This window comes from Mesorhizobium sp. WSM4816 (assembly GCF_055811535.1).
On record NZ_JBVVQR010000011.1, the window covers coordinates 56802 to 162474 of the forward strand.

The window sequence follows — 105673 nt, forward strand, 5'->3', positions numbered from 1 at the left end:
TTCCTCTCAGCCATCACGAAATTCTCCTGTTCCGCCGACGCCGGCAAAGCCCCATTCCTTGACGTCGATCTCGTAGTCGGTCGGCGAAAGCAGGCGCCCACGGCAGATCTTCATTCGGGGCGTAGGCAACTCCCTCTGCTTGGCGAGCCGGTCAAGCAATTCGTCGAGCAGCCAGGCGGGAATGTGATCGCGCTCGCTCGGATAGATCCATCGAAAATTCAGAAGCTGCATCAGCAGCACCTCCCAGTGGACTTCGAGGTAGGAAAGCAGCCGGCGCCAATCGATCTGATCCTGCGCCTTGAGGATGGTGTGAGCGATGTCGGCACCGTCGTGGCGGCCTCTGTCCTGGATGAAGCATTTGGACCAGATAAGCTCGGTCGGACCTACGATTCGCACCTGACTGCCCAGCAGTTCGATCTGCCGTGCATGCTCCAGCCACCCGTCGCCGACCGGCATGGTGCCGTTCGCCGATGCGAATATGACGTCAAAAAAATGGGTGCTCTTGAAGACCTTGCCAAGCCACCGGTCGTCCACAATTTCGACCGCATAGCCGGCTTGCTTGAAATGCGCCAGAATGCGCGCGTAGTCGCCGGCCTTGCAGAAAATGTCGAGGTCTTTGGTCTGGCGCGTTACGCCCGTATAGGCGCTCACCGCGTAGGTGCCGGCGACAAGAAAGGGGATGTCCGTTGCGGCGAGTTCGCGGATCGCCTCTGTATAAAAGACCTCGGCCTCGGCGTGTTGAAGCGTCGGCGCCGCTTTCGGATCGATCGTCGGAACGGATGCCGGGATGGCGCCTCCCGTTGGAGAATCGTTGGTCATGAAATCGTGGCTCCGAGGCCCAGCAACCTGCAGCTGTCCGTCTTTTAAACAAAGCCGCCGCCGCATGGTTCCGTTGCCGTCATAATGCGTAAAATGTGATGGCGGAGCCTTTTTCGCCGCAGGTATGAACAAACCAACTGCACGGAGGTGACCATGGAGGACGGGCGCAAGGCGGTACGCGTCAGACTGAGGGGAAGGGTGCAAGGCGTCTCGTTTCGCGTGTGGGCACGGACCGAGGCCGAGAGGCTCGGTCTGTCCGGATGGGTTCGCAATGAGGAGGATGGATCCGTAACGGCACTGATCGTCGGAGCCGAAGGCGCGGTTTCGACCATGTTGGACCGGCTGTGGAAAGGGCCGACCGGAGCGTCGGTCTCCAGCGTGACATCCCAGGACGTCGATGCCGGCCAGGAGCCGAACGGATTCAGGATCATCGGCTAGGAGTGTGTACAGGGCGCCCGCCGACTGAAATCCGCCCATCCCTGCGCCGATGGCGGATCGCCGCCGAAACGGCTTATCCGCTCATCAACCACCACTGATGCGAGGCGTGGAAATCGCTTCGCCGCCCCCATCACCCGAACATGCCGACCCCCAACATAAATGCCGGCAGCGTGAATGCCCGTAGCGTCAATGCCCGAAGCGTCAGTGCATGAATATTCCTCGCAGCCAGGCGAAGAAACCAAACCTCTCGGACATTGCTGCGCGGACACGAGAGGCAGCCCATCGCGCTCGTATCGAGGCGCCGACATGGCAATGGCAGACGATTTCGTGCAGCTGCCAGTCGGTCAGCTCGAAGAAGCGCTTGGCTTCACCGTAGGTGTCATCTCTCAAGCCTTGCGCGCGAAAGATCGGGTCCTCGAAGGCAACCGTGAGAGGCGAGTCGTTGTAACGCATTTTCTCGCGTATCTCAGGGGACTTGTATTCGGTGCCCGTCAACGCTTCGAGACGTCGATCGGGATTTTTCTCCAGCAGTTTCGCCCAACGTTCGAGACGCTGGCTTCGAGTCGCTACGAGGTTTGTTGCTTCAGCGTGAACGTCGGCAACGGTATGCAGTTGGTCAAGTGTTTGGTGCTTCACGGCCGCCTCCTATTCAGCAGGTGAGTTCGTCCCACCCTGAAATGGAAATTATGGCGCTCCACGACGCCGGCAAGGCCCTCATGCGCGGACGAATCGATCACTTTTCTGGACAACCCCGTCCGGCCACGAATGCCGATGCCTGCGGGAACATCGGAGCCCGCGTCGGAACCATAGGCATGCGTGGTCGTTCTGCGTGCGTCAGCCCGAGCGAAAACCGATCGAAACGGGTGGCTTCAAAAATCCCAGCCGACGTCGGTGACCCGCCAAGGCAGAGTGCGAGCGGAAGGAAATCACACCATGGCCATTCTTCCCACTCCCGAACCAACCCCCACTCCCGCGCCCACACCGCCGCCGTTTCCTGAACCGAAGCCGGTGCGTGAGCCAGACCCGGACAGACTTCCCGACGAAGCTCCTGTCCCCAATCCGGATGAAAATGATGCGCCGCTGAAAATCGGTCCCAAAAATCCCGGCATTTGACGGAGCGGAGACGCTCGTTCCAGATCGGCCAGTCCCGCATGGATGCCGGATGGTGTCGGCGCGTTGGCTCACTGAGCGGCCAGCATGCGGGCTGCGGTCGCAGTCGTCTCGGTGCTGTCAGCGGTGATCAGGCGGCGCGGAAAATGACGGCGGAAATGCTCATCGTCGCCAACATCGCAGGCATCAGATCGAGCGCTGCGGCGAAGCGAACTCGGATGCCTGCCTTAGATGCTGGCGCAGCAGCGCCTCGGCCCATTCGATCTCGCCCGCCTCGACGGCATCGAGGATGGCCAGATGTTCCCGGCAGGACTGCTCGATGCGTTCGGCCGGCAGTTCCTCGAAACCCGCCGACTCCTGCAACCGGCGCAGATTGTTCTGCTGGCGCACCGCATCCGCCAGGAACCGGTTGCCGGAACAGGCCGCAAGCCCTTCGTGAAAGGATGCGTTGATCCGGAACCATTCGTCGCCGCCGATCAGCGTCTTGCCCGTCGACACGATCGCCAGGATGCGCTGGTGAGCGCGGCGGACCGGCGCCAGCTGCTGAGGATCCGCATTGAACATGGGCGACCGCAGCGCCGCGCATTCGACGGCCGTCCGGAATTCATAGCTTTCCCGGTAGGCGTCCTCGCCGACCAGTGTGTCGGCAAAACGCCAGCCATGCCCCGGCAGGCGCTGCACCAGCCCTTCGGCGGCAAAGCGGAGCAAAAGCTTGCGCACGACGCCGCGCGACACCTGATAGCGCGGCATCAGTTCCGCCTCGGACACCTCCTGCGGCAGCTGGCCGAGCGCGCGCTCGCGCATCATCCTGCGGTAAAGCTCCTCGAGCGGTGAACTGGGCAGGATATCTTCAGGGTCGAGGTCGGCGACCTCGCGCGCCAATTGCAGCCCCCTCGTCTCGAAGGGACTCAAAATGCCCTGGGCGACCAGCAGCTCCAACGCTGCGCTGATCGGAGAACGCGAGACGCCGAAGGTGCGGGCAAGGTCGGGCACCGAGACGCGGGTTCCAACCGTCCAGCCCGAATCCCTGATCCGCTCCAGGATCCGCCGCGCCAGATCGATCTGCAGCGGACTGGCCGCCTCGCCGCGCGCCGGCCGGTCGATGATCGTTTCATTCATAGGCACTTCCTTAGGCGTTCGCATCTTCGCATTATAGATATGCGCCACGCAGTTCGAACTGGCAATCTATCGAATTTTCCTGCTTTTCATTCAATCAAAATGCATTAGTATCCGAACTCAACGAGTTGAGGCTTCCCTTGATGACAACAGTCGCACCTTTTCCGCTTGTCGAGATCGAAGGAGCGCCGAAAGCGCGCGGCATGGCCTATGGCGAACAGGCGCGCGGTCGCATCGGCGCTTCGGTGGCGCTCTACGCCGGGCAACTCGACCGGTTCGGCTTCGGGCGGGACGATGTCGCGCGGTTTTCCCAAATCTTCCAGCCTCGCTTGCGGCAATGGGCGCCCGATCTCGTCGAGGAAATGCAAGGGATCGCGTCAGGCGCCAATCTCGACCTGTCCTCGATCGTCCTGGTCAACGCGCGCACCGAAATCCTGCAGCTCGCCCGGCGCGAGAAAGGCATTTCAGACGACGAGCCCGACGGCTGCACGGGCGCTGTGATTTTGCCGGAGGCAACCCGCGACGGCAGACTCATCCATGGCCAGAACTGGGACTGGAAGGCCGAATGCGCCGAGACCTCGGTGGTGCTGCGCATCCGGCGAACGGACGGGCCGGACCTCCTGACCTTCACCGAAGCCGGCGGACTGGCGCGCAGCGGCTTCAACGCGGCCGGCATCGGCATTACCGCGAACTATCTCGAATCGGACCGCGACTACCGCGACATCGGAATTCCGCTGCCCTTCATCCGGCGCCGGGCGCTTGAAGCGCAGCATTTCGCCGACGCCATAAAGGTGGTGGCGACGACACCGAAATCCGGCTCCAACAACATGATGCTCAGCACCGCCGAGGGCTTCACGGTCGATTTCGAATGCGCGCCGGACGAGGCCTTCGCCATCTATCCGGACCACGACATGATCGTCCACGCCAATCACTGGCAGAGCCCGGTGGCGTTGTCGAAGCTGCGCGAAACCGGGCTTCGCGACGTGCCGGACAGTCTCTACCGGGACCACCGCGTGCGCCGTCGCCTGTCGGCGCGGCATGGGGACGTCACGATCGACGATTTGAAGGAAGCCCTGTTCGACGATTTCGCTTCCCCGTTCAGCGTCTGTCGTCCGCGGATCAGGAAGAAAGGCGGCAACCTCTCGGCGACGGTGGCGATGATCGTCTTCGAACCCGCCGCCGGCGTCATGGAGATCGCACCGTTGCCGGCCGAGAACCGCGAATTCACCCGCTACGAACTTACTCTCGACGACGAGGTCCGCGAGCGCGCCGAGAAGGCGATGCCGGCACGGGGGAGACCTTCGATATCACAGGAGAAACGATGGTCCGCTTTGTCCTGACCCGCATCGCCAGCGCCATACCGACCCTGATCCTGGTGTCGGTTGCGGTCTTCGTGATGATGCGCTTCATCCCGGGTGATCCTGCGACGCTGATGCTGGGAGACCTCGCACAGCCCGGACAGGTCGAAGCCATGCGGCATCAGATGGGGCTCGACCAGCCTGTGGTGGTGCAATATCTAATCTGGGCCGGCAACGTCCTTACAGGCGATTTCGGGCGCTCGATCGGCAGCGGGCAAGAGGTGCTGCCGCTGATCCTCGACCGCTTCGCCGTCTCCTCGATCATCGTCCTCCTGGCCGTGCTTGTCGCCTCCGCCATCGCCGTGCCGGCCGGCATGCTGGCCGCCTGGAAGCAGGACAGTTTTGGCGACATCACCGTCGTCGCCACCTCGACCATCCTGCTCTCGATCCCCAGTTTCTGGCTGGGTCTGATGCTGATGCTGATCTTCGGCCTCTATCTCGGCTGGCTGCCGATCGTCGGCTACGTGCCCTTCAGCCGCGACTTCGCGCAAGCCGCTCTCTATGTGATCCTGCCCGTGGTCACCCTGGTGCTCGTCGAGTCCGGCCCGATCGCGCGCATGGCCAGGGCCAGCACGATCGAGGTGGCGCGGCTGGAATACATCACCCATGCGCGGGCAAAGGGACTTTCCGAAAACGCCGTGATGTGGCGCCATGCTTTCAAGAACGCCTTCGCGCCCACCTTGACCCTGATCGGCCTGGTGCTCGGCAGCCTGCTTTCCAGCATCGTCGTCATCGAGACCGTCTTCACCATTCCCGGCCTCGGCCGGCTGCTGGTCGACGCCATCTATGCCCGCGACTATCCGGTGATTCAGGGAACGATGCTGTTCGTCGCCTTCATCTATGTCGTGGTCAACCTTCTCGTCGACCTCGTCTATCCGCTGCTCGATCCGAGGGTCGCCGCATGATCGCCCGTGCGCTCGGCCGGCCCGGCCTGAAATTCAACGCGACCTTCGGGATCGCCGTCACCGGGGCATTGATCCTTCTGGCTGTGTTCGGCCCGTGGATCGCGCCCTACGATCCGCTCAAGCTCGATCTGCCGTCGCGGCTCAGCGGGCCGTCGCCCCAGCACCTGCTCGGCGCCGACGAGTTCGGGCGCGACGTGCTCAGCCGCCTCGCCAGCGGCGCGCGGACCAGCGCCTGGATCGCTTTTGCGACAGTCGCCTTCGCCTTGATCCTCGGCATCGTGTTCGGCGTTCTCGCCGGTTTCCTGCGCGGCTGGGTCGATCGCGTCGTCATGATGGTCAACGACGCCTTCCTCGCCTTCCCCGGCCTGCTTCTGGCGCTCGGCCTGATGGCGGTGATCGGCGCCAGCCGCGAGGGCATCATCGTTGCGCTCGGGCTTGCCTACATGCCGATCGTAGTGCGCGTGGTGCGGGCCTCGGTGATGTCCATTCGCGAGCGGGAATATGTCGAGGCCTCGCGGGTGATGGGCAACAGCGAGATCATCACCATGGCGCGGCATGTGCTGCCCAACTGCGTTGCCCCGATCATCGTGCTCGCCACCACCATGTTCGGCTGGATCATCCTGTCGGAAAGCGCGCTGAGCTTTCTTGGACTGGGCGTCCCACCTCCGGCGCCGAGTTGGGGCAACATGCTGTCGACGGCTCGGCCCTATATCGGCCAGGCGCCGCACCTGATCATCCTGCCGGGTCTCTGCATCTCGATCACGCTGCTCGGCATCAACATGCTGGGCGACGCGGTGCGCGACTGGCTCGACCCGAAAATGTAGGTCCTGGAAACATGCTCGTGCCGACCGCGGACAACAACACGATGCTTTCAGTGCGCAACCTGTCGATCTCGGTCGGGCCATCGGGAAAGCGGATCGTCGACGGGCTGAATTTCGACCTCGCCCCCAGTGACATGCTAGCGCTGGTCGGGGAATCCGGTTCGGGCAAGACGATGGCGGCCCGCTCGATCGTGAGCTTGCTCCCTGCTCCGCTGGTCACGACGCCGGACAGCAGCATCCACTTCGAAGGACAAGAGCTCACCCGCCTCGCTCCAAAGGCGCTGCGCCAGATACGCGGTGCGCGGATCGGCAAGGTTTTCCAGGAGCCGATGGTCTCGCTCAATCCCGCCGTCACCATCGGCGAGCAGATGGCGGAGGGTCTGCGCCTGCATAGCGCCATGTCGCGCGCCGAGATAAAGGACCGCTCGCTGGCAATGCTGGAGAGGATCCAGATCAAGGATCCCGGCAAATGCCTTGCGGCCTATCCGCACGAATTCTCCGGCGGCATGCGCCAACGCATCATGCTGGCATCGGTCATGCTGCTCAAGCCGCGCCTGCTGATCGCCGACGAGCCGACCACCGCGCTCGACACGCTGGTGCAGCGCGACGTGCTTGACCTGATGGTCGAGCTGACGCGGGAGAACGGAACCGCCGTCCTGCTGATCAGCCACGACCTCGGCATGGTGTCGCACTATGTGAACAACGTGACGGTGATGTGCGAAGGCAAGGCGATCGAACAGGGAAGCAGCACCCAAGTGCTTCACGCACCGCAGCACGATTACACGAAGCGGTTGGTGGATGCGCTTCCCAAGCGCAGCGCCGGCGGATCGAGAAAAGCCGTCGACGGCCCGCCCCTGGTCGAGATCAGCAATGTCGTCATCGACTATCCGGGCCGTCCAAGGCTGTTTGGGCGCGCGCAGCCGAAGCGCGCCGTCGACGGCGTCGACCTGACCATCCGGCGCGGCGAAACCCTGGCGCTGGTCGGCGCGTCGGGCTCCGGTAAGACGACGCTCGGGCGCGCCATTGTCGGTCTCGTCAGGCCGGCCAGTGGTACGATCTCGTTTCTTGGCACGGCGATTGCAAACGATCGATCCGCTGACGCGCGTGCGCAGCGTCGTGACATGCAGATCGTCTTCCAGGACCCCTATTCGTCGCTCGACCCTCGCCAGTCGATTGCCGAGACCATCACCGAGCCGCTGAAGCTCGACACCGAATTGGACCGCAAGCGGCGGACCGCGCGCATGGATGAGGTCATCGAGGACGTGGGGCTGACGCGCGACCTTCTGGAGCGTTTCCCGCATCAGCTTTCAGGCGGCCAGCGCCAGCGCGTCGCGATCGCCCGGGCGATCGTCAGGCGACCGGCCTTCGTCGTCGCCGACGAGCCGGTCTCGGCGCTCGACATGACGGTGCAGAAACAGATCCTGCTTCTGATCCGGTCGTTGCAGGAACGCTACGGGTTCGCCTGCCTGTTCGTCTCGCATGATCTGGGTGCGGTGGAGCAGGTTGCCGATCGGGTCGCCGTCATGCAGGACGGAAGGATTGTCGAGCTCGGCAACCGCGACGACGTCTTCGATCGACCGCGCCACGCCTACACACGCGCCCTTCTCGATGCCGCGATGCTGATCGATCGTCATTTCGCCGATGGCGCGGGCGCACGCAAGGCAGTGGCTCGATGAGGACGGCATGGCTCGTCGCCGCATCATGACAGCGTTTGGCCGCATTACGGAGATCTGGCGATACCCCATCAGTTCGATGGGCGGCGAACGGCTGGACGGGACTGAGCTTGCGCAGGGCGGGATTCCGGGCGATCGGATCTGGGGCATCATCGACCGGCGCGACGGCACTGTTGCCGCGCCGGAGAAGCGAAAACACTGGCGACCGCTGCCCAACCTTGGTGCAAGGCTGAAGGGTGACCGGCCGGAAATCGGCTTGAACGGCTCGTGGATCGATGCCGGCTCCAGCCTCGCAGGCGAGCTGGTTTCGGCCTTCCTCGATTTCCCGGCGGCGCTGCACCCACATGTCCGCTTCGGCTCGGAAGCCCGGGATCATATCGCGCCACGCTATAAGCGCGCCGACATCCACATCGTCACGTCAGCCTCGATGAACAGGCTTGCCGGCCTGCTTGAGGATCCTTCGCAAGTGGATTCCAGGCGATTCCGGCCCAACATCGTGATCGAAACCGACGCCTCGCGGGAAGGTTTCGTCGAGCAGCAGATCATCGGGAAAGTGCTGGCGATCGGGAAGGCGCGGATCCTGATCTCGGAACCGTGCGCGCGCTGCACCTTCACGGCGCTGGCGCAAGGCGATCTCGCCTTCGAGCCGGCAGTGCTGCAAACCATAGCGCGCCATGGCGAAGGCGGCTTCGGCGCGCTCTGCCAAATCATCGAACCGGGCAAGATCGGGCTGGGCGACCAGGTCACCTTGAACGAAGCCTGACCTTTGTCCAGCTTTCGACGCCGGACGGCGGCACGTCGTGACGCTAGAGGTGAACATCCAACGCTTGGCGCCGGGGGCGAATACAGCTCACGACCACTTTTCTCACCTTCCGCGGGAGAGTCCGAAGGGGAAGCGGTGACCCGAAGCAGACGGTCGTGATGCCATAAAAGATGTCGGCCTCGCGCCGATCTCGGACGCTGCGATCGGTTTGGCCGCTTCCTGAAGCCGACGTCCCAGCGACCACAGTGACAGCCGCGGTTGTGCCCAATTGTGGACCTTGGCAAAATCACCGCCTTGAAGATCAGCTTAACCATCATCGGAGCATTGCCATGATGAGCTCGGACCAGAGACCAGCGTCAGCCTAGCGAACTGCCTCCTCCCTGCGCAATTTCGAGCGCCTTTACGCTTAGTCGGAAGCCGTCTACTATTCAGCTGAAGGCAGGGTCTTAGACATGGACCGCAAGCTTGCTGCCATTCTGGCTGCTGATGTGGTCGGCTATTCCGCTCAAATGGAGCGTGATGAAGCGGGGACTTTTGCACGGCTGAAAGCTGGTCGCGCAGAGCTTTTCGAGCCAGAGATTGCGCGGCACCACGGTCGCATTTTCAAGCTCATGGGCGACGGCTTGCTGGCCGAGTTTGCCAGCGTGGTCGATGCGGTGGAATGTGCAGTCTCGCTGCAGCGTGGCCTAACCGAGCGCAATGCGTCGCTTCCCGAGGCCAAGCAGATCTTGGTCAGGATCGGAATAAATCTTGGCGAGGTGATAATCGACGGTGACGACCGTTACGGCGACGGGGTCAATATTGCCGCCCGCCTCCAACAATTGGCGGAGTCCGGCGGCATCTGTGTCTCCGGGAAGGTGGCCAAGGAGGTCGAGAAGAAGCTTGCCTTCGGTTTCGAACCTTTGGGCGAGAAGAAGGTCAAGAATGTCACCGAACCTGTGCAGGTTTTCCGCATAACACTGGAAAAACAGGGCATCCGCCATCGCTCAATACGGTCCTCTCCGCGCTGGGCGCTAGCGGGGATGGCGGTGGCCGTGGCCCTTCTGCTTGCCGTCGCAGCGGCTTGGCAATTCTGGCCGGCGGCACCAGTGAGTGCTAGGCCATCGGTGGCTGTGCTGCCATTTGATAATTATGGGGGCGACGACGCTACTGGAAGGCTGGCCGACGGCCTTACAGAGGACATCATCACCGATCTTGCGCGCTTCCCGGAATTGGAGGTGGTGGCGCGCAATTCGACGGAAGCCTACAAGGGCAAGCCAGTGGATGCCCGCGAGGTCGCCAAAGCGCTCCATGTCGGCTATGTGCTCGAAGGTTCGATCCAGCGCCAGGGCAGTCGCGTGCGGATCACCGCGCAGTTGATCGACGCGCAATCCGGCAACCATCTGTGGTCGGAGCGCTGGGACCGGCCCACCGAAGATGTGTTCGCCGTCCAGACCGAGATATCCGAACAGGTCACCAACCGGCTCGGCGGCGGCGCGGGGCTGATCCAGGAAGCGGGGCGGGCCGCGGCCAAACGCAAGTCGCCAGAAAACCTGAACGCCTATGAGCTATATCTGCTTGGCACCGAGAAGCTTGAGCGGATCACCAAAGCGGACATTGAAGAGGCCATCAAGCTCCTCAATCGCGCCGTCGAGTTGGATCCCGGGCTCGCCCGCGCCTGGGTCGAACTTTACCACTCTCACTCTCTGTTGGCGAACTTCGGCGTCAATCCCGAGAAGGGAGCAGCGGCGGCTGCCGATGCAGCCGAACGCGCCGTGCGGCTCGATCCGAGGGACGCGGAAGCTCACGCCGCGCTCGGCATGAGCTTGGGCGAGCGGGGCGACCTCTCGCGTGCCAAAGCTGAGCTGGACACGGCCGTGCGCCTTGCCCCCGGTTCGGCAGAAATCTTGACCTTCTACGCCAGCTGGGCGGCGTCCTTCGGCGAACCAGAACGTGGCGCGGAATTGGTTGATCGGGTGATCCGGCTCGATCCGAACTATCCGATGTGGACCTCAGGCCCGTTCTCCTATGCTTACTATATGGTCGGCCGATATGACGATGCGTTGAAGATGCTGGAAGGCCTGACACCTGACAACTACAACCAGTGGAGGTGGATGGTGCGCAGCGGTTCGCTCGCAGGCGCAGGCCGGATAGAAGAGGCGCAAGCCTCGGTTAAGGAGGCGCTCAAGCGGCACCCGGATATGACCGTCGAGGGTATCGTCAACACGCCGGGGATCAGTGCCGTAGAGCGAGAGCGCTTGCTGGAAACCTTGCTGCCGGCTGGTTTTCCGCCATGCGCCTCCGACGACCAACTGGCTAAGATGACCGATCCAAAACGTCTTTCTGAGTGCCTGAAGTAGCCCTTCAGCGAGCTTCCCTGACGACCGAAATAGCTCGTGTCGCAGTGGCGTAAATTTCAGATGTATCTGCTCAACACCGCTACCGGCCCATTGCCGTCATGTCCGAAGTGTGTCTGATTGGCCGCTTCTGACGCTGGTTGCTCGTTCTGATTGCGAAGGTACCTTCAATCGAAAGATCGGAGAGCAACACGCCTCTGATCTTTTGGCGACAGGAGAACCGCCGGCCTATTCGCTTTTCCAGACACCCCATACATGGGGGTTTGCCGCGGGCCATACCGAATAGCCCTTTACTTTCGCCGACACGGCATCGAGGGACGGCTCGTAATAGAGGCCAAGGATCGGCACATCCTTCGCCATGAGTGCATGGAGCTGCTTGAACAGTGCCTTGCGTTGCCCGGCGTCGGTCGTGGCCATCGACTTCGTGTAGAGATCGAGGGCCTCCTTGCTGTCCCACTGCGCCGTCGGGTCGGTCGCCTTGTCGCCATGTTACTCAGCCCGCTTGGGCGCGGTGAACGTCCATAGGGGGCGATGCTGACGTCGCGACTTTGCCAAGCTGGAAGACCTCCGTCGCCTCGCCGCGGCCGCGCAGCCGGTGCTTGCCCGCCGGGATCCTTTCGAACCTTTCGTCGAGCCGCGACGCGGTCTCACCGGAAATGGCGATTGCGGCGGTGGCGCCCGGTTCGAGCTGCTTGCCGAGGTCCTGCAGCCGCTGGCTGACGTTCACGGTGTCGCCGACGATCGTATAGTTGACGCGGTCGGATGCGCCGATATTGCCGACGATGACGGAGCCCGTGTGGATGCCGATGCGGACATGAAGCGGAGGCCGGCCTTCGCCAGCCGCTTCCAGATTGTCCTTGTCCAGCTCCTCGCGGATGGCCGCGGCTGCGCGGACGGCCGCGGCGGCATGGCCCTTCAAACGATCCGGCGCGCCGAAGAACGCCAGCATGCCGTCGCCCAGGAACTTGTCGACAGTACCGCCATGTGCATCGACCGCGCCGCACAGGATCGCGAAGTGGTGGTTCAGCAGCCTGGCCGCGGCGGCGGCGTCCATCTGTTCCGACAGCGTGGTGAAGCCGGCGATGTCGGTGAACATGACGGTGACGACCGCTTCGCGCGGTTCGGCGATGCCGATCTCTCCGGTGCGCACCAGCTTGGCCACCAGCGAGCGCGGAATATAGGTCGAGAATGCACGCAGACCGATCAGCATGGCATTGAAGGCCGAAGCCTGGTTGTCCAACTCCAGCACACTGCTGCGCGGCAGGGGGGTCACGCCGTCGAGATCGAAATCGGCGACGCGCGTGGCCTGGCCGGCAATCGCCTGGATCGGGCGCGACAGGCGCTTGCCGAGAAGAATCGCGACGATGACCGCCACCGCCATCGCGCCAAGTCCAAGCATGGCCGATCCCATGACGCGCTCGATTTCGTCACCGATCTGACTGGTCTTGAAATATGCGCCGAGCGTCCAGGGCCGGTCGCCATAGCCGGTGATCTCACGGGTAATAGCGACGTAAGTGTTCTCTCCGTCCCATGACGTCGAACCGTCCTTGTCGCCAACCTGGATTTCGGCAACCTCGATATCGCGGGTACGCTGCGTGCTGAACTCCGCTTCTGGTTTGCGCGCCTCATATCCGGCGAGAACCGGATCGCCGAAATTGACGAGCGGCGTCAGCGGCAGGATGCCGTTCTTCAGCGCATCCGGGGAAGCCAGCCGCTGGTCCGCCAGGATGGATCCGTCGCCATCCAGAATGAAGGCATGCGTGCCGAAGCGCGACGACAATTCCTGCGTGATTTTGGACAAGTTCTGCAGTTCCACCGCGGCGATCACCCAGGCCTTCGTGGCGCCATCGCGTGACAGCGGCGCCGAGACGTTGGCGAACAAGCCATACTCGTTGGCCACGAAGGCGCCCCACCTGCGTCCGTCGACCTGCTGGCGCTCTTCAAGAACGGCGCGCACTTGCGGCGATTTCTCGGTCTCGGCGGGGAGTTTCCGGATCGTTCCGGCAGGATATTTGGCGTCGTTGTCCCCGGTCACCGCCGCCCCCCTGCAAATCAGGTCGGGTGTGCAGATCAACATTGCGTTCACCCCCGGCGCTGCCGCCAGCGCACTGGCAAGTGCCGCCGACATCGCCTCGTCGTCGATCTGGAACTCGCCCTGCTTGTAGAGCTGCGCGACGCCGTCCACGGCGCTCTCGGCGCGCCCCATCTCCGCGCGCAGCAAATCCTCCATCGCATCGATCAGGAGCGTCGACTGGGCGCCGAGCAGGTCGAAAGTGTTGCGAAGGTTGGCGCCGACCGACAATGCGAGCACGCCGCCGACCGACAGGAACACGAGGCTGCCGAAACTCATCGCCATGATGACTGCAATGGGTATGCGACGCCGCTTCTTTTCGGGGCGGACCAGACGCACTGGTTGTGCGGACGTGCTCATGCAGCCAACGTCATAATGCGCCACCGCATTGCAAGCCCGGTGACGGCTTTAAGGAAAGGACGCGCCGAAGCATTCGCACCAATGTGGCGCCGATGTTTCCAGCGCCGATGATTCCGATCCTCATAGGGGTGTTCCTTTCGTAAATATGGAAGAGCGCCCGCCTCAGTCGCGGACGCGGGCGCCTCGAAGATGCGCCCCTTTCTCGCGCAGTGTCGAGAGTGTCAACTCCCGGAAAGGCGCATGCACGACATGATCGTCGCCGCCATGCAGGAGAACCGGGCTATCATCAAGTCGCATATCGAGCGAATGGTGACGATCTTTGAGCCGATCATTCGCGAGGGGACCGAGGCGGGCGAACTCAAGGTCGAGGACCGGCAGAGGCGGGCTGTGAGGTCAACACCGCGTTCACGCCGTTCTTCCACCCGATTCTGATCGAGCACTGCGTTCAACACGGCGAAGACACCGACGCGGCAGGTACCAAGATCGGAGGACAACACGCCTCCGATCTTTTGGCGACAGGAGAACCGCCGGCCTATTCGCTTTTCCAGACACCCCATACATGGGGGTTTGCCGCGGGCCATACCGAATAGCCCTTTACTTTCGCCGACACGGCATCGAGGGACGGCTCGTAATAGAGGCCAAGGATCGGCACATCCTTCGCCATGAGTGCATGGAGCTGCTTGAACAGTGCCTTGCGTTGCCCGGCGTCGGTCGTGGCCATCGACTTCGTGTAGAGATCGAGGGCCTCCTTGCTGTCCCACTGCGCCGTCGGGTCGGTCGCCTTGTCGCCAAGGATGACGCCATACATCAACGACGGATCGAGACGAGCCGAATAGCCAAAGGACTGGATCTGGAATTTGCCGACAAGGTAGTTGTCGAGCTGTGCCGCCCAATCCAGCACTTCGAGCTGGGCGTTGAAGCCTGCGGCCGTCAGCATCGCCTGCAGCAGCACGGCGTTCTCGTACATGCCCTGGTAGCGGGTGTTGGTCTGGATCTTGATCGGCTCGCCCTTGTAACCGGCTTCGTCCAGCAGGGCCTTGGCCTTGGCCGGGTCGTATTCCGGCCATTTGAGGAAGTCGTCGTCGAAGAACGAGCTCGCCTGGGCGACGGCCGAGGGACCTCCCGTGGCGGCACCGCTGGTGCTGGCGGCAGCGATCTGGTTGATGTCGGCGGCATGCGCCAGCGCCTCGCGTATTTTGACGTTCGACAGCAACGGGTCCTTGGTCTGCAACAGGATCACCGTCCACGACAGGCCTTGCGTCGACAGCACCGTCATGCCGCGCGACTTGGCTTCCTCGGCACGCGATGATTCAAGATCGGGCAGGACATCGAGTTCGCCGGCAAACAGCGCGGTTTCCGCCGCCGCCGTGTCGGGGACGACCATGAAGCGCACCTCGTCAACATAGGCCTCACGGCTGCCGGCAAAGCCGCTCGGCGCCTCCTTCACCGGCTTGTAGTCGGTGAAGCGCTCGAGCGCCAAATACTGGCCCTTGACCCACTCCTTCAGCGTGAACGGGCCGCTGCCGATGGCGGAATCGGCGAGCCACTTGCCGTCGGCGCCGACATTCTTCGGGCTGGCGACCCAGCCATTGCATTGGACACTGGCGAGTTGCGCCAGAAAGAGCGCATTCGGCGCCTTGAGCGTGAAGACCACGGTGCGTGGATCAGGCGTCGCCACTTGCTCGACCTTGAGGCCCTGGCTGCCGTTGAAGAACGGAATGCAGAACCACTGATTGGCCGGGTCCATGCGGCGGTCCCAGTTCCATTTGACGTCGGATGAGGTCACGGCGTCGCCATTGTGGAAAACCGCGCCGTCCCGCAATGTGAAGGCATAGGTCTTGCCGTCGTCCGATACTGTCCAGGATTCGGCCAATGCCGGGCCCACCGTGAGATCGGCGCGATAAGCCACCAGCGTCTCAAAGATATGGTGCAGCACGGTGTCGGTGTTTGCGTCGCGATTAAGACCGTCGGTGGCGCGGATGTCTGCGTTGATGCGGACCTTGAGCGTGCCGCCGGTCTTCGGCTGCTCCTGCGCCATCGCCGGCAGTGCACAAATCATCACCGCGATTGTCGCCAGCACCTGGAGCAATCGTCTTCCCATCATCAATCCTGTTCCCATTTTTTATCTCCAGTTTGACTGCAGTTTTTCAGGCGGGCGCCGCAGTCAATGTCCGCGCAAAGAACTCCTTGACCTTGGCGATGAGCGCGCCGTCGTTGTGAGCGATGCCAGGCACGACATCCAACTGCACCTCGACGCCCTGTCTCTCCAGGCTGCCCTTCAACGATCTGATCCGGTCGTTGCGGGTCGCGCCGGCGAGATCGGCGCCGGGCATCCACCAGTCATCCTCCGGCTTGATGGTGATCTCCCAGGTTTGGAGATCGTCACCACCGATCACCATCTGCACGGCAACCTTGCGCATGGCGTCGAGGTCGATGGCCTTGCCGAACACTTTCTCGAAGTCGCGCACCCCGACCCAGAAATCGTGATCGAAATCGAGCAGGGTCACGACGCCCGGCGCACCGATCGATGCCGCCAGCAGACGTTCGGGGTGGAGGAACAGGAAACGATGGGTGAAATGGCCGCCGCCGGAGAAGCCGTACATCAGCACGCGGTCGCCGCGGATGCGATAGCGCTCGCGCATCTCCTCGACCATGTCGAGCAGCACGGAATCGTAATGCAGGTCGCCCTGGCGCAGCATCTTGTAAGAGGAAAGATCGCCCGGAAAACAGATATTCGCCGGGAACAGCGGGGCGAGCACGATCACGCCGTTCTGTTCGGCGAAGTCGGCGAAGGCGTCCCGGTAGGCGAGCATGCCTCGCTCGGTGCCATGCACGATCACCGCCAGCGGATAGGTCTTGTCGCCGTCCTCGTCATAGTCGTCGGGGACATAGGCGCAATAGGGGAAGCGCTGGTCGAAGCGGGAAGCGTACACCGTCGTGTGCCCGAAATCGTAATAGGACAGGCGCTTGCCATGTCCGCTGACCTTGCGCATCGAATTTTCCCCGATCTCAATTTCATTGTTTCATCATTTTGTGTGACTGAAAAGCATTTGTTTATCCACATCGTCAGGAAAGTACGTATTTTACATCGCGCAACGCCTGACATCGTCGGGCAAGCGTGAGCAGCTATCCGGGCCGTCGCGCGTCAAGTCCAGCCGAGCGGCACGACAAAACGACATCGTGAAGTTGTGCAGGTTGACTCGGTTGTCTGCTCGCCTAACTTCGCGGTCACATGATATTTTCCCGCATCCGCAAGCTTGTCCCTCTTGTTCTCCTGGCCGGCAGTTCGATCGTGTCCTCCTGCGTCGCCCCTGACGACACGTCGAACCTCCCGAAGGAAGACGCCACAACGGCGGCAGCCCGCAAAGAGATGGTTGGTCTCAGCGAGGCGGACGTTCGAATGTGCGCCGGCTTTCCGACTGCCACCGCTGATGCGGGGGGAAGCCAGATCTGGACCTATCAGCGTACCGTTCAACGCGGCAATCTCAACGTGGTGATTCCAACCTTGGCCGTGGGTGCGATCCCGACGGTTGGAGGATCGCTCAATGTCGATCCTGGCGGCTATTGCAACACGCAAATCCGAATGGTCGACGGCCGTGTTGCCGAGGTTGCCTACGCCGGCGACAACAACACGCCGAACCACCGCGATGCGCTCTGCGTCAGCACGGTAGACGGCTGCGTGGCCTATGCCCGCCAGCGCCATCAAGTCAGGACAAGAGCCAGCCCCAGGTAACCGGCCAGCAAATCGGGTTCCAGCTAATCGGGCTGGCTGGCGCAACCCAGGCCCCGCAGCATTCGTTCCTGTTTCAGGCAGACGTTCCATATCCGAACCGTCGCCAGAGACGACCGCCGGCCCCCGCCGATCCGCCTTGCGAAAAAGCCGGTCGGCCGGAACCATTCTTGGGGTCGGGAGTACGAGAGGTCGAAGGGACAGGAATGGCAGACGATGATCATCACCCGCAGGACATTCGTGAAGGCTGCCGCCGCTTCTGGAGCGGCTCTGGTGATGCCGGCTGCCGCGCCCGGCGCGCCGCCCGCGCCGGCGATGCGCGCTGTCCCCTCCTCGGGAGAGATGCTCCCCGCTGTCGGCCTGGGCACCTGGATCACCTTCAATGTCGGCGACGATCCGGTGCTGCGCGACGAGTGCGCCGAGGTGATGGCGGCCTTCTTCGCGGCAGGCGGCCGCATGATCGATTCCTCGCCGATGTACGGCTCCTCGCAGCCTGTGATCGGCTATGGCCTCGAAAAGCTCGGCCGGCCCGAAGCGCTGTTTTCCACCGAGAAGGTCTGGACCTCCTCCGCCGACGGACCCGCGCAGATCGAGCAGTCGCGCCGCTTCTGGGGGGTGCCGCGCTTCGACCTCCTGCAGGTCCACAACCTCGTCGCCTGGGAGACGCATCTCGAAACCCTGTTCGCCATGAAGGCGGACGGGCGGATCCGCTATGTCGGCATCACGACGTCCGAAGGACGGCGGCACGATTTGTTCGAACAGATCATGCGCGCGCATCCGCTCGACTTCGTGCAGCTCACCTATAACGTCGTCGACCGAGAAGCGGAGCAACGGCTGCTGCCGCTGGCGGCCGAGCGCGGCATGGCTGTCATCGTCAACCGGCCGTTTCGGCAAGGCGCGCTGACGCGCCAGCTCCAGGGCGAGACGCTGCCGGACTGGGCGGCCGGGATCGGTGCCGCGACCTGGGCGCAGTTCATACTGAAATTCATCGTTTCGCATCCCGCCGTCACCGTCGCCATCCCCGCCACCACCCGCGTCGACCACGTGCGCGAGAACCTGTTGGCAGCGACCGGACCCCTCCCCGACGCTGCCATGCGCGAGCGGATGGCGGCCTACGTCCGGGACCTCTAGGCAGGCATTCGTCGGCTGGCCCACGAATGCCTGCCTGGATTCTGTTGTTTGTCGCAGGTTGTTGTCGCAAAACCGTGGGAGGCTTTTGTGGAACCTGCTTGGATGTCGGAATGGTGGACCTACCGGCTGGAGGATTTCCTGCTCTTCTCGCCGCGCGTCTATTGGCGCATGTTCGAATTGGCCAATGCCGCGTTCTGGCCGCTGCATCTCCTGACGCTCGCCGCCGGCCTCGCCATTGTCCTGCTCGTGCTTAAGCGGCCGCGTCGCCATGGTCTGTGGATAACGCTCGTCCTCGCCGCGCTCTTTGCCTTCGTCGGCTGGTCCTTGCTGTGGAGCCGCTATGCCGCGATCAACTGGGCGATCGCCTATGTCGCGCCGGCCTTCGGCCTGCAGGCGCTGCTGCTGGTGATCGGCGGTGCGCGCGGCGGCCTCGCCTTTGACCGGCGGGACCTCGCAGAGCGGCTCGGGCTGCTGATCGCGGTCGCTGGCCTCGTCGTCTATCCCCTGCTGCCGCCGCTCTTCGGGCGGCCATCGGCGAGCGCCGAGGTCTTCGGCATCGCGCCGGACCCGACGGCGATCGCAGCGCTCGGCGTCCTGCTTGCCGCGAGCGGCGGGCTTGTGCCGCTGCTGTTGGCGATCCCGCTGCTGTGGCTGCTGCTCAGCGGCCTGACGCTGCATGCCATGGGCGATCCGCAAGCCTGGCTGCCGCTTCTGGCAGCGGCCACCATTTTAGCTGCCTTGACCCTGCGCCGCATCGCCCCGTGATGCCGGCACGATCGAGAAAATCAGCCGGCTCCGGCCAGATAATACAAGTTTCAGACGTAACCGAATTTTCTCCTTCTGAAATCGTCGCGTAACGCCGTACCGCCAGGTTCGCACTTCAGCAGACCGCAGCCACACGCTCGCCGCGTGGATTGTCACAAGCCAGCCGGTTGCGCCAGCCGGTTGCGGATGTGACTTGCTCTGAAAGAGAGGTAATCATGGTCAATCAACTTTCGCGGACAGCGCCAACCGTCCAACCAATAGCCGCCACGCCGGAACTTCCTTCCGCCGTCCCGCTGATGGCGCTTTCGACCGGTTTCTGGGCCTTCAAGACTCTGGCCGCTGCGCATGAGCTGGACCTCTTCAGCCGCCTTGCGGGCGGCGCCGGCACCACGGTTGCCGAGCTGGCCGAAGCGCTCAGCCTGCATCAACGCCCGGCCGAGATGCTGTTGACCGGCTGCGCTGCACTCGGGCTCCTGGAGAAAACCGGCGGCCGCTATCGCAACACGCCGTTAAGCGAAACCTATCTCGTGCGCGGAAAACCGTATTACTTCGGCGGCTTCGTGCAGATGCTCGACAAGCGGCTCTATCCCGGCTGGGGCAGGCTTATCGAGGCGCTGCGCACGAACCGGCCGACCACGTGGGACCCGGCGGTGCGATCCTCGGCGTTCGACGGCGAAGATCCGATGATGCTGGCGCTGTTCTGGGAGGCGATGCATTCGGTCTCCACGATGACCGCGCGCAAGCTCGGCGAAGCCCTGGATTTCGGACATTTCCGCCGCCTCCTCGACATCGGCGGCGGATCGGGGGCGTACGACATCGAGCTTTGCAAACAGTATGGGGCGCTGCGTTCGACCGTGTTCGACTTGCCGCATGTCGCCGCGATCGCCGCGGGAAAGATTGCCGAGGCCGGCTTGACCGACCGCATCGAGACCGCAGGGGGCAACTTCTTCGAGCAGCTTCCCGGGGATCACGATTTGCATCTCCTGTCGATGATCCTGCACGATTGGGACGAGGCGAAGAACCGCGCCCTGCTGCGCCGGTCGTTCGGGGCTTTGCCGAGCGGCGGCGCAGTCGTCATCAGCGAGCTTCTCGTCAATGACGGAAAGACCGGACCGGCGCCGGCGGCGCTGATGAGCCTCAACATGCTGATCGAGACGGAAGGACGAAACTACACGCAGGCCGAATATTCGGCGTGGCTCGAGGAAGCCGGATTCCGGCACATCAAGACGGTCTGGTTCGAGGCACCCGGCGCGAACGGCGCCGTGATCGGCCGCAAGCCGTAAGGCGCAAAGCGCAGTGTAACAGGCGCCCCGCAGTTCAACCCTGCCGACAATGATGATGGAGGCCGAAATGGCTCACACGCAAACTCGCGTCGATCTTCACCGTCTGCTTGGACTTGTGCTGAAAACCACAGCAACCGCAATCGCGGCTCTCAAGACCTGGCAACGGACCGTCTCAAGACGTCGGGCAATCGCTGGTTTGACGCCCGATCGGTTGCGGGACATCGGTCATGCCGAGGCGCCCGCGCCGGTGCTTGAGGTCAAGGCAGGTCTGGTCACGAACTTGATGTCGATGAGGTAAGCGAATTCGGCCGTCATAGCAGGTACAAGGCCAGCGGCCGTCATGCATTTTTGCTCCTTCTCACAAGCTCAGGCAACCGGGCGCTTTGCCAGCAGCAGCCCACATCCAAGCATGATCATGGCACCGCCCGAGCCTTCACGAAGACGGCGAACGAGATTCGCACGCGACGCCGCGCCGTCGCGAAGCCTTCCGGCTGCAAACGCCACGACAATATCGGCGAGCGTGTTGAGGGCAACCGAGATGGCGCCGAGGATCAGGAACTGCAGAACGACGTGATCCGACGATGTATCGACAAACTGGGGAATGAAGGCGAGGAAGAATGCGGCCGTCTTCGGGTTCATCACTTCGACAAGAACGCCATCCCTGAAGGCCCGCATCGTGCCGACGGGCGGCTCCGAATGACCCAGCGACTTGTAGTCGAGCCTGGCATGGCGAACGGTTCGGTATCCCATCCAGACCAGATAGAGCGCGCCGACCACCTTGAGTGCCGTGAACAATTCGGCGCTTGCCAGCACGATCGCCGAGACGCCAAGGCTGCCGGCCACGACATGAAACAGCCCGCCGAGACCATTGCCAAGGCTCGAAGCGATTCCTTCCGAGCGACCGCCGGAAAGGGTTCGGGCGGCGACATAAAAAATCCCCGGACCCGGAGTAATCGCCAGCAGGAATGCCGTGAACAGGTAGATGGTGAAGGCGTTGGATTCCAGCATGGCAATATCCTGATGAAAGACTGTCTATCGAGCTTGCACATAAGCGGAGAAAACCGCATCGAGATGGTCGAGAGCGGCGGCGACGCGCTGCCGTGCCTGGTCCTTCAGAGGGAGGACAGGGCGTGGCGGATCGACGTCGCAGAGGTTCAGAAGACTGGCGACGACATACATCACCCTGAAACTGCCGAATTCCTTGAACAGCGCCCAAAGCGGTCCGAAGGCGGCGTCAAGTCGCTCGACGGCCGCAGCGTCCCCGGCTTGCGCCGCTCGCGTCAGGGCCAGGGCCGGTGACGGCAGAAGTCCTGCGACGACGGAATACCAGGCGTCGCTCCCGGCGAGCAGCGCAGGCGCGCCGCCCCAGTCGCCGCTGTAGCCGATCCTGAATGCCGACCCGGTCGCAGACCGGAGGGAGGCAAGATCGGACGCGAAGTCACCACCGGACGGCAAAGGCATCTTCACGGCTTCGATGTTGACCACCTTCGACAAGCGGGAAATGAGATCCAGGCTGAAGGTGAACCTGGTCGTGCCGGGATTGTTGTAGATGCAAAGCGGGAGCTGCCCCGCGTCGGCGACTGCGGCGAAGTGTTCGAAGACCTCGTCGTCGAAGAGCGGCGTATAGGAAACCGGAGCGAGCAGCAGGCCGTCGGCGCCCGCAGCCTTCGCGTCACGGGCAAGGTCCACGGCATCGCTGGTCCGGATCGCTCCGACGCCGACAATAACCGGGATTTTGCCGCCGACCGTGTCCATTGCCGTTTCGACCGCCCGTCGACGCTCTTGTCGCGTGAGGAAAGCGTAGGCGCCGGTACTGCCGAGCAGTCCGATGGAGTCCGCTCTCGCCTCCTCGATGTTTTTCAGAAGGCGCGCGAGGGCGACGGGGTCGAGCCTGCCGGAAGCGTCCGCCGGGGTCATCGGGAATGCTGAAAGGCCTTGGAAGAGTGACATGAAGGAACCTTTTCAGATGCGGGTCAGGAGAAGCTTTAGCCCGGCAAATCCGAAGAATACCGCCAGCGTGCCTTCGATCCAGCGCCGCGCCCGCCGATACAGGGCGATCATGGGAGCGGTCGAAAAGACGATCGCGTAGCCGCAGAAGATGGTGACGCTCAGCACCGCGCAGCCCGCGAGGATCACCAGAACCGTATGCGACGACGACCCAGGCCCGAGTCCCAGCGTCATCAGCGCGATCCATGCCAGGATCGATTTCGGATTGGTGAGATGCATCAGCAGTCCGCGCTGGTAGAGAGTGGCCGCCGTCGCCTTCCGTTCGTTGGTCGGGCGAAGCTGATCCTTGTCTGAAGAAAGCGCAGCCTTGCCCGCTTTGAAGGCGAGATAGAGAAGATACAGGCCGCCGAGCAGCTGCAGGACCACAAGTGCGTGCGCGTATCGACTGAGGATCGCCGAGACACCTGACGCCGCCATCAGGCCCCAAAAGATCGAGCCACTGACGACGCCAGATGCGATTGCCAGCGCGGCCCCGCGGCCGTCGTTCATGGCGACGGCCATGATGCGCATATTGCTCGGCCCGGGACTGCCGGCAGCGATGACGTAGGCGGTAAAGACGATGATGAATTGGTGGAACTCGGCCAGCATTTTACTTCCCAGGAGGTGCAATCTGGCGTCATCAATACAAGCACAACTGGCCCTGACATAGAACCAGTTTTGAATAAAAAGCGCTGGTCCAGTTGGCCTCAGGCCTTTGCCTGGCTGATTTTCCCGGTAATGTCTGGATCAACGAAACGTCTTCATTTGGGTAATCGCGAATGGTCCAGTCCCGCAAGCAGAATTCGTCGTCGGGAAGTTCGTCGTCGGGATTGGGCGCCCGCGGGATCTATGAGAACCTGCGGGAACAGATCGTGGCGGAGGTCTACGGCCGCGGAGACGTGCTTCCGTCGGCTCGTGCGCTGGCGGTCGAGCTTGGCGTCTCGCGAACGACTGTGACGTCCGCTTACGAACAGCTCGCCGCCGAGGGGTTCGTGGTCATTCGACATGGCGCTCGGCCACGGGTAGCCATCAAGGTCGCGCACAGCGAGCCGGGAGACCTCGTTCATACAGCCGCAGAGCCACACAGCCTCTCCGCTTTCGCAGAAAGGCTTCGATCCCGAGCCATCCCGATGCGGGTTGCGTCGGAGAAGCTCGTAGCCGACTTCCGCTACGGCGACATGTCGGCCTCTGACTTCCCGACCCTTGCCTGGCGAAAGGCCATGAACGATGCTGCGCTGGGACGGCCGCTCAAGCTGTCCTATGGCGACCCCTGTGGCTTGACCCGCCTGCGTGCCGCCCTGCAGGGCTATCTTTGGCGAGCGCGCAGCATCCGCTGCGAGGTGAACGAGATCGTCGTCGTCAACGGTTCTCAGCAGGGACTGGATCTCTGCGCCCGCCTGCTTCTCGATGAGGGCGACGGCTTCGCCATCGAAGAGCCCTGCTACCCGATGGCACGGAGCGTCTTCGAGATGACAGGAGCCATCGCCGCCCCGGTGGAGGTTGACGCCGAAGGCATCAGGGCTGACCTGTTGGCGGATGTTGACGCGCGGCTGGCTTACGTCACGCCGTCACATCAGTTTCCCCTCGGAAGCGTAATGTCGATGGGGCGACGCCAGCAACTGCTAGGATGGGCGAAAGAGAAGAGGGCCTACATCGTCGAGGACGACTACGACAGCGAATATCGTTTCGACATGAACCCGATACCGCCGCTTCGCGCGCTGGGAGGCGCGTCGAACGTCATCTATATCGGTACGGTTTCGAAGACATTGTCGCCGTTGCTGCGGATCGGCTACGTCGTCGTTCCGCGTGAGTTGCAGGAGGTTTTTGCCCACGCCAAGCGGTTGACGGACAGGCATGCCCCCAGCCTCGAACAGGAGGCACTCGCGACCCTGGTGGAATCCGGCGCCTACGAAAGCCACGTGCGCAAGGCCCGGCGTCAAAATGCCCGCCGACGTGCAGCGCTCCTCGACGCTCTGCAGGCTGAATTCCGCGGTCTCGTTCGGGTCGAAGGCGCGCAGGCCGGTCTGCACGTCGTCGTCTGGTTTCGCGACATGCCGCCCGCTATGGCGGCATCGTTCATCGAGAAAGCCGCCGCGCTCGGAGTTGGCGTCTACTCCATATCGCCGCATTATTTCGACCAGACATTGGATTTCGATCAGACATTGGGTCGGAGCTGCCTCGGCCTGGTAATGGGATACGCTAGTCTGACCGAGAGCCAGATCCACAGAGGACTAAAGCTCCTTCGACGCGCTTACGAGGAGGCGACAGGCAGCGGCGACAAATCGTAGGTGCTTGACGGCCTGCCTGAGGGAACATGCGCGCGACGCCGAAGGCAGCCTCGGCACCGCGCGGGTGGTGAATTGCCCTCGAGCGCTTTCGTTTTGGTGGACCAAACCCGCGCTCTAACTCTTTGTTTTACGCATTTTGTCGGACGCCAAACCAAGGCTTTTGGCTGCAAAATGCTCTAGAACCACCGCCGTTCAGGCTCGGAGCTCTTTGCGATCACAATTCCCAAGAGAACGCCGAGCACGCCGCCAAGCATCATCGCCGTAGAGATCGTGCCTGGGTTCTGCTGGACGGTTTCGGTCACAGTGTGTGCCTGGCTACGCAATTGCCCGGCTGCGCGCGACGCCCGTTCGGCGGCGCTTTCGTACCAGCCCTGTGCCTCCTCGGCGCGGTCGGAAAGGGTCCGATTTATTTTGGTGATTTCGCGACGAAGCTCGGCGATCTGTTTCTTCATCGCTTCCTGCGCATCGTTTGCCGCCTTTGAGGCGCCTGCCATATTGGTGGTCTCCGCCATTGGATTTCTCCCTTTGGTAATCATATCCCCCAAGGTCATCAGATAGGGGAAACGGTCGCGGACGCGCAGGGTTCCTTGCCCCAGAAAACGCGCCGCTGATTGCGGTATCAAGCATCCCCTTGCTCCCGCGCGTGGCGGGCAATGATGCTCTCCTCGTCGGTCGCGACGACGCGTATTTCGACCTTGCTGTCCGGTTGGCTTATGATCCCGGCATGGGCGGCATTGGATGGCTCGTCGATCGCCACGCCAAGCCAATCAAGCCTTTCGCATATTGCCTTGCGGACCGGCGCCGAGCGCTCGCCGATGCCGGCGGTGAACACCAGGCATTCGAGGCCGCCCAGCGTGTTGGCGAGCGCGGCAGCTTCCCGTGCCGCCCTGAAGGCAAAAAGCTCTACCGCTTCGCGGGCGTGGGGGTCGTCGCTCGCTTCCAGCGTGCGCATGTCGCCCGAGATGCCGGATATTCCAAGCAGCCCGGATTGCTCATAGAGCATATGCTGCAGAGCCTCTCCGGCGATGCCTCGTTCCAGGACGAAGTACAAAAGCACGCCCGGATCGATGGCGCCGCAACGCGTGCCCATGACCAGCCCGTCGAGCGCGGAAAAGCCCATCGTCGTGTCGAAGCTTCTCCCGTCGCGCATGGCGCACAGGCTCGCCCCGTTGCCGAGATGGGCGACGATCGTCCGCTTCGCTGCAAGCGCCGGCGACATCGCCTTGAGCCGCCCGGCGATGTACTCGTAGGAAAGTCCGTGAAACCCGTAGCGGCGGATTCCGTCCGCATCGTATTTGCGCGGCAGCGCGAAGCGGCTGACGATCGGATCGATCGTCTGATGGAAGGCGGTGTCGAAGCAGCCGACCTGCGGCAGATCCGGCCGCAGCGCCGCAAGTGTGCGGATCGGCGCGAGACTGCGGGGCTGGTGCAGCGGCGCAAGCGGCGTCAGCCTGTCCAGGGCCTCGATCACGACCGGCGTCAGGCGGACGGGGTCGACGAACTCGCGCCCGCCATGCACGATGCGGTGACCGGCGCATATCAGTTTCCTGCCGCCAAGTTCGCTCTCGATCCAGCGCAGCAAATCGCCGATGCCCGCATCGCGTGCGTCTGCGGCAAGCCGCCGATCACACTGCACTGTTCCGTCGGCCGCTTTCGCGCTGAGCCTCGGCGCATCGCCGAGATCCAGCTTGCCACGCGAGACAAGCTGCAGTTCGGCGGAGGGTTCCAGATCGTATAGTCCGAACTTGATGCTGGAGGAGCCGGCGTTCAGTGCAAGAATTGCCTGTCGCATCAATCGCCAGCCTTCGTCGCGCTGTTCTCGGGCCAGTTCCACTCCTGGATCTCGGGCATGTCTTCGCCATGCTCGCGGACGTAAGCCTTGTGTTCGGCAAGCTTCCCGTGAAGTTCGGCGGCAAGGTCTTTCGCCCGTTCGGCGAGCCCAGGCACGCGTTCGACCACCGCGAGCGCCAGGTGGTAGCGGTCAAGCTCATTGAGCACGACCATGTCGAACGGCGTCGTCGTGGTGCCTTCCTCGCGAAAGCCGTGCACGTGCATGTTGTCATGGTTGGCGCGTCGGTAGGTCAGGCGGTGGATGAGATAGGGATAGCCGTGATAGGCGAAGATGACCGGCCTGGCCTTCGTGAACAGCGCGTCGAAATCCTCGTCCGCCAGGCCATGCGGATGCTCTGAATTCGACTGCAGCGTCATCAGGTCGACCACGTTGACGACGCGTACCTTCAGGTCGGGAAGCGCCGAACGCAGAATGTCGGCGGCCGCGAGCGTCTCCAGTGTCGGCACGTCGCCGGCGCAGGCCATGACCACATCCGGATCCTCGCCCTTGGCAACCGTCCCGGCCCACTCCCAGATTCCCGCCCCCGCCCTGCAGTGGGCCTCCGCGGCGTCGACGGACAGCCATTGCGGCGCCGGCTGCTTGCCGGCGGTGATGACGTTGATGCGGTTATAGGTTCTCAGGCAATGGTCGGTGATCCACAGCAGCGTGTTGGCATCCGGCGGGAAATAGAGCCTGACCGTGTCGGCCTTCTTGTTGGCGACGAAATCGGCAAAGCCCGGATCCTGGTGGCTGAAGCCATTGTGATCCTGCCGCCAGACATGCGAGGTCAGCAGGTAGTTGAGGGAAGCGATCGGCTCGCGCCAGGCAAGCTCGCGGGATGTCTTCAGCCATTTCGCATGCTGGTTGACCATGGAATCGACGATGTGGATGAACGCCTCGTAACAGGAGAACAGGCCATGGCGGCCGGTCAGCAAATAGCCCTCCAGCCATCCCTGGCAGAGATGCTCGCTGAGCACTTCCATGACGCGGCCGTCCCGGGAGAGTTTTACGTCATAGGGCTCTATCCGCTGCATCCAGACCCGGTCGGTAACCTCGAATACCTCGTCAAGCCGGTTGGAGGATGTCTCGTCCGGCCCCATCAGCCGGAAATTCCGGGCCTGCTCATTCAGGCTCATGACGTCGCGAAGATAGCCCCCGAGAACCCGCGTCGCCTCGGCCTTGGCGCCACCCGGACGCGGCACATCGAGCGCCAGGTTTTTCCAATCGGGAAGCACGAGGTCGCGCTTCAGCAGTCCGCCGTTGGCATAGGGGGTTGCGCCCATGCGCTTGGATCCGGTTGGCGCAAGCGCCGCCAGCTCTGGAAGAAGATGCCCGCTGTCGTCGAACAGCTTTTCCGGCTCGTAGCTCCGCATCCAGTCTTCGAGGATCTTGCGGTGTCCCGCATTGCTGCGGGCGTTCGACACCGGCACTTGATGCGAGCGCCAGAAATCCTCGACCTTCTCGCCATCGACCTCCTTCGGGCCGGTCCACCCCTTCGGGCTGCGCAGCACGATCATCGGCCACAGCGGACGCTCTCCTTGCCAGAACGGCGTACGGGCGCGCTCCTGGATCGAGCGGATTCTGTCGAGCACGGTGTCCAGCTTGATGGCCATCAACCGATGCATGGGAACCGGCTCGTGACCTTCGACGAAAAAAGGTTCGTAGCCATAGCCGGCGAACAGGGCTCGCAATTCCACGTCATCCATGCGGGCAAGGATCGTCGGGTTGGCGATCTTGTAGCCGTTGAGATGCAGGATCGGCAGGACAGCGCCGTCGGATGCCGGGTTGAGGAACTTGTTGGAGTGCCATGCCGCCGCGAGCGGACCGGTTTCCGCTTCGCCGTCGCCGACGACGCAGGCGACCACCAGATCGGGATTGTCGAAGGCCGCGCCGAAAGCATGGACCAGCGCATATCCCAGTTCCCCGCCTTCATGGACCGAGCCGGGCGTTTCCGGAGCAGCGTGGCTCGGCACTCCGCCGGGGAACGAGAATTGCCGAAAAAGTTTCCTCAACCCGTCTTCGCCCTGGCCGATTTCGGGATAGATTTCGCTGTAGCTGCCCTCAAGCCAGGTGTTCGCCACCATCGCCGGGCCGCCATGACCCGGGCCGCAGATAAACAGAACGTCGAGACCGCGTTGACGGATGACGCGGTTCAGGTGGACGTAGATGAAGTTGAGGCCAGGCGTCGTGCCCCAATGGCCAAGCAGCCGCGGCTTGACGTGTTCGGCTTTCAGCGGCTCGCGCAGCAGCGGATTATCCATCAGATAGATCTGGCCAACCGAAATGTAGTTCGCGGCCCGCCAATAGCGGTCCATGAGATCGATCTGATAAAGGCCCGTTGTGGTCGCAGCTTTCTGAGCCTCGTCGTTCATCGAAAAATCTCCAGAATGCGTTCGCCCGTCGATATCTGGAGTGACATCGCTCTGGAGAAAGGATTCTTACGGAAAAGTTCGGCTGGAGCCGCCATTTTCGCCCGCCAATCGCTCTTTTGCAGGAACCTGGAAGCTCGCCAACGGTTAAGGAGACTAGCCGCCGGACATGAGTTGCCGAGGCCGAGCGCATACCCGAGAAGCCGTCGGGCACGATCAGGGGACAATCGGGGGGCTGTCAGCTCGCAAGAGAAGCAAAAAGATGCTCGATCTTTCCCACGCACGCAACCGAATGGTCGAAGTCCATCTCAGCCGCCGTGGCATCCATGACCGCGAGGTGCTGGAAGCGATGCGCGAGGTTCCGCGCGAGGCATTCGTCGCTCCCGGCTTTGAAGAATTCGCCTATGAGGACGGGCCGTTGCCGATCGCCGAGGGGCAGACGATATCGCAGCCCTACATCGTCGCCTTGATGATCGAGATGGCGGAAATCGGACCGGGCGACCATGTCCTGGAGGTTGGCACCGGTTCGGGCTACGCGGCTGCCGTGATGAGCCGGATCGTCGAACGCGTCTACACGATCGAGCGCCACGCCGGGCTGGCCGAAACGGCGAGACAGCGGTTCCAAGAGCTTGGCTACGACAATATCGAAGTCCGCACCGGCGATGGCACCAAAGGCTGGCCCGACGCGGCGCCCTTCGACGCCATTCTGGTCGCCGCCGGCGGACCCGGTGCGCCGCTTGCGCTTCAGGAACAGCTCGACGTCGGCGGCAGGCTCGTCATCCCGGTCGGCGACGATCCGCATGATCAGCGCCTTCTCAAGGTCACCCGAACCGGCGCTGCGACTTACAGCGAGGAGGATTTCGGCGGCGTGCGGTTTGTCCCGCTCATCGGCGAGCAGGGCTGGCCCGAGAGCGGCAACCGTATCGCGAATGATCGTCCGTCCGGACGCGCACGCACGCGCAGCCTGCCCGAGATGATCGCGGCGGCGGCCGAACCGCTGCCGGACTTCGACGATCCGGCGTTCGGCGCATTGTTCGACCGGTTTGGCGACCGGCGCGTCGTCCTGCTCGGTGAAGCGAGCCACGGCACGTCGGAGTTCTACCGGGCCCGCGCCGCGATCACCCGCAGGCTCATCGAGAAGCACGGCTTCACCATCGTCGCTGTGGAGGCAGACTGGCCCGATGCAGCGGCGATCGACCGCTACGTCCGCCATCGACCGCCACGCGCCAACGCCGATCCGCCGTTCCAGCGGTTTCCCACTTGGATGTGGCGCAACACCGACGTTGCCGCGTTCGTCGATTGGATGCGACAACACAATGAGCGCATCAGGCTATCGTCCCGGCTGGCGGGGTTCTACGGCCTCGACATCTACAATATGAGCGGATCGATCGCCGCGGTTCTGCAATATCTCGACCGGGTCGATCCGCAGGCAGCAAAGGTCGCGCGTGAACGCTATGGCTGCCTGACGCCTTGGCAGCATGAACCATCCACCTACGGCCGTGTCGCGCTCACTTCGGGTTACAAGAAATGCGAGCAGGCCGTACTTGAACAATGCCGCGAGTTGCTTGCCAGGCAGCTCGACTATGCCCAGCAGGATGGCGTCGATTTCATGGATGCCACCCAGAATGCCCGGCTGATCGCTTCCGCGGAACGCTACTACCGGATCATGTACTATGGCGGCGCGCAGTCCTGGAATTTACGCGATACCCATATGTTCGAGACGCTCGAGCATCTGCTGGAAGCTCGCGGCCCCAACGCCAAGGCGGTCGTGTGGGCGCATAATTCCCATATCGGCGATGCCCGCTACACCGAAATGGGGATTGTCAGGGACGAAGTGAACATCGGCCAGCTCTGCCGCCAGCGCTTCGGCGACGAGGCTGCCTTGATCGGGCTCGGCACGCATTCCGGGACAGTCGCCGCGGCCTCCGACTGGGACAGCGAGATGGAGATCAAGCGGGTGCGGCCTTCCCACAACGACAGCTACGAGCGGCTTTGCCATGATAGCGGCGTCCCGCGTTTCCTGCTCGATATCAAGCGCGACGATACGTTGCGCGAGCGGCTTCTGGAGCGTCGGCTGGAGCGCTTCATCGGCGTGATCTATCGGCCGGAAACCGAACTGCGCAGCCATTACGCGGATGCCTCTCTTGCCCAGCAGTTTGACGCGTTCGTCTGGTTCGACGAAACCGTCGCGGTGACGCCGCTTGGGCCGGAGCATGTCGGAACCGGCGTTCCCGACACCTATCCGTTCGGGCTCTAATGCATGTCGCGCAAAAGCGTACCCTCGGGCCTGACCCGAGGGCGTGCAGCGGTTTTGCGATAGCGACATGCATAAAACAACAATCTAAAACGCGTCGCGTGAGGCCGGCCAAATGCGACGCGCTTTAGCCGCCTCGCGGACAAGGCCGCGTCAAGGTGAGTTTCGGCGGAACATTCATCGCGCCCTGCTGTTTTAGAACAGGACCCTTTTCGAAGGAGTTGTGCCATGAGCGGAACCAAACATCCAAAGTGGAAAAAGCCGAGCGATGCCGATCTGAGGAACAATCCCGGTATCGGCACCTCGAAGGGCACGATCAAGGAAGGCGACGAACTCTTGCTCGAAGGCGAAAACACCATCGAGGGCGATGTCGAGAACGACACGAACGCCCTTGGCGGGATCAATCCAAGGCAAAAGATGCGGACGAACAAGTAGCGTCGCTGCGCATCCCACGCGCTATTCACTTCCAGCATAAAATGTCGCGGCGGCAGCAATCGAGATCAGGCTCAGCATCGCGAGGCCTGCCCTGGCGACGTGCGAGGCTTCCCAAACATCGCGCAAGTCTGTCCAGTCGCCGCTTTGCTTCCGGCGGAGCATTGAAAAAAACGTCGCGGCTGGTTTCGACACTGCGACGTCCTGCACCCAGAAATTGTTGACGGGATGTGTTACCAGCCAATAGGTCGCATGTTCCGCCACCAGGAAGACAAGGGCCGCCAAAGTCCACCAGAATCGACCGCCTGGATAGGGCGTGAGGTAAAGCAGGATGGCGAGTGCAATGATGCCGCCGATCTCGGCAAACCCGCCGATCGTGAAGCCGGGATAGTAGATCTCCTGCACAGATTTGTAGGTGGCCTCCTTGAGGCGCAACTTGCCGGGCAACTCCAACGCGTGTGCGAGCGACAGCGCCATTGCGATTGCGACCAGAAGAAGGGTGACAATCATGAACGCGCGCATGCTGTTCCTCCCTGAACCGTCTTGGCAATACGCGGCGTACATAGCGTGCTCGCCGACACGGTAAAGGCGACGAAGGTGGAACCGCCGCTCCATTATTCAACGCCGCTGGCATTGAGCCCCACCGCCAAGGCATGGAACAATCGTTCGGCGCGATGGTTGTCACCCTGGATGATCCTCCTCCGAGGAAACGGAAGGAGACACATGCCGCTGTGAACGACCCACGTCTAGGCCGGGGTCGACAGCGAGAACGAGCTATTCATTGGCGCCGGAGCTGTTGAGTGGAAACACATTGGCGCCGAGGAGATGTGAAGCAAGCTTCGGGGAGTCTCCGATGACCGATCCTGATCCAGACCCGAACAATCCCGTGCCGATACCGGATAATCCCAATCCCGAGCCGGCCCGGCCGCCTGCTCCGCCGGAGACTCCGCCTGGTGAGCCTCCGGGCGTTCCTCCGCCTTCGCCTGATCCCGTTCCCAGCCCCGAAAGGCAGCCCGTCGAAATTCCTCCCGATATACCACCGGAGATTCCTACGGAACCGACCTTTCCGGGTCCGACGGCCAGAGCATTGGACCCCGGAGCATTGGACCCAGGAGTAAAAACCCGGCTGTAGAATGACGACGTCGCCGGCCATTCCGGTTTTGGTCATTCCCCGATTTGGCTGGTCGAACGTTCGTTGAGCGTCGCGCCCGTTTGCGCATCGATCGCCGCCAGGCTGACCTCATAGCCCCACAGGGTCCGGATATGGCGCAGCGTCGCGTCGCGACCGGCCTCCTCCAGCATGATGCCGTTCTTCACCTTGTGCTCCAGTCGCAACTGCCGGTCGCCGAGCAGATCGACATCCACAACTTGGATATCCGGCCGGCTCGCGCCGATGTCGTAGCTCTGGGCGAGCCCGGCGCGTATCTTTTCGTAGCCACGCTCATTGTGTATCGACGCGACTTCGTAATGCGGCTCGCTGGCGGCGTCGGCGAGGACAAAGAGCCGCCATTTCCGCATCAGGGCGGGGCTCAGATACTGGCGGATGAAAGATTCGTCGCGATGGTTCGCCCACGCGTCGAGCAGGGTTTCGCGCCAATTGCCGTTGCCGGCAATATCGGGGAACCAGTCACGATCCTCGGCGGTCGGCTCGGTCGCTATGCGCTGGATGTCCTGCATCATGTCGAGGCCCAACGCATAAGGATTGATACCGGAAAACCGCGGGTCGTCGAAGCCTGGCTGAAAGATCACGTTCGAATGGTTGCGCAGGATTTCCAGCATCGCGCCTTCGCTGATCAGGCCACGATCGAACAGCATGTTCATCAGCGTGTAGTGCACGAAGGTGGCGCAGCCTTCGTTCATCACCTGTGTTTGCCGCTGCGGATAAAAGTATTGCGCGACGACGCGGACGATCCTGACGATTTCACGCTGCCAGGGCTCCAGGACCAAGCTGTTTTTTTCCAGGAAGTAAAGCAGGTTCTCCTCGGGCAGCTTGAGCGTTTTCTTTCGCTCCGCGATGTTGGAATCCTTTGCCCCAACATTGTCTCCGCCCTTCGAAGGCGGCAGCGTGCGCCACAGATCGTTGTAAGAACGCTCTTCGTACTCCAGGCGCTCACGAACGCCTACACGTTGCCGCTCCGACGACAGCTTCGGCGGCCGGCGATATCTGAAGACCCCCTGTTCCATCAGCGCGTGGGCCGCATCGAGGATCGCCTCCACCGCGGCAACGCCGTGCCGCTCCTCGCAACGGGCAATGTAACCTTTGGCAAAGTCCAGATAGCTCAGGATCGCGCTGGCGTCCGTCCATTGCCGGAACAGATGATTGTTCTTGAAAAAATGATTATGGCCAAGCGCTGCATGAGCTGTCACCAGGGCCTGCAGGGCCATGGTGTTTTCCTCCATCAGGTAGACGATGCAAGGATTGGAATTGATCACCAGCTCATAGGCGAGCCCCCGCCCGCCTTTGCGATAGAGCAATTCCTGGTAGAGGAAATGCTTGCCGAAGGACCAGTGGCGATACATCAGCGGCATGCCGACCGAGGAATAGGCGTCGAGCATCTGCTGGGACGAGATGATCTCCATCTGCACCGGATAGATGTCGAGGTGAAGCTCTTCGATCGCGATCGCCTCGATCGCGTCGTAGGCGCGCGACAGTGTCTTGAAATCCCAGTCGGACCCCGAAAAGAGCAAACCTGATTTGCTGGTTTGGCCTGGTTTGCTGGTTGGGCCTGATTTGCTGGTTTGGCCCGACTTGCTGGTCTGGCCCGACGTGCTGGTCTGGTTCGCCATCGGCTCCCCTCAAGCGCTTTTCTGCAGGACCGGCTGCCTGGCAAAGAGCTGGCGAAAGACCGGATAGATGTCGGCTGCGTTGGCGATACGGCTCATCTGGAAATTCGGCCATCGCTGGTTGACAACGCTGTAGGCGCGCCAGAGCGAGGTCCCATTGTCGGTGGTGCCGAAAATATGGCTCTCACGTTCGTCGATGATCTCGACATAGGCGAAATACTGGCACAGGCGCATGATCTGGCCGTCCATCAGGCCGATGCAGCGCTCGGAATCGGTGACGAAATTGTCGCCGTCCGACGCCTGGGCGGCATAGATGTTCCACTCGTTGCTGGGATAGCGTTGCGCGATGATGCGGTGCATTTCCTCGAGTGCCGTGGAAACAACCGTGCCGCCGCTTTGCGTATTGTAGAAGAAGGTTTCCTCGTCCACCTCCTGCGCCTCGTGCGTATGGCGGATGAAGACGATTTCGGTGCGGTCGTAGCGCCGTTTCAGGAACAGGTGCAGCAGCACGAAGAAGCGCTTGGCCAGATCCTTCTCGCGTTCGCCCATCGAGCCGGATACGTCCATGAGACAGAACATGACCGCATTGGCATTCGGCACGGGCTGGGCGTCGAAACGGTTGAAGCGGATGTCGACGGGATCGACATAGGCGATCCGCTTGCGGCGGCGCTCAAGTCGCTCAAGCTCCTCCCGCAACGCTGCAATGCGCTGGCGTGCCGGCGCCGCGCTCTGCGGCTCGGCCTCCAGGATTGCGAGTTGCTCCGCAATCGCATCGAGTTCCTCCTGCTTGGGGCGCCTTAGCGCAATCCGGCGACCATGGCTGTTTCGCATCGTGCGCCCGACATTGATGTTGGTCGGCGAACCGGTCGCAGCGAACCCGGCGCGGCGCGGTTTGAAGGATAGTATCTCCTTGAGGTTGAGCTTGACCATGTCGGGAAGTTCGAGATCCTCGAAAAAGAGGTCGAGCACCTCCTCGCGCGAGAGCACGAAACGAAAATCGTCCTCCGAGACCGTTTTCCCGGGAGACGAGCCGCCGCCGCCCTGGCCGGGCTTGGGAACCCGGTCGCCAGGGGCGAAATGCTTGTTGCCCGGCAGGATGTGCTGTCGCCTGCCGCTGTCCTTGGCATCGCTGAAGCTCGGCTCTGCTGTGCCCCTCGCCGGCATCGAGACGGTGTGCTCGCTGTCGACATCGGCGATCTTGCCGGTACGGATCCGATCCCGGATGCTTCGCTTCAGCTCTTCGCGCGCACGCTTCAAGAAGCGCTGGCGGTTGCCGAGGCTCTTGTCCTTTGGGTTCAGTCGGCGATCGACAAAGATCGGCATGGAACCATCCCGGCCGGACTCAGCCCGCCTTGTTCACCCGCATGTACCAGTCCACCAGCCGGCGGACCTGGCGTTCGGTGTAACCGCGTCCGACCATCCGATGCACGAACTCGGTATGCCGCTTCTCCGTTACGCTGTCCTGCTTGGAGCCGAAGCTGATCACCGGGAGCAGATCCTCGACCTGGCCGAACATCCGCTTCTCGATGACTTCGCGCAGCTTTTCATAGCTCGTCCACGACGGGTTGCGGCCATGGTTCCTCGCCCTGGCACGCAACGTGAACTTCACGACCTCGTTGCGGAAGTCCTTGGGGTTGGCAATGCCGGCCGGCTTTTCGACTTGCGACAGTTCGTTGTCCAGCACCTCGCGATTGAGGATCTGGCCGGTATCGGGGTCTTTGTAGTCCTGGTCCTCGATCCAGGCATCGGCATAGGCGATGTAGCGGTCGAACAGGTTCTGGCCGTATTCGCTGTAGGATTCCAAATAGGCCTTCTGAATTTCATGGCCGATGAACTCGGCATAGCGCGTGGCCAGTTCCGACTTTATGAAGTCGAGATAGGCGGCTTCCGTTTCCTTGGGGAACTGCTCGCGCTTGATCGCCTCCTCCAGAATGTACATCAGATGCACGGGATCGGCGGCCACTTCCTTGGTGTCGTAGTTGAAGGTCTGCGACAGGATCTTGAAGGCAAAGCGCGTGCTGACGCCGGTCATGCCTTCATCGACCCCGGCGGCATCGCGGTATTCCTGAACCGACTTCGCCTTGGGATCTATGTCCTTGAGGTTCTCGCCGTCATAAACGCGCATCTTGGTGTAGAGCGGCGAATTGTCGTGCTCGGCCAGACGGGTCGAGACGGTGAACCGGCTGAGAATGTCGAGAACCTCCGGTGCACAGGAACTGGAGGCCAATTCGCTTTCGCGCAGCAGCTTTTCGTAGATCTGCCTTTCTTCTGTGACCCGCAGGCAATACGGCACCTTAACCACCAGGATACGGTCGAGGAATGCCTCGTTGTTCTTGTTGTTCTTGAACTGCAGCCATTCCGATTCGTTGGAATGGGCTACGACGATGCCCTGATACGGGAAAGATCCGAAGTTTTCCGTACCGTTGTAGCTGCCTTCCTGGGTAGCGGTCAGCAACGGATGCAGGACCTTGATCGGCGCTTTGAACATCTCGACGAACTCGAGCAGCCCCTGCGTGGTCCGGTTCAGGCCGCCGCTGTAGGAATAGGCGTCCGGATCGGATTGGCTGAAATGCTCGAGCTGTCTTATGTCGACTTTGCCGACCAGGGCCGAAACGTCCTGGTTGTTCTCATCGCCTGGCTCGGTCTTGGAGATGCCTATCTGGCGTAGCCGCGAAGGCATGAGCTTGACGACGCTGAACTTGGAGATGTCGCCGGACAGTTCGTCGAGGCGCTTGGCCGCCCATGGCGAGATAAGACCGTTCAGCCGGCGCCGCGCGATGCCGTATTTGTCCTCCAAAAGGTCGCCCATGCGGTCAGGATTGAAAAGCCCGAGCGGCGATTCGAAAACCGGACTGATCTGGTCGCCGACCTTCAGCGTATAGATCGGACGCTCCTCCATCAGCTTCTTCAGCCGTTCGGCGAGCGAGGACTTGCCGCCGCCGACAGGGCCAAGCAGATAGAGAATCTGCTTGCGCTCCTCGAGCCCCTGAGAGGCATAGCGGAAATAGCCGGCTATGCGCTCGATCGTGTCCTCCATGCCATAGAACTCGGCGAAGGTGGGATAGACCTTGATTGTCCTGTTCGAGAAAATGCGGCCGAGCCGCTCATCCATGCTGGTGTCGATCAGGGTGGGCTCGCCGATCGCCTCGACCATCCGCTCGGGCGCCGAAGCATACATCGATTTATCCTCGCGGCAGGCAAGGAGATATTGCTGGATGCTTATCTCCTCCTGCGCCGCATTGGTGTAAATCTCCGAAAACAGATCGAAGACGTCGGAGTGGTTCTCGCGCATGGTATTCCTCGCCCCGGCCGGTCTGGTTGCTGTCGCCTCTTCACTCAACTGTCGGAAAGCCTTTGTGGTTCCCTATTACACGTAGTGCGTCTGCGACCGGATGTTAGGGGTCCAGACAGATATCGTGAACGCCTGGAAGTCAGCCAGCGAATGGCTCGCACAATGGAACGTTTCCGAGGGAAGTCCATTCTTCCACCAGCGCTTGCCGAGCGCAACAGCCCGCTGGGTACAAGTTGCCTTTCTGAAGCAATAAACCGCCCGCGCTCAGCAGTTGCCCGCGCTCAACGGTTGCCCGCGCTCAACGGTTGCTCGCGCTCAGCAGTTGCCCCGCGTTCAGCAGTTGCCCGCGTTCAGCAGTTGAATGGCGAATCACTGGCCATTCGGCGAAGAGAGCTGCACTGCGGTGTCCAACCCTGCACCGGGAGCAACGGTTTCGCTCCTGATGGGTAACTAGGGAAAGGAGATGTTCCATGTTCGAGAACAGCATGTGGTTGATCGTCGTTGCTGGAGGCCCGCTACTGCTGGCAATCCTGCTCGCCTACGCACTCCTTACGTGGCGACGCCGGGGGCCTGCAGAGCGCAGAGAAAGCGATCGGGCCACCGAGCGACTGTATCGCGAGGAAAACGGCCCGGGCAGAGGCGGTAAAACAAAGTAAAACACGTCGCATGAAGTCGGTCGAACGCGACTCGCTTTAGACTCCAACACTTTCGGGCCAAAGCGCCCGGATCTGCTTCGGCAACGCGTCCCGCACCTTGGCCGACTGGCCGAGGTCGACATGCCTGGCGAGTACCTTGAACACGGATCTCGTCGCATCCTCGGGATTCACCGGTCGAGTGGATTTCATCTCCTCGGCCACCCGCTGCAAAAAATCCTCCAACGAACGGCTGCTCGTCGGCAGATCACGCGGCCGATACCGATCATAGTAGGCTCCGCGCACGAGAAGCGGCAGTTCAGCCCCCAAATTGGCAGCCAGTTCAATCTGCAGCCAATCCCGCAAGGTGCGTAGAACGGCTCCCAGCATATGCCAGGCCACGCGCCTGTCGGGCCCGTGATCGGCCATGATCTCGTCCAGCCAGATGTTTGTCGTCTGCAGGGTTTTGTCAAAAACTTCCAAGCCGGTTGCGCTCATCGTCGCCTCCTCTGGGCAATCCAACACCCGCCCAAATCACCCGCCCAAAATGCCCGTCATGACGCGCAAACGGCGATCGAGCGCAATTGTTTCGTCACTCGTTGAAAATTGTCCAAGAGGTCTTTACGCGTACAGTTACGAACGGGCACCCCAAGGAGGCGGCCATGAAGAGCGATACCGAATATCTACGTCTCGCCGTGGAGATCGCCACCGAGAGCCGGGCGAGTGGCAATCATCCTTTTGGGGCGCTCCTGGTCGGGCCGGAAGGCGACGTGCTCCTTTCGTCGGGCAACACCTACGCGCGGGATCGCGGCGTTGGCCACGCAGAGGCAAACGTGGCCCGCGCGGCTGCGCAGCAATACGACCCGACCTTTCTCGAGCGATGCACGCTGGTGACCTCGGTCGAGCCGTGCTGCATGTGCGCCGGGGCCTGTTACTGGGCTGGCATCGGCACCGTGGTCTACGGACTCAGCGAAAGGCGGCTGGCCGAGCTGACCGGAGACAATTCGGAGAATCTGACCCTCGATCTGAGTTGTCATCAGGTGTTCGCCGCCGGGCGGCGCCATGTAGCAATCCGTGGCCCATTCCCTGAACTCGAAGAACAGATCGTAACCGACCACAAGGATTTCTGGTGACAGAACCAGTCATAAAAGGACTGCTGTCGGTGAAGAATCCGTAGCCTCTGCGGCGCCACGAGCTCCGGCCACTTCTGGCCCGAAGGTTTGACGCGCGAGGCCCGGGTCTTGTTGCAGAAAGCCATCGACGCGTTCATCGCAAATCCCGGTGCGCATCTCAAGACTCGCACGCAAAACCGCCGACTGGAGCCTACATTCGGACTCGACCGACACGTTCATTCCACCAGTTCGAACGCTCAGTTGCCCGGAACCTTCCGCCCCTCTCGCCGGTTTACCGCGGAGGGGTTGCAAATGGGTCGATATTTCAGCCTGTCAGCTGCGTTATTGTTGCTCGCGAGCGGCTCTGCCGGCGCCCAGACGAGCACTCAGTCGGCACTTGAGCCCGCGGGAGCGGAAGCGCAGCAGATAGAAATGCTCTTTTGGGTCATGCTAAGCGGCGGCGCCGTCATCTGGCTGGGCGTGGTCGGCCTGCTTCTTCATTCAGCCCTCGTCAATCGCCGCAGGCTGGCCGAAAAATCTGCCAGCAGCATCATCCTGTGGGGCGGCGTAGTCTTCCCCTCGGTCACGCTTTGTGCGCTGCTCGCCTATGCGCTGTGGCTGATGCCTGGCCTTCGGCCCTTCGCCCAGGCGAGCCCCGCCGCCCTGCGGATCGAAGTCACCGGCAGGCAGTTCTGGTGGGAAGTTGTCTATCACCCTCCTCAGGGATCGCCGGTCATGTCCGCCAACGAGATCAGGTTGCCGATCGGCGAGCGGGTCGAATTGACCCTGAAAAGCGCCGATGTGATCCATTCCTTCTGGATCCCACCGCTCGGCGGCAAGATGGACATGATCCCCGGCCGCACCAACAGGCTTTCGATCATGGCCACGAAACCTGGTATATTCCGCGGGCCGTGCGCGGAATATTGCGGCACGTCTCACGCGCTGATGGCCCTCTCGGCCGTCGCGATGGCGCCCGAAGCCTTCCGGTTCTGGCTTGCCGCCCAAGCAATTCCCGCGGAAGGGGCCGGCGCGAGCGGCGGCGCGCTGTTCCTGCGCCATGGCTGCGGGTCCTGCCATGTCGTCGCGGGCACCGATGCGCGCGGCCTGATCGGCCCGGACCTTTCGCATATCGGTTCCCGCGGAACTGTTGGAGCCGGAATCCTGCCCAACACCGAAGACGCCGTCGCCAGTTTCATCGCCCGGCCCGACCTGATCAAGCCCGGCTCCAGAATGCCGGCCTTCGACATGTTGCCGCCGGACGACATTCGCGCCATAGCCGCCTGGCTGAGAGGCCTGCGATGAGCGCTGCGGTCAAGGAGCGTTCGCCGGAAGAATACAAGGCGCAGGAACAGCGGCTGCGCGCTGTGTGGGCCAATCCGACCGGTTGGCGGTACTGGACCTCGGTGAACAATTACCAGATCGGCCTCTGGTACGGCTCGGCGGCCTTCGCCTTCATGCTGTTTGCCGGCGTGCTCGCGCTCTTGATGCGGATGCAGCTCGCTGTGCCAGACAACGATTTTCTCTCGGCCGACTTCTTCAACCAGGCTTTCACCCTGCACGGCACGGTGATGATGTTCCTCTTCGCGGTGCCGATCTTCGAGGCGGTCGCGATTTTCCTGCTGCCGCCGATGCTGGGCGCCCGCGAGATGCCGTTTCCGCGCCTCGGAGCCTTCAGTTTCTGGAGCTTCTTGCTCGGCGGTATCTTCGTCTGCGGCTCGATCTTCTTCAACGCAGCGCCGTCGGCAGGCTGGTTCATGTATCCGCCGCTCGCCACCGACAAGGAGTTCTCCGGCATTGGCGCCGACATCTGGCTGCTCGGCCTTTCCTTCATCGAAGTCGCCTCGATCGCGGCCGCCGTCGAGCTCATCGTCGGCATCATGAAATGCCGCGCGCCGGGCATGCGCATCAACCTGATGCCGCTCTTCGCCTGGTACCTGCTGATCGTTGCCGGAATGATCCTGTTCGCCTTCCCGCCGCTGATCGCCGGCGACCTCCTGTTCGAGATGGAACGGATGTTCGATTGGCCGTTCTTCGACGCAGCGCGCGGCGGCGACCCGCTGCTGTGGCAGCATCTGTTCTGGATATTCGGCCATCCGGAAGTCTACATCATCTTCCTGCCGGCGATCGCGCTGATGGCCATGATCGTGCCGACTTTTTCCCAGCGTCCGATCGTCGGTTACTCCTGGATCGTGCTCGCGGCAGTGGGGACGGGGTTCCTTTCCTTCGGCCTGTGGGTGCACCATATGTTTGCCACAGGCCTGCCGCAGATCTCGCTGGCCTTCTTCTCGGCGGCCTCCGAGGCGGTGGCGATCCCGACGGGCGTGCAGATCTTCGTCTTCATCGCCACCATGCTGGCCGGCCGGGTGATCTTCTCGACCCCGATGCTGTTCGGCACCGGAGGGCTGGCCATCTTCGTCATTGGTGGCCTGACGGGCGTCATGGTGGCGCTCGCACCCTTCGACTGGCAGGCCCACGACACGTATTTTGTCGTTGCGCATCTCCATTATGTGCTGATCGGCGGCATGCTTTTCCCGGTCGTGGCCGGGCTCTATTACTATTACCCGCTGATCGACGCGAAGAAGCTCTCAGACGGCTTGGGGCGGCTCGCCTTCTGGCTGATGTTCTGCGGCTTCAACATCGCCTTTTTCCCCATGCATCTGAGCGGCTTGCGCGGCATGCCCCGCCGCGTCTTCACCTATCCAGACGAAATCGGCTGGAACTGGCTGAACCTGATCTCGACGGCCGGAGCCTTCATTTTCGCCGCGGGGGTGCTGGTGGTCGTCTTCGACGTGCTCAGGCCGAAGCACCGGCAGCCGCGCGGCGAATTCAACCCGTGGAATGCCGGCACGCTGGAATGGGTTTCCGAGCCGGAGGAGAACTGGGGCGTCCGCTCGATACCCATCGTGCGCAGCCGCTACCCCTTGTGGGACCAGAAGGACCTTGCCCGCCAGGTCAATGAAGGCCGCTATTATCTGCCCGACGCGGAAGAGGGATGGCGCGAGGGACTGGTCACCACCGTGCTCGACGCCGAACCCGTCCAGGTGCTGCGCGTCGGCGGCACCTCCCATGTCACCATCGTCTCGGCATTTTCGCTCGCGGCCGTCTTCATCGCGCTTACCTTCCACTGGTGGATCGCGACGGCGCTGGCCGCAATCATCTGCTTTTGCGCAGTCATCTACTGGCTCTGGACGGGCACTGGCGAAATCCCCGAGAAGCCGGAAAAGGATGTCGGCCTGGGCCTCAGCCTGCCGCTTTATGCCTCCGGCTCCGATTCGGTCGGCTGGTGGGCGATGTTCATCACCATGGTGGGCGACGGCACCGCGTTCGCCAGCCTCGTCTTCGGCTATTTCTTCTACTGGACGATCCATGCCAACTTCACCGCGGGGATTGCCGGGCCCGATGCGGTCTGGTCGCTGGTGGCTGCCAGCCTGTTCGCTGCGGCGTGGGGCCTGATGGTGGCGGCACGCACGGTCAACAGGCGCGGCGCTACGGCCACTATGCGCGGCTTGCTGGTGCTGTCCCTGCTGACGACCGTTGCCGCGTCCGCCACAGGCCTGGCCGCGCCATTGTCTCCAGGCATGGACCCGACGCGCCACGTCTATCCCGCAATCGTCTGGATCCTGGTGATCTGGGTGCTCGCCCATGCAGCGCTCGGCACAGTCATGCAGGCCTATTGCCTGGCCCGCTCGCTGGCCGGCCGACTGACGCCGAAGCATGACCTGGATCTAGGCAATGTGGTGCTCTACTGGCATTTCCTGCTGATTGCCGCCGTCACCACCTTCGCCATCATCGGCCTCTTTCCGGCAGCGATGTGAGGCGCCGATGTGGCTTGTCCCAAAACAGATCGAGACACTGTGGACGCTGTTCACTGCGCCGCTGGTGTGGGCTGCGCATTTCCTTGTTTGCTACATCGGCGCGGCGATCTATTGCGCCAAGCCCGAGCTTGTCGGGCTGAGTTTCAGCGCTGTGCGCGCCGGCATCGCCGCCGCCAGCGTGATCGCCCTCTCGCTGATCGCGCTGTCAGCATGGCTCGCCTGGCGGCAATGGGGCTTCGGCACAGACGATCCGCCGCACGACGATCCGACGAGACGCGACCGGACCCTGTTCCAGGGCTTTGCGACGCTGCTGCTCTCGGGTCTCAGCTTCATCGCCGTGATCTTCACCGCGATGCCCGCATTGTTCCTGACGGAGTGTATCCGGTGAGACGCGCCTGCCTCATCCTCGGCATCCTCGTCCTTGCCCTGGTCTGGCTCGGGCCGCTGCTCGATGGCTTGCGGGATTCGTTTTCGGCGCACATGCTGGCGCATATGGGAGTGGTGGCGATCGCCGCGCCGCTGATGGCGATTGGGGTCCCGCTCGGCCCGACACCAGGTGCGAGCCGGGCGTTCACCCTCGCCCTCCCCGCCTCCCTCGTCGAACTCATCGTCGTCTGGTCCTGGCACGCACCGGCCTTGCGGGCTCTGGCGCAAAGCTCGCTGTTTGTCACCGCTGTCGAGCAGGTCACGTTCCTTGCCGCCGGGCTGTTCCTGTGGCTGGCCTGCCTGCCGCGCCGCGGCTCGGACACCACAGGCTATGCCGCCGGCGCCTTCGCCCTGCTTCTGACGTCCATCCACATGACCTTGCTCGGCGCGCTTCTGGCGCTGACCCCGCGGCCGCTTTATGGGACCGGCGAGACAAGCTGCTTCGGCATCGCGCTTTCCGCCCAGCAGGATCAGGAACTTGGCGGCGTTATCATGCTTCTGGTCGGCGCCGCGGTCTACCTGGCCGGCGGCGTGACGCTTTTCGCGCGCATCCTCGCCACACCACCGCGGAAGACGGTCTGATGCATATCAGCTGGAAGAAGCTCGCCATAGCGCTTGCCATTCTGCCCTTCGTCGTGGTGCTGGCGGCCTGGATCGGCTTTTTCAATGTCGGTGCCTCGAGCGGCCACTGGAAGATCACGGAATGGTTCCTCCATTTCGCCATGCGATCGGCTGTGCGCACATATGCCCTGGCGGTCGACGCTCCAGAGGCTCTGCCGCGCCATGCGATTCAGCCGGCCGCCGGGCATTTCGCACGCGGCTGCGCCATCTGTCACGGCGCGCCGGGCGAGCCGCGATCTCCTGTCGTCATGAGAATGCTGCCGCAGCCGCCTGACCTTGCCGGGACCGTCGGCGAATGGTCGGACGCGGAGCTTTTTCGTATCGTCAAGCACGGCGTGCGTTTCACCGGCATGCCGGCCTGGCCGACGCAGGAACGCGACGACGAGGTCTGGGCGATGGTCGCCTTCCTGCGCGAACTGCCGTCGCTGGACGAAGCCACCTATCGCGATCTCGCCTATGGCGAAAGGCTTGCGCCTCCTGCAGGCGCTGCCGAAACCCTGCCGCAAGTGCTGGCGGATTGCGCCCGCTGCCACGGCGAGGACGGTCTTGGACGCGGTCCCGCGATACCCGTTCTGGCCGGGCAGAGCGAGGCGTATCTGCTTGAAAGCCTGCGTGCCTATGCCGAGGAAGGCCGGGCAAGTGGGTTGATGAGCCTGCCCGCCATTGCGGCAGGGCCTCAACTCTGGCCGGACCTGGCCAGGCGTTTCGCTGCCCTGCCGGCGATGCGCCCCGGCGGCGGGGGCGATCCAGCACTTGTCCGGCGCGGCGAGGAAATCGCCGAGAGCGGCGTCAGGCAGGCCAATGTGCCCGCCTGTCTCGGCTGTCACGGAAGACAGGACCGCAGCCCGCCCTATCCCTCGATCGCCGGCCAGCCGGCGCCCTACATCGAGACGCAGCTTGGGTTGTTCAGGGCGGGAAAGCGTGGCGGAACGCGCTTCGGCCATCTCATGGCAAATGCCGCGAAGGGTCTGACGGACGACGACGTCCGCGCGCTTGCGGCCTACTTCTCCCGATCGGCCGCTGCGTCGGCAACCGCAACGCGATAAGCGCGTTTGCGTTCTTTCGACGTTTTTCGAGGTTCTGGTGAAAAACTTGGCTACCGCCCTTCTCATGCTGATCATTGTTCTCGTAATCGCCGCAGGAGCGATCTTCTTCCTGTCGCGCGAAGAGGCGACCGTTCCGATCGCCGAGACCTATGGCCCCAACCCGACCCTGCCGGAGCCCAATCCGACCTGGCTGCCGACCGTCCATGTCGCCAAGGCCATGCCATGGCCGCAGGGCACCAAGCCGACAGCGGCCCAGGGATTTGCAGTCAACGAATATGCCCGCGGGCTCGACCATCCGCGCTGGCTGTATGTGTTGCCAAACGGCGACGTGCTGGTGGCCGAGAGCAATGCGCCGCCCAGGCCGGAGGAGGGCTTCAGCATACGGCGCTTCTTCGTCGATTTCTTCCAGAGCCAGGCCGGCGCGGGGACGCATAGCGCCAATCGCATCACGCTGCTGCGCGATCAGGACGGCGACGGGGTGGCAGAAACCAAAACCGCCTTTCTCACCGGGCTGTTCTCGCCATTCGGCATGACCCTGCTCAACGGCAAGCTCTACGTCGCCAACGCCAATGCAATCGTGGCCTTTCCCTACCAGGAGGGTGCGACCGAGATCACCGCACCAGCGGAGAAGATCGTCGACCTGCCTGCGGGGAGGAACCACCACTGGACCAAGGACGTGACCGCCTCGCAGGACGGCACGAAGCTCTATGCGACGGTCGGATCCAATTCCAATGTCGGCGAGAACGGCCTGGAGGCAGAGCAAAACCGCGCCGCCGTGCTGGAGATCGATCTCGCCTCGAAGCAGACGCGTCTCTTCGCCTCCGGCCTGCGCAATCCGAACGGCCTGTCGTGGCATCCGCAAAGCGGTGAGCTCTGGGTCGTCGTCAACGAGCGCGACGAGATCGGCAGCGATCTGGTGCCGGATTACATGACTTCGGTGAAGGATGGCGGCTTCTATGGCTGGCCTTACAGCTATTTTGGCCAGCACGTCGATAATCGCGTCAAGCCGCAGCGGCCCGACCTCGTTGCCCAGGCGATCAAGCCGGACTATGCGCTCGGGGCGCACACGGCTTCATTGGGACTGAGCTTCAACACAGGCGACCTGTTCGGTCCTCAATACAGGAATGGCGCCTTCGTCGGGCAGCATGGCTCGTGGAACCGCAGGCCGCGCAGCGGCTACAAGGTGATTTTCGTGCCGTTTACCGGCGGTAGGCCCTCCGGCCCGCCTCAGGACATCCTCACCGGCTTCCTGAGCGAGGACGACAAGGCTTTTGGCCGTCCTGTGGGCGTGGCGATAGACCGGCGCGGCGCCCTGCTGGTGGCGGATGATGTCGGCAACAAGATCTGGCGGGTCGTTCCAGCTCAGACGCAATCGGCACTTTGAGCAGTTCGTGCTGCCGGCGGCCCGGAAGCGATATGGCACCGCTCGCCATTGCCGGTCGGACACGGCGTTCCGGCGCCGATCAAAGCCGAAAATCAAGCTGTCGTTACCAATCCGCGCCCCCGTGCGTGCCGGACCCTTTGACGCATACGATCGGCAAGGGAAGCGAGCGAGCCTTGCGCCGTGCGCGTCCCAAGGACGGATTGCAGGACAACGCCCTGCGTTGCGAATTTATGCTTGAACGCCTCTGCGCCACACAGGAAATCGACCGTGCTCAAGCCGTGATCGAACGACCACTGTATGTAGTCCATCATCAGGATCATGCCCGGCGACGCCTGGCTGAAATCCGGATCGAAAGTGGTCACGAACGCCATCATGGTGTGGTGCTGGACGAAGTTGATGGAAACCGCGACCATTGCGCCATCGCATTCAAGTACGAAAATGTGCAGCACGCCGGCACGCGCCAGCGCGTCAACAAGTGCGGCCAGTACCGGCGCTCCCTCTTCGAAAAGTTGCGATTCACGCTTGCGCTCGACCAGCCATCTGCGCTTCAGGGCAGAGAGCCGGTCGAGTACCGGCTGCAGTGGCTCGTCTGGCGCAAGCAGGCGAAATTTCATTTCGCCGGCTTCTTCCAACGTCTTGACGCCGCGCCGATAATTCTGCCGTGTCTTTTTCGACTGCTCCGCGAACCACGCTCCTCCGCTCGCCCACTGTCCGGCGACGCGATAACTGACTTCCTCCCTGTGATTGGGGCGAAGCCTGATCCCGCTGGAGGTATCCGGAGTGAGAATTTTGCGGGCCGCCGCACCCGGCAAGAGACGATTGAGAAAGGCAATATCGAAGCCACCGGCGTCACAGATCCGGGCCCATACTCCCTGCAGGGCCGATAACGAGCATTCCGGAGCAACGAGAATATCGCCGTAATCGGTATAGCTGCTGGCCGCCCATTCGAGAAACCGCAGGCCCTTGCGCTTGCGGATCGCCATGGGAACGACAGCAACGAGCCTGTCACCATTCCAGACCAGGCCGATCCGCAGCGCGCGCTGGTCACGGTCCGCTACGGTATTCCACCAGGCCGAAATCCAGGCATGACTCTGAAAGACCAGCCCATCGGTGCGATGCCAGAGATGCGCCCAATCGGCTTCGATCGCAGCCAGGCGATCCGCCGAACGGACAAGTTCCAGGCGCTCTGCGCTCGAGGCGTCAATCGAAACAATGGTGTTCATGAAGGGGAACGATCCTCTGCGATGGCATCCGGACGCCTCTGGAACAGTCTGCGGACATGCCCTCCCATCTTCCTGAGCGGCAGGATGTAAAGCCCAAAGAGCGATTGATAGTCGCGCACATCGCGATCAATCAGGCCAAATTTGAGGTCTTCATCCGGATCCGGGACAAACTGCGTCCCGAAGAGGCGATCCCAGAACGAAAACAGCAGGCCAAAATTCTTGTCGTAGTGGCGAGGGTCGATGCTGTGGTGCACCTGGTGCCAGTGCGGACACAAGATGACGTTGTTCAACGGGCCGAAGGAAATCTTGAAATGGGTATGACGAACAAAGTCCATCATCAGGATGTTGCGGATGACATAGACGTTGATGCCGAAGATGGCGATCTCGACTGGATCGAGCGCGATCAGGCTCCAGATGCCGAAGCAGATCCCCGGGATGACGCCATCCCAGATACGGTTCATCAGATCGTCCAGCGGGTGAACCCTATCCTTGGTGATTCCCACCATCACCTCGGCCGAATGATGCACTTTGTGCAATTCCCACAGGAACGGGAAGTGGTGCTGGGCGACATGGTAGAGATAGTATGAAATGTCGTAGGCGATAAGCATGGTTGCGGTGAAGACGACGATCGTCACCGGTCCGGCCGCGCCATCGATGAGCGGCGCCTGGATACCGAGCAGCCAGCCGATTGCGTGGTGGGTCCCATAGCCGACGGCGGCAACGAAGGTGACGCCGGCAGGGATGAGCAGGAATGGCATTATCGCCCGTTTGGTGACCCAAAATAGGACATCCGCTCGCGCCGACGGGTGCAGGATGACTTCCGCGGGGAAAGCGAAATCGAAGAAGTCCCTGAGGGATTTATACTCGACAGTCCGCCAGTAAGCGACCACCGCGCTCCCCAGTGCCGTGAAAAACAGGAGGCCGAGCGTCACCAGATCGACGTTCGAAAGCTTTTCCACAATCAATCCGGCGAATTCAGAAAACATCGTTGCGGTGGCTCCTGGGCCGTAAGATGGCCATCCGGCGAATTGCGAAGCAAGAAACTTGCCAAACCCACTGCATGTTGCCGGCAGCCAAATGGCTATTGCGGCTGCAACAAGCATAAGCATGCCGGATTTGCGCCAGACTAGCAGTTCAACCGTAACAAAACGCTAAAAGTTCGAAAGCAATTAATCTCGAACATGGCCGAAACACCGGAGGGGCCGCTCTGCTGCAGCGCCGGTCGCTATCATAGCGGCCGGCGGATTGCCGCGATGTGTATCTCAATTCCGTCTTCGCCCACTTCGCCACGCCAGGCGATGCGTTCGGCCGGCTGCCTGACGCCAAAACGCGGTGAAACCCAGCCGCCCTGCCCCGGTGCGTCGCCGCCGGCACGGATGTCGACCGCAGCGTCCGGAAAGCGCATGGCTATCAGCGGCTCATCGCCGCGCAATACCGTGACCGTGTTTTCGTCCCGGTCGGTGCCGAGGCCGGCTGCGAGTTGAAAGACGATCTCGGCCACACGCCTGCCGCCGAGCAGTTGGTCGGTCAGGACGATGCCGTCGGCCCGGTGCATCACGGCGCGCTGATGCATGACGCCGAAGCGGCTTTTATACCCGTCATGGCGGGCGCGCAGCTTCCAGTGCGTTCCCGGCTCGCTCTCCACCAACTCCGCAACCGCCTTGTGCGACCAGTTGAACATCCCGGCGATGATGCTTTGGCTTTTGCCCTCGATATTCAGCGTGTTATGCGCCGGTGTCGAGCGAAACCAGTCGCGCCAGACGCCTCCCGAACCGTAGAGCCAGGTGCCGGGATCGACCAGCACCGGCTCGCCATCGATGCACAAGGTGAGCGACAGCGCGTCGGCATGGCCGTGAGCCGCTATCGAGAGATAGCCGAGCGGGCCGTGGTCGAATGCCAGATCGATGCTGCGGCCGTTCATCTCGCCGCGCCAGACCGAGAGCCCGCCCTGCGTGAACGTTTGCAGCCCACGCGACACCGGTGCCGGCTCCGACGGCGTGCCAAAGACAAGCGCCCGAAAATCGTCGGGCTCAGCAGCGTTGCCCGGCATCTGTAGAAAGCCATGGATGGCGGCGGCGACGGATCGGACATAGTCCGGCTCGTCCCCGAGCGTCAGCACGCGACCTTCGTCATTGTCGCCAAAGCCGGCGGCTGGTGGCAGCCAGGCGACGAAATTGGCAAAAGCGGCCAGGCGCGCTTCAACGGGCGAGGCAAACGGCGTTCCGGCCTGGCGTGCCGCTGCGACGCACAGCAAGATCAGTTCGGCGGTGAAGGCCGCGTAAGTCGGGGTCTGCTCGGCACCGGCGCCATCGGCGAGAATCTGCTTGCGCGCCTCAGCCAGGAGGGCTTCGCGTGCAGCGTCGGGTGCGGCCCCCAACGCCAGGCCGATCAGATACTCGCCAGCCAGTTCTGCGACGAGATGATTGTTGGCGGAGGAAAAACGGGAGGGGAACCGCGGCAGCCAATAGGCGCTTGCCGCCAGTATTTCGCCCACGTGCTGCCGTGTCGCCGCGCCAAGTCGGTCGCCGACCAGGTCCATGGTGACAATCAGGCTGATGGCTCGCAGCGCGACTTCGATGCCGGAGGCCCAGCCAACCCCCCGAAACGGCGGGTTGGCTGAATGCCAGCTGTCGATCGCCGCCTCTATGGCCCTCCGGGACTGGTCGTCGCCGGCGAGAAGCAGGTGGGCGGCCAGTGGCGGCAACTGCTGCAGCCGGTTGATCTCCCACACATATTTTACATCGCCGCGGCCGCCGCCATTGCGAAAATCGATATCGAAAGTATGGGCCTCGCCACCCGGCCAAAGCCTGCCGGTGACCGGATCAAGACGCCAAAGCTCGGGAGGAAACAGCCGATCGGAATCGCGCCGCGGCCATGTCCGCCCAAGTGCGGAAAACTCGCCGCCAAGCGTGTTTTGCGCCGCCGCCGCTATGGCTTGCCGTTGTGCCGGTGTCGCATTCAGCACAGCATCGCGCAATCCACGCAGCACCGGATGCAACCGGGGCGAAGCATAACGCTGCCAACCGCCGTCGCGGCGGCGCGAAGCGATCCTTCGACGCTGCTCGCCCAGCCGGTGCAACACCTCAGCCGGCTTCATGCTGCGCAACCGGTTGATGTACCAGCCGATTCTCATACCGCCCCGCCAGGGTTTCGATTCTGTATACCATGCTGTCGAAAAGCCGAGCGACCGCAATCCTCTTTTCCGATCCTGCGGTTAATATCTCCAACCATGAAACGGAAAGAGTGGCGATGAGAAGGACGGCGTTTGTTGCAGCGTGGATGCTCGGCATGGCGATAGCCGCCAGCGCTGCGCCGATCCCGCTGCAGCGCGGCGTTGGCGTGCATGAATGGCTCAACTGGTCGCCGGTGGAGGAGGATGGATCCTACCGTTGGCCGCCCTATCGCAGCGAGCAGGAGTGGCGCGCTGGACATAGGCCGCTCACCGATTGGCCCGGCGACGCGTTTACGCACATTCGGTCGATGGGCTTCGACTTCGTCCGGCTGAGCGTCGACCCCGGCCCTCTGCTTGCCAGCCGGGGCGCCAAGCGCCAGCAGGCGCTCGACATACTTGCCGCCGCGGTCGAGCGGGTCACGTCGGCCGGCCTCAAGGTGGTTTTCGACCTGCACGGCGTCACCCAGGTTCCGGCCTACAGCATGGAGATGATCTATGACGGCGCCGACAGCGAAGGCGTCGCCAGCTATCGCCAAATGGTTGTGGCGGTCGCCGCCATGCTGGCCAGGGTTGGCACCGACAAGGTAGCCCTCGAGCCTTACAACGAGCCGGCATACTACCCCTGTAATTCGAGCGGCAGCGATGACTGGCAACGGATCATGGCAGACACGGTCCGCGATATTCGCGCAGTCAGCAGTGAACTCACCATCGTCGCAACAGGCGCCTGTGGCGGCAGCATTGCCGGACTGGTCAATCTCGCCCCCGGCTTTGACGATCCGAATGTCTACTACAGCTTCCATATGTACGAGCCGCACAGTTTCACGCACCAGCGGTCTGACGGGACAGGGGCTTTCGCCTCGGGGCTGCCTTGGCCGGCCGACAGCAGCACGCCCGAAAAGGTGACCGAAACCCTTAAGGCCCGGATGGACGCCGCCGGCTTGAGCCCGGTCGAGCAGGTGATGAACATGGTCGCGGCGCGTCAAGCAATCGCCCGGTATTTCGAGCAGAATTGGGGGCCGAGCCAACTCGAGGCGAGCTTCCGTCAAGCGGTCGACTGGGCCGAGGCGCATGGCATTCCAGGCCGGCGACTGTTCATGGGCGAATTCGGCGTCATCCTCATGTCGGCGGACGGCCGCATGGGCGCGTTCGACGCTGACCGTCTGCGCTATCTCGAATCGGTGCGCCAGCAGGCGGAACGCTTCGCGATACCTTGGTCCGTCTGGGAATTCGCCAATCCGCATGGGATGTCGCTGATCCTCCCCGACGGACCGCCCGTAGCTGATGGCGGACTGGTGCGAGCGCTGGGTCTTGCGCTTCAGTAACGCGACATGTCGAGTTGCTGGTTGATGAGCGCCCGCTTGCCGCCCCGCCCGGCGGCAATGCGGTCCACGGCTTTCAGGCAAAACCGGATACGACCGTTTGTGCGGTTGACCAACGTCTCGACGAGTCGCGCGGCGCAGGCAGGTGCCGCCCCGGCGGTCGGGATATAGCGAATCAATGCCTCGCCGGGCTGGTCCTGGTAGAATTGCAGCTCCTCTATGCCGTCGAAGAATGCGGGGCCGTCGGGCACCAGGTGCGTCGTCACCACCCGGCCGCCGTCGGCGGTCACCAGATAGTCGACGTTTCGGCGCGGCATGACAGCCTCGACTCTAAGCCGCTGGCCGTTTGCCTCATTCGGCAATTCCACCAACCGGGCAGAGTCGCCGGTATCGTAGCGGATGAAAGGCATGCCGGTCGACAGGAAGCCAGTGCCGACGAGCCTTCCCTCCTTGCCTGTCTCTGTTACCGGCTCGCCTGCCGCGTCGACCAATTCGGCGAGGCCGTAGAGAGGATTGAACTCGTAGCTGCCGGGGGCTCCGGGCGTTTCTTCGGCGAACAGCACCTTTTCGCTGAGCCCATAGAAGCAGGACAGCGGCACGTTGCCAAGAACGCTTCGGATGATCTCCCGTTGATGGGGATGGACTGGCTCCGAGATCATCATCATGCCCTTGACGGGCCGTTTTGGTACTCGGTCAAGCACGCGCATATGCCGGCAAAACAGCTCTATGGCCGAGGGATAGCCATAAAAATACGTGATGCCCCGCGCGTCGATCAGGTCGAGATAGGCATCGGCGTCGTCGACCGTCATTGGAAAGACAGAGAGCCTTAGCTCGCGAAGTGCCGGGTCCCATTCATGCAGTCGCTTGCCGGTGGCATCGAGGCTGAACCCGCGGAAGCAGACGCGCGCCGTGTCTTCATCGTAACCGATCCGCGACCAGACGTGGTAGACAAACGCCATCTCGCGGGCGCTCCGATCCTTGTCGAGATAGAAGCGAAATGGCTTGTCGGTGCTGGAGCCGTTGCCGGAGGCCTCATCCAGTTGGGCAATCGGCACCGCCAACGCTGCAGTTCCAGCCGCCCGCAGGATGTCCTTGGACAGGACCGGGAGGCGGCGCAGGTCGGCAACTCCCAGCGTCGACAGATCGAAGCCAGGACCGAGGGCCCGGTCGATCGACTCGCGATAGAACGGACTGCCGGCATGGGCTTTCCGCAACAGCGCGCGCAGCGCGGCCAGATGAAATTGCCCGGCATAGACAGGATCCTCGGCGGCCATGGCGATCCGGCTCCGCCACGACCGATAGGTCGCACCAAATTTTACCCGCGTTGGCGCCAGCGCCAGCATGGGCGCCAGCAGCCGCCTGACCGCTGGCGGGCTTCGCACATAGGCACCGCGCGCTACGTCAAGAAAATTCATGATTTTGCACCGGACCTGCCGTTTGCCGCCTCATGCCACACACGGCATATCGATGCCGCGAACGAAGAAAGCTCCAGCCGTTCCCGGTGCACCGCCATGGCAGCCGAGCCAAGACGGGCGCGCAACGCCGTGTCGTCAACCAGTTCTGTCAGTGCCTCGGTCAGCGCCGCCACATCGCCGGGAGGCACCAGCAACCCGGTTTTCCTGTCGATGATGATGTCCTCTACCGCGCCGACAGGCGTGGTGACCACTGCGAGGCCGGAGGCCATTCCCTCGATGACCGAGACCGGGAGGTTTTCGGCGAATGAGGGGAGCGCCAGAATGTCGGCCGAAGCGATCAGCGATGCAACCTCGTTCGGACCCACCCAGCCTGGAAAGGCGATACATCCGGCAAGCCCCAGCCCGGCCGATCTTGCCCGTACGGCCTCGACGTCACCATCGCCGGCGATTGTGGCGCGCCACTGCCTGACAGGCTTCATGCGATGCAGTGCGTCCAACAATTGCGGCACGCCCTTGCGGTCGCCGATACGGCCCAGGAACAGGATGTGAACGCTGTCTCCACCACCGACATGGGCCAGGGACGGGACTTCGGTGGCATTGGGCACAATCACGATGTTCGTGGCCGCGCCTGGCGCCCGTGCAGTGACGAAGTCGCGCCAGATACGGCCCAGAACCACGATCCGATCGGCATGCTCGAACATATGCCGGATGCGGCGGCTCATGAAGCTGCGGTTTTCCTTCCAGAACGTCTGGTATTGAGCTCCATGCAAATGCAGCACATAGGGGATGCCGAGCAATCGCGCGCACCTCGCGATGACCATCTTGCGGTAGGTACTGCCAAAGCTCGATACGTTGATGTGAACGACGTCGGCACGGCCGGCAACACGCGCGACCACCATCCGAAGGCAAAAGCCAATCATGTAGAGGACCGACAGCGCGACCGAGCCCGAACCGCGACTGGGAAGGAACCGCGCTTCGACCTTTCCGTCTCCCTGCCGTTGGAGTTCTCGATCGAGCGCCGCCATGATGCGGTCGATGCCGCCCTGCCCCGACACACCCGACGGGGTCGCGACCAAGACATGTATTTTTCGATCGGGTAAGAGACTTTGCAGCATGGTATTCTCGATAGCACGGACCGCGTAACCACAAAGCAAACGTTCCCGGTAAGTTTACGGCAAATCTTTTAGTTCAAACTGAATCTGTTCACCCTTCGCCGCTGTCGCGCTGGATTTTCCGCCGGTCGACGGTTAGTCGATGCGGAATTTTCCGGGGACAACCCTTTGCTGCTGCGCTCCACGCTCATCTACGCCCCGGCGATCCTGCTGACGCGGATTTCCGCTCTGCTCCTGCTGGTCATCGTGACGCGGCTGGTCGACCAGACCGAGTATGGGCTGCTGACCCTGGTGGTGACCATCGGCGAAATGACCGACAATGCGGTCACCAACTGGCTGCGCATCGCTTTGCTCAGGCTTGGCGGCAAAGGCGACGTCAGCCGCGGCAGCCTGATGCTGGCCGGGCGGGTGTTGCTTGCCAGCACGGCACTGGCGCTGATCATATCCGTGGTCGCCTCTGCAGTGATCGTGCCGGAGCGCTGGGTCGAGTTCGCGATCGCCGTCTGCAGCTACCTGATCGCCGGTTCCATCGGCCGCTACGCGTTGACGGTGCTGCAGATGCAGCAGCGTCATTCGGTCTATTCGATGCTCGAGTTCCTGCGCGCCGTGCTGCAGCTGGCGCTGCCGATCGGCGCCATCGTCATGTTTCAAGATTCCTTTCTGACGGTATCGCTCGGCTCCAGCCTCGGTGTACTGATCGCCGGCATCGTGGCGGGCGTCATGGCATCCCGACGCGTCGTTGCCGGTCCGCCACGCTTCACCCAAAAGGAGTTCTTCGTCCTCGGCGTGCCCCTGGTCATCATGGCGCTGGTCGGCTTCGGCCTGCACAGCGCCGAGCGTGTGTTCCTCAAGATCTATTACGATGCCGGCGCGGTGGCGATCTTCGCCGCAGCCTATGCACTGGCCCGCCAGCCGATCGATATGGTCGCCAATTCCATCAACATGGGCGCCTTTCCCGAGGTGGTCAGCCGGTTCGACGACGACGGGCCCGCGGCATCGGGCCGGCTGCTGTCGCAATTGATGGCCTTGATGATGCGCCTTTGCCTGCCGGTTGCAGCGATGCTGGTCGCACTCAGCAGCGATATCACGCAACTCCTGCTGCCCGCCGAGTATCACGGCCGTTTCGGCCTGCTCTTTCCGATCATCGCCTTCAGCGTGCTGTGTGCCAATCTCGCCAGCTTCGTCTATGGCACCGTGGTGCACGCGCACAAGCGGCCGTGGCTGCTGATCATCGCCAATTCCTTCGGCTCGGTGGCGACAATCGCGCTGTCCGTCCTGTTGATCCCGCCGATGGCGGAGGTCGGCGCTGCCTTGGCGCTGGCGGGCGGATCGCTGGCAGGCCTTTTAGCCTGCATCATCATCAGCGAACGGCTGACGCCGGTGCCGGTGCCATGGCGCGACATCGGCATGTCGGTCGTCATCTCGCTCAGCACCGGGCTGGCCGCCAGCCTTGCCAGCGCTCTGCTCGGCAATATGCCGGCCATCTTCTCGCTCGTTGCCGGCGGTGCCGCTGGCGCAGTGGTTTTCTTCGGGCTGACCTGGCTGTTTTATCCCGCCGCCGCGATGCAATTCGTAGCCAAGCTGAGGGCGCGGCTGCGGCTCGCCTAGGCCGCAACGGCATTTGCCGAATTGTCGTTCCATAGTCCTGGAAAAAGCGGCTCCGACTTCGGACTGATGCAGCAGCCCAGGGTCGTCGGCTGGTAAAGCTATTTATGGATCGACCTTCCGGCGTCCCCGACGGCCCCATAACTCCCGGCACAGCAGCGCCGCGTAGGCGGTGTTGGTGTCATAGTAGCGGCGCCACAAGCGTCGCGGCTCCTGTGCCACGCGAAACAACCACTCCAGACCGGCCGCTTGAACCAGTTTTGGCGCCCGCGCAACCTTGCCGCCATAGACATCGAAACTGCCGCCCACGCCCATGACGAAACTCGGGGTGAGTTCGTCACGATAGCGCTTGATAAAGCGCTCCTTGCGCGGCGTCGGCATCGCCACCAACAGGCAGTTGGCCCCCGAGGCGTTGATCGCCTCGACGATGCCGGCCTCGTCTTCCGGCTTGAAATAGCCATTGCGCATGCCGGCGACAACGAGACCCGGATAATCCCTGGCAAGTCGCATTCCAACGGCATCGAGAACGGATTGTTCGGCGCCCAGGAGGAAGGGCCTGAAGCCACGCTTCGCGCAGAGGCTCAGCAGATTGATCATGACGTCGACGCCCGCCACCCGCTCCGGCAGCGCGACGCCGCAAAGACGCGCCCCCCAAAGCACGCCGATGCCGTCGACGTTGATCACATCCGCCGTCGCCACATCCTCCCGCAACTCGCTATTGTTGCGCATGTTCACAAGCTTGGCGACATTCACCACCACATGATGCAGCGGCCGCCGCAGGGTCATCGCCTCATCGGCGATGGCCAGCGTCTCGGCCATGGTCAGCGCATGGATCGGCGCGCCGAGGAATTCCCGGCGCCGCGATGCCAACAGGCGATGCTGCGCCCATGCAGGGTCGTGCGCGTTCATGCGGCTTCCTCTGCACTTGCAGGAAGCGCCTCGAGCGCTGATTTCTTGCCTTCGATGCGGGCGTCGGGCTTGCGTGCCTTGCGCCAGGTCCACAAACCCCTGGTGTCGATGAGCTTCTTGTCCTTGAGCGCTTCGGGATCGACCAGATTGAACTGCCGATGGTCGACCAGCAGGACGACGATATCGCACTGGTCGATGGCGGAAAGCGCATCGGTGAAGACGATGCCCTTGCCCTCGAGCTCATGGGGCAGCCTGTGTGCGTTGGGTTCAGCCGCAATGATCCTCAGGTTGGGAATATCCGACAAAAGCTTCACCACCTCGACAGCCGGGCTCTCGCGCATATCGTCGATGTTGGGTTTGAAGCTGAGGCCAAGACAAGCGATCGTCTGCTTGCGGGACGGGTCGAGCAAGGCTTGTATATCCCTGACCACCGACAAGGGACGCTCGGAATTGATCCGGCGCGCCGAAGCCATCAGCCGCGTGCTATTGGGCGCGGCATCGATGATAAAATACGGATCGACGGCAATACAGTGGCCACCGACGCCAGGGCTCGGCTGCAGGATGTTCACGCGGGGGTGCCGGTTGGCGAGATCGATCACCTCCCAGACGTTGAGCGACAAATCCTGGCACACCGCCGCAAGCTCGTTGGCAAAGGCGATGTTGACGTCGCGGAACGCGTTCTCGGTCAGCTTCACCAGTTCCGCGCTTTCGGTCTGGGTCGTGAACAGGTCGCCGGCAACAAAGGTCGAATAGAGTGCGGCGGTGCGTTCGGCCGACTTGCGCGACAGGCCGCCGATCGAGCGATCGTTGTTGATCAGCTCGGTAAGGACCTTTCCCGGCAACACCCGCTCGGGCGAGTAGGCGACCAGGACATCGGCCTGTTCGCCATGCGCGAGAGGAAATTTGAGGTCGGGCCGCAACTCGGCAAGCAGTCCGGTCATGATGCGCGTCGTGCCGACCGGCGATGTCGACTCCAGCACCACAAGATCTCCCCGCTTCAGCACCGAGGCGATGCTTCGTGCCGCCGCGAGCACATAGCTCACGTCAGGCTTGTGGTCCTCGGTCATCGGGGTCGGCACGGCGATGACAAAGGCGTCCGCTGGCTGCGGCGTGCTGAAAGCCCTGAGCTTGCCGTTGGCTACGACCTTCTGGATCAAACCATCGAGGTCCGGCTCGACGATATGGATTTCGCCGCGATTGACCTTCTCGACCACCGCTTCGTTGACGTCGACGCCAATGACGTCGAGCCCGCGACTGGCGAAGATGGCACAGGTCGGAAGGCCGATATAGCCCATGCCGATAACGGAAACGGTCTTGATCTCAGCCATGATGCAGCAGTTCCTCAACGATCCGGTTACTGGCCCGGCCATCGCCATATGGGTTGTGTCGTTCTGCCATGCCGCGATAGGCCGCCTGATCGTCGAGCAGGCTGTTGGCATTCAACAGGATCTTTTGGATATCGGTGCCGACGAGACGGGCGGTGCCCGCCGCGATCCCCTCGGGCCGTTCGGTATTCTCACGCATCACCAGCACCGGCTTGCCGAGCGAAGGCGCTTCTTCCTGCACGCCGCCGCTATCGGTCAGCACCAGATAGCTCTGCTTCTGCAGGAACAGGAACGGCAGATAGTCCTGCGGGTCGACCAGGTGGATGTTGGGCACGCCGCCCAGTTCTGCGTTGACCACCGAGCGCACATTGGGGTTGGGATGGACCGGATAGACGATCTGCACGTCCTCGCGCATTGCCAGCCCCTTCAGCGCCGTGCAGATACGATGGATGCCGCCGTCGAAATTCTCACGACGATGACCGGTGACGAGCACCATTTTCTTGGCCGGATCGAGGAACGGGAAACCGGCGGCGAGTTTTGCGCTCATCAGACTGTCGGCGTCGATCGCGCCGGAAAAATGCAACAGCGTGTCTATCACCGTGTTGCCGGTCACGAAGATGGTGCTCGCAGCCTTTCCTTCGGCGATGAGATTGTCGCGCGCCTGGATGGTCGGCGCGAAATGCCAGGTCGCGATATCGCCGGCAATCTTGCGGTTCAGTTCCTCTGGAAACGGAGAGTTGATATTGTGGCTGCGCAATCCGGCCTCGATATGGGCGACCGGGATGCGCTTGTAGAAGGCAGCCAAAGCCGCAGTCATCGCCGTCGTCGTGTCGCCTTGCACGAGGACGATATCAGGCTTCGCCTGCTCCAGCACTTCGGCCATGCCCAGCAGCACGCGCGAGGTCACGTCGAACAATGTCTGGCCGGGCTGCATGATGTTGAGATCATGATGGACCGGCAGGCCGGTCAGTTCGATGACCTGGTCGACCATCTCGCGATGCTGGCCGGTGATGCATGTCTCGGTGATGAAACCTGGATGGGCAAGCGCGGCACGCACCACCGGAAAGCATTTGAGCGCCTCAGGCCTGGTGCCGAACACGATCAGCAGTTTTTGCCTGGACGGCAGTTTTGGATGTGAAAGGATGTTCATTGCTGATCCTGGTCGCCAGAAGGCGTCGCGACCTGCCGATTATTCGCCACGAGCTATAATAGCGGCAGAAGCCGCCTCCGTGACCTTAAATCTTAATATATGATTAACAGCCAAGCCCACGTCCTCACCGGTAACTCTTATGAAAGCCTGAACCGATAGGTATCCTGGCAGAGTAGTCTTGAAAAAGAATATATTCGATTGACTAATGTTTTAATTATCGGCCACACGGTCGGATCTCGGCGCTGGGAAAATGCGCTTCTGGTGCGGTTGAGCGCAGCCGGTCACGTGGTTTCGAGCGGCCGCGCGCCGACGCCTGCGCCGATTGCACGCGGCCTGGATGTTGTGCTGGCGATCGAGAGCCGGCGCTTCGGTCCCTCATTGGCAAGCCGCTCCGAGCCGTTGCCGTCTGGCGGTTCTGGTCCGGCCGACCTCATAATCGATCTCACCGGCACTGCCGCACGACGTGACGCGCCGGTTCTGACGCTCGAATTTTGCGGCCGCAGCACGTTCCCCGCCGGTGTGGCCGAGATGCTGGCGAGCGGGCGATTGCCCGAACTTGCCGTGCGCCTCGACGGCGTCACAGTTGCCCGGGGCCGACCGATGCTCGGCGACCGGCTCTGGCTGTCTCGCAGCTGCAACGACCTGCTCGCTGGGGCCATCTCGCTGGTCGCGCAAAGCGTCGCCCGTGTTGCCGCGGGCGAACTTGCGCCGATAGCCGATAGCCCGGCGCCGATGCTGAGGAACGGCAGATTTGTCCGGCACTATCTGCCTTTTTTCTGCAAGGGGTTGGTCGATCGCGCCGTGCAAAAACTCAGGCTTGGACGGCGTCCCTTCTATTGGCAGGTTGCCTATCGGCTGATCGACGGGCCAGGTGTCGCCGAAACCGGGCAGCTCGACGGTAAGCCGTTCACCGTCCTGCCGGACGATGGCCAGCGATTCTATGCCGATCCGTTCGTCCTCGAGCGGGATGGCCGCCACTATCTGTTTGTCGAGGAATTTCCCTACGCTACGGGTCGCGGCGTGATTTCTGTCGCCGAACTGGGTGACGACGGCAGCTTCGGCGTGCCGAGAGTGGTGCTGGAGGAAAAGCACCACCTGTCGTATCCGCAGGTGTTCGCACAGGCCGGCGAGATGTTCATGATTCCTGAAAGTGCGGCGGCGCGCGAGCTTGTGCTCTACCGCGCCGCGCAGTTTCCAGATCGCTGGGTACGCGATACCGTGCTGTTGACGGACAAGGATTTCAATGATGCCACGCTGCTCGAATCGGGCGGCCGCTTCTGGCTGTTGGGGACGGAGCGGTTCGGTTATGGCAGCGCGTCGGACACGATGGCGGTCTATTCCGCACCCTCGCTGCGCGGGCCGTGGGTTGCGCACGCGCTCAATCCCATCGCCGTCGATCACTCGGCCGCTCGCCCCGGCGGCGCCTTTATCGGCCACGGTGACGCCCTGGTGCTGCCGGTGCAAAACGGGTCGAGAGCCTATGGCGGCGGTCTCGGGTTGATGCGCCTGGAACGGCTTGACGATTTCGATGTCGGTTTTGCGCCGCCCCGCCCGATCGGCCCGGGGCCGGCATGGGCCCGCACGGGCATTCACACGCTCAACCGCGCAGGCAATGTCGAGGTTGTGGATAGCGCCGGCTGACGCGTCTGGAGCCTGCGCTATCCAGGCCGATTCAGTTTTGGCTCGGATGCCGCCGCGGCCGACAGTATGCTCGCCGGCCCGCTTCGAAACGGGGCGTTTCTATAGGCAAGCAGCAACGCCACGATAATGGTGATCTCCGGCGATTTTGACGAAAGCGCGTTATTCGACAGCGCAGCAAGCAGGAACGTCATAGTGCCGATCCATGCCGGCAGCGGCGCCCCGCGCAGCAACCGGAAAATGAACCAGAATACCAGCCCGATGAAGAGCGCGGCTATCGGCAAGCCGAACAGCATGATGATGACCACCGGCGCGCTCTCGATGTAGGGCAGATGCAACTTCTCGTTGACGATTGCCAACAGGTCGTCGACGTTCATGCCAAACAGGATGTCTTTCCAGCTGACAAGTCCGAACACCTGGTAGATCGTCACCCGCGCCATGAAGTTTTCGTCAAAGATCGTGTTGCCGAATCGGTTCAGCAGCCCGCCCGAAAACAGTAGGGCCACCAGCACTGCGCCGCCCGCCACGGCGAACAGCAGCACGACAGACTTGGCCTGCCGCTGATGCTTGAGGGACAGGCGCGGCCAGGGCACGAACATCAGCAGGATGAGGGTTTCTGCGGCAGCGAGCAACAGGGCGGCGCGAGCGCCTGACGCAGCACAGCCGACGAGCAATACGAAGATCGCCAGCACCCGCACCCATATGCGCCAGTTCGTCAGCGGTACGAACCCGATGACTGTGGCGCAGAGCGCGCCCAGGGCCAGCGGGTGCGCCGATAGCCCGATCGGCCTGAACTGCAGTTCGTTGAGACCGTAGGGCAGAAATCGATGTTGAGTCACCGCTTCGATCGTGCCCATCACAGCGCTGAGGACCACCATCCCAATCACGAGGTCGCCCAAGGCACGCCGCACTTGCGCGTTCAGGGCCAGCATCAACAGGCCTGCGGCGCCCGCCACCAGATAGGTATCGATGATAAACCCGGAGGAGCCGGCACGGCCAGTGATGAACAGATACGGCACCAGCGCGAAAATCACTGCAGAATAGAGCAGCAAAGCCTTGAAGATTCCAATTTCGTCGCCTTGCAGCAGAAACGGTCGGCTGAAAAGGACGACAGGAAGCAGCAGGAAGATAGCATAGGTGCCGACATGCAGTTTCTCGTAGAACGAACCGCCGTCGGCGGTATAGTCGACGACCATGTTCATGATCTGCGGTGAGACCGTGAAGCGGAGCAAGAACGCCAACGCAGCGCACAGGAAAAACAGCAGCGACAGCGCGTTCTGACGGCGCGCCTGGCTGGATCGTTCCGATACGGCAGCGGGATAGCTCATGGCCGATCCAAGTGAAGGTATTCAAACGCCATTCTGGCCAACGAGATCCATTCAAGGGACGGCTGAACGGACGTGGTGCGTGACTCGGCAAAATATGCCAACTTGGAAAATGACATGTTAACGATCTTTCTGTAGTGCTGGTCCGCGTAGCGAATAACCAGAGTTAGCACCATGTCCGCCGCTTCCGGCACAACCCCTCCCTCTGCAGCGGGTTCCGACGTCAGCGCGTTCGAGCGGATCGCCAATGCGCGGCGCGCCAGCAGGGCAAGGCTGCAACAGGATGCTCCGGTCATGGCACGCCCCCCTGCCCCTGTCACTCCGCCCACGCCCGAGCCTGTCCCAGCGGTGACGCTCGACAAGATCGGCGATTTCCTCGAGCTCGATTTTCGACGCCTGTTTGTCTGGCTGCGTGCCGGGCTCGTCTGGGCATTGATGCTGGCAGTAGCCGGCGGCGTCATCGGCGCCGCCTACGGGTTGCTGAGCAAACAGCGTTATACCGTTACGACGGAAATCCTCATCAATCCTGCCAATTTGCAGGTTGTGGAAAACGATGTCTACTCGCAACCGGGCCAGGTCGACAGCCAAATACTGAACGCGCGCAGCAAGCAGCGCATCTTGACCTCCGGCAACGTGCTTGCACGTGTGGTGGACGAACTCGGTCTCGCCAATGATCCGGAGTTTTTCGATCCGGACCAGACCGCTTCCACCTCTGGTGCTGCAGCGAGTGGCGGCAAGTCCGATCCGAAGCTTATCGCCCAGAAAAGCCTGGCGCAGCGGGTCAGCGTCGCTGCAGATGAAACCTCGTTCGTCACAACCCTTGCGGTATCGGCAGAAACCACCGGCAAGGCGATCCTGATCTCGCAAGCCATGGTGAAGGCTTTCCAGGAAGAACTGGCCAAGTCCGAAGCTGCTGGCGCCGGCCGTGCCGCAGCTGCTCTTGAGGGCCGGCTCGGCCAACTCAAGCGCGACGTGCAGGCAGCCGAAGAGAAGGTCGAGAGCTACAGGCGCAGCCACAATTTGTCGGCCAGCAATGGCCAGCTTGTCAGTTCGCAGACGATGACGCAGCTCAATAGCGAAATTGGCGAGGCGCAATCGCGCGTCATCGCGGCGCAGGCAAGTTACGACGCCTTGGTTGCTTCCGGTGTCAATGGGGCCAATCCTGACCCCGCGGTTTCGGCAGCACTCTCAGTGTTGCGCGACAAGGCGAATGGCTTGCGGCAGCAGATCGATTCTCAGTCCATGACCTATGGTCCGCGCCACCCGACGATCGTCCGGCTCAGGACAGAATTCGAAACCGTCAGTTCTCAACTCAGGGCGGAGTTCTCGCGCACGGTCGGCACGGCAAAAGCCAACCTGGACAAGGCCAACGCCTCGTTGGCTTCTCTCACCGCCAGGATGAACGATCTGAAGAACAACGTTTTCACCGACAGCGAGTCCCAGGTCGCCCTGCGTGAGCTTGAACGCGACGCCGCCTCGAGAAGGGCGGTTTATGAAAGCTTCCTGTCTCGCGCGCGCCAAATCACCGAGCGCGAGCAGATCGACACCACCAATGTGCAGGTGATTTCCACCGCCGTGCCGCCACCGGGGCGCTCGTGGCCGCCCCGCACCCCTGTGACGGCAGGCCTGGGAGCTTTCGCCGGCTTTGCTCTGGGCATGCTGCTGGCCATTGCCATGGGTATCGTTCGCGACATGCGCCAGCCGCCGAACCGATCAGGCATCGGCGTCAGCCGAGCCTGAAATCCAGGCATGGCGAAGCGCATTGTCTTTCACATCGCCAGTCTCAGGGGCGGCGGCGCCGAGCGTGTCTTCGTCCTCATGGCAAACGAATTGGCATCGCGTGGGCACGATGTCACCCTTTTTACCTGGAACGCGCAAGGACCCAACGCCGCGCTGCGCTCCCCCGCCGTGCATCTGGTCGATTTCGACCTTCCCATCCGGGGCGAGGGTTACGGCAAGTGGGAGACGCTGAAAGGCATCGTGCGAAGCGCAGGTTTGTTCAGCCGCCTTGCTCCGCATGCGGTCTACAGCGCCCCGGAATTTGCCAATCTGGTCGTGGCGCTGGCGCTTCTCCTGGCGCGAAGCCGGGCGCGGTTCTTTCCAAGCTTCCACGCAGCCGCCTCACTGCCTTCCAGCAGTCTCGGCGCGAGAATAGCGGTCTGGCTTTCCGCGCTAGTTGCAGCGCGCGCAACCAAAGCCATCGCCGTCTCAGCGGGTGTCGGCCGCGACATTGCGGCCCGCGGCTTTCCCAAATCCAAAATTGTCGTCATCAACAATCCGCTGCCGCCGGTTGCGACGCTCGAACAAGATTCCCATGCATGGCAGGCACAGCTGGCGACGATGAGCGATGGCCCGGTCATCGCCACCGCCGGGCGCCTGGTGCCGGTCAAGGACCATCGGACCCTGCTGCGGGCTTTCGCTATCCTGCGCGCCGGCCGCCGCGCTCGACTTGTCATCTTCGGCGAAGGTCCGCTGGCTGCCGAGTTGCGCGCCTATGCCGAGGAAACCGGTATCGGCGCGGACGTGCTCTTTGCTGGCTACGTCAACGACCCAGCCGCCTGTTATGCCGCAGCCGATCTGTTCGTGCTTTCCTCGACGAGCGAAGGCTTTGGCAATGTGCTGGTCGAGGCCATGGCTGCGGGAGTCCCGGTAGTCTCCACAGATGCGCCACATGGCCCGCGCGAGATTCTCGGTGACGGTCGTTTCGGCGCCCTGGTGCCGGTCGGCAATGCCGCGGCTATGGCAAAGGCGATTGCTGATATGCTGGACAACCCCACTTCTGCCACCACCCTGAAAAGCAGGGCAGCGGATTTCGAAGTTGAAAAGATCGGCGATCTGTACGAAGCACTGCTCTAATGCATGTCGCCCAAAAGCATGCCCCCGGGCCTGACCCGAGGGTGCGCAGCGGTTTTTAACGGAGTGCTTGAATGAGACATGTGTGGCGTTGGTTCGGCCCGGTCGACAAGGTGACCATCGCGGACGCGCGTCAAGCCGGGGCGCAAGGCATCGTCACGGCCCTTCACCACGTTCCTCACGGCGCCGTCTGGCTGCCCGCCGAAATCGAAAGGCGTCAGCGCGAAGTCGCATCCTTGCCGGATGGAAGCGCAAGCGAACTGAGCTGGGAGATTGTCGAAAGCCTGCCGGTTTCCGAAGCGATCAAGACGCAGGTCGGCGAATGGCGCAGCCATCTAGCCAACTACAGGACATCGCTGGAAAACCTGGCGCGAGCCGGCATTTCGGTCATCTGCTACAATTTCATGCCCGTGCTCGATTGGACCCGCACCGATCTTGCCTGGCGCCTGCCGCATGGCGGCACCACCATGCGCTTCGATCTGATCGACTTCGCCGCATTCGACATCCATATCCTGAAACGCCAGGCGGCGCTCGGCGACTACACACCGGAGATCGCCGCCGAGGCGGAGCGCCGATATGCGCAAATGGATGACCGTGCGCGCAAGGTTCTGGCAAGAAGCGTCAATTCCGGCCTGCCCGGCTCGACCGAAGACACGTCTCTCGACGGTCTCGCGGCTCAACTGTCAAATTATGACCGCATCGACGCAACCGCCCTGCGCCGGCATTTCGTCGATTTCCTGGCGGAGGTCGTGCCCACGGCCGAACGCCTCGGCCTGCGACTCTGCTGTCACCCCGATGATCCGCCGTTTCCGCTGCTCGGCCTGGCGCGCATCATGTCGACCGAGGCCGACTACAGCTACGTTCTGGACGCAGTCGACAGCCCGGCCAACGGCGCGACGCTGTGCACCGGATCGCTCGGCGCAAGGCCCGATAATGATCTGCCCGGCATGATCGAGCGGATGGGGCCAAAAATCCATTTCGCCCATCTGCGCAATGTGCGCAAGGAAGCGGCCAGCACCCCCTGCTCGTTCCACGAGGACGAGCACCTTGCCGGCGACACCGACATGGTGGCGGTGGTGGCGGCGCTGCTCCACGAGGAAGCGCGGCGCAAAGTGGAAGGCCGCCCGGACGCCGTCATCCCGATGCGCCCCGACCACGGCCAGGATATCCTCGATGACCTGACGCGCGGGGCGCAGCCCGGCTATCCGGCCATCGGTCGGCTCAAGGGATTGGCCGAGCTTCGCGGCGTCGAACATGCGATTCGCAGATCGACATCAGGAGAGCCGCTCTCCACTTATCTCGCATAATCCAGAGGAAAGGCGTAAGGCCGGTCCGCGACCTGTGCTCGTTAAACTGCCATCGTTCGACCGCTGCGCGTCCCGCAGTCCGCCTCCGGCTCGATGGCACCTTTTCACCCATTTGCGCGGACTTGTGTATAATAGCACCATGCGGCTTGAGTCCGATTGCAATCCGCTAGGTTACGCTGGTTATTGGTCCACCCGCAGCCGGTGTTGAGAAGAACTCCTGGAGGCGGTTGGGAATTCATATCCTGGGAGGAAATTGAGATGAGAAGATTCGCCGCCGCTCTGGCCGCCGCCGCCGCCGTCACGCTGTATTCGTTCGCCGCGGGCGCGCAAACCTATCCCGAACGCACCATCACCGTGGTGGTGCCGTTTTCGGCCGGCGGCCCGACCGACACGGTCACACGCCTCGTCGCGGAAGCCATGTCGAAGGATCTTGGCCAGCAGATCATCGTCGAGAATGTCGGCGGCGCCGGCGGCACACTGGGCGCCGGTCGCGTCGCGAGCGCCGAGCCGGACGGCTATACGCTGCTCCTCCATCATATCGGCATGGCGACCAGCGCCACGCTGTACAGAAAGCTCGCATACGACACGCTGAACAGCTTCGAATATGTCGGCCTCGTCACCGAGGTGCCGATGACCGTCGTCGGCCGCAAGGACCTCGAGCCGACCGACCTGAAGGGGCTGGTCGACTACGCCAAGGCCAACAAGGATACCGTCACCGTCGCCAATGCCGGCATAGGCGCGGCCTCGCATCTGTGCGGCATGCTGTTCATGAGCGCGATCGGTACGCCGCTGGTCACCGTGCCCTACAAGGGCACCGGACCAGCCATGACCGACCTTCTCGGCGGCCAGGTCGACATCATGTGCGATCAGTCGACCAACACCACCAAGCAGATCCAGGGCGGCACGATCAAGGTTTACGCCGTCACCTCGGCTGAACGCCTCGATGTTCTGCCGGACGTTCCGACGACGACGGAAGCCGGTCTCCCGGAAGTGCAGGTCGGCATCTGGCACGGCCTCTACGCGCCCAAGGGCACGCCGGCAGAGGTCACCGAACGCCTGTCGAAGTCGCTTCAGGTCGCGCTGAAGGACCCGAATGTCGTCGCCCGCTTCGCCGAACTCGGCACCAAGCCATCGCCTGAAGCTGATGCGACTCCGGCCGCGCTGAAGGCCAAGCTGGAGGGCGAGATCGCGCGCTGGAAGCCGATCATCGAAGCCGCCGGCCAGTACGCCGACTGAGATTTTGAACGGGGCGCCCACCAGCGCCCCGTTTTTTTCACACCGGCCCCATTTTCACACCGGCATCGGCGCGCCCGCGGCGCGGGCCTGGGAGGACGTCATGAAACCCTTCACAATCGACACGACCAACGGCATATGCGCCGCGCTGTTCATCTTTCTCGGCGGATTTTTCGCGCTGCAGTCGCTCGACCTCGAAATCGGCACCGCCTTCCGCATGGGACCGGGCTATTTCCCGCTGGTCCTGGCAATCGTTTTGATCCTGCTTGGCGCCGTCATCCTCGTCGAAGCGGTGCGCTTCGAGAGCGAGCCGATCGGCCATGTAGCCTGGCGCGGCATGCTGTTCATCCTGCCTGCCCCGATCTTCTTCGGCCTGACCGTGCGCGGCCTCGGCTTCCTCCCCTCGATCTTCCTGACGGCGCTGATTGCATCCTTTGCCAGCGGTCGCATGAGGCCGCTGACCGCGCTCGTGCTCTCCGCCGGCCTGACGCTGTTTGCGTTCCTCGTCTTCAGCTATGCGCTCGGCCTGCCGTTCCGGCGCTTCGGCCCGTGGCTGCAGTTTTGAGGAGATGAACATGGAACTCCTCGACAACCTCGCGCTCGGTTTTTCGACGGCCTCGTCGCTGGCAAATCTCGGTTTCTGCCTGATCGGCGTCCTTCTCGGCACACTGATCGGCGTTTTGCCCGGTATCGGCGCCACCGCCACCATCGCCATGCTGTTGCCGATCACCTTCCAGATCGGCGACCCGGTTTCCTCCCTTATCATGCTCGCCGGCATCTATTACGGCGCGCAATATGGCGGCTCGACCACCGCCATCCTCATCAACATGCCCGGCGAATCCTCGTCGGCCGTCACCGCCATCGACGGCTACCAGATGGCCAAGAACGGCCGCGCCGGGGCGGCACTCGCCATCGCGGCGATAGGCTCGTTCTTCGCCGGCACGGTGTCGACCTTCCTCGTCGCCGTCTTTGCCCCGCCGCTGACGGCGATCGCGCTGGAATTCGGCGCGGCCGAGTATTTCTCGCTGATGATCGTCGGCCTCGTCTCGTCCGTCGCGCTCGCCCACGGCTCGATTGTCAAGGCGCTGGCGATGGTCGTGCTTGGCCTGCTGCTCGGCATCGTCGGCACCGACATCTACACCGGCACGCCGCGCTTCACGCTCGGCATCCGCGAATATGCCGACGGGCTGAATTTCGTCGCGGTGGCGGTCGGCGTCTTCGGCGTCGCCGAGATCCTGCGCAACCTCGAAAACGAGCACGAGCGCTCGGTGATGATCCGAAGCGTCTCCGGCCTGATGCCGACCCGCGACGACTTTCGCCGCATGGCGGCGCCGATCGTGCGCGGAACCATCATCGGTTCGGCGCTCGGCATCCTGCCGGGAGGCGGCGCGATCCTTGCAGCCTTTGCCTCCTACACGGTCGAAAAACGCATCTCGAAAAACCCCGGGGAATTCGGCAAGGGCGCCGTCGAAGGCGTCGCCGGACCGGAATCGGCCAACAATGCCGGTGCGCAGACCTCCTTCATCCCGATGCTGACGCTCGGCATTCCGGCCAACCCGGTCATGGCGCTGATGATCGGCGCGATGATCATCCAGGGCATCGTGCCCGGCCCCAATGTCGCGATCGAACAGCCGGCGCTGTTTTGGGGCATCATCGCCTCGATGTGGATCGGCAATCTGATGCTGATCATCTTGAACCTGCCGCTGATCGGGCTTTGGGTGAAACTCCTGACGATCCCCTACTACGTGCTCTTCCCGATCATCATGGCGTTCTGCTCGATCGGCGTTTACAGCGTCAACACCAACATCTACGACCTCTACGCCGTCGCCTTCTTCGGCTTGCTCGGCTATCTCCTGACCAAGCTGCGCTGCGAACCGGCGCCGCTGCTGCTCGGCTTCGTGCTCGGCCCGCTGCTCGAGGAAAACCTGCGCCGCGCCATGATTCTCGCGCGCGGCGACCCGACCACCTTCGTGACGAGGCCGATCAGCGCCGGCCTGCTGTTCATCGCCTTCGCTGTGCTCGTCATCGTCTTCCTGCCGGCGGTCAAGAAGAAGCGCGAAGAGGTGTTCGTGGAGGAGAATTAATATATGTCACGCAAAAGCATGCCCTTGGGCCTGACCCAGGGCCTGACCCGAGGGTACGCAGCGGTTTTGCGACAACGACATCCATAAAAACAAGAACTTAAGTCACGCGGCCGCCTGTCCAAGGCCGCGGCTGCCGATGCTGGCTCCGGTTTCCGCATCGAACAGAAAGACGGCAGCATCCTGGAAGGTGATGCCGATCGGCTCATCCATATCGTAGTGCGCCGATTTATCGGCCTTGACGGTTACGGTGGCCCCACCGAACTGGCAGGTGATCAAGGTATGATCGCCGATCAGTTCCACGGCATAGACTCGCGCCGCAATCTTGCCCTCCGATGGCGCCGTGACCCGGCAATCCTCGGGCCGGAGGCCGGCAGTGACCTTCTTACGGCTTTCGGCAACGCTGGTCGCAAATCGCCCTTCCGCGCAGGCGAAGCTACCCTCGACCAGCTCACCGTGGAGAAAATTCATCGGCGGCGAGCCGATGAAGCCGGCGACGAACAGGTTCGCCGGATCGTCGTAGATCTGACGGGGCGTCGCGATCTGCTGCACGACGCCGCGGTTCATGATGGCAACACGGTGCGCCAAGGTCATGGCCTCGATCTGATCGTGAGTGACGTAGATCGTCGTCACGCCCAGATCGGCCTGCAGGCGTTTCAGTTCCGAGCGCATGTGGCCGCGCAGCTTGGCGTCGAGATTGGAGAGCGGCTCGTCCATCAGGAAGACGCTCGGCCGCCGCACCATGGCGCGGGCGAGCGCGATGCGTTGCCGCTGACCGCCGGAAAGCTGCCGCGGATAGCGGTGGAGGAACTCCTCGAGATGCACCTTGACGGCGGCACTGCGCACGGCGGCGTCGCGCTCAGTGCGCGGCACGCCACGAAGCTTCAGCGGATATGCGATGTTCTCGGCAACCGTCATGTGCGGATAGAGCGCGTAGGACTGGAACACCATCGCCACATCGCGATATTTGGGCAGCACGTGGGTGACGTCGCGGTCGCCGATGAGGACGCGGCCGGAACTCACCGATTCAAGCCCGGCCACCATGCGCAGCGCTGTCGTCTTGCCGCAGCCTGAAGGGCCGAGCAGCACCAGGAACTCGCCGTCCTCGATCTCCAGGTCGAGCCCTTTGACCACCTCGACCGCGCCGAAGGACTTGTAGATATGGGACAGGGTGACCCGCATATTGACTAGCCCTTCACTGCGCCGACCAGCAGCCCGCGCGCGATGTGCTTCTGCAGGATGCTGGAGATGATGATCACGGGGGCGATCATCACGGTGATCAACACCGACATGTTCCACCATTGCGGCCCACGGGTCGTGTTCTGTGCCGATACCAGCACCGGCATGGTCTGCGCATCGGCATTGGAGAGGAAGAGGGCCAGCAGATACTCGTTCCAGGCAAGGATCAGCACCAGCAGGAAGGTCGCGACCAGGCCGGACCGCACCAGCGGCAGCGCGATGGTGAAGAAAACGCGGAACTTGGAGGCGCCGTCTATTTGTGCGCTCTCCTCGAGGTCGAGCGGAATGCCGGCGAAGAAATCGCGCGTCAGCCACACCACGATCGGCAGGTTGATGGCGGTGTAGGTGGCGATCAGCGCCACCTGCGTGTCAAGCAGGCGCATCTGCTGGAACATCACGTAGATCGGCAATACGGCGACGATCGGCGGCATGATGCGGTTCGAGATGATCCAGAACTCAATGTCGCTGTTGCCGACCGCAAGCTTCGTGCGTCCAGCGAGCGTGAACAGCGCAATGACGAAGAGGGCTGCCGCCACGACAATAGCGATCTCCCACCGCACGCCGAAAGTGGCCACCGCCACGATGATTGCAGTGAGCAGGATCAAGAAGATTGCAACGGCGGCGAGTTTCACCTGGAAGCGGATACGCACGAGCGCGTAGGCCGCCAGCGAGCCGATCAGGACTGCGAGCAGCGTGCTGGCGACCGCGACAACGACCGAATTCATGTAAGGGCGCAGCGTGTAATTCTGCACCAGCATGAAGTCCCATGCCTGAAGCGAAGGGGCAAAGTCGATGAACGGGAGATAGAACGGCCCGTTGTCGACCTCGCCAGCCCCCTTGAAGGACGTGATGAACACCCAGTAGAGAGGAATCACCACAACCAGCGTCCACAGGAACAGCAGCACATAGGTCACCACCCTGGCGACCGGCGCCTGGCTGTCGATCGAGGTCGGCTCGAACAGCCGGCGCGCCAGCGAGCGCGGCTCGGTGCTCATGCTTCGAACCGGCGCGCCGGCCGGACCACGAAGTTGAAGAACGAGACGCATACGATGGTCGAGATGAAGAGCAGCATGTAGCCGATAGCGGCCGAGCCGCCGAGATCCTGGGTGCGCCAGGAAATGAAGGAATGGAGCGTCATCGATTCCGTCGCCAGGCCAGGACCGCCGCCGGTGAGCACGTTCGGCAGATCGATGATCTTGAAAGCCTCGATGAGCCGGATCAGCACGACGGTAGCGGCAATCGGCGCGATCGCTGGCCAGGTAATGTCGCGAAAAATCTGGAAGCCGTTGGCGCCGTCGAGCCGCGCCGCCTCGACCTGATCGCGCGGCTGGTTTTCGATGGCCGCCAGCAGCACGATGAACATGAACGGCGTCCACTGCCAGGTGTCGCCGACCAACACCATCAGCCGCGCCGACCAGGCCTCCGTCGCCCACGACCACTCGCTGATGCCGAAAGCGCGCACGAGCGGTGCGAAGGGCCCCTTCTGCATGTCGGCGAGCATGCGGAACGTGTAGGCGATGCCGACCGGGGTTACCATCAGCGGGATGAAGAAGAGGACGCGAAAGAAATTCCGGCCGCGGATCGGCTGGCCGCACAGCAGCGCGAGGCCCAGCCCCAGTGCGAACTGCACGGACACGCCGACGAACACGTAGAGAAGCGTGTTGACGACAGTCCCCGGCACGCCGCCCGGCGCCATGGTGGCCAGCGCAAGAACCGCCAGGCCCATCGCCATCGAGGTCGCCAGAAGCCGACCAACCGTGCCGACGACGGTCGGCCTGCCACGCAACAAGTAGCGGGCGAGGAGGAAAAACAGCCCTGCCGCGATCAAGGCCAGCAAAGCGAATTGGACAAAGCCGAACGTGCCGAACTTACCGAGCAGGTGATACTGCTGCGAGCCGACCAGCAGCTTGCGGAAGTTCAAAAGTCCGATGAATTTCAACGTGAATCCGCCCGACGCGAGCGCAAAGCGCGAAAGCGCGAGATAGGCCGAGATGATGAGCGGAAAAATTGCGAAGCAGAGAAGCACGACGACGGCTGGCAGCACCATGATCCGGCCTGAGTGACCGTCCAGCCATTCGGCCCAGCTGCGGCGGTCGGCAGCGTCTGGCATCGTGTCGGTTGCGGTCATCATACCCTGAGAAAGTGGGGCAGGCATCAGACCCGGCGCGGACGATGCCACGCCGGGTTGTTTGCTTGGCTGCCTATTTGGCGCCGATGGTCGCCTTGTAAAGTTTGAGCTGCTCGTCTTTGCCAACCTCTTCGTTCAGCTCATTCCAGCCTTCCTCGACCGCCGCGACGGTCGCTTCCTTGTCGATTTCGCCGGCGAGGAAGCGCGAGACCGCCTCGTCGAGCACGACCTGCTGGTACTTCTGATTTTGTGGGATGCGCAGGTCGAGGATCATGTTCGGGCTGCTCATGCTGTCGTTGATCGCGCCCAGGTAGACTTTGGCCTCCTCCTCGCTCATGCCGGCCTTCTTCCAAAGGTCGCTGTAGCCGAGCTGCGAGGTGCGGTACGGGTTGAACCCGGTGCCGCCGACGGTGACGTCGGCATTCGATTGCGCTGGCTGCGTCATGAACGAGAAGTAGGCGTAGGCGGCGTCCTTCACCTTCGGATCGGCCGCCGCGTTGATGCCGCCGCCCCAGCCGCCAAAGGCGGCGAATGGTGCATGGTTCACGCCGTCGATCGCGTGCGGGCAGTTTTCTGCCGTGCAGGCTTCTAGCTTGCCGGTGTCCCAGTTCAGGACCTCCTTGGATCCGGGCATGATCGCAGCGCCCCATTTGCCCATCACCTTGGACTGCTTCGGATCGATCGAGATCGTGCCTACATCACCCCAGTCGAGGTTCAGCGCGCAGCGGCCGGAAGCGAAGAGCGGCCTTGTATCGCTGACGTCGAGGTTCAGCTCGTCCGGCGGGCCGTACTTGGTCGATTCAGACAGGAAGTCGAGCGCCTTGCGGAAGGCGTCGTTGTTGACGAGCGGCGTCATGTCCTTGGTGTTGAAGAAAGTGCCCTGGCTGGTTCCCTTGGACTGGGTCATCGAGCCGACCACATCGGTAACGAACCAATAGCTCTGCGCGTTGCGCTTCTTGGCGATACAGGAGCCGAAATCCGGCGTGCCATCGCCGCTCATGTCCTTGCCATGCGTGGCCTTGGCGACCTCGAGATACTCGTCCCAGGTTTTCGGCACCGCCAGGCCAGCCGCTTCGAGCACGTCCTTGCGGTAGTACATCATGTGGAAGTCGCCATCGAGCGTGATCATGTAGGTCTTGCCGCTGTACTTCTCGGAGAAGTCCCGGAAGAACGCGCCCACATCGTTCTGCTGGATGTCCTTGTCGGCCTCGACCCGCGGCGTCAGGTCCTCGAGGTAGCCGCCGGCTATGTAGTCGACCATCCATTGCGGGGCGAACACGCCGGCGTCGACCGAGTTGGTGCCGCTCGCCCAGTCGGTGAGAATCTTCTGATAAAGATCCGAGAAGGGCACCGCGATGACATTGATCTTGGCGCCGGTGAGCGCTTCGAACTCGGGCGCGCGCCGCTGTAGCGGCTCCTGAATCGCACCGGTCTGCGTAATGACGTTCACTGTAACCCCCGCAAACGGCTTGTCCTGGGCAAAGGCAGGCGCGCCAACCAGCGCGGTAAAAGCCGAAAAGCCGGCCAGAAAGACCCCAATTCTCATCAGACTTCCTCCCGTGTTGACCGGGACATGTTCCTGCGAACCAAGCCGCCGGTATCTCCCCGTCGGTTGCCGTCGCCAGAGCACGGCACCAACGCTTGCCAAGCACAATATCGGCATCGCGCAGCGAGTCCAGTGCCTTGCCGCGACGGAAGGTGAGCTGCCCCGCGGGCTTCCCGGCTAATGCATGTCGCCCAAAAACGCGCAGCGGTTTTAGCGCGGAGTCGCCAGAAGACCGCTCGATCTTGCCTGGGGAGTATTCCACCGCATCGACAATCCCCGTCACACCACCGTCGGCACGGGCGTCACTGCAAGTTGGTGTGGCGGTGCAACATCAGTCTGTGCGCGTCGCGGATCTGCTGGGCCATGAAGAGCACAATGCTGTCGAGCAGGATGAGGCAGGATTGCTCGAACAGGCTGCCGCCAAACTGTTTCGATTTCTCGACAGGGACATGCAGCGTGAGATCGGCAATGCCGGCCAGGGTCCCGGCCGGCTGATGCGTCAGCGTAACGACCTTGGCGCCCTCCGCCTTGGCGATGCGGGCAAAGCCTGTACTGACCGGCGTTTCCCCGGAGCCGGAGATGATCAGCAGCGCATCGCCCCTGCGGATCGATGGCGCCGATGCCTCACCGACGAAATGCACCGTTCGGCCAAGATGCATGATGCGCATCGCACCCATCTGCGCGACAAGGCCGGAGCGTCCCTGCCCGGAAAAGAACCATCGCTGATCAGGGTCATCGAACGCCTGCACCAGCCTTGCAAAGGCGTCGGCGTCGATCCGGCCAAGAAGGTCGGCTATCTCCTGTCCCACGGCCAGCCACGGCCTGGATTGGGCAATCTGTCGCGAATCCATCGTGCTACCTCTTTCGGACTTGCGGATTCCGTGATGGCGCTGCCAACCACGAGGATTTCGGGCTCGATTGCGATCACCGCTTGCAGCGTGTCGGGGCCGATCCCGCCGGCGAGCGAAACCAGAAAGCCGCGATCGTGCATCTTCCTGACTGTGTCGAAATGTGACGTGGAAATATTGCCGGCCAGCCGCGCATCGGTTGGCGAGTGGACCGCGACGTAGCCGAAGCTTTCGGGGAAGACAGCATTCAAGGGAAGCAATTCTGCCTTGCCCGCCTCGGTGATGGTGTCGACGACGACCGTCGCGCCGAAGGCGGCGGCACGTTTTCCGACCGCCTCATGCGTGGCGGGCGAAGCACACGACAGCACCGTCATGAACGCGGCACCGGCGCCGAATACCATATCAGCCTCGAACCGGCCGCCGTCGACGGTTTTGGTATCGGCCAGCACCATGACTTCAGGGCAGAGCTCGCGCGCTGTGGCGATGGCCGAGAGGCCGAGGCATTTCAGCAATGGCGTGCCGATCTCGATAATGTCGGCGAAATCCTTCATCTGCGCGAGCAGGGCCAGGTGTTCAGGCTTGTCGAAGGCGACTTGGAGGAGCAAGGCGGCTCTCCCGGATTGCTTAAGACAGCGGATGCGGCATGCCGCCCAACCCACTGTCGTGTGCTTCGTGGTCGAAATCTGCCATAATCCAGCAACCTCCAGGCTGGTCTGCACAGGGAGAGCAAATCGTGCCCTGCAAAGCAAGTGGTCTTGTCGAAAGCAGGAGGTGCGGGCCAGATCGGCGCCGACGCCACCTGCAATGCAGTATGAGGTAGTCCTTTGACGAGACTGTTTGAGCCCATTGCATGCAAGGTCGACCTGTCGACTGGTGCGATGGGAAATGCAACCGGCAGCTACCAGAAGCGCTTCCGCGATCTGGACGGGCTCTATGCCGACGCCGCGGCGTTGGAAGCCATGCGCGTGACATGGGGTGAGCGCATCGTCTACGAGGTCTCCGAGTTCCGACCGACCGAGCAGTCGGGCGACCTGATTTTCGGCGTCACGCACATGGCGCCCGGCAAGGTCGGCGACGAGTATTTCATGACGCGCGGCCATATCCACAGGCAGGCCAACCGGCCCGAGATCTACTATGGCCAGAAAGGCCACGGTCTCATGCTGATGGAGTCGCCGGAGGGCGAGGTTCGCATCCTGCCGATCGACGCCCAGACCGTCTGTTATGTTCCGCCGTTCTGGATCCACCGCTCGATCAATGTCGGGGAAGGCGATCTGGTGATGCTGTTCTGCTACCCCGCCGATTCAGGGCAGGACTACGAGATCATCGCGAGATCGGGAGGCATGCGCTCGCGCGTGGTCGCCGGCGATGGAGGCTGGAGGCAAGTCGACAACCCGGATTGGCGACCGCGTGACGCAAAGCTGATCTCTGCCCTCTATGGGCAACAATCCGGCACGGCGCCGGCATGAAGGCTCGCTACGAGATCGCTGCTTCATTTAGCATTGCTGCACTGCGCGCGGAGAAAAGCCGGGAGAATGGCAAATGAACCGCTATCGGCCGGCCACCCAGCCGACATTCTATTTTATCGGCGTCACGACGACGAGCAGCTCGATCATGCGGGTTTTCCCGGCATGGGCGCGCCACCTCGGGCTGAAGGAAGCGGTTCTCAAGGATGCGGTTCTCAGGGGCATCGACTTTCCACTCCATGCCGATCCGGAGGCCTACCGTGAGGTCGTCTCCTTCATAAAATCCGACCCGCAGTCGCTTGGCGCGCTCGTCACCACGCACAAGATCGATCTTTTCAACGCAGCGCGCGACCTGTTCGATGTGATCGATCCGCACGCCCGCCTGATGCACGAGACCAGTTGCCTGTCGAAGCGGGGCGGAAAACTCGTCTGCCATGCCAAGGATCCGATCTCTTCGGGCCTTGCGATAGACGGTTTCATTCCGGCGGGATATTTTGCGGACACCGGCGCGGAGGTCCTATCGATGGGCGCCGGCGGATCGACGATAGCAATCACCTGGCACCTGATGCGCAAGCAACGTGGCGCCGACTTGCCTTCGCGCATCATTGTCAGCGACCGTTCGCAGCCGCGTCTCGATGAAATCGAGCGCATCCACAGAGACATGACGTCGACGGTCGAGCTCGAATATGTCCTGGCGGACCGACCAGAGATCAATGACGAGACGTTGGCGGCGCTGAAACCAGGCTCGCTGGTGATCAACGCGACCGGACTTGGCAAGGACGCGCCCGGCTCGCCGATTACCGATGACGGCGTGTTCCCCAAGCGCGGCATTGCCTGGGATCTCAACTATCGCGGCAACCTGATCTTCCTCGACCAGGCAAGGCGGCAGCAGGCCCGACAGCAGTTGCAGATCGAGGATGGTTGGACATATTTCCTGCATGGCTGGACGCAGGTGATTGCAGAGGTCTTCGACATCGCGATCCCGGTGTCCGGGCCGGATTTCGACGGGATGTCGCGCATCGCCATCGAAGCGGCGAAAGCCTGACGCCGTCGGTCTTGTCACACCGCGCTCGCTCTGACCGATAGACAGAGGATCACATGTTTGCCCATCTCAGGACTCTTCCGAAATGAGCGGCGAACTTTTCCTCGCCATCGACGTCGGCACCGGCAGCGTCCGCGCCGCACTGATCGATGTCGCCGGCAAGATCCTCGAGCTTGCGTCGCGCGAGCACGACCAGATCGTGCCGGAATTCGGCTGGGCCGAACAGCGGCCGCTCGACTGGTGGGAGGGTGCGCGAGCCAGCGTCAAGACGGTGCTGGACCGCGTCGAAGGTGCCCGCGAAAACATCTCCGCCATCTGCGTCTGCGGGCAGATGCACGGGCTGGTCCTGCTCGACGCGCACGGAGCGCTGACGCGCGACACGGCACCGCTCTGGAACGACAAGCGCACCGTCGATCTCGTCCGTCGCTTCGAGCAAGCGAATGAGCCGGACAGCTACCTGCCCGAAAGCGGCAACACGCCGACCCCGGCATGGCCGGGCTTTAAACTGCAATGGGTCCGAGACAACGATCCCGCCGCATACGCCCGCAGCGCAGTCGCCATCATGCCGAAGGATTACATCAACTACCGGCTGACCGGAGAGATCGCCATGGATACGGGCGACGCGTCCTGCAGCTTCCTGATGAACCCGGAGCAGCTCGACTGGTCGCCGGTGATGATCGAGCGCATGGGTCTCGACGCCGCCAAGCTGCCGCCGATCCGCAACCCGCTGGATGTCGTCGGCAGCGTCACCGAACAGGCGGCGCTCGACAGCGGCCTGCGCTCTGGAACCCCGGTGCTGGTCGGTGGCGCCGACTATCCGGTGGCACTGCTCGGCTCAGGCGCTTGTCGGCCGGGAATGGGTTCCGACAGCACGGGCACCGGCGCCATCATCACTGTTATCGCGGAGAAGCCGCTGCTTGACCCGGAAATCTCGAACGTTGCGACGATCGAAGGCAACTGGGCGCAATTCGTGCTGCTGGAGACCGGCGGCGACGGCATGCGCTGGGCACGCCGTGCCTTCCACGGCAACGCGCTGTCCTACGACGAGATCGTCGCCCGCGCCGCCGAGGCGCCGGCCGGTTGCGACGCGCTGCTGTTCATGCCCTTTCTCACCGGCGAACGCCTGGGGCGCCATCGCAACGCCCGCGCACAGTTCTTCGGATTGGGCGCCGGGCATGGCATGGAGCATCTGCACCGCTCGATCCTGGAAGGCATCGCCTTTGCCATGACCCGCCACATCCGCATCATGGAACACGCGTCGAACAGGCCGCTGGAGCGCGTCATCGCCGCCGGTGGCGGGGCGCGCACCGAACTGTGGCTGAAGATCAAGGCCAGTGCCTTCAACATTCCGATCCTGGTCCCGCGGGAGCCCGAATGCGGCATCGTCGGCTGCGCCGCGATGGCCGCGACGGCGACCGGCCGCTTCTCGCGCGTCGACCAGGCGGCCGAGCGCTTTGTGAGCTACGACGCCGAAATCCTGCCGGACCCCGGATGGGCCGAGACCTACAGCCGCACCCAACCGGTTTTCGAGCAGCTCTACCATCACAGCCAGGCGCTCTACGACGACATCGACGCACTGGCGGCCGCCACGCGGCCGACGCAGCCGTGACGCATCTCAAGCCTGCCGAGCCCTGACTGCAGCGACAGATCTGGCAATCACGATGCATCCCGTCTGGGATGCATCGGACTATTGACTTTAGCTGTGGCGTATTTCCGTCCCCAGCACCTTCAGGCACTCGCGGATGAACGCGGCAAGTGCGGTCCAGCCCTTTGCCGAGACCATCGTCCCGTCGACATAGGCCTCGGTCGGCGACAGGTCGATATAGGTTCCGCCGGCCAGCGTCACTTCCGGCTCGCAGGCAGCCAGCGCACCGACCTTCTTGCCACGCACGACGCCGTCGACCGCGATCAGGATCTGGACGCCATGACAGATGGTAAAGATCGGCTTCCTGGTCTCGTGGAAATGGCGAACCATCGCCTGCACACGCTTGTCGGTGCGGATGTACTCGGGGCCACGGCCGCCGGCGCAATAGACGGCATGATACTGGTCGAGCTGTCTTTCCGCCTCCGAAAAGGTCTTGTTCAGCAACGCGTAGTGGCCGGGTTTTTCGGTGTAGGTCTGGTCACCCTCGAAATCGTGAAGCGACGTCTTGATCAGGTCGCCAGCGTTCTTGTCAGGACAGACGACATGGACGATGTGGCCGACCGCCTCCATCGCCTGCTGATAGACGAAGATCTCGTATTCCTCGGTGAACTCACCGGTCAACATCAGTATTTTCTTGCCTGGCATGGTCGGTTCCTCGTTTTGGAATGGAAGTCGGGCGGGCGTTGCACTCGCCGGCGGCGCGGGTCTCAATCGAACGCCGGCAACAAACGATCACGGGAATGCTCGATATGACGGCGCATCGCCTGTTCCGCCGCCGCGGGGTCGGAGGCGGCGAAGGCGGCCAGGATGGCCTGATGCTCGTCGAGCGCTTCCTCGGTGACGCGCGAATGGAACATCAGGCGGAAGATATGGAAGTGGGTATGCTGGAACGCGAGCGTCTCGCGCACGAGTTCATTGTTGGCAAATTCCATGATCCGGTCGTGGAAAATGGCATCCTGCCGCGCAAAATTGGAGTAACGCAGGCGTTCATCCTTGCCTTCGCGGCGCGCCATGCCGCCTGCGGACTCCTCAAGCACCGCAAGTTTCGTCTCATCCATCAATGCGGCTGCTTTGGCAGCCGCATGCGGCTCGAGCAGCAGGCGAAGCTCATAGAGTTCGTCAAATCGGCGCCTGGTTATCTGCGGCGCGGCGCGGTAGCCGATCAAATGTGTCTTCAGCACAAGGCCTTCGCCTTCGAGGCGGCCAAGCGCTTCACGGATCGGCGTGTGGGATACGTCGAGTTCCTTGACCAGGCTGTCGACGGTGATCCGTGAGCCAGGCGCGATCTTCAGCGCCATGAGTTGCGCGAAGATCGCTTCATAGACGTCCTCCACCAGGCTGGTGGATCGCTGGATGCGCCCGCTGGCGGGGTCGACTTCTCGGGCATTGCTTGCGTTCGTGACCTGCATCTTTTTTGCCCCTTGACAGGATCACTGGCTAACACGATGCTTCGCCCAACACAATCCTATATCCTATACGATTTGATAGAGGATACCTTGGGAGCTCGGCGAGATTTCGCCTTTCCTCCATCATCGAGGGACGCAAGACCATGAGCCTTTTCGCTGCAATAAGGCTGCCGCGTGAAATCCTCTTCGGCAAGGGTCAGCGCCATGTCATTGCAACCGTTGCGGCCAGGCTTGGCCGTCGCGCTCTCGTCTGTACGGACGAGCGCTTTGCCGCAACTGTCGCCTTCGCCGAGATCATCGCGGCGCTCGAGGGCGCATCGATCGCTGTGCTGGTTCACGATCGTGTGCAGCCGGATGTGCCGCGCGACACGGTTGCCGTCTGTGTCGAGGAGGCGCGGGAGTTTGCGCCCGACATGGTGATCGGCATCGGCGGCGGCAGTTGTCTCGACATGGCCAAATGCGCCGCGTTGCTCATCAGCCACGGCGGCCTGCTCCAGGACTACTACGGCGAGTTCAAGGTGCCCGGTCCGACGCTGCCGCTGATCGCGGTGCCAACGACAGCCGGCACCGGCTCGGAAGTGACCCCTGTCGCCGTGATCTCCGATCCGGATCGCACCATGAAGGTAGGCATCTCCAGCCCGCATCTGATCGCGGCAGCCGCCATCTGCGACCCGGAACTGACGATGACATGTCCCCCGGGGCTGACGGCGATCGCCGGCGCAGACGCGCTGACCCATGCGGTCGAGGCTTTTACCGCCGCCAGGCGCGGCACCGACCCCGGCCTGCCCCAACAGCATGTCTTCATCGGCAAGAGCGCGCTGACCGATCATTTTGCGCTGCTCGCGATCAAGCTGCTTGGCCGCAGTCTCGAGAAGGCCTGCCGCGCCCCGACCGACGAGGACGCTCGCGCCGATGTGATGATGGGCGCGCTTGCAGCCGGCTGCGCGTTCGGGACGGCCGGAACGGCGGCGGCGCACGCGGTGCAATATCCGGTCGGCGCCCTTACCCATACCGCTCACGGGCTGGGTGTCGCCACCATGCTGCCGTATGTCATGAAGTACAACCGGGCCGCCGCGGCCACCGAGATGACCGAGATCGGCCTTGCCCTTGGTCTCGACGGCAGGGACCGGAGCACCGCTGAGATGGCCGACGCGACAATCGACGAGATCGGCCGGCTGTTTGCAGCGATCGGGATTACGCCTACGCTGGCCAGGCTCGGGCTTCCCGCCGACAGGCTCGACTGGACGGCCGAACAGGCGCTCGGCATCGACCGTCTCATCAAGAACAATCCGCGTCCATTCGATCCGGCAGCCATGCGGCGCCTGATCCAGGCCGCCTATGATGGCGACCTCGCCGCCTGTGTCATGTGAGCAACCGAGGAGCAGGCCATGAACATATCTCATCAGATGCTGGAGGACGAGCAGGACACTGCCGGCTTCCATAGATTCTCCCACGGCTTGTATATTGGCGGCCAATGGCGGCAATCCGCCGACGGCAGGGAAATCCAGGTCGTCGACCCTTCCACGGAAGCGGTGATCGCCGCGGTTCCCGATGCGACGATCGAAGATGCCGCGGCCGCCGTGGAGGCTGCGGCCAAGGCCGCCGAATGCTGGCGCACGACGGCGCCCCGCAAGCGCTCCGAAATCCTCAGAAATTGCTTCGAGCTGATGACGCAGCGTTGCGAGACGCTGGCCACCCTGATCTCGCTGGAAAACGGCAAGGCGCTGCGGGACGCGCGTGGCGAGATCGCCTATGCCGCGGAATTCTTTCGCTGGAATGCCGAGGAAGCGGTTCGCATCACCGGCGAATTCGGGATGGCGCCTTCCGGCACCAACCGCATCGTCGTCGACTACGAGCCGATCGGCATCTGCGTCCTTGTAACACCCTGGAATTTTCCTGCCGCCATGGCGACGCGCAAGATCGCGCCCGCCCTGGCTGCCGGGTGCACGGTGATCTTGAAGCCGGCCAGCGAGACCCCGCTCACCGCCTACGCGCTCGCCGCGCTCTACCAGGAAGCAGGTGTTCCGCCAGGGGTTGTCAACGTTCTGACAACCTCCAATCCCGGTCCGGTGACGGCCGCGCTGCTGGCCGATCCGCGGGTGCGCAAACTCTCCTTCACCGGCTCGACTTCTGTCGGGCGCGTTCTGCTGGCCGAGGCCGCAAAGCACGTGGTTTCGTGTTCGATGGAACTTGGCGGCAACGCGCCATTTCTGGTGTTCGATGACGCGGATCTCGACGCGGCGGTCGATGGGGCGATGGTGGCGAAGATGCGCAACGCCGGCGAGGCCTGCACGGCTGCAAACCGCATCTATGTCCAGTCCGGCGTTTACGATGCGTTTTGCGAAAGCCTCGCCAGGCGGATGTCGGCACTCACGATCGGCGCCGGCACCGACGCGGCCACGGAGTGCGGGCCTATGATCACCAGGAAGGCCGTCGACAAGATCGACCGCCTGGTCAACGATGCTGTCGCCCGTGGCGCGCGGGTGCTGTGCGGAGGCAAGGCAGGCTCGGGAACGGGATACTATTATCCGCCGACCGTGCTCTGCGACGTCCCGGCCGAGGCGGAGATGGCGCACGAGGAAATTTTTGGGCCGGTGGCGCCGATCTCGAGCTTCGAAACGGAAGCCGAAATCATCGCGCGTGCCAACAACACCGAATACGGTCTTGCCGCCTACATATACACGCGCGATCTTGCGCGGGGAATGCGGGTGGCATCCAGGATCGAAGCCGGGATGGTCGCTCTCAACCGCGGCTTGATGTCCGATCCGGCAGCACCGTTCGGCGGGGTCAAGCAGAGCGGCCTCGGCCGCGAGGGCGGCCAGCATCACGGCATTGCCGAGTTCATGGAGGCGAAATATCTCGCCATCAGCATCTGAGCGGAGGAAGAGTGCAAAACGATCCGTTCCGCATCCGCGACCATGTCGCCGATTTCGATCAAATCGTCCAGGACATCGTTCACCGCAGCGAGGCCGTCCGCGCAACCATCCCGATGACAGCGGACATTGCCTATGGGCCGGATCAGACCGAAACCATCGACCTGTTCTTTCCCCCGGGCAAACGAAGCCGCCTGCCGGTGCACATGTTCATCCATGGCGGCTACTGGAGGATGTTCTCCAAGCGTGACTATTCATATGTCGCGGCGACGATTACCCAGGCCGGTGCGATTGCCGCCATCGTCGACTATGCTCTGATGCCCAAGGTCAGGATGGCGACGATCATCGACCAGGTGCGCCGCGCCAAGCGGTGGGTTCTGGCCCATATCGCCGACCATGGCGGAGACCCGGCAAACCTGACCGTCAGCGGTCATTCGGCCGGGGCACATCTTTCAACGTTCCTGTTCAACAGCGAGCATACCCCCTCCAATGTGCGGGCAGCCCTTCTGCTCGGCGGGCTCTACGATTTGAAACCGCTCCAAAATTCCTTTCTCGCCATCGAGATTGCAATCACCGATGAGGAAGTCGCCAAGTTTACACCGCTTGCCTATCGGCATGATCCTCAAACCAGGGCGATGGTTCTGGTCGGAGCCAACGAGACGCCGCCTTTCCATCAGCAAGCAGATCGATTCAAAGTCCACCTGCTGCAGCAGGGTTTGCCGGTAACGTCGCTTGTTCTCGCCAACCGCAACCACATGGACAGTGTCAGAGATCTCGGCCTGCCGGAGAGCCAGGCGGGGGATTGCCTGACGAAACTGATTGCCAACGACGATCGTTGACCCAGCAGACATGCCGGCCATCATCCATCGCGGCTTACCGCAAGGGCGTCTGCAGCACGCCTCAGCGAGGGAAAAGAACCTCACCCATGCCAAGCACCGCGTTGTCGCCGCCATATTTCTGCGGCGCGTTGCCCAGCAGCGGCCGTTTCAAAATACCCTCGGCGATCAGATGGCGATCGATGATGGCGGCGAAGGCGCTCTCCGGCGCGCCGCATTCGACAAAACTCGGCGACAGGCTTTTCGGCGCGCGATCGAGCAGGATCGAACCGCGACGCATCAGATAGCCAGGCATCTCGCCGGTGCCGCCGGCCACCACCAGCGTGCCGGCGATCATGCGGCTGCCGGCATTGTCGCCTGCGCCTTTCAGCACCGCGATCAGGCCACGCCGCATCCGGTCGGCGGCAAAAGCGCCGGCTTTGCCCCTGACGATCAGCACGCCGCCATTCATGCCGGCCAGTTCGCCGGCGAGCGGCCCACCAAGGTGGTCGCCGGCATTGCCGGTTATTTCAAGCCTGCCACCGCGCATGCCGGAGCCGGCATGTGGACCCGCATTGCCTTCGATCGTCAGCGTGCCGCCGCGCATGGCGCGCCCGGCCTGGGCGCCGGCATTGCCGACGACGCGAACCGAACCGCCCCGCATGGCTTCCGCGACGCGGTCGAGGCGCGCGCCGCCGCCTTCGAAGACGATGTCCAGCAGGTTGTTGCCGGCGACGCGAAAGATATCGCCGACCTTCGAGCCATGCTTCGACATGCCGATCCGAATCTTTTCGAAATCGCGCCTTTCGATCCCGGCAAGCCGCTCCGCCGTCAGCGGCGACAGGTCAAGGCGCTCGGGCGGCTCGGCGACAAGGGTGAAGGTCAGCGCTTTCACGGCAGCATATCCTTCAGCGAATAGATGAACTTGCCGAGCTTGCCGCCGTAATTGCCGGCGCTGATGCGAACCGCGCCTCGCTTCGGCCCGAGCTCGATGACGGCCTTGATGCCGGCCTTCATCGCCGCGGCAACGGCATCGTTGGTCTCGCCGTCGATGACGATTTCCAGGACGGCGTTGATGTCGGCGCCGAGCTCACTCCTGACGACACCGCGCAGTGTCGGCGCGTAGGCTTCGTTGGCCGAGGCGATCATGCCCTTGTATTTACCGCCGATCTTGGAACCCGAACGGGCGATGCCGCCCGGAAACGGCACGATCGCGCCCGGCACCAGGCCGATCGCGGCAACCGCGGCCTCGGCGGCGAGCAAGGCCCTGGCGCTGGTTTCAGCCATGACGAAGAAATTGCCGCCGCCGACGGCAGCCTTGGTCAGCCCGGTCGTTGCTTCGCACAGGAATTCGCCGTCCATGACCGGAACGCGCCAAAAATGCCTGCCGCCGATTTTCTTGGAGATCTGCCAGCCGTCGCCGAAATAACGCAGCGCCGAACCGAGCTTCAACGCGGCGCTGCCCTCCAGTCCGGCGAAGCAGGCCGAACCCGGCGAGGTCAAGACGCACTGGCCGACGCGATTGAGCAGTTGTTTCTGCAGCTCGTCTGTTCCCATCGCGAAAATCATCACCCGGCAGCCGGGCCGGCCATCCGGTGTCGCCGATGGCGGCAGTTCGACATCGATTGCCGCTTCGCAGCCGCAGCCGATCACCGAGGTGGCGAAGCCGGTCATGGTGATCGCCGCCTGGCGCGCCCATTTCCGGTTCGGCGCGGTGATGATGATGGCGGTCGCGCGCATGCCGAAGGCCTCGGCAAAGGTATCGTCGATCACTATGCCATTTACGCTCACGTTCGGCATGCCACCTCGCCGAATGGCTGTTCGCGCGCGACCGCCGAATCCGGGAAATCGAACCAGTCCAGCGACAGGCCGTAGCGCTGCTGGTGATAATCCTCCAGGCGCCGCAGCATCGCCTTGTCCGGCGACGGATTGAGCCTGAGCGCCTTGCCCCAGCGGTAGTGGGTGATCTCTCCGTCCTGCACGACGAGATCGCCGTCCTTGAAGACATACGCCGCCTGCCCCAGCATTTTCGCGATGTTTTGGTCCCTGCGGTAGACAGCGATGTCGGCTGTCGCGCCGGCGCCGAGATGGCCGCGGTCCGTCAGCCCGAGCAGCCTGGCAGGGGCCGCGCGCGTCATGATGGCGATTTCCTCGAAATTGTATTCGCGGTCGATCGCCGCCAGGGTGGAGAGCGCCATGGCGGAAGGTGAAAGTCCGGCGATCATTTCGGTGCGCGCTTCCCGGCTCATCAGCAACTCGAACAGGGCCGGATAGGCGGTAAAGGGCGCGCCGTTGGGATGATCGGTGGTGAAGAAGACACGCCACGGATCGTCGATCAGGAGAAAAAGCTCAAGCCCGATCGCCCACTGCATCGTGCCATAGAAATCCTTGCCATAGCGGTAGGGCACGATGCCGCCGCCATTGCCGTCGCCGTCATGAATGACGGACTTCTTCGGCTGCGCACTGCCACGCGCCGAAAACTGCCGCATGACGTCGGAGGATATGGTGACTGTCTGGCCGAACATCACCTGGCCGATATCGATGGTGACTTCCGGCGTCGCGTTGACCAGTTCGGCAAGACGCGCCGCGGCCGAGGAAAACCTGCGCTTGCCTTCCGTGCCGTAGCCGTAGAACTGGAGATGGGCGAGGTGCAGCGGCAATCCTTCCGCCGCCGCGATCGTCGCGGCCGCCGTGTCCGCCGATCCGGGGCTGCCCAGATTGTTGCAATGGACATGCAGAGGATGCGGGACGCCGAGGCTGGCGACGGCCGCCTGCAGTGTCTTGACGATCTTGCGCGAGCTGACGCCATAGGAAGGCACCAAGTCGTCCAGCGAGAAGGTGCGGACGTTTTCCTTGAAGGCGGCCGCCGCGCCGGCATTGATCACCTTGACCCCAAGCGCCCGCGTCGAGGCGACCGTCCAGGCGACATAGTCCTCGATCATTTGCGAGGAGGCGTCGTCGCGGATCATCGACAGCAGGAAATCGTCGTTGCCGAGAATGGCGAGCGTCGCCTTGTCGATGATCGGGATGTCGGCCAGTTCGAGATGGGTGTGAAGCGCGGCTCCCGGCGACATCGCCGGCTCGACCACCGTGGTGAAACCCATCTTGGCGTAAAGGCAGCCGGTCTGGAAAGTCGACCAGCCGGCATTGGAGAGCGGCGTCGCCGCCGGCCGCGCCTGGTGCGCGGCGTGCTGCTCCGGCAGCAGCAGCCGTGCCGTATTCACGTTGCCGCCGCCGATGTGGGAATGGATGTCGATGGCGCCCGCCATGACGATGCAGCCGTCAGCGTCGATGGTCCGGTCGGCAGCGCCACCCGCCGGCTTCGCAACGATCTTGTCGTCGCTGATCCACAGGTCGCCCTTGCCGAGACGGCTGTTGACCGGATCGATGATGTCGCCGCCGGCGATTTTCGTCAGCATGGCAACGCCGCCTCGGCGGAGACATGACTGGCAACCAACCGGACAACGGTCGCAGCGGAGGGCAGTTCGGACGCCGCGCGCGCGTCGACCGACCGCAGCGATCCGGTGCGGCTGGAATAGACCACCGCCTGATGATCGACGCCCGCTTCGCCGATGGCGATGGTGACCGCAGCACCCGCCACCGGCTCATGCGTTTTCGCCAGGGCGATCAGCGCCATGCGGTTCCTTTTCTTCTGCGGCTGGACAATCGAGGACGAAATCCGCAGGTGCAGGTCGGCTTCGCCGGCAGCGATCATGCGCGCGACATCGTAACGCCAGGGATCGAACTCCGGGAAGCTGCGCGCAAAGCCGGTGCGCAGCGGAAAACCGGTCATCCAGGTCGAGGCGAGCGCGCTTCCCCATCCGTTCTCCCTCGCCGGCAGATGCAGGCCGGATGCGCGTGATTTGCGGTTGAGATCGGTGATCAGCCCTTGCAGCATCTCCAGCGCCAGCCCGTCGGTTGCGTCGCCTGAAAACAGGAAGACGGGAAAATGCGCAGCCTCCAGGGCTTTGGCGAAATCGTCGAAATTCGACACCGGCTGCGATGTCTGGCGCCCCCTCCACTGCGCCCTCAGTGCCGCCAGCGTCGCGCCGAGGCCTGCCTCGCCGCAGGACAGCAGCGTCGCCGTCCGCCCGTTGCTCAACCGCGGCGCAGACGTTTCGTTCGACCCGACCAGAAAGATCTCGCGCTGATTCTTGGCCGAGAGATCGGGAACCGTCTCGGCAAGCTCGCCGACAAATTGATGGTGGATCTGCGGGAGTTCGCCGACGATCACCACGACGTCGGCGCGCCGGCGCGTCTCGCCGGGCGCGACGGTCATCGCGCCTTTGTCGGTAAAAAGGGCGGCCTCTCGGGAAACTGCCGCGCCATCGGCATGATCATATGCCGCGCCAACCCGCTCAGCCAGCGCGATCGCCGCCCTGGTGCCGTGTATATCCGTATCCAGGCTGAAAACCGGGCACCGGCTTGACCCCAACAGCGCGGCGGCATGTGCGGCCGCGCGCTCGACCAGCGTTTCCCGGTTGCCGATCCAAGCAACCGCCATTCACTACGCTACTTTCTGGTGCCGGCCTGATCCTAGACGAAACTGGATCGGCCGTGAACCCCGCCTGTCAGAGACTGTTTCGAAATTCGCTCTGGTGAGTCATATGGTGGGGGTTTCGAGAACCGGAGCGCAGCGGACATTAGAGCGCCGCGCGTCCAATTGGACGCGCAAAGGACGCTCTAACACTTTGCATTTGCGCATGATCCTTTCCGGGAAACCGAAATCGGTTTCCGGGGTCATGCGCTGGTCCGTGAGCACCGGAAGCGCAGAAAACGCCATCAGATGGCCGCCAGAGTAGAGTTTCCAAACAGTCTCTCAGCAGATTAGCGAATGTTTTTATACGCCATCAACAAATTCCGACCGCGCTTAATCATATTTGATGTAAGCGAAGCGCTGATCGGTCGGCGGAGTGCCTTCCAGCGCGCCGCCTTCCCGGGCCGGCTGCCACTGGACGACATCCTCGATCTTTTTGGCCAACTCGAAGTCCTTGTCGGTGATGCCCTTGGCTGCATGGTTCATCAGGCGCACCTCGACCCAGGCATAGGACGCCGTGATGTCGGGGTGGTGCCATGCCGCCTCGGCGAGATGGCCGACCGTGTTGATGACCATCAGTGTCGATTTCCAGCTGTGGGTCTTGTATTTGCGCCGGATCCAGCCGTTCTCGTAATACCATTTCGGCAGTTCCTTCTCGAGCCGGTCGGCAATCTCGGCTTCCGAATAGACCTTTTCCCTCGGCGTCTCGTTCATCTCGACCTCCGCGAATTGCCCGGTCCGTTCTCGCGCCGGGGCCAAAAGAAGATAAAACGAATGCACTCTCTGCGGCTTGCCCCTTCGACGAAAACAGCTATCATGGCGCCGGGCACCTAAACTTCCATGATGCGTCTATGATGCACCCATCGGGGGGTAGATGTCGAATTCTGTTACCATACAAGTGCCCGCCCGCCTGCATCTTGGCTTCCTCGATCTCAACGGCGATACCGGGCGTCGCTTTGGCAGCGTCGGGCTGCCGCTGAGCGAACCCGAAACAACAGTCACCCTGTCACGGTCCAGCGAGACCATCGTCGAAGGCGCCGAGAGCCGCCGCGCCGGCGAACATCTGTCGACGCTCTGCAGCCATCTCGGCATTCGCGGTCAGCACCGTCTGGTGGTCGAACAGTCGATCCCGAGCCATGCCGGCCTGGGCTCCGGCACGCAGATCGCCCTTGCCGTCGCCGCGGCGCTGCGCACGCTCCACAAACTGCCGCTCGATATCGGCAGCGATGCGACCCTGCTCGATCGCGGCGGACGATCCGGCATCGGCATCGCCAGCTTCGAAAGCGGTGGCGTCATTGTCGACGCCGGCAAGGACGACAGCGGCAGGCCGCCTCCGGTCGTGGCGCGACTGCCTTTCCCGGAAGAGTGGCGCGTCATCCTGATCCTCGACCATGGCGGGCATGGACTGCATGGCGATGCCGAGATCGCGGCGTTTCGTTCGCTGCCGCCGTTCCCGGCATCCGGCAGCGGTGAGATCTGCCGGCGGGTGCTGATGGGCATCATGCCGGCTCTTGTCGAGGACGACCTGCCAGCCTTCGGCGCCGCCGTCGCCGCGATCCAGATGCTGATCGGCACCCATTTCGCCCCGGCGCAAGGCGGCGTGTTCACCTCCAGGCGGGTCGAGAGCGTTGCCCACGCTCTCAACGAAGCAGGCGCCGTCGGCATCGGCCAGAGTTCGTGGGGGCCGACAGGGTTTGCCTTCGCCCCATCGCAAGACGCTGCAGTCAGCTTCGTCAGCGCGGTTCAGCAGACAGTTGAAGACGGCATCGAGATCAGGATCGTCAAGGGCAGGAATTCCGGCGCGAAGATCAGTTCGACCAGACTGGATCTCGTCGGCAGCTGACGGCTGGGCAACACGATCAGGTTCAAGAAGAAAGGCGAGAAATGGCCCGCAAACACATCCTGCACATGCTGACGCCGTTGAAGCATATGAGCCCTTTCGACGTGAACATGGCGCTCGATGCAGGTTTCGACGCCGTCGTCCCCTATGTCCATGTAAGCCTGGGAGAGGTGACAGGCCTCGTGCAGGACGCGATCTTCTCGCGCCCGCCCGATGCGGGCGTCGATACCGGCATTTTTATCGCCGGCAAGGATGCCTCGCTGGCGCTCGACATGTTCGACGCAGCGCGAAAAGCGATGGTGCCGCCTTTCCGGGTTTCGGTATTTGCCGATCCGGCCGGCTCGTTCACCACGGCCGCGGCGATGGTCGCCAAGGTCGAAAAAGCGCTGGAGAAGAAATTCGAGCGCGGGCTGAAAGACACCAGGATCGCTGTCTTCGGCGCCACCGGCGTCGTCGGCTTCTGCACTGCCGTCATCGCCGCCAGGGAAGGCGCGGGGGTGACGCTGGTCGGCCATGACGGCATCGAAAGGGTCAAGCAGATCGCGGCCGAGATCAAAAGCCGGTTCAACATCGCCGTCGATGCGGCCGACGGATCGAGCGACGCCCGCAAGACGAAGCTGGTCGAGGCGAGCCAGGTGATCCTGGCGTGCGCCAAGGCCGGCGTCCAGGTGGTCTCGAAAGCCCAGCTGAAAGGCGACGACCTGCTCATTGCCGCCGACGTCAATGCGGTCCCGCCGGCCGGCATCGAAGGCGTGGCCGTCAATGCCAATGGCGATCCGCTCGAAGCGGCAAAAGCTGTCGGCATTGGTCCGCTCGCCATCGGCAACGTGAAATACAAGGTCGAATTCGGCCTCTTCAAAAGAATGATCGAATCCGAAAAAACCATCACGCTCGATTTCCAGGAAGCATTTTCCCTTGCACGCGAGACTGCCAAATAACGCCGGATCTGTGCTGATCGCGGCGATTTCAGGCCGGGCGCTGGCTGCCGCTGCGCGCCGCGCCGGCTATCGTCCGCTGGTCGCCGATTTCTTTTGCGATACCGACACGGTCGCGCTTGCCGAGCGCGCGACGATGCTGCCGGGCGACCTGCAAGGCGGCATTGACGGCCTGCGCATCATCGAGACGCTTCGGCAACTGGCCGGAGACGACCAGCCGGTCGCCATTGTCCTGGGCTCGGGCTTCGAGCGGATGACGGAGACCGTCGACGAGATCGCGCGCCATTTTCCGCTCGCCGGCAACAGCGGCGCCGCGATCCGCAGGATCAAGGACCCGCAATTGCTGGCTGCCGATTGCGCCGAACTCGGCATTCCGCATCCGGAATTCCGATGGGACCCGCCGCCCGATCCGGAGAACTGGGTGGTCAAGACCGCGGGCGGCGCCGGCGGCGCGCATATCAGACGGGCCGCTGGAGAAACCCCGATATTACAGTGTCAGGCTCCTGGCGGCCGCTATTTTCAGCGTTTCGTTGCCGGTCGCAGCATCTCGGCCCTGTTCGTCGGCGACGGCCAAAGCGCTGACATCGTCGGCTTCAGCCAACAATGGGCGTCGCCTGCCCCGGCAGCGCCCTATCGCTATGGCGGCGCCGTGCGGTTGAGGCGCTTCGATCGCAGACGGGCGGCGACGATCCGCGGCTGGCTTTCAGGTCTGGCGCGTCGCGCCGGCCTGGTTGGATTGTGCAGCGCCGATCTCATTCGCGGGCCGGATGGCTACAAGCTCATCGAGATCAATCCGCGGCCCGGCGCCACGCTCGACATTTTCGACGATGCCGACGCGCCACTGATCGAAGCGCATCTGCGCGCCGCGGCGGGCAAGAAATACCGCCTGCCGCGCTTCGTCGATTCGATGGCGTCGATGGTGACCTATGCGGCGGCGCCGATCGCCCGCTTTCCATCGATTGCCTGGCCTGAATGGACTGCCGACCATCAGTCGCCCGGCACCCGGCTGATCGCCGGCGATCCGGTCTGCACCATCTTCGCGCGCGGTCCGAGCGCCGATCTGACCAGGCGGCTGATCAAGGGACAAGCCAGCCGATTGCAACACCAATGGGAAGGAGACCGGACATGAAAGACGGTTCGGCATTCCTCAACGACAATGCGCAGCGCATCATCGACGGCATGATCGGCGACGCCGAACGCCTGCGTATCGGCGTTTCCACCGGGCCTTTGGGCGAGCGCCTGATCGACGCCGGCGCCAAGGCCGCCGGCGGCGTCGAGGCCGGGCTGCGCATGGCGGAAGCCGCGATGGGCGGCCTCGGCAGCATTTCGGTGTGCATGGACCGTGGGTCGCCAAAATGGCCGTTCACCATCGAAGTGCGGTCGTCGCAGCCGGTGCTTGCCTGCCTGGGCAGCCAGTATGCGGGCTGGAACCTGTCGAGCCAGGATTATTTTGCCATGGGATCGGGACCGGCGCGGGCGCTCGCCCGCGTCGAACCGCTGTTCGAAACACTTTCCTATCGCGATACCGCGTCGTCCGCCGTGCTGATCCTGGAGACGGCCAAACCGCCGCCCCAGGCGATCGTCGAGAAGGTCGGCAGGGCAACCGGACTGGCACCCGAAAAGCTCACCTTCCTCTATGCGCCGACACAAAGCCTGGCGGGCGGCGTGCAGATCGTTGCGCGCGCGCTCGAGGTTGCCCTGCACAAGACCAACGATCTCAAGTTTCCGCTGGACAACGTTGTCGACGGCATCGGCACGGCGCCTATCCCCGCCCCGCATCCGGATTTCCTGACCGCGATGGGCAGGACCAACGACGCCATCATCTATGGCGGCAGCGTCCAGCTGTTCGTAAAAGGCTCGGCGAAAGACGCCAGCGAGCTCGCGGAGCGGTTGCCGAGCCACGCCTCGCGCGACCACGGCCACCCCTTCGCCGAAGTCTTCAAGCGGTTCAAGGGAGATTTCTATGCCATCGATCCGCTGCTGTTCAGCCCGGCCGAAGTGATCGTCACGGCGATCGAGACCGGCGATACGTTCCGCGCCGGCGAGCGTGATCTGCAGATGCTCGAACGGAGCCTCGGTTAGACCATGGCGCTGCAATGGATCGGTCTGTCATCCGCCTGCCGGGGCATTCGTTCCGGCTTCCGTATACCGGTATCCAAGGCCTGACATGATCCCTCGCATCCTGATCGTCAGCGACGTCTCGGACGCCCGCTCCAAGGGCCTGGCGGCAAGGCTGGAGCGGCGTGGCGCCGTGGTCGCAACCGTGCCGCTGGCGGCAATCGCGTTCGACACCGGCAGCCCGAGCGGACTGTCGATCCCCGGCTTCGACGGCGCGCTGCCCGACGCCGTGCTTGTCCGTTCGATCGCCGCCGGATCGTTCGAAGCGGTCACCCGGCGTCTCGGCGTGCTGCACGCATTCGGCAAGCTTTCCATTCCGGTGTGGAATTCCGCGCAGGCGATAGAACGCTGCGTCGACAAGTCGATGACCACCTTCCTCCTGAAGAATGCCGGCGTGCCGACGCCGCCGACATTCGCGGTCGAGGGTCTTGCCATGGCCGAAACGGTCGCCAGACGCGAACTGCCGTTCACGCCGCTGGTGCTAAAACCGCTTTTCGGCGCCCAGGGCCGCGGCATCCGGCTGATCGAAACACTGTCCGACCTCCCCGCCGAGGACGAGGTGAACGGCGTCTACTATCTCCAGCATTACGTGCCGCGTCCTGGCCCTCCTTTCCGCGATTTTCGCGTTTTCGTCTGCGCCGGCGAGGTTTTGGCGATGATGAGCCGCCGTGGCGACGACTGGATCACCAATGTCAATCGCGGGGCGGTGCCCGAACAAGTCTCGGGGCAGGTTTCGGGGCATGGCGAAACCGAACTGGCGGCGCTGGCACGGGCCGCCGCCGCCGCTATCTCAGCGGATTTCGCCGGCGTCGATATCGTGCCGGCGGCAGACGGCAAGCTGTTGGTGCTGGAGGTCAACAGCATGCCCGCCTGGTCCGGGCTTCAATCGGTGGTCGCGGTCAACATCGCCGATGCGATTGCCGACGCGCTGCTGAAATTCCTGGCTGATCGCCCAGCTGATCACCCAGAGGCGGCGGCGCGACCCTACCGCCTCACCGCGCCGGCGAATTCGTGACCGACGGCATGGCGCATTCGCGAGAACGCCTCCGGGCTGCCTACAAGGACGCCTGCCGGATGGAGATCGAGGCGCTGAAACCGGGCAACGTCCATCTGTTCGCCGACGGGCACGGCATGTCCGCTGCCCAGTTCATGACCAGCGCCGAGGTCTCGTCCGTCCCGCTGACCGATCCGCGCCTGCCGGTCGGACGGCGCATGCTGGAAGCGGTCCGCGCGACACGCCTGGCGGTCCAGACCAATACCAATCTCGGTATTATCCTTCTGGCAGGGCCCCTGCTATGCGCCGCTGAAATGGCGGGCGCCCAACTGCCCGACAATCGACTGCCTGACAATCGCCTGCGTGACAATGTCGACGCGGTGCTGCGCGCGATGAGCATGGACGATACCAGGGCGGTGTTCGAGGCGATCGTCGCCGCCTCGCCGGGCGGCCTCGGAGAGGCGGCGAACGATGTGCGGCAGGAGCCAAAAGTTCATCTGCTCGAAGCCATGCGCGAGGCGGCCGACCGCGACATGATCGCCCGCCAGTATGTTACCGGTTTCGGCGACGTGTTCGGCGCCGGGCTTGCGGCTCTGCAAGCCGCCTTGGCGCGCGGCGAAGTAGGCATGTGGCCGACGGTGTTCGCCTATATGGCGTTTCTCGCCGGCTTCCCGGACAGTCATGTGGTGCGCAACCATGGTGCTGAAGTTGCAAATCAGGCGCGGCAAGAAGCCCTTGCCGTTGAAGCGGCGCTGCATGCCAGCGACGACGAGACGTCACGCATTCGTCTGCTCATGGAGTTGGACCGCCGGCTGAAGGCGGACAAGGTCAATCCCGGCACCTCGGCCGACCTGACCGTGGCTACTCTTTTAGTCCACACTCTCGGCGTTCAGCTTGCATAATCGCAACGTTGGTGGTTGACTTTCAGGAGCGGAAGCTGGGCTTCCGCGGCTATCCAGCCAACCGGTCCGGATCCCCGGGCGCTGCCAACAAGGATAGCTGTCCATCGAGCGCTCGCTCGGTTCGCGGCGTCTTTGGACACCATAACTGTGTCTTGGAGGAAAATTGGCATGGCAAAGATCTCGAAAGTAATGGTCGGTGAATCGCTGGTAGGAGACGGCAACGAAGTGGCGCATGTCGACCTGCTCATCGGCCCACGGGGGAGCGCAGTCGAAACAGCATTTTGCAACGCGCTGACCAACAACAAGGACGGCTTTACCTCCCTTTTGGCGGTGATCGCGCCCAATCTTCAGTGCAAGCCCAACACCGTGATGTTCAACAAGGTCACGATCAAGGGCGCCAAGCAGGCGGTGCAGATGTTCGGCCCGGCCCAGCATGCGGTCGCCAAGGCCGTGCAGGATGCCGTCGCCGAGGACATCATTCCCGCCAACGAGGCGGACGACCTGTTCATCTGCGTCGGCGTTTTCATCCATTGGGACGCCGCCGACGACGCCAAGATCCAAAAATACAATTATGAAGCGACGAAAGAAGCCATCCAGCGCGCGGTCTCGGGAACGCCAACCGCCGCCGAGGCCACGGCCAAGCGGGATCAGGTGAAGCATCCGTTCGCGGCTTAGACAAGAGACAGCCCCGCACAGGCAAAACCCTCCGCGGAGCCGGATGGTCTGTTGCGTCGCCTGAAAAAGCTTCTGGGCCTTTAGAGCATCGGACCCCAAAACCTGCCCTCGGAATTGACCCGAGGGTTGGGAACCGGTTTTGGGAAATCCGATGCTCCAGCAAAGAGATAGAGCGGCGAGACGATCGACTTGAGAGTTCGCCGCTCTAGATCCAAGGTACGGTTTCCGAGACCGAAGTTCGAGGTTGCCGCGAATGTCAGGTGCCAAGCGTTGCGAGGTGCCCCGGCGTGAGCGTGCCGTCATGCAGCGAGGTCGCAACCAGCGCCGCGGCGATACCGAGCGATGAAAGGGCGCGAATGTCAGCCTCGTTGCGCACTCCGCCGGCCGCGATGACGGAGCGGCTTCCAGCCCTCGCCTTGATCGCCTCGAGCCGCGTGAAATCGGGACCGGAGGCGGAGCCGACCTTGGCCAATGTCATGACGATCAATTTTTGCGGCCAAAGTGCCGGCTCATCGAGAAATGATGCCGGACCGCGAAACCCGTCGTCGAAGAAATCCAGCGACAGGATAAGCTCCGGATGATCGCAAAAACGCCGCAACAGCGCGTCGTCCTGCTGCGATTCGGATCCCAGAATCGGGCAAAGCCAGGGTTCGGCAAGTGCTGCCGAAAGTGTTTTCTCGTCGGCGAAGCCGGCATCGACCCAAAGCTCGGGCGGCTCCGCCATCGCCTCCAGCCGGGCAAGCGCGGCACTGTTTGGCGTTCCGCCTTCGATGGCATCGAGATCGGCGATATAGAAGGTCGGAAAAGGGTAAAGCCGGCGCAGACCCTCAGCGACCGCAACGACATCGGAAGTTTGGCTGAGCGGCGTGACGATCGGCCTGTAGCGATCGCGTTTTCCTTGCTGGGCGCGCACCACCTCGCCGCCTTTCAGGTCGAGAACCGGGATGATACGCAACGTTCTTTTTTCTCGCTGACCAACTGCCCTGACCAACTCTGATGAAAGCTTGAAGCGTGGAAAAAAGAAAGAGCATCGTTGCCGGCTTCGATATTGGCGGCGCCCATCTGAAGGTGACGCGTGCGCAAGACGGCCGCATCGTCGAGGCTGTAACGATCGCCACGCCGCTTTGGCTAGGGCTCCATACCCTGACTTCGGCATTCGAGGAAACGGCCCCGATCTATGCCGGCGCCGATCTCAACGCATTCACCATGACCGGCGAACTGGCTGATATCTTTCCGTCCCGCGATGCCGGCGTCGCGGCCTTGCTGGATGAGATTTCAACGCGGGTCCCAGGCGAAAACTTGATCTATGCCGGACCGTCCGGATTTGTCGGGGTCGAGCAGGCAGCGCGGCTGAGCGCCGACGTCGCCTCTGCCAACTGGCATGCGACAGCGTCATTGGTGGCGAAACTCGCCGGCGATGCCCTGTTCGTCGACATGGGATCGACCACCACCGACATCATCGCCATTAGAAATGGCGCCGTCGCCAATGACGGCTACACCGATGCCGGACGGCTGCTGAGCGGCGAACTGGTCTATACCGGCTTCACCAGGACGTTCCTGTTCGGCGTCGCCTCGTCGGCCCCCGTCCGCGGCAGGCTGACACCGCTGATGAACGAGTATTTCGCCTCGATCACCGATGCGCACCGGATCCTCGGGGTGCTCGACGAAAAGGACGACAGGCACGCTTCCGCCGACGGCAAGGAAAAGACCGTCGATGGCTCGATCGCGCGGCTGGCGCGCATGATCGGGCGCGACGCCGCCGAGCTGACCCTGCCGGAATGGCATGAAATCGCGCGCTGGTTCAGCGAACAGCAATTGCGCAAGATCCACGACGCAGCGTCCCTGGTTGCCGGGTCCCTGGTTGCCGGGGCCGTTGCCCAGGATGCGCCGATCGTCGGCGCCGGAATCGGCCGCTGGCAGATCAGGCGGCTAGCCGAACGCATGGAACGCCGCTTCGTCGATTTCGCCGAAATCATCCCCGCAGATGACACCGTTCGCAGCGAAGCCAGTAGCGTGGCGCCCGCGTCAGCGGTGGCGCTGCTGGCGGGATCTCAATCGTAGGTGCTCTATGATGGCCATCCGATCAATTGGGGAGATGAGATACCGCCGTGGAATTGGCCCGGCTTGAAAGATCTCAACCCGTACCAGCGCATCCAAAATCGGACCGCGCGCAAGCTCGCAACAGGGTGGAAAGCTGACGTTCGGCATCCGCTCGGCGCATGTCCGGTCCGCGCCTGATATCGGCCATTGAGGTGACCGTTGCCACTGCCTGAAAGCAGACATTGTTGGCGACCATTCGGGAGGTCGCGGGTGCGCCATTTCTTGACATTCCCGGCGCTTCTCCGAAGCTGACCTTCGCGCAAAGGCTCGAGTCGACCCGTTGTGAAAGTTCGTTCGCCCTCGGCTGAACTCACGCCCATGACCCGCGCCGGTCATAGCTTGTGCCAGCGTGAAAGTCGCGAAACGAAGCAGATGAGACAGCAGCTGTGGGAGATCGGCGCCAGCCGGCCCAGTAGGTTTGCCCGCTATTCGGCTATGGCGGATTTTCCGCAGTCGGATACCTACCGTAAGCGTCGGTCGACACAGCTATATGCAAATGGATGCTATACACCGTAGCCCTCACTGAGCGCCCGCAAGCTCCAAAGCTCCAATCCAATGCTGCTTGTCCTCGGCAATGGCAAATTTCTCCTTGCGCTCGCGGTCCAGCGTCCAACCGGGCGTCATCTGCTGGGCTTCCTCAAGTTCGTGTTGGGCAAGGTTGAGAAACTTCTTCTTCTCGGGATCTTCGACCGTCTCGCTCAGGCGCGCATAGCTGGCGGCCAGGTGCAAGGGTACGCGCGGCTCCGGTTCTTTCATACTCAAAAGGGACGTTACCGACTGGCTGTAGTCACGCGCATGGAAATAGGCCGCGCCCAAACACCAGAAATACCATTCCGGGTGACCGGCATTCATCCGCATCGCCCGACGGATCTGTCCGGCCGCTCGCAGCGCTTCGGCCCTACCCAGATAAGCCAGAAGATCGGCATGGAGGACGAGCAACCCTGGGTCCGCGGGGCCGCTGTTTTTGTTCAACTTAAGCGCTTGGTCGTAAGTAGCAATTGCCTCGCAGAGAAGCTCATTGCTCTCCTCTGCCCGGCCATGAAATTCAGCGAGACCCGCCTTGGCATGAAGGACCATGGCATAGCCCCAGAGATTGTAGTAATCACGGGGATTTTCGTTCTTAGCCCTCAGGGCTTTTTGATCAGCAAGACGCAGCTGCTCATCGGGATCATCGCTCAAAAGGTCCTGATATCGGACAAGATGCACATAAGCGATATCGCCAAGGGCCTGCCAAAAATCCGGTTTCACCTCTAACGCACGCTCAAACTGTTCCTGCGCCATCTGCATCGATTCGCGAGTATGCCGGTTCAGGAACTCCCGCCCCTGTCTATAGTGCTCGAGTGCCTGGCTGCTTCTATCGGGTTTTGCTTTTGCTTTCGCCATTGGTCCTCTCCACTTACGAGTGAAAGTTTGCGAGCTGGCCTCCGCGCGCGGTTGCACACGGTCTTGGGGGTGACCTGAGGGCCGCTAGGCGCCGGCTATTTGCAAAGCGCGGATCCAGTGCTCCTTGGCCTCTTGAGACGAGAACTTTTCCCGTTGCTCCCGCTCCATGGTCCAGTCCGGGCTCAACTGACGGAATGTCGAAAGCTCCTTCCGCGCCTGGTCGAGAAGGGTAGGTTTGTCCTTATCCGCAGCGGTCTCGCTCAACCGCGCATAACAGGCGGCTAAATGCAGGTGCACGCGCGGCTGAGGGTCCTTCATCCGCAAAAACGTGGCCACCGCTTCGTCGTATTCGTGTGCGTGAAACAATGCCGCGCCCAACGACCAGAGATACCATTCAGGATGGAACGGGTTGATCTCCATTGCGCGATGAATTTGCTCGACACCTCGTCGAGCGGCCGCTTCTCCTTGATATGCGAGGAGGTCCGCGTGCATGACGAGCAGCCCTGGGTCGCTCTGGTTCGATTTGATCGCCAAGTCGTAGGTCGCGATCGCATCGCGCAGGAGTTGGTCGCTCTTCTCTTTTAATCCCTTCTGCTCGGCGGCGCCTGCGCGAGCGTGAAGAACCATTGCGTAGCCCCAGATGTTGTAATAGTCGTCCCTCGCAGCCTGCATCGCGCGGAATGCCATGTCGTTCGCAATTGCAAGGTCCCGATCGGGATCCTGACTCCAAAGCTCCTGGTATCGAACCAGATGCACGTAGGCCAGGTCGCTGAGCGCATGCCAATAGTGCTCATCCAAGGCTAATGCCTTTTCGAACATATCCTGCGCATTATCTATAGATTCCTTCGTGTATTCGTCTAAATATTCGCGGCCTTTCCAATAGTAATCTTTAGCAAGCAGGTTCGAAGTTTCCTTCTCCATTGCTTGCTCTTCCTCCGCGAAGCGCACCTCAACGGAGAGAGATGAAACAATATGCTGCAATATATCATCCTGAACGGAAAACAATTCTGTCATATTGCGGCTGTAGCGTTCGGCCCAGATATGTTCTCCTGTCGTGGCATCGATAAGCTGCGCGTTGACGCGGAGGCGGTCGGCATCACGTTGCACGCTTCCCTCAAGGATATAGCGCACGCCAAGCGCGTGGCTAATCTCTTGGGTCGTTGCCGTCCTATCCTTGTAGGCGTTGGCAGAGTTGTTCGCTACGACGAACAGGTTCTTGAACTTCGCAAGGTCGGTGGTCAGGTCGTTCGTTAGACCGGAACTGAAGTAATCATAATCGGGATTTCCTCCAATATTTTGTAGCGGCAGGACTGCGATTGAAGGGCGGTCGGGCCGCGAAGCCTGCGGCCTCATGACGCCAAATGAATCAAAGACTTGCGGGCGAAATAACAGTAGCGGCACGGCTATTGCCGCAACCGCGGCCAGTACCGCGCCGACAGCGGCTGCCCGCCGGACGGCCCGACGCGTGCGAAGTCTGCCGATCAGCCGCGGGCGCTCCGTCAGCACCTGATAAACCTGCATCGGCTCGGCGATGTTTTTCAGTTTCCGGCGACCGAGGTCAAGAAATCCGACTTCAAGCTTGTTCCGCACCTGGCGGTAGACATCGCTCGAAATCAAGACAGTCCCCGGGCTGGCCTGAGCCTGAAGCCGGGATGCGATATTCACGCCGTCGCCCTGCAGACTGTCGCCTTCGACTACAACGTCGCCCAGATGGATTCCGATACGCAGGAGCATGCGGCGGCGCTCTTCCAACTGTGCATTTTCGCGCGTCAGACTTGATTGGATCTCCAGCGCGCAGCGGGAAGCCTCTACGGGGCTGGGAAATTCAGCGACAAAGCTGTCGCCCGCTCTGCCGAAGACTCGGCCCTGATGGAGTGCGACGAGGCGATGTACGATTTCCAGGTACGAATGGAGGAGCGCTAGCGTTGCTTCCTCTGCCTCCTCGACCAAGCGAGAGTAACCGACCACGTCGGCGGCAAGGATAACGGCGAGCTTCCGCTGCACCTGCTCCATGCGTGCCCCATAAGCACCACGCCTCCACAGGTGCGGTGCGGTGATCCCCCAGCCCGACTGCGGGAAATCAGCCAATTATAACTTTAGATGAAGCTTATACTCCGGCACAAAACGTTGCAAGCTGCGTAAAGGAGCGCCCAACGCCCTCCTCCTCCACGCCACCTTCTCGTGTGACGACAATCAGGACCCAAAGATCCTCGTCCCGAAGACTTGAACGCCGGCCATGCCGCGACCCCATTGCACGCCTTTTGGTCCCTCGCAGCTACGCGGACAGGTCGGTTCCTACGTCCGCTCTGGCCAAAGAACCTGACTTCCGAGCGGATGGCTGCATAGGTCATGAAATGGCGCTGCCCGGCCGCGCGCCACAGATAGTGGCAAAAAGGCGCTGGTCCGCGCTGGATGGCTGCAAAGGGTGGTCGACTCCGGCCGCTGCGCAAGGTCCGCTGTGGAGAAGCGCCTTGAATGTCGCGAATTGGCGCGATCGAGCCGGCCGGTGCATCGCGCCAGCAAGCTGGATTGCGACGCCTGTGCCCTGAAGCCCCGCTGTTGCCCGAAGGAGCCGGCGCGCAAGGTGCTGCGCTCGATCTATGAGGGCGCGCGCGACATGGCCCGCGACATCGCCAAGACCGACGCCTACCAGATCTCACGCTATCAGCGGAAGAAGGTGGAGATGCTGTCGCGCACCTCAAGCGCATCCTGAAGCTCGATCGATTGCGATTGCGCGGCCCCTGTGGTGCCCGCGATGAGTTCCACCTTGCAGCCATCGCCCAGAACCTCAGGAAATTGGCCAAGATCTGCACCCTCGGGACACCCATCCGAGCCACTTAGGGAGGTCGCGTCGACCTTAATCAAGACGCTTCGGTGCGAGTGGATCCACGGCTTCATCGCCAACTTCTTCAACACTATCCGCCGATACCGTTGAAAAAGTCCGTGACCAAGCGCAGGATTGTTCGTCGTCTCCGCGTGGCTTGATCGCGGCGGGGGAAAGCCGCCCAGCTAGTCAACGTCAGGTCACGACGCGTTGAAGGCACTGGCAGAGGCCAGCACAAGCGAGCACTAAACCACGCTGCGGGCGACGAGCATACCTGCTACGCCGGCGCATCGACCGATCGCAACTGAACGGAGGTGAACAATGAGCACGACACGTCCAGCCGGGCCAATAGCCGGCAGAATGATGCTTCATGCGCTGGCGCGGAACTGGTGGCTGATCCTGCTGCGCGGCATCTGTGGGATTCTGTTCGGCGTGCTGACCTTCATCTGGCCGGGTATCTCGCTTGTGACGCTCGTCCTGCTCTACGGCGCCTATGCGCTCGTCGACGGCGTGCTGGCGCTCATTGCAGCCATCAAGGGCGGGGCGCCGGCGCCGCGATGGTGGATGGCGCTGGTCGGCGTGCTCGGCATCCTTGCGGGTCTGGTCGCGATGGCCTTGCCGGGCATGACCGCGATCGTGCTTGTCTTGTTTATAGCCGGCTGGATGATCGCCACCGGCGTCATGCAGATCATCGGCGCGATCCGGCTCAGGAAGGAGATCGACAACGAGTGGTGGCTGGTCGCGGCGGGAGCGCTATCCGTGCTGGTCGGCGCGATCATCGCGATAGCTCCGGGCGCCGGGGCGCTCGGTCTGCTCTGGGTCATCGGCGCCTATGCCATCGTCTTCGGCGTGATGCTGGTCGGGCTGGCGTTCCGGCTGCGCAGGCACAGCCATGAGGGCCACGCCCATGGGGCGGCCGCATAATGCCGGACCCGCTTCCCTCCCGGAACGAAGGCGTGGCGAAGTCGGCCGTCCGCGACTTTGTCGCGAGGGTGACGAAGGACGGCGGCCCGGACTGCGTGCCGCCGGCCGAACGCATCGCGCCAACCTTGACCGCTACCAGATGGTCAAAGGTTGGCTCGACAAGAATGGCAATCTGCACGAGAAAATCTACGACGTCGCATGGTCGGGCGACCGCAAGCCAGGCGGCGACGGCAAATTTCGTTCGGTAGGCAGCACCGTCGATGTGGAGAATGCGACCTGGACGAATACGATCGGCGCGCCCGAGCTCATCAAGGTGTGGAAAGACCCGGAGTTCGACCCGAGGTTGCCCGCCCTCTACTGCGACCGAGTGATCGAGATCCCGACGCCGCGCCGGACTGCCTACGATACCAAGCGATATGGGGTCGACTCTCTGCCGGGGACAGCAATGACGATCACCGAGCGAGCCTACACATCGCCGATCTGGTACACGCCGCTGACCTCGCGCGGTGTCGCAATTCACCCCTTTCCAGACCTTCTTCCAACAAAACAGGAAGGCCTGGCTTGGGTCATGAGTGCTGGTTCGGCTGAACGTTCGTTTCCGAGATGCTTATTGGCGGCAGGAAGGTCCGGTCAGGGTCAGGAATACCGGTTCCGCCGAACGTCAGATAGTGTCCTGAAGGTTCTGCAAAAAGCTCTGGAGAGAGAGCAGCCCTTACTCTGAGGCGAGGGGCGGCCATGGCGCGCTGGTGACGTTGCGATCACCGATTCCCGTGGAAGGGTAAGTGCCATGACCAAGCGAGACGTTAGACTGAGCAGAG

94 protein-coding genes and 2 pseudogenes (1 of these 96 running past the window's edge) are annotated in these 105673 nt (G+C 62.7%); 51 read left to right on the forward strand and 45 right to left on the reverse strand.

Translation table 11 applies throughout. The features are described from left to right. Nucleotides 1–14, reverse strand: the beginning of a protein-coding gene (locus AC0L3H_RS14580; RefSeq protein WP_128246169.1) for a metallophosphoesterase family protein. The gene continues 739 nt to the left of window position 1, outside the view; only the first 14 of its 753 coding nucleotides appear in the window; the start codon lies at nucleotides 12–14; the stop codon falls past the left edge of the window. Then, nucleotides 7–819 (reverse strand): nucleotidyltransferase family protein, encoded by an 813-nt coding sequence (locus AC0L3H_RS14585; RefSeq protein WP_027151424.1) that lies wholly within the window; start codon nucleotides 817–819, stop codon nucleotides 7–9. Before AC0L3H_RS14585 ends, AC0L3H_RS14580 begins: the two co-directional genes overlap by 8 nt. Nucleotides 820–972: 153 nt before the next feature. Here AC0L3H_RS14585 and AC0L3H_RS14590 point away from each other — a divergent pair, with 153 nt between their 5' ends. Then, nucleotides 973–1257 carry an acylphosphatase gene (locus AC0L3H_RS14590; protein WP_473585929.1) on the forward strand — a complete coding sequence of 95 codons (285 nt, stop codon included), beginning with the start codon at nucleotides 973–975 and terminating at the stop codon, nucleotides 1255–1257. A 201-nt stretch (nucleotides 1258–1458) separates the two neighbouring features. Here AC0L3H_RS14590 and AC0L3H_RS14595 read toward each other — a convergent pair whose 3' ends face one another. Then, nucleotides 1459–1893 (reverse strand): hypothetical protein, encoded by a 435-nt coding sequence (locus tag AC0L3H_RS14595; RefSeq protein WP_473585930.1) that lies wholly within the window; start codon nucleotides 1891–1893, stop codon nucleotides 1459–1461. 297 nt (nucleotides 1894–2190) lie between these two features. Between AC0L3H_RS14595 and AC0L3H_RS14600 the strand changes: the two genes are divergently transcribed. Next, nucleotides 2191–2370 (forward strand): hypothetical protein, encoded by a 180-nt coding sequence (locus AC0L3H_RS14600; RefSeq protein WP_077374092.1) that lies wholly within the window; start codon nucleotides 2191–2193, stop codon nucleotides 2368–2370. A gap of 183 nt (nucleotides 2371–2553) precedes the next feature. On the opposite strand, the gene AC0L3H_RS14605 is transcribed toward AC0L3H_RS14600, so the two are convergent. Beyond that, a complete protein-coding gene (locus AC0L3H_RS14605) occupies nucleotides 2554–3486 on the reverse strand; it encodes a GntR family transcriptional regulator (protein ID WP_236377224.1) in 933 nt (310 codons plus the stop codon). A 140-nt stretch (nucleotides 3487–3626) separates the two neighbouring features. Here AC0L3H_RS14605 and AC0L3H_RS14610 point away from each other — a divergent pair, with 140 nt between their 5' ends. From AC0L3H_RS14610 to AC0L3H_RS14635, 6 genes are all read left to right on the forward strand, one after another. Next, nucleotides 3627–4823, forward strand: coding sequence for a C45 family autoproteolytic acyltransferase/hydolase (locus tag AC0L3H_RS14610; protein WP_473585931.1), 1197 nt, complete (start codon nucleotides 3627–3629; stop codon nucleotides 4821–4823). Continuing rightward, nucleotides 4805–5746: an ABC transporter permease gene (locus tag AC0L3H_RS14615; RefSeq protein WP_473585932.1), complete on the forward strand. Its 942-nt coding sequence runs from the start codon at nucleotides 4805–4807 to the stop codon at nucleotides 5744–5746. Before AC0L3H_RS14610 ends, AC0L3H_RS14615 begins: the two co-directional genes overlap by 19 nt. After that, nucleotides 5743–6570: an ABC transporter permease gene (locus tag AC0L3H_RS14620; protein WP_128166589.1), complete on the forward strand. Its 828-nt coding sequence runs from the start codon at nucleotides 5743–5745 to the stop codon at nucleotides 6568–6570. Before AC0L3H_RS14615 ends, AC0L3H_RS14620 begins: the two co-directional genes overlap by 4 nt. 41 nt (nucleotides 6571–6611) lie before the next feature. Beyond that, on the forward strand, nucleotides 6612–8243 hold the full coding sequence (locus tag AC0L3H_RS14625) for an ABC transporter ATP-binding protein (RefSeq protein WP_473585983.1): 1632 nt from the start codon (nucleotides 6612–6614) through the stop codon (nucleotides 8241–8243). Between the two features lie 7 nt (nucleotides 8244–8250). Beyond that, nucleotides 8251–9003: an MOSC domain-containing protein gene (locus AC0L3H_RS14630; RefSeq protein ID WP_473585933.1), complete on the forward strand. Its 753-nt coding sequence runs from the start codon at nucleotides 8251–8253 to the stop codon at nucleotides 9001–9003. A 452-nt stretch (nucleotides 9004–9455) separates the two neighbouring features. Then, nucleotides 9456–11342, forward strand: a complete 1887-nt coding sequence (locus AC0L3H_RS14635) for an adenylate/guanylate cyclase domain-containing protein (RefSeq protein ID WP_473585934.1) — start codon at nucleotides 9456–9458, stop codon at nucleotides 11340–11342. 225 nt (nucleotides 11343–11567) lie between these two features. On the opposite strand, the gene AC0L3H_RS14640 is transcribed toward AC0L3H_RS14635, so the two are convergent. Together AC0L3H_RS14640 and AC0L3H_RS14645 are read right to left on the reverse strand one after the other, a co-directional pair. After that, nucleotides 11568–11756 (reverse strand): hypothetical protein, encoded by a 189-nt coding sequence (locus tag AC0L3H_RS14640; protein ID WP_473585935.1) that lies wholly within the window; start codon nucleotides 11754–11756, stop codon nucleotides 11568–11570. 76 nt (nucleotides 11757–11832) lie between these two features. Next, nucleotides 11833–13770: an adenylate/guanylate cyclase domain-containing protein gene (locus AC0L3H_RS14645; protein ID WP_473585936.1), complete on the reverse strand. Its 1938-nt coding sequence runs from the start codon at nucleotides 13768–13770 to the stop codon at nucleotides 11833–11835. A gap of 240 nt (nucleotides 13771–14010) precedes the next feature. On the opposite strand from AC0L3H_RS14645, the gene AC0L3H_RS14650 reads away from it, so the two are divergent. Continuing rightward, nucleotides 14011–14202 (forward strand): hypothetical protein, encoded by a 192-nt coding sequence (locus tag AC0L3H_RS14650; protein WP_473585937.1) that lies wholly within the window; start codon nucleotides 14011–14013, stop codon nucleotides 14200–14202. Between the two features lie 100 nt (nucleotides 14203–14302). Here the strand turns inward: AC0L3H_RS14650 and AC0L3H_RS14655 are convergent, their stop codons facing one another. Further along, nucleotides 14303–15889, reverse strand: a complete 1587-nt coding sequence (locus tag AC0L3H_RS14655; RefSeq protein WP_473585938.1) for an ABC transporter substrate-binding protein — start codon at nucleotides 15887–15889, stop codon at nucleotides 14303–14305. 28 nt (nucleotides 15890–15917) lie between these two features. Beyond that, entirely contained in the window at nucleotides 15918–16763 is an 846-nt protein-coding gene (locus AC0L3H_RS14660) for an alpha/beta hydrolase (protein WP_473585939.1), read from the reverse strand. Nucleotides 16764–17002: 239 nt separating this feature from the next. On the opposite strand from AC0L3H_RS14660, the gene AC0L3H_RS14665 reads away from it, so the two are divergent. The 5 genes from AC0L3H_RS14665 (at nucleotide 17003) to AC0L3H_RS14685 (ending at nucleotide 20977) form a co-directional block, all read left to right on the forward strand. Continuing rightward, a complete protein-coding gene (locus AC0L3H_RS14665) occupies nucleotides 17003–17503 on the forward strand; it encodes a hypothetical protein (RefSeq protein WP_128183963.1) in 501 nt (166 codons plus the stop codon). Between the two features lie 273 nt (nucleotides 17504–17776). Beyond that, nucleotides 17777–18631 carry an aldo/keto reductase gene (locus AC0L3H_RS14670; RefSeq protein ID WP_473585984.1) on the forward strand — a complete coding sequence of 285 codons (855 nt, stop codon included), beginning with the start codon at nucleotides 17777–17779 and terminating at the stop codon, nucleotides 18629–18631. 87 nt (nucleotides 18632–18718) lie between these two features. Beyond that, nucleotides 18719–19396 carry a DUF6064 family protein gene (locus AC0L3H_RS14675; protein ID WP_473490726.1) on the forward strand — a complete coding sequence of 226 codons (678 nt, stop codon included), beginning with the start codon at nucleotides 18719–18721 and terminating at the stop codon, nucleotides 19394–19396. A 215-nt stretch (nucleotides 19397–19611) separates the two neighbouring features. Continuing rightward, on the forward strand, nucleotides 19612–20679 hold the full coding sequence (locus tag AC0L3H_RS14680; RefSeq protein WP_473585940.1) for a methyltransferase: 1068 nt from the start codon (nucleotides 19612–19614) through the stop codon (nucleotides 20677–20679). A gap of 67 nt (nucleotides 20680–20746) precedes the next feature. Further along, entirely contained in the window at nucleotides 20747–20977 is a 231-nt protein-coding gene (locus AC0L3H_RS14685; RefSeq protein ID WP_473490728.1) for a hypothetical protein, read from the forward strand. 68 nt (nucleotides 20978–21045) lie between these two features. On the opposite strand, the gene AC0L3H_RS14690 is transcribed toward AC0L3H_RS14685, so the two are convergent. From AC0L3H_RS14690 to AC0L3H_RS14700, 3 genes are read right to left on the reverse strand one after another with little or no spacing between them, the layout of a single operon-like run. Continuing rightward, the gene (locus AC0L3H_RS14690; RefSeq protein ID WP_473490729.1) at nucleotides 21046–21687 is read right to left on the reverse strand and encodes a LysE family translocator; all 642 of its coding nucleotides are present in this window, start codon (nucleotides 21685–21687) and stop codon (nucleotides 21046–21048) included. A 24-nt stretch (nucleotides 21688–21711) separates the two neighbouring features. Then, entirely contained in the window at nucleotides 21712–22629 is a 918-nt protein-coding gene (locus AC0L3H_RS14695) for a dihydrodipicolinate synthase family protein (protein WP_473585941.1), read from the reverse strand. Between the two features lie 12 nt (nucleotides 22630–22641). Next, nucleotides 22642–23274, reverse strand: a complete 633-nt coding sequence (locus AC0L3H_RS14700; RefSeq protein WP_287173977.1) for a LysE family translocator — start codon at nucleotides 23272–23274, stop codon at nucleotides 22642–22644. Nucleotides 23275–23444: 170 nt separating this feature from the next. Between AC0L3H_RS14700 and pdxR the strand changes: the two genes are divergently transcribed. Continuing rightward, nucleotides 23445–24953: a MocR-like pyridoxine biosynthesis transcription factor PdxR gene (gene pdxR, locus AC0L3H_RS14705; protein ID WP_473490731.1), complete on the forward strand. Its 1509-nt coding sequence runs from the start codon at nucleotides 23445–23447 to the stop codon at nucleotides 24951–24953. A 176-nt stretch (nucleotides 24954–25129) separates the two neighbouring features. Here the strand turns inward: pdxR and AC0L3H_RS14710 are convergent, their stop codons facing one another. The 3 genes from AC0L3H_RS14710 to AC0L3H_RS14720 form a co-directional block, all read right to left on the reverse strand. Then, nucleotides 25130–25465 (reverse strand): hypothetical protein, encoded by a 336-nt coding sequence (locus AC0L3H_RS14710; protein WP_287070205.1) that lies wholly within the window; start codon nucleotides 25463–25465, stop codon nucleotides 25130–25132. A 107-nt stretch (nucleotides 25466–25572) separates the two neighbouring features. Continuing rightward, the gene (locus AC0L3H_RS14715; RefSeq protein WP_473490925.1) at nucleotides 25573–26745 is read right to left on the reverse strand and encodes an acetate/propionate family kinase; all 1173 of its coding nucleotides are present in this window, start codon (nucleotides 26743–26745) and stop codon (nucleotides 25573–25575) included. Next, the gene (locus AC0L3H_RS14720; protein ID WP_473585942.1) at nucleotides 26745–29156 is read right to left on the reverse strand and encodes a phosphoketolase family protein; all 2412 of its coding nucleotides are present in this window, start codon (nucleotides 29154–29156) and stop codon (nucleotides 26745–26747) included. Before AC0L3H_RS14720 ends, AC0L3H_RS14715 begins: the two co-directional genes overlap by 1 nt. Before the next feature lie 259 nt (nucleotides 29157–29415). On the opposite strand from AC0L3H_RS14720, the gene AC0L3H_RS14725 reads away from it, so the two are divergent. Continuing rightward, nucleotides 29416–31410 carry a protein-L-isoaspartate(D-aspartate) O-methyltransferase gene (locus AC0L3H_RS14725; protein ID WP_473585943.1) on the forward strand — a complete coding sequence of 665 codons (1995 nt, stop codon included), beginning with the start codon at nucleotides 29416–29418 and terminating at the stop codon, nucleotides 31408–31410. A gap of 225 nt (nucleotides 31411–31635) precedes the next feature. Next, complete coding sequence (locus AC0L3H_RS14730) at nucleotides 31636–31842, forward strand: hypothetical protein (protein WP_029350518.1); 207 nt, start codon at nucleotides 31636–31638, stop codon at nucleotides 31840–31842. Between the two features lie 21 nt (nucleotides 31843–31863). Here AC0L3H_RS14730 and AC0L3H_RS14735 read toward each other — a convergent pair whose 3' ends face one another. The 4 genes from AC0L3H_RS14735 to AC0L3H_RS14750 all read right to left on the reverse strand — a co-directional run bounded on the left by AC0L3H_RS14735 (nucleotide 31864) and on the right by AC0L3H_RS14750 (nucleotide 37915). Further along, nucleotides 31864–32454, reverse strand: a complete 591-nt coding sequence (locus tag AC0L3H_RS14735) for a DUF1772 domain-containing protein (protein WP_473585944.1) — start codon at nucleotides 32452–32454, stop codon at nucleotides 31864–31866. A gap of 549 nt (nucleotides 32455–33003) precedes the next feature. Then, entirely contained in the window at nucleotides 33004–34626 is a 1623-nt protein-coding gene (locus tag AC0L3H_RS14740; RefSeq protein WP_473585945.1) for a SpoVR family protein, read from the reverse strand. Between the two features lie 9 nt (nucleotides 34627–34635). Continuing rightward, complete coding sequence (locus tag AC0L3H_RS14745; RefSeq protein ID WP_473585946.1) at nucleotides 34636–35946, reverse strand: YeaH/YhbH family protein; 1311 nt, start codon at nucleotides 35944–35946, stop codon at nucleotides 34636–34638. Between the two features lie 19 nt (nucleotides 35947–35965). Beyond that, nucleotides 35966–37915, reverse strand: coding sequence for a PrkA family serine protein kinase (locus AC0L3H_RS14750; protein ID WP_027151391.1), 1950 nt, complete (start codon nucleotides 37913–37915; stop codon nucleotides 35966–35968). Nucleotides 37916–38385: 470 nt separating this feature from the next. Between AC0L3H_RS14750 and AC0L3H_RS14755 the strand changes: the two genes are divergently transcribed. Next, on the forward strand, nucleotides 38386–38571 hold the full coding sequence (locus AC0L3H_RS14755; RefSeq protein ID WP_473585947.1) for a hypothetical protein: 186 nt from the start codon (nucleotides 38386–38388) through the stop codon (nucleotides 38569–38571). A 36-nt stretch (nucleotides 38572–38607) separates the two neighbouring features. Here AC0L3H_RS14755 and AC0L3H_RS14760 read toward each other — a convergent pair whose 3' ends face one another. Further along, entirely contained in the window at nucleotides 38608–39045 is a 438-nt protein-coding gene (locus AC0L3H_RS14760) for a DUF2267 domain-containing protein (protein ID WP_091596603.1), read from the reverse strand. A 164-nt stretch (nucleotides 39046–39209) separates the two neighbouring features. Here AC0L3H_RS14760 and AC0L3H_RS14765 point away from each other — a divergent pair, with 164 nt between their 5' ends. The 7 genes from AC0L3H_RS14765 (at nucleotide 39210) to AC0L3H_RS14795 (ending at nucleotide 46951) form a co-directional block, all read left to right on the forward strand. Next, nucleotides 39210–39680, forward strand: a complete 471-nt coding sequence (locus tag AC0L3H_RS14765; RefSeq protein ID WP_473513370.1) for a nucleoside deaminase — start codon at nucleotides 39210–39212, stop codon at nucleotides 39678–39680. Nucleotides 39681–39767: 87 nt separating this feature from the next. After that, on the forward strand, nucleotides 39768–40961 hold the full coding sequence (gene coxB, locus AC0L3H_RS14770; protein WP_473585948.1) for a cytochrome c oxidase subunit II: 1194 nt from the start codon (nucleotides 39768–39770) through the stop codon (nucleotides 40959–40961). Continuing rightward, on the forward strand, nucleotides 40958–43474 hold the full coding sequence (gene ctaD, locus AC0L3H_RS14775) for a cytochrome c oxidase subunit I (protein WP_473585949.1): 2517 nt from the start codon (nucleotides 40958–40960) through the stop codon (nucleotides 43472–43474). Before coxB ends, ctaD begins: the two co-directional genes overlap by 4 nt. Nucleotides 43475–43481: 7 nt before the next feature. Next, nucleotides 43482–43862, forward strand: a complete 381-nt coding sequence (locus tag AC0L3H_RS14780) for a hypothetical protein (protein ID WP_473490742.1) — start codon at nucleotides 43482–43484, stop codon at nucleotides 43860–43862. Beyond that, nucleotides 43859–44482 (forward strand): cytochrome c oxidase assembly protein, encoded by a 624-nt coding sequence (locus AC0L3H_RS14785; protein WP_023797787.1) that lies wholly within the window; start codon nucleotides 43859–43861, stop codon nucleotides 44480–44482. Before AC0L3H_RS14780 ends, AC0L3H_RS14785 begins: the two co-directional genes overlap by 4 nt. Continuing rightward, nucleotides 44482–45567, forward strand: a complete 1086-nt coding sequence (locus tag AC0L3H_RS14790; protein WP_473585950.1) for a c-type cytochrome — start codon at nucleotides 44482–44484, stop codon at nucleotides 45565–45567. Before AC0L3H_RS14785 ends, AC0L3H_RS14790 begins: the two co-directional genes overlap by 1 nt. Nucleotides 45568–45631: 64 nt before the next feature. Continuing rightward, nucleotides 45632–46951: a PQQ-dependent sugar dehydrogenase gene (locus tag AC0L3H_RS14795; protein ID WP_473585985.1), complete on the forward strand. Its 1320-nt coding sequence runs from the start codon at nucleotides 45632–45634 to the stop codon at nucleotides 46949–46951. A 92-nt stretch (nucleotides 46952–47043) separates the two neighbouring features. Here AC0L3H_RS14795 and AC0L3H_RS14800 read toward each other — a convergent pair whose 3' ends face one another. From AC0L3H_RS14800 to AC0L3H_RS14810, 3 genes are all read right to left on the reverse strand, one after another. Continuing rightward, nucleotides 47044–48174: a GNAT family N-acetyltransferase gene (locus AC0L3H_RS14800; protein ID WP_473585951.1), complete on the reverse strand. Its 1131-nt coding sequence runs from the start codon at nucleotides 48172–48174 to the stop codon at nucleotides 47044–47046. Then, nucleotides 48171–49160 carry a sterol desaturase family protein gene (locus AC0L3H_RS14805; protein WP_473585952.1) on the reverse strand — a complete coding sequence of 330 codons (990 nt, stop codon included), beginning with the start codon at nucleotides 49158–49160 and terminating at the stop codon, nucleotides 48171–48173. The genes AC0L3H_RS14800 and AC0L3H_RS14805 overlap by 4 nt, the downstream gene beginning before the upstream one ends. A 242-nt stretch (nucleotides 49161–49402) precedes the next feature. Continuing rightward, entirely contained in the window at nucleotides 49403–51307 is a 1905-nt protein-coding gene (locus AC0L3H_RS14810; protein ID WP_473585953.1) for a heparinase II/III family protein, read from the reverse strand. A 116-nt stretch (nucleotides 51308–51423) separates the two neighbouring features. Between AC0L3H_RS14810 and AC0L3H_RS14815 the strand changes: the two genes are divergently transcribed. Continuing rightward, nucleotides 51424–52668, forward strand: coding sequence for a glycoside hydrolase family 5 protein (locus AC0L3H_RS14815; protein ID WP_473513383.1), 1245 nt, complete (start codon nucleotides 51424–51426; stop codon nucleotides 52666–52668). Here the strand turns inward: AC0L3H_RS14815 and AC0L3H_RS14820 are convergent. Further along, nucleotides 52662–54080, reverse strand: coding sequence for a phenylacetate--CoA ligase family protein (locus AC0L3H_RS14820; protein WP_473585954.1), 1419 nt, complete (start codon nucleotides 54078–54080; stop codon nucleotides 52662–52664). The two genes, AC0L3H_RS14815 and AC0L3H_RS14820, sit on opposite strands and share 7 nt — an antisense overlap. Further along, entirely contained in the window at nucleotides 54077–55195 is a 1119-nt protein-coding gene (locus AC0L3H_RS14825; protein ID WP_473513387.1) for a glycosyltransferase family 4 protein, read from the reverse strand. Before AC0L3H_RS14825 ends, AC0L3H_RS14820 begins: the two co-directional genes overlap by 4 nt. Before the next feature lie 165 nt (nucleotides 55196–55360). On the opposite strand from AC0L3H_RS14825, the gene AC0L3H_RS14830 reads away from it, so the two are divergent. Continuing rightward, a complete protein-coding gene (locus AC0L3H_RS14830; RefSeq protein WP_473585955.1) occupies nucleotides 55361–56800 on the forward strand; it encodes a lipopolysaccharide biosynthesis protein in 1440 nt (479 codons plus the stop codon). A gap of 102 nt (nucleotides 56801–56902) precedes the next feature. Here the strand turns inward: AC0L3H_RS14830 and AC0L3H_RS14835 are convergent, their stop codons facing one another. From AC0L3H_RS14835 to wecB, 3 genes are read right to left on the reverse strand one after another with little or no spacing between them, the layout of a single operon-like run. Further along, nucleotides 56903–57706, reverse strand: a complete 804-nt coding sequence (locus AC0L3H_RS14835; protein ID WP_473513391.1) for a WecB/TagA/CpsF family glycosyltransferase — start codon at nucleotides 57704–57706, stop codon at nucleotides 56903–56905. Further along, nucleotides 57703–59034: a UDP-N-acetyl-D-mannosamine dehydrogenase gene (wecC, locus tag AC0L3H_RS14840; protein WP_473585956.1), complete on the reverse strand. Its 1332-nt coding sequence runs from the start codon at nucleotides 59032–59034 to the stop codon at nucleotides 57703–57705. The genes AC0L3H_RS14835 and wecC overlap by 4 nt, the downstream gene beginning before the upstream one ends. Beyond that, nucleotides 59027–60181 carry a non-hydrolyzing UDP-N-acetylglucosamine 2-epimerase gene (gene wecB, locus AC0L3H_RS14845; RefSeq protein WP_091596635.1) on the reverse strand — a complete coding sequence of 385 codons (1155 nt, stop codon included), beginning with the start codon at nucleotides 60179–60181 and terminating at the stop codon, nucleotides 59027–59029. Before wecB ends, wecC begins: the two co-directional genes overlap by 8 nt. A gap of 198 nt (nucleotides 60182–60379) precedes the next feature. Here wecB and AC0L3H_RS14850 point away from each other — a divergent pair, with 198 nt between their 5' ends. Then, a complete protein-coding gene (locus tag AC0L3H_RS14850) occupies nucleotides 60380–61822 on the forward strand; it encodes a glucosamine inositolphosphorylceramide transferase family protein (RefSeq protein ID WP_473585957.1) in 1443 nt (480 codons plus the stop codon). Nucleotides 61823–61839: 17 nt separating this feature from the next. Here the strand turns inward: AC0L3H_RS14850 and AC0L3H_RS14855 are convergent, their stop codons facing one another. Both AC0L3H_RS14855 and AC0L3H_RS14860 read right to left on the reverse strand, forming a co-directional pair. Beyond that, nucleotides 61840–63147, reverse strand: coding sequence for a VpsF family polysaccharide biosynthesis protein (locus AC0L3H_RS14855; RefSeq protein ID WP_473585958.1), 1308 nt, complete (start codon nucleotides 63145–63147; stop codon nucleotides 61840–61842). After that, a complete protein-coding gene (locus tag AC0L3H_RS14860; protein WP_473520916.1) occupies nucleotides 63144–63440 on the reverse strand; it encodes a hypothetical protein in 297 nt (98 codons plus the stop codon). The genes AC0L3H_RS14855 and AC0L3H_RS14860 overlap by 4 nt, the downstream gene beginning before the upstream one ends. Between AC0L3H_RS14860 and AC0L3H_RS14865 the strand changes: the two genes are divergently transcribed. The 6 genes from AC0L3H_RS14865 to AC0L3H_RS14890 all read left to right on the forward strand — a co-directional run bounded on the left by AC0L3H_RS14865 (nucleotide 63439) and on the right by AC0L3H_RS14890 (nucleotide 70621). Then, nucleotides 63439–64884 (forward strand): GumC family protein, encoded by a 1446-nt coding sequence (locus AC0L3H_RS14865; protein ID WP_473585959.1) that lies wholly within the window; start codon nucleotides 63439–63441, stop codon nucleotides 64882–64884. The two genes, AC0L3H_RS14860 and AC0L3H_RS14865, sit on opposite strands and share 2 nt — an antisense overlap. Before the next feature lie 9 nt (nucleotides 64885–64893). Further along, complete coding sequence (locus AC0L3H_RS14870; protein WP_473585960.1) at nucleotides 64894–66000, forward strand: glycosyltransferase; 1107 nt, start codon at nucleotides 64894–64896, stop codon at nucleotides 65998–66000. 71 nt (nucleotides 66001–66071) lie between these two features. Then, nucleotides 66072–67304 (forward strand): mannonate dehydratase, encoded by a 1233-nt coding sequence (gene uxuA / locus AC0L3H_RS14875; RefSeq protein ID WP_473585961.1) that lies wholly within the window; start codon nucleotides 66072–66074, stop codon nucleotides 67302–67304. A gap of 258 nt (nucleotides 67305–67562) precedes the next feature. Continuing rightward, the gene (locus AC0L3H_RS14880; RefSeq protein WP_287070252.1) at nucleotides 67563–68540 is read left to right on the forward strand and encodes a tripartite tricarboxylate transporter substrate-binding protein; all 978 of its coding nucleotides are present in this window, start codon (nucleotides 67563–67565) and stop codon (nucleotides 68538–68540) included. A gap of 100 nt (nucleotides 68541–68640) precedes the next feature. Next, a complete protein-coding gene (locus tag AC0L3H_RS14885; RefSeq protein WP_023797766.1) occupies nucleotides 68641–69102 on the forward strand; it encodes a tripartite tricarboxylate transporter TctB family protein in 462 nt (153 codons plus the stop codon). A gap of 10 nt (nucleotides 69103–69112) precedes the next feature. Continuing rightward, nucleotides 69113–70621, forward strand: a complete 1509-nt coding sequence (locus AC0L3H_RS14890) for a tripartite tricarboxylate transporter permease (RefSeq protein ID WP_027151366.1) — start codon at nucleotides 69113–69115, stop codon at nucleotides 70619–70621. A gap of 102 nt (nucleotides 70622–70723) precedes the next feature. Here the strand turns inward: AC0L3H_RS14890 and AC0L3H_RS14895 are convergent, their stop codons facing one another. From AC0L3H_RS14895 to AC0L3H_RS14920, 6 genes are all read right to left on the reverse strand, one after another. After that, a complete protein-coding gene (locus AC0L3H_RS14895; protein ID WP_473585962.1) occupies nucleotides 70724–71800 on the reverse strand; it encodes an ABC transporter ATP-binding protein in 1077 nt (358 codons plus the stop codon). Between the two features lie 5 nt (nucleotides 71801–71805). Continuing rightward, complete coding sequence (locus tag AC0L3H_RS14900) at nucleotides 71806–72852, reverse strand: carbohydrate ABC transporter permease (protein WP_473585963.1); 1047 nt, start codon at nucleotides 72850–72852, stop codon at nucleotides 71806–71808. Then, entirely contained in the window at nucleotides 72849–73985 is a 1137-nt protein-coding gene (locus tag AC0L3H_RS14905; RefSeq protein WP_473490764.1) for a carbohydrate ABC transporter permease, read from the reverse strand. The genes AC0L3H_RS14900 and AC0L3H_RS14905 overlap by 4 nt, the downstream gene beginning before the upstream one ends. A 73-nt stretch (nucleotides 73986–74058) precedes the next feature. Continuing rightward, nucleotides 74059–75531: an ABC transporter substrate-binding protein gene (locus AC0L3H_RS14910; protein WP_473585964.1), complete on the reverse strand. Its 1473-nt coding sequence runs from the start codon at nucleotides 75529–75531 to the stop codon at nucleotides 74059–74061. A 302-nt stretch (nucleotides 75532–75833) separates the two neighbouring features. Then, a complete protein-coding gene (locus AC0L3H_RS14915; protein WP_473490766.1) occupies nucleotides 75834–76340 on the reverse strand; it encodes an SIS domain-containing protein in 507 nt (168 codons plus the stop codon). Next, the gene (locus AC0L3H_RS14920; RefSeq protein ID WP_473585965.1) at nucleotides 76325–76984 is read right to left on the reverse strand and encodes an orotidine 5'-phosphate decarboxylase / HUMPS family protein; all 660 of its coding nucleotides are present in this window, start codon (nucleotides 76982–76984) and stop codon (nucleotides 76325–76327) included. Before AC0L3H_RS14920 ends, AC0L3H_RS14915 begins: the two co-directional genes overlap by 16 nt. Nucleotides 76985–77203: 219 nt before the next feature. Here AC0L3H_RS14920 and AC0L3H_RS14925 point away from each other — a divergent pair, with 219 nt between their 5' ends. The 3 genes from AC0L3H_RS14925 (at nucleotide 77204) to AC0L3H_RS14935 (ending at nucleotide 80493) form a co-directional block, all read left to right on the forward strand. Further along, on the forward strand, nucleotides 77204–77845 hold the full coding sequence (locus AC0L3H_RS14925; protein ID WP_473585966.1) for a glucose-6-phosphate isomerase: 642 nt from the start codon (nucleotides 77204–77206) through the stop codon (nucleotides 77843–77845). A gap of 73 nt (nucleotides 77846–77918) precedes the next feature. Next, nucleotides 77919–78887, forward strand: coding sequence for a shikimate dehydrogenase family protein (locus AC0L3H_RS14930; protein WP_473585967.1), 969 nt, complete (start codon nucleotides 77919–77921; stop codon nucleotides 78885–78887). Nucleotides 78888–78969: 82 nt separating this feature from the next. Further along, nucleotides 78970–80493 (forward strand): xylulokinase, encoded by a 1524-nt coding sequence (locus AC0L3H_RS14935; RefSeq protein WP_473585968.1) that lies wholly within the window; start codon nucleotides 78970–78972, stop codon nucleotides 80491–80493. Between the two features lie 87 nt (nucleotides 80494–80580). On the opposite strand, the gene AC0L3H_RS14940 is transcribed toward AC0L3H_RS14935, so the two are convergent. Together AC0L3H_RS14940 and AC0L3H_RS14945 are read right to left on the reverse strand one after the other, a co-directional pair. Then, entirely contained in the window at nucleotides 80581–81174 is a 594-nt protein-coding gene (locus AC0L3H_RS14940; protein WP_023797753.1) for a DJ-1/PfpI family protein, read from the reverse strand. Nucleotides 81175–81236: 62 nt separating this feature from the next. After that, nucleotides 81237–81938 (reverse strand): GntR family transcriptional regulator, encoded by a 702-nt coding sequence (locus AC0L3H_RS14945; protein WP_473490770.1) that lies wholly within the window; start codon nucleotides 81936–81938, stop codon nucleotides 81237–81239. Between the two features lie 140 nt (nucleotides 81939–82078). Here AC0L3H_RS14945 and AC0L3H_RS14950 point away from each other — a divergent pair, with 140 nt between their 5' ends. The 3 genes from AC0L3H_RS14950 to AC0L3H_RS14960 are packed head-to-tail and all read left to right on the forward strand — an operon-like array spanning nucleotide 82079 to nucleotide 85647. After that, nucleotides 82079–83305, forward strand: a complete 1227-nt coding sequence (locus AC0L3H_RS14950) for an iron-containing alcohol dehydrogenase (RefSeq protein ID WP_473490771.1) — start codon at nucleotides 82079–82081, stop codon at nucleotides 83303–83305. Nucleotides 83306–83323: 18 nt separating this feature from the next. After that, complete coding sequence (locus AC0L3H_RS14955; RefSeq protein WP_473490772.1) at nucleotides 83324–84811, forward strand: NAD-dependent succinate-semialdehyde dehydrogenase; 1488 nt, start codon at nucleotides 83324–83326, stop codon at nucleotides 84809–84811. Nucleotides 84812–84822: 11 nt separating this feature from the next. Then, nucleotides 84823–85647 (forward strand): alpha/beta hydrolase, encoded by an 825-nt coding sequence (locus AC0L3H_RS14960; RefSeq protein ID WP_473490773.1) that lies wholly within the window; start codon nucleotides 84823–84825, stop codon nucleotides 85645–85647. 61 nt (nucleotides 85648–85708) lie between these two features. Here AC0L3H_RS14960 and AC0L3H_RS14965 read toward each other — a convergent pair whose 3' ends face one another. The 5 genes from AC0L3H_RS14965 to AC0L3H_RS14985 all read right to left on the reverse strand — a co-directional run bounded on the left by AC0L3H_RS14965 (nucleotide 85709) and on the right by AC0L3H_RS14985 (nucleotide 90874). Then, nucleotides 85709–86518 (reverse strand): formylmethanofuran dehydrogenase subunit C, encoded by an 810-nt coding sequence (locus tag AC0L3H_RS14965; protein WP_473585969.1) that lies wholly within the window; start codon nucleotides 86516–86518, stop codon nucleotides 85709–85711. Beyond that, entirely contained in the window at nucleotides 86515–87423 is a 909-nt protein-coding gene (fhcD, locus tag AC0L3H_RS14970; protein WP_473490775.1) for a formylmethanofuran--tetrahydromethanopterin N-formyltransferase, read from the reverse strand. The genes AC0L3H_RS14965 and fhcD overlap by 4 nt, the downstream gene beginning before the upstream one ends. Then, nucleotides 87411–89042, reverse strand: coding sequence for a formylmethanofuran dehydrogenase subunit A (locus AC0L3H_RS14975; RefSeq protein ID WP_473585970.1), 1632 nt, complete (start codon nucleotides 89040–89042; stop codon nucleotides 87411–87413). Before AC0L3H_RS14975 ends, fhcD begins: the two co-directional genes overlap by 13 nt. Beyond that, nucleotides 89036–90127, reverse strand: a complete 1092-nt coding sequence (locus tag AC0L3H_RS14980) for a tungsten formylmethanofuran dehydrogenase (protein WP_473585971.1) — start codon at nucleotides 90125–90127, stop codon at nucleotides 89036–89038. Before AC0L3H_RS14980 ends, AC0L3H_RS14975 begins: the two co-directional genes overlap by 7 nt. 366 nt (nucleotides 90128–90493) lie before the next feature. Further along, a complete protein-coding gene (locus AC0L3H_RS14985; protein ID WP_473490778.1) occupies nucleotides 90494–90874 on the reverse strand; it encodes a 4a-hydroxytetrahydrobiopterin dehydratase in 381 nt (126 codons plus the stop codon). Between the two features lie 160 nt (nucleotides 90875–91034). Here AC0L3H_RS14985 and AC0L3H_RS14990 point away from each other — a divergent pair, with 160 nt between their 5' ends. The 7 genes from AC0L3H_RS14990 (at nucleotide 91035) to fae (ending at nucleotide 97624) form a co-directional block, all read left to right on the forward strand. Next, complete coding sequence (locus AC0L3H_RS14990; RefSeq protein WP_473585972.1) at nucleotides 91035–92003, forward strand: beta-ribofuranosylaminobenzene 5'-phosphate synthase family protein; 969 nt, start codon at nucleotides 91035–91037, stop codon at nucleotides 92001–92003. Between the two features lie 41 nt (nucleotides 92004–92044). Continuing rightward, nucleotides 92045–92938: an NAD(P)-dependent methylenetetrahydromethanopterin dehydrogenase gene (locus AC0L3H_RS14995; protein ID WP_473585973.1), complete on the forward strand. Its 894-nt coding sequence runs from the start codon at nucleotides 92045–92047 to the stop codon at nucleotides 92936–92938. Next, nucleotides 92916–94064: an ATP-grasp domain-containing protein gene (locus AC0L3H_RS15000; RefSeq protein ID WP_473585974.1), complete on the forward strand. Its 1149-nt coding sequence runs from the start codon at nucleotides 92916–92918 to the stop codon at nucleotides 94062–94064. The genes AC0L3H_RS14995 and AC0L3H_RS15000 overlap by 23 nt, the downstream gene beginning before the upstream one ends. Beyond that, a complete protein-coding gene (mch, locus tag AC0L3H_RS15005; protein ID WP_473585975.1) occupies nucleotides 94061–95017 on the forward strand; it encodes a methenyltetrahydromethanopterin cyclohydrolase in 957 nt (318 codons plus the stop codon). Before AC0L3H_RS15000 ends, mch begins: the two co-directional genes overlap by 4 nt. An 85-nt stretch (nucleotides 95018–95102) precedes the next feature. Next, nucleotides 95103–96068: an ATP-grasp domain-containing protein gene (locus tag AC0L3H_RS15010; protein WP_473585976.1), complete on the forward strand. Its 966-nt coding sequence runs from the start codon at nucleotides 95103–95105 to the stop codon at nucleotides 96066–96068. Continuing rightward, the gene (locus AC0L3H_RS15015; RefSeq protein ID WP_473585977.1) at nucleotides 96065–96949 is read left to right on the forward strand and encodes a triphosphoribosyl-dephospho-CoA synthase; all 885 of its coding nucleotides are present in this window, start codon (nucleotides 96065–96067) and stop codon (nucleotides 96947–96949) included. The genes AC0L3H_RS15010 and AC0L3H_RS15015 overlap by 4 nt, the downstream gene beginning before the upstream one ends. A 168-nt stretch (nucleotides 96950–97117) precedes the next feature. Next, nucleotides 97118–97624 carry a formaldehyde-activating enzyme gene (gene fae / locus AC0L3H_RS15020; RefSeq protein WP_029350398.1) on the forward strand — a complete coding sequence of 169 codons (507 nt, stop codon included), beginning with the start codon at nucleotides 97118–97120 and terminating at the stop codon, nucleotides 97622–97624. 256 nt (nucleotides 97625–97880) lie between these two features. Here fae and AC0L3H_RS15025 read toward each other — a convergent pair whose 3' ends face one another. Further along, nucleotides 97881–98579: a HisA/HisF-related TIM barrel protein gene (locus tag AC0L3H_RS15025; protein WP_473585978.1), complete on the reverse strand. Its 699-nt coding sequence runs from the start codon at nucleotides 98577–98579 to the stop codon at nucleotides 97881–97883. A 56-nt stretch (nucleotides 98580–98635) separates the two neighbouring features. Between AC0L3H_RS15025 and AC0L3H_RS15030 the strand changes: the two genes are divergently transcribed. Further along, nucleotides 98636–99685, forward strand: coding sequence for a hydantoinase/oxoprolinase family protein (locus tag AC0L3H_RS15030; protein ID WP_473490786.1), 1050 nt, complete (start codon nucleotides 98636–98638; stop codon nucleotides 99683–99685). A 558-nt stretch (nucleotides 99686–100243) separates the two neighbouring features. Here AC0L3H_RS15030 and AC0L3H_RS15035 read toward each other — a convergent pair. Then, a complete protein-coding gene (locus AC0L3H_RS15035; RefSeq protein WP_473585979.1) occupies nucleotides 100244–101107 on the reverse strand; it encodes a hypothetical protein in 864 nt (287 codons plus the stop codon). An 84-nt stretch (nucleotides 101108–101191) separates the two neighbouring features. Next, a complete protein-coding gene (locus AC0L3H_RS15040) occupies nucleotides 101192–103120 on the reverse strand; it encodes an adenylate/guanylate cyclase domain-containing protein (RefSeq protein ID WP_473585980.1) in 1929 nt (642 codons plus the stop codon). 496 nt (nucleotides 103121–103616) lie between these two features. Between AC0L3H_RS15040 and AC0L3H_RS15045 the strand changes: the two are divergent. The 3 genes and pseudogenes from AC0L3H_RS15045 to AC0L3H_RS15055 all read left to right on the forward strand — a co-directional run. Beyond that, nucleotides 103617–103948 (forward strand): annotated as a pseudogene (locus tag AC0L3H_RS15045) (transposase); the annotation flags it as partial. Between the two features lie 304 nt (nucleotides 103949–104252). Continuing rightward, the gene (locus AC0L3H_RS15050) at nucleotides 104253–104855 is read left to right on the forward strand and encodes an HdeD family acid-resistance protein (RefSeq protein WP_473585981.1); all 603 of its coding nucleotides are present in this window, start codon (nucleotides 104253–104255) and stop codon (nucleotides 104853–104855) included. Between the two features lie 118 nt (nucleotides 104856–104973). Beyond that, nucleotides 104974–105348 (forward strand): annotated as a pseudogene (locus AC0L3H_RS15055) (DUF3604 domain-containing protein); the annotation flags it as partial. Nucleotides 105349–105673 lie beyond the last annotated feature (325 nt).

What these genes read in the sequence shown, in the direction of transcription:
- AC0L3H_RS14585 (WP_027151424.1), bottom strand. Translation starts at nt 819, where the DNA reads ATGACCAACGATTCTCCAACGGGAGGCGCCATCCCGGCATCCGTTCCG.
- AC0L3H_RS14590 (WP_473585929.1), top strand. Translation starts at nt 973, where the DNA reads ATGGAGGACGGGCGCAAGGCGGTACGCGTCAGACTGAGGGGAAGGGTG.
- AC0L3H_RS14600 (WP_077374092.1), top strand. Translation starts at nt 2,191, where the DNA reads ATGGCCATTCTTCCCACTCCCGAACCAACCCCCACTCCCGCGCCCACA.
- AC0L3H_RS14605 (WP_236377224.1), bottom strand. Translation starts at nt 3,486, where the DNA reads ATGAATGAAACGATCATCGACCGGCCGGCGCGCGGCGAGGCGGCCAGT.
- AC0L3H_RS14610 (WP_473585931.1), top strand. Translation starts at nt 3,627, where the DNA reads ATGACAACAGTCGCACCTTTTCCGCTTGTCGAGATCGAAGGAGCGCCG.
- AC0L3H_RS14615 (WP_473585932.1), top strand. Translation starts at nt 4,805, where the DNA reads ATGGTCCGCTTTGTCCTGACCCGCATCGCCAGCGCCATACCGACCCTG.
- AC0L3H_RS14620 (WP_128166589.1), top strand. Translation starts at nt 5,743, where the DNA reads ATGATCGCCCGTGCGCTCGGCCGGCCCGGCCTGAAATTCAACGCGACC.
- AC0L3H_RS14625 (WP_473585983.1), top strand. Translation starts at nt 6,612, where the DNA reads ATGCTTTCAGTGCGCAACCTGTCGATCTCGGTCGGGCCATCGGGAAAG.
- AC0L3H_RS14630 (WP_473585933.1), top strand. Translation starts at nt 8,251, where the DNA reads ATGGCTCGTCGCCGCATCATGACAGCGTTTGGCCGCATTACGGAGATC.
- AC0L3H_RS14635 (WP_473585934.1), top strand. Translation starts at nt 9,456, where the DNA reads ATGGACCGCAAGCTTGCTGCCATTCTGGCTGCTGATGTGGTCGGCTAT.
- AC0L3H_RS14640 (WP_473585935.1), bottom strand. Translation starts at nt 11,756, where the DNA reads ATGGCCACGACCGACGCCGGGCAACGCAAGGCACTGTTCAAGCAGCTC.
- AC0L3H_RS14645 (WP_473585936.1), bottom strand. Translation starts at nt 13,770, where the DNA reads ATGAGCACGTCCGCACAACCAGTGCGTCTGGTCCGCCCCGAAAAGAAG.
- AC0L3H_RS14650 (WP_473585937.1), top strand. Translation starts at nt 14,011, where the DNA reads ATGCACGACATGATCGTCGCCGCCATGCAGGAGAACCGGGCTATCATC.
- AC0L3H_RS14655 (WP_473585938.1), bottom strand. Translation starts at nt 15,889, where the DNA reads ATGGGAACAGGATTGATGATGGGAAGACGATTGCTCCAGGTGCTGGCG.
- AC0L3H_RS14660 (WP_473585939.1), bottom strand. Translation starts at nt 16,763, where the DNA reads ATGCGCAAGGTCAGCGGACATGGCAAGCGCCTGTCCTATTACGATTTC.
- AC0L3H_RS14665 (WP_128183963.1), top strand. Translation starts at nt 17,003, where the DNA reads ATGATATTTTCCCGCATCCGCAAGCTTGTCCCTCTTGTTCTCCTGGCC.
- AC0L3H_RS14670 (WP_473585984.1), top strand. Translation starts at nt 17,777, where the DNA reads ATGCCGGCTGCCGCGCCCGGCGCGCCGCCCGCGCCGGCGATGCGCGCT.
- AC0L3H_RS14680 (WP_473585940.1), top strand. Translation starts at nt 19,612, where the DNA reads ATGGTCAATCAACTTTCGCGGACAGCGCCAACCGTCCAACCAATAGCC.
- AC0L3H_RS14685 (WP_473490728.1), top strand. Translation starts at nt 20,747, where the DNA reads ATGGCTCACACGCAAACTCGCGTCGATCTTCACCGTCTGCTTGGACTT.
- AC0L3H_RS14690 (WP_473490729.1), bottom strand. Translation starts at nt 21,687, where the DNA reads ATGCTGGAATCCAACGCCTTCACCATCTACCTGTTCACGGCATTCCTG.
- AC0L3H_RS14695 (WP_473585941.1), bottom strand. Translation starts at nt 22,629, where the DNA reads ATGTCACTCTTCCAAGGCCTTTCAGCATTCCCGATGACCCCGGCGGAC.
- AC0L3H_RS14700 (WP_287173977.1), bottom strand. Translation starts at nt 23,274, where the DNA reads ATGCTGGCCGAGTTCCACCAATTCATCATCGTCTTTACCGCCTACGTC.
- pdxR (WP_473490731.1), top strand. Translation starts at nt 23,445, where the DNA reads ATGGTCCAGTCCCGCAAGCAGAATTCGTCGTCGGGAAGTTCGTCGTCG.
- AC0L3H_RS14710 (WP_287070205.1), bottom strand. Translation starts at nt 25,465, where the DNA reads ATGGCGGAGACCACCAATATGGCAGGCGCCTCAAAGGCGGCAAACGAT.
- AC0L3H_RS14715 (WP_473490925.1), bottom strand. Translation starts at nt 26,745, where the DNA reads ATGCGACAGGCAATTCTTGCACTGAACGCCGGCTCCTCCAGCATCAAG.
- AC0L3H_RS14720 (WP_473585942.1), bottom strand. Translation starts at nt 29,156, where the DNA reads ATGAACGACGAGGCTCAGAAAGCTGCGACCACAACGGGCCTTTATCAG.
- AC0L3H_RS14725 (WP_473585943.1), top strand. Translation starts at nt 29,416, where the DNA reads ATGCTCGATCTTTCCCACGCACGCAACCGAATGGTCGAAGTCCATCTC.
- AC0L3H_RS14730 (WP_029350518.1), top strand. Translation starts at nt 31,636, where the DNA reads ATGAGCGGAACCAAACATCCAAAGTGGAAAAAGCCGAGCGATGCCGAT.
- AC0L3H_RS14735 (WP_473585944.1), bottom strand. Translation starts at nt 32,454, where the DNA reads ATGGAGCGGCGGTTCCACCTTCGTCGCCTTTACCGTGTCGGCGAGCAC.
- AC0L3H_RS14740 (WP_473585945.1), bottom strand. Translation starts at nt 34,626, where the DNA reads ATGGCGAACCAGACCAGCACGTCGGGCCAGACCAGCAAGTCGGGCCAA.
- AC0L3H_RS14745 (WP_473585946.1), bottom strand. Translation starts at nt 35,946, where the DNA reads ATGCCGATCTTTGTCGATCGCCGACTGAACCCAAAGGACAAGAGCCTC.
- AC0L3H_RS14750 (WP_027151391.1), bottom strand. Translation starts at nt 37,915, where the DNA reads ATGCGCGAGAACCACTCCGACGTCTTCGATCTGTTTTCGGAGATTTAC.
- AC0L3H_RS14755 (WP_473585947.1), top strand. Translation starts at nt 38,386, where the DNA reads ATGTTCGAGAACAGCATGTGGTTGATCGTCGTTGCTGGAGGCCCGCTA.
- AC0L3H_RS14760 (WP_091596603.1), bottom strand. Translation starts at nt 39,045, where the DNA reads ATGAGCGCAACCGGCTTGGAAGTTTTTGACAAAACCCTGCAGACGACA.
- AC0L3H_RS14765 (WP_473513370.1), top strand. Translation starts at nt 39,210, where the DNA reads ATGAAGAGCGATACCGAATATCTACGTCTCGCCGTGGAGATCGCCACC.
- ctaD (WP_473585949.1), top strand. Translation starts at nt 40,958, where the DNA reads ATGAGCGCTGCGGTCAAGGAGCGTTCGCCGGAAGAATACAAGGCGCAG.
- AC0L3H_RS14780 (WP_473490742.1), top strand. Translation starts at nt 43,482, where the DNA reads ATGTGGCTTGTCCCAAAACAGATCGAGACACTGTGGACGCTGTTCACT.
- AC0L3H_RS14790 (WP_473585950.1), top strand. Translation starts at nt 44,482, where the DNA reads ATGCATATCAGCTGGAAGAAGCTCGCCATAGCGCTTGCCATTCTGCCC.
- AC0L3H_RS14795 (WP_473585985.1), top strand. Translation starts at nt 45,632, where the DNA reads ATGCTGATCATTGTTCTCGTAATCGCCGCAGGAGCGATCTTCTTCCTG.
- AC0L3H_RS14800 (WP_473585951.1), bottom strand. Translation starts at nt 48,174, where the DNA reads ATGAACACCATTGTTTCGATTGACGCCTCGAGCGCAGAGCGCCTGGAA.
- AC0L3H_RS14805 (WP_473585952.1), bottom strand. Translation starts at nt 49,160, where the DNA reads ATGTTTTCTGAATTCGCCGGATTGATTGTGGAAAAGCTTTCGAACGTC.
- AC0L3H_RS14810 (WP_473585953.1), bottom strand. Translation starts at nt 51,307, where the DNA reads ATGAGAATCGGCTGGTACATCAACCGGTTGCGCAGCATGAAGCCGGCT.
- AC0L3H_RS14815 (WP_473513383.1), top strand. Translation starts at nt 51,424, where the DNA reads ATGAGAAGGACGGCGTTTGTTGCAGCGTGGATGCTCGGCATGGCGATA.
- AC0L3H_RS14820 (WP_473585954.1), bottom strand. Translation starts at nt 54,080, where the DNA reads ATGAATTTTCTTGACGTAGCGCGCGGTGCCTATGTGCGAAGCCCGCCA.
- AC0L3H_RS14825 (WP_473513387.1), bottom strand. Translation starts at nt 55,195, where the DNA reads ATGCTGCAAAGTCTCTTACCCGATCGAAAAATACATGTCTTGGTCGCG.
- AC0L3H_RS14835 (WP_473513391.1), bottom strand. Translation starts at nt 57,706, where the DNA reads ATGAACGCGCACGACCCTGCATGGGCGCAGCATCGCCTGTTGGCATCG.
- wecC (WP_473585956.1), bottom strand. Translation starts at nt 59,034, where the DNA reads ATGGCTGAGATCAAGACCGTTTCCGTTATCGGCATGGGCTATATCGGC.
- wecB (WP_091596635.1), bottom strand. Translation starts at nt 60,181, where the DNA reads ATGAACATCCTTTCACATCCAAAACTGCCGTCCAGGCAAAAACTGCTG.
- AC0L3H_RS14855 (WP_473585958.1), bottom strand. Translation starts at nt 63,147, where the DNA reads ATGAGCTATCCCGCTGCCGTATCGGAACGATCCAGCCAGGCGCGCCGT.
- AC0L3H_RS14865 (WP_473585959.1), top strand. Translation starts at nt 63,439, where the DNA reads ATGGCACGCCCCCCTGCCCCTGTCACTCCGCCCACGCCCGAGCCTGTC.
- AC0L3H_RS14860 (WP_473520916.1), bottom strand. Translation starts at nt 63,440, where the DNA reads ATGACCGGAGCATCCTGTTGCAGCCTTGCCCTGCTGGCGCGCCGCGCA.
- AC0L3H_RS14870 (WP_473585960.1), top strand. Translation starts at nt 64,894, where the DNA reads ATGGCGAAGCGCATTGTCTTTCACATCGCCAGTCTCAGGGGCGGCGGC.
- uxuA (WP_473585961.1), top strand. Translation starts at nt 66,072, where the DNA reads ATGAGACATGTGTGGCGTTGGTTCGGCCCGGTCGACAAGGTGACCATC.
- AC0L3H_RS14880 (WP_287070252.1), top strand. Translation starts at nt 67,563, where the DNA reads ATGAGAAGATTCGCCGCCGCTCTGGCCGCCGCCGCCGCCGTCACGCTG.
- AC0L3H_RS14885 (WP_023797766.1), top strand. Translation starts at nt 68,641, where the DNA reads ATGAAACCCTTCACAATCGACACGACCAACGGCATATGCGCCGCGCTG.
- AC0L3H_RS14890 (WP_027151366.1), top strand. Translation starts at nt 69,113, where the DNA reads ATGGAACTCCTCGACAACCTCGCGCTCGGTTTTTCGACGGCCTCGTCG.
- AC0L3H_RS14895 (WP_473585962.1), bottom strand. Translation starts at nt 71,800, where the DNA reads ATGCGGGTCACCCTGTCCCATATCTACAAGTCCTTCGGCGCGGTCGAG.
- AC0L3H_RS14900 (WP_473585963.1), bottom strand. Translation starts at nt 72,852, where the DNA reads ATGAGCACCGAGCCGCGCTCGCTGGCGCGCCGGCTGTTCGAGCCGACC.
- AC0L3H_RS14905 (WP_473490764.1), bottom strand. Translation starts at nt 73,985, where the DNA reads ATGACCGCAACCGACACGATGCCAGACGCTGCCGACCGCCGCAGCTGG.
- AC0L3H_RS14910 (WP_473585964.1), bottom strand. Translation starts at nt 75,531, where the DNA reads ATGAGAATTGGGGTCTTTCTGGCCGGCTTTTCGGCTTTTACCGCGCTG.
- AC0L3H_RS14930 (WP_473585967.1), top strand. Translation starts at nt 77,919, where the DNA reads ATGAACCGCTATCGGCCGGCCACCCAGCCGACATTCTATTTTATCGGC.
- AC0L3H_RS14935 (WP_473585968.1), top strand. Translation starts at nt 78,970, where the DNA reads ATGAGCGGCGAACTTTTCCTCGCCATCGACGTCGGCACCGGCAGCGTC.
- AC0L3H_RS14940 (WP_023797753.1), bottom strand. Translation starts at nt 81,174, where the DNA reads ATGCCAGGCAAGAAAATACTGATGTTGACCGGTGAGTTCACCGAGGAA.
- AC0L3H_RS14945 (WP_473490770.1), bottom strand. Translation starts at nt 81,938, where the DNA reads ATGCAGGTCACGAACGCAAGCAATGCCCGAGAAGTCGACCCCGCCAGC.
- AC0L3H_RS14950 (WP_473490771.1), top strand. Translation starts at nt 82,079, where the DNA reads ATGAGCCTTTTCGCTGCAATAAGGCTGCCGCGTGAAATCCTCTTCGGC.
- AC0L3H_RS14955 (WP_473490772.1), top strand. Translation starts at nt 83,324, where the DNA reads ATGAACATATCTCATCAGATGCTGGAGGACGAGCAGGACACTGCCGGC.
- fhcD (WP_473490775.1), bottom strand. Translation starts at nt 87,423, where the DNA reads ATGCCGAACGTGAGCGTAAATGGCATAGTGATCGACGATACCTTTGCC.
- AC0L3H_RS14975 (WP_473585970.1), bottom strand. Translation starts at nt 89,042, where the DNA reads ATGCTGACGAAAATCGCCGGCGGCGACATCATCGATCCGGTCAACAGC.
- AC0L3H_RS14980 (WP_473585971.1), bottom strand. Translation starts at nt 90,127, where the DNA reads ATGGCGGTTGCTTGGATCGGCAACCGGGAAACGCTGGTCGAGCGCGCG.
- AC0L3H_RS14985 (WP_473490778.1), bottom strand. Translation starts at nt 90,874, where the DNA reads ATGAACGAGACGCCGAGGGAAAAGGTCTATTCGGAAGCCGAGATTGCC.
- AC0L3H_RS14990 (WP_473585972.1), top strand. Translation starts at nt 91,035, where the DNA reads ATGTCGAATTCTGTTACCATACAAGTGCCCGCCCGCCTGCATCTTGGC.
- AC0L3H_RS14995 (WP_473585973.1), top strand. Translation starts at nt 92,045, where the DNA reads ATGGCCCGCAAACACATCCTGCACATGCTGACGCCGTTGAAGCATATG.
- mch (WP_473585975.1), top strand. Translation starts at nt 94,061, where the DNA reads ATGAAAGACGGTTCGGCATTCCTCAACGACAATGCGCAGCGCATCATC.
- AC0L3H_RS15010 (WP_473585976.1), top strand. Translation starts at nt 95,103, where the DNA reads ATGATCCCTCGCATCCTGATCGTCAGCGACGTCTCGGACGCCCGCTCC.
- fae (WP_029350398.1), top strand. Translation starts at nt 97,118, where the DNA reads ATGGCAAAGATCTCGAAAGTAATGGTCGGTGAATCGCTGGTAGGAGAC.
- AC0L3H_RS15035 (WP_473585979.1), bottom strand. Translation starts at nt 101,107, where the DNA reads ATGGCGAAAGCAAAAGCAAAACCCGATAGAAGCAGCCAGGCACTCGAG.
- AC0L3H_RS15040 (WP_473585980.1), bottom strand. Translation starts at nt 103,120, where the DNA reads ATGGAGCAGGTGCAGCGGAAGCTCGCCGTTATCCTTGCCGCCGACGTG.
- AC0L3H_RS15050 (WP_473585981.1), top strand. Translation starts at nt 104,253, where the DNA reads ATGAGCACGACACGTCCAGCCGGGCCAATAGCCGGCAGAATGATGCTT.